General features: G+C 34.5%; 96 protein-coding genes and 1 other RNA gene (2 of these 97 cut by a window edge). 45 read left to right on the top strand and 52 right to left on the bottom strand.

From position 1 onward, the window contains the following. The 16 genes from ACFO3O_RS05545 to ACFO3O_RS05470 all read left to right on the top strand — a co-directional run. A protein-coding gene (locus ACFO3O_RS05545) for a helix-turn-helix domain-containing protein (RefSeq protein WP_379977559.1) crosses the window boundary here: on the top strand, positions 1-202 show its 3' portion. It extends 125 nt beyond the left edge of the window; only the last 202 of its 327 coding nucleotides appear in the window; its start codon lies off the left edge, out of view; the stop codon is at positions 200-202. Between the two features lie 29 nt (positions 203-231). Beyond that, entirely contained in the window at positions 232-633 is a 402-nt protein-coding gene (locus ACFO3O_RS05540; protein ID WP_379977557.1) for a hypothetical protein, read from the top strand. A 7-nt stretch (positions 634-640) separates the two neighbouring features. After that, a complete protein-coding gene (locus ACFO3O_RS05535; RefSeq protein ID WP_379977556.1) occupies positions 641-955 on the top strand; it encodes a hypothetical protein in 315 nt (104 codons plus the stop codon). A 2-nt stretch (positions 956-957) separates the two neighbouring features. Then, entirely contained in the window at positions 958-2,154 is a 1,197-nt protein-coding gene (locus ACFO3O_RS05530) for a primase-helicase family protein (protein ID WP_379977555.1), read from the top strand. A 556-nt stretch (positions 2,155-2,710) separates the two neighbouring features. After that, on the top strand, positions 2,711-6,034 hold the full coding sequence (locus ACFO3O_RS05525; RefSeq protein WP_379977554.1) for an AAA domain-containing protein: 3,324 nt from the start codon (positions 2,711-2,713) through the stop codon (positions 6,032-6,034). Beyond that, positions 6,027-6,854 carry a hypothetical protein gene (locus ACFO3O_RS05520; RefSeq protein ID WP_379977553.1) on the top strand — a complete coding sequence of 276 codons (828 nt, stop codon included), beginning with the start codon at positions 6,027-6,029 and terminating at the stop codon, positions 6,852-6,854. Before ACFO3O_RS05525 ends, ACFO3O_RS05520 begins: the two co-directional genes overlap by 8 nt. A gap of 103 nt (positions 6,855-6,957) precedes the next feature. After that, positions 6,958-7,185: a type I restriction-modification system subunit M N-terminal domain-containing protein gene (locus ACFO3O_RS22645; protein ID WP_465251762.1), complete on the top strand. Its 228-nt coding sequence runs from the start codon at positions 6,958-6,960 to the stop codon at positions 7,183-7,185. Positions 7,186-7,318: 133 nt separating this feature from the next. Beyond that, positions 7,319-8,827 carry a type I restriction-modification system subunit M gene (locus ACFO3O_RS05510; RefSeq protein WP_379977552.1) on the top strand — a complete coding sequence of 503 codons (1,509 nt, stop codon included), beginning with the start codon at positions 7,319-7,321 and terminating at the stop codon, positions 8,825-8,827. Beyond that, on the top strand, positions 8,800-10,584 hold the full coding sequence (locus ACFO3O_RS05505; RefSeq protein ID WP_379977551.1) for a DUF262 domain-containing protein: 1,785 nt from the start codon (positions 8,800-8,802) through the stop codon (positions 10,582-10,584). Before ACFO3O_RS05510 ends, ACFO3O_RS05505 begins: the two co-directional genes overlap by 28 nt. Further along, positions 10,585-12,051: a type I restriction-modification system subunit M gene (locus tag ACFO3O_RS05500; RefSeq protein ID WP_379977550.1), complete on the top strand. Its 1,467-nt coding sequence runs from the start codon at positions 10,585-10,587 to the stop codon at positions 12,049-12,051. Then, complete coding sequence (locus ACFO3O_RS05495) at positions 12,051-13,238, top strand: restriction endonuclease subunit S (protein ID WP_379977549.1); 1,188 nt, start codon at positions 12,051-12,053, stop codon at positions 13,236-13,238. Before ACFO3O_RS05500 ends, ACFO3O_RS05495 begins: the two co-directional genes overlap by 1 nt. Before the next feature lie 11 nt (positions 13,239-13,249). Beyond that, entirely contained in the window at positions 13,250-13,612 is a 363-nt protein-coding gene (locus ACFO3O_RS05490; RefSeq protein WP_379977548.1) for a hypothetical protein, read from the top strand. 6 nt (positions 13,613-13,618) lie between these two features. Then, entirely contained in the window at positions 13,619-14,593 is a 975-nt protein-coding gene (locus tag ACFO3O_RS05485; RefSeq protein WP_379977547.1) for a hypothetical protein, read from the top strand. Positions 14,594-14,598: 5 nt separating this feature from the next. Then, complete coding sequence (locus tag ACFO3O_RS05480) at positions 14,599-17,382, top strand: sacsin N-terminal ATP-binding-like domain-containing protein (protein WP_379977546.1); 2,784 nt, start codon at positions 14,599-14,601, stop codon at positions 17,380-17,382. A 10-nt stretch (positions 17,383-17,392) separates the two neighbouring features. Next, a complete protein-coding gene (locus ACFO3O_RS05475) occupies positions 17,393-20,359 on the top strand; it encodes a type I restriction endonuclease subunit R (RefSeq protein WP_379977545.1) in 2,967 nt (988 codons plus the stop codon). Positions 20,360-20,405: 46 nt separating this feature from the next. After that, positions 20,406-20,765, top strand: a complete 360-nt coding sequence (locus ACFO3O_RS05470; protein WP_379977544.1) for a hypothetical protein — start codon at positions 20,406-20,408, stop codon at positions 20,763-20,765. A gap of 270 nt (positions 20,766-21,035) precedes the next feature. On the opposite strand, the gene ACFO3O_RS05465 is transcribed toward ACFO3O_RS05470, so the two are convergent. The 3 genes from ACFO3O_RS05465 to ACFO3O_RS05455 form a co-directional block, all read right to left on the bottom strand. Further along, the gene (locus ACFO3O_RS05465; protein WP_299210638.1) at positions 21,036-21,470 is read right to left on the bottom strand and encodes a JAB domain-containing protein; all 435 of its coding nucleotides are present in this window, start codon (positions 21,468-21,470) and stop codon (positions 21,036-21,038) included. 471 nt (positions 21,471-21,941) lie between these two features. After that, a complete protein-coding gene (locus ACFO3O_RS05460) occupies positions 21,942-22,325 on the bottom strand; it encodes a nuclear transport factor 2 family protein (RefSeq protein ID WP_379977543.1) in 384 nt (127 codons plus the stop codon). 97 nt (positions 22,326-22,422) lie between these two features. Beyond that, complete coding sequence (locus tag ACFO3O_RS05455) at positions 22,423-24,264, bottom strand: FAD-dependent oxidoreductase (RefSeq protein WP_379977542.1); 1,842 nt, start codon at positions 24,262-24,264, stop codon at positions 22,423-22,425. Between the two features lie 600 nt (positions 24,265-24,864). Here ACFO3O_RS05455 and ACFO3O_RS05450 point away from each other — a divergent pair. From ACFO3O_RS05450 to ACFO3O_RS05415, 8 genes are all read left to right on the top strand, one after another. Further along, positions 24,865-28,974 carry a hybrid sensor histidine kinase/response regulator transcription factor gene (locus ACFO3O_RS05450; protein ID WP_379977541.1) on the top strand — a complete coding sequence of 1,370 codons (4,110 nt, stop codon included), beginning with the start codon at positions 24,865-24,867 and terminating at the stop codon, positions 28,972-28,974. A 309-nt stretch (positions 28,975-29,283) separates the two neighbouring features. Then, a complete protein-coding gene (locus tag ACFO3O_RS05445) occupies positions 29,284-30,339 on the top strand; it encodes a class I SAM-dependent methyltransferase (protein ID WP_379977540.1) in 1,056 nt (351 codons plus the stop codon). 18 nt (positions 30,340-30,357) lie between these two features. Continuing rightward, a complete protein-coding gene (locus ACFO3O_RS05440) occupies positions 30,358-31,341 on the top strand; it encodes a cadherin repeat domain-containing protein (RefSeq protein ID WP_379977539.1) in 984 nt (327 codons plus the stop codon). Positions 31,342-31,447: 106 nt separating this feature from the next. Further along, entirely contained in the window at positions 31,448-32,323 is an 876-nt protein-coding gene (locus ACFO3O_RS05435) for a proprotein convertase P-domain-containing protein (protein WP_379977538.1), read from the top strand. Positions 32,324-32,401: 78 nt separating this feature from the next. Then, positions 32,402-32,704, top strand: coding sequence for a DUF4242 domain-containing protein (locus ACFO3O_RS05430; RefSeq protein ID WP_379977537.1), 303 nt, complete (start codon positions 32,402-32,404; stop codon positions 32,702-32,704). Between the two features lie 450 nt (positions 32,705-33,154). Continuing rightward, complete coding sequence (locus tag ACFO3O_RS05425; protein ID WP_379977536.1) at positions 33,155-33,481, top strand: hypothetical protein; 327 nt, start codon at positions 33,155-33,157, stop codon at positions 33,479-33,481. Positions 33,482-34,160: 679 nt separating this feature from the next. Further along, positions 34,161-35,024 (top strand): sigma-70 family RNA polymerase sigma factor, encoded by an 864-nt coding sequence (locus ACFO3O_RS05420; protein WP_379977535.1) that lies wholly within the window; start codon positions 34,161-34,163, stop codon positions 35,022-35,024. Positions 35,025-35,311: 287 nt separating this feature from the next. Further along, positions 35,312-35,539 carry a hypothetical protein gene (locus tag ACFO3O_RS05415; protein WP_379977534.1) on the top strand — a complete coding sequence of 76 codons (228 nt, stop codon included), beginning with the start codon at positions 35,312-35,314 and terminating at the stop codon, positions 35,537-35,539. Positions 35,540-35,597: 58 nt separating this feature from the next. Here ACFO3O_RS05415 and ACFO3O_RS05410 read toward each other — a convergent pair whose 3' ends face one another. Continuing rightward, the gene (locus tag ACFO3O_RS05410) at positions 35,598-36,833 is read right to left on the bottom strand and encodes an NAD(P)/FAD-dependent oxidoreductase (protein ID WP_379977533.1); all 1,236 of its coding nucleotides are present in this window, start codon (positions 36,831-36,833) and stop codon (positions 35,598-35,600) included. 135 nt (positions 36,834-36,968) lie between these two features. On the opposite strand from ACFO3O_RS05410, the gene ACFO3O_RS05405 reads away from it, so the two are divergent. The 4 genes from ACFO3O_RS05405 (at position 36,969) to ACFO3O_RS05390 (ending at position 44,019) form a co-directional block, all read left to right on the top strand. Further along, the gene (locus tag ACFO3O_RS05405; RefSeq protein ID WP_379977532.1) at positions 36,969-37,379 is read left to right on the top strand and encodes a 6-pyruvoyl trahydropterin synthase family protein; all 411 of its coding nucleotides are present in this window, start codon (positions 36,969-36,971) and stop codon (positions 37,377-37,379) included. Next, on the top strand, positions 37,342-38,043 hold the full coding sequence (folE, locus tag ACFO3O_RS05400; RefSeq protein ID WP_379977531.1) for a GTP cyclohydrolase I FolE: 702 nt from the start codon (positions 37,342-37,344) through the stop codon (positions 38,041-38,043). The genes ACFO3O_RS05405 and folE overlap by 38 nt, the downstream gene beginning before the upstream one ends. 6 nt (positions 38,044-38,049) lie before the next feature. Continuing rightward, positions 38,050-38,574: a glutathione peroxidase gene (locus tag ACFO3O_RS05395; RefSeq protein ID WP_379977530.1), complete on the top strand. Its 525-nt coding sequence runs from the start codon at positions 38,050-38,052 to the stop codon at positions 38,572-38,574. A gap of 579 nt (positions 38,575-39,153) precedes the next feature. Next, the gene (locus tag ACFO3O_RS05390; RefSeq protein WP_379977529.1) at positions 39,154-44,019 is read left to right on the top strand and encodes a M14 family zinc carboxypeptidase; all 4,866 of its coding nucleotides are present in this window, start codon (positions 39,154-39,156) and stop codon (positions 44,017-44,019) included. Positions 44,020-44,287: 268 nt separating this feature from the next. Here ACFO3O_RS05390 and ACFO3O_RS05385 read toward each other — a convergent pair whose 3' ends face one another. After that, complete coding sequence (locus tag ACFO3O_RS05385) at positions 44,288-45,661, bottom strand: capsule assembly Wzi family protein (RefSeq protein WP_379977528.1); 1,374 nt, start codon at positions 45,659-45,661, stop codon at positions 44,288-44,290. 74 nt (positions 45,662-45,735) lie between these two features. Between ACFO3O_RS05385 and ACFO3O_RS05380 the strand changes: the two genes are divergently transcribed. Beyond that, positions 45,736-46,461: a tyrosine-protein phosphatase gene (locus ACFO3O_RS05380; protein WP_379977527.1), complete on the top strand. Its 726-nt coding sequence runs from the start codon at positions 45,736-45,738 to the stop codon at positions 46,459-46,461. Positions 46,462-46,529: 68 nt separating this feature from the next. On the opposite strand, the gene ACFO3O_RS05375 is transcribed toward ACFO3O_RS05380, so the two are convergent. The 30 genes from ACFO3O_RS05375 to ACFO3O_RS05230 form a co-directional block, all read right to left on the bottom strand. After that, on the bottom strand, positions 46,530-48,911 hold the full coding sequence (locus ACFO3O_RS05375; protein WP_379977526.1) for a GumC family protein: 2,382 nt from the start codon (positions 48,909-48,911) through the stop codon (positions 46,530-46,532). 12 nt (positions 48,912-48,923) lie between these two features. Beyond that, positions 48,924-49,709, bottom strand: coding sequence for a polysaccharide biosynthesis/export family protein (locus ACFO3O_RS05370; RefSeq protein ID WP_379977525.1), 786 nt, complete (start codon positions 49,707-49,709; stop codon positions 48,924-48,926). Between the two features lie 80 nt (positions 49,710-49,789). After that, positions 49,790-51,763, bottom strand: a complete 1,974-nt coding sequence (locus ACFO3O_RS05365; protein ID WP_379977524.1) for a polysaccharide biosynthesis protein — start codon at positions 51,761-51,763, stop codon at positions 49,790-49,792. Between the two features lie 25 nt (positions 51,764-51,788). After that, the gene (locus ACFO3O_RS05360) at positions 51,789-52,928 is read right to left on the bottom strand and encodes a DegT/DnrJ/EryC1/StrS family aminotransferase (protein ID WP_379977523.1); all 1,140 of its coding nucleotides are present in this window, start codon (positions 52,926-52,928) and stop codon (positions 51,789-51,791) included. Next, on the bottom strand, positions 52,921-53,526 hold the full coding sequence (locus tag ACFO3O_RS05355) for an acetyltransferase (RefSeq protein WP_379977521.1): 606 nt from the start codon (positions 53,524-53,526) through the stop codon (positions 52,921-52,923). Before ACFO3O_RS05355 ends, ACFO3O_RS05360 begins: the two co-directional genes overlap by 8 nt. A gap of 2 nt (positions 53,527-53,528) precedes the next feature. Further along, positions 53,529-54,134, bottom strand: a complete 606-nt coding sequence (locus tag ACFO3O_RS05350) for a sugar transferase (RefSeq protein WP_379977520.1) — start codon at positions 54,132-54,134, stop codon at positions 53,529-53,531. Between the two features lie 42 nt (positions 54,135-54,176). Continuing rightward, positions 54,177-55,418, bottom strand: coding sequence for a glycosyltransferase family 4 protein (locus ACFO3O_RS05345; protein WP_379977519.1), 1,242 nt, complete (start codon positions 55,416-55,418; stop codon positions 54,177-54,179). A gap of 2 nt (positions 55,419-55,420) precedes the next feature. Then, a complete protein-coding gene (locus ACFO3O_RS05340; RefSeq protein ID WP_379977518.1) occupies positions 55,421-57,262 on the bottom strand; it encodes an alginate lyase family protein in 1,842 nt (613 codons plus the stop codon). Between the two features lie 31 nt (positions 57,263-57,293). Further along, positions 57,294-59,414 (bottom strand): bi-domain-containing oxidoreductase, encoded by a 2,121-nt coding sequence (locus ACFO3O_RS05335; RefSeq protein ID WP_379977517.1) that lies wholly within the window; start codon positions 59,412-59,414, stop codon positions 57,294-57,296. Beyond that, positions 59,411-60,409 carry a glycosyltransferase family protein gene (locus ACFO3O_RS05330; RefSeq protein ID WP_379977516.1) on the bottom strand — a complete coding sequence of 333 codons (999 nt, stop codon included), beginning with the start codon at positions 60,407-60,409 and terminating at the stop codon, positions 59,411-59,413. The genes ACFO3O_RS05335 and ACFO3O_RS05330 overlap by 4 nt, the downstream gene beginning before the upstream one ends. Positions 60,410-60,477: 68 nt before the next feature. Continuing rightward, positions 60,478-61,254 carry a polysaccharide deacetylase family protein gene (locus tag ACFO3O_RS05325; RefSeq protein ID WP_379977515.1) on the bottom strand — a complete coding sequence of 259 codons (777 nt, stop codon included), beginning with the start codon at positions 61,252-61,254 and terminating at the stop codon, positions 60,478-60,480. A gap of 1 nt (position 61,255) precedes the next feature. Beyond that, the gene (locus ACFO3O_RS05320) at positions 61,256-62,209 is read right to left on the bottom strand and encodes a GNAT family N-acetyltransferase (protein WP_379977514.1); all 954 of its coding nucleotides are present in this window, start codon (positions 62,207-62,209) and stop codon (positions 61,256-61,258) included. 5 nt (positions 62,210-62,214) lie between these two features. Next, the gene (locus ACFO3O_RS05315) at positions 62,215-63,537 is read right to left on the bottom strand and encodes an O-antigen polymerase (RefSeq protein WP_379977513.1); all 1,323 of its coding nucleotides are present in this window, start codon (positions 63,535-63,537) and stop codon (positions 62,215-62,217) included. 3 nt (positions 63,538-63,540) lie between these two features. Beyond that, the gene (locus tag ACFO3O_RS05310; RefSeq protein ID WP_379977512.1) at positions 63,541-64,626 is read right to left on the bottom strand and encodes a glycosyltransferase family 4 protein; all 1,086 of its coding nucleotides are present in this window, start codon (positions 64,624-64,626) and stop codon (positions 63,541-63,543) included. A 70-nt stretch (positions 64,627-64,696) separates the two neighbouring features. Continuing rightward, positions 64,697-65,716 carry a glycosyltransferase gene (locus ACFO3O_RS05305; protein WP_379977511.1) on the bottom strand — a complete coding sequence of 340 codons (1,020 nt, stop codon included), beginning with the start codon at positions 65,714-65,716 and terminating at the stop codon, positions 64,697-64,699. After that, entirely contained in the window at positions 65,703-66,845 is a 1,143-nt protein-coding gene (locus ACFO3O_RS05300) for a polysaccharide pyruvyl transferase family protein (RefSeq protein ID WP_379977510.1), read from the bottom strand. Before ACFO3O_RS05300 ends, ACFO3O_RS05305 begins: the two co-directional genes overlap by 14 nt. A gap of 6 nt (positions 66,846-66,851) precedes the next feature. Next, positions 66,852-67,379, bottom strand: coding sequence for an acyltransferase (locus tag ACFO3O_RS05295; protein ID WP_379977509.1), 528 nt, complete (start codon positions 67,377-67,379; stop codon positions 66,852-66,854). Then, entirely contained in the window at positions 67,372-68,862 is a 1,491-nt protein-coding gene (locus ACFO3O_RS05290) for an oligosaccharide flippase family protein (protein ID WP_379977508.1), read from the bottom strand. The genes ACFO3O_RS05295 and ACFO3O_RS05290 overlap by 8 nt, the downstream gene beginning before the upstream one ends. An 18-nt stretch (positions 68,863-68,880) precedes the next feature. After that, positions 68,881-70,089 carry a UDP-N-acetyl-D-mannosamine dehydrogenase gene (gene wecC / locus ACFO3O_RS05285; RefSeq protein ID WP_379977507.1) on the bottom strand — a complete coding sequence of 403 codons (1,209 nt, stop codon included), beginning with the start codon at positions 70,087-70,089 and terminating at the stop codon, positions 68,881-68,883. Positions 70,090-70,093: 4 nt separating this feature from the next. Next, positions 70,094-71,212, bottom strand: a complete 1,119-nt coding sequence (wecB, locus tag ACFO3O_RS05280) for a non-hydrolyzing UDP-N-acetylglucosamine 2-epimerase (protein ID WP_379977505.1) — start codon at positions 71,210-71,212, stop codon at positions 70,094-70,096. A 160-nt stretch (positions 71,213-71,372) separates the two neighbouring features. Next, positions 71,373-72,392, bottom strand: a complete 1,020-nt coding sequence (locus ACFO3O_RS05275; protein ID WP_379977503.1) for a glycosyltransferase family protein — start codon at positions 72,390-72,392, stop codon at positions 71,373-71,375. A gap of 94 nt (positions 72,393-72,486) precedes the next feature. Continuing rightward, positions 72,487-73,692: a hypothetical protein gene (locus ACFO3O_RS05270; protein ID WP_379977502.1), complete on the bottom strand. Its 1,206-nt coding sequence runs from the start codon at positions 73,690-73,692 to the stop codon at positions 72,487-72,489. A 314-nt stretch (positions 73,693-74,006) separates the two neighbouring features. Next, the gene (locus ACFO3O_RS05265) at positions 74,007-74,927 is read right to left on the bottom strand and encodes a hypothetical protein (RefSeq protein ID WP_379977500.1); all 921 of its coding nucleotides are present in this window, start codon (positions 74,925-74,927) and stop codon (positions 74,007-74,009) included. 2 nt (positions 74,928-74,929) lie between these two features. Next, a complete protein-coding gene (locus tag ACFO3O_RS05260) occupies positions 74,930-76,372 on the bottom strand; it encodes an MBOAT family O-acyltransferase (RefSeq protein ID WP_379977499.1) in 1,443 nt (480 codons plus the stop codon). Positions 76,373-76,381: 9 nt separating this feature from the next. After that, positions 76,382-77,248 (bottom strand): dTDP-4-dehydrorhamnose reductase, encoded by an 867-nt coding sequence (rfbD, locus tag ACFO3O_RS05255; RefSeq protein WP_379977498.1) that lies wholly within the window; start codon positions 77,246-77,248, stop codon positions 76,382-76,384. 4 nt (positions 77,249-77,252) lie between these two features. Then, on the bottom strand, positions 77,253-77,804 hold the full coding sequence (rfbC, locus tag ACFO3O_RS05250) for a dTDP-4-dehydrorhamnose 3,5-epimerase (protein WP_379977497.1): 552 nt from the start codon (positions 77,802-77,804) through the stop codon (positions 77,253-77,255). Further along, a complete protein-coding gene (gene rfbA, locus ACFO3O_RS05245; protein ID WP_379977496.1) occupies positions 77,805-78,659 on the bottom strand; it encodes a glucose-1-phosphate thymidylyltransferase RfbA in 855 nt (284 codons plus the stop codon). Further along, positions 78,656-79,702: a dTDP-glucose 4,6-dehydratase gene (rfbB, locus tag ACFO3O_RS05240; RefSeq protein WP_379977735.1), complete on the bottom strand. Its 1,047-nt coding sequence runs from the start codon at positions 79,700-79,702 to the stop codon at positions 78,656-78,658. The genes rfbA and rfbB overlap by 4 nt, the downstream gene beginning before the upstream one ends. Continuing rightward, a complete protein-coding gene (locus ACFO3O_RS05235) occupies positions 79,702-80,982 on the bottom strand; it encodes a nucleotide sugar dehydrogenase (protein WP_379977495.1) in 1,281 nt (426 codons plus the stop codon). Before ACFO3O_RS05235 ends, rfbB begins: the two co-directional genes overlap by 1 nt. A gap of 9 nt (positions 80,983-80,991) precedes the next feature. Continuing rightward, the gene (locus ACFO3O_RS05230) at positions 80,992-81,990 is read right to left on the bottom strand and encodes an SDR family oxidoreductase (RefSeq protein ID WP_379977494.1); all 999 of its coding nucleotides are present in this window, start codon (positions 81,988-81,990) and stop codon (positions 80,992-80,994) included. Positions 81,991-82,175: 185 nt separating this feature from the next. Here ACFO3O_RS05230 and ACFO3O_RS05225 point away from each other — a divergent pair, with 185 nt between their 5' ends. Together ACFO3O_RS05225 and ACFO3O_RS05220 are read left to right on the top strand one after the other, a co-directional pair. Beyond that, positions 82,176-83,060, top strand: a complete 885-nt coding sequence (locus tag ACFO3O_RS05225; protein WP_379977493.1) for a hypothetical protein — start codon at positions 82,176-82,178, stop codon at positions 83,058-83,060. Between the two features lie 142 nt (positions 83,061-83,202). Further along, positions 83,203-83,706, top strand: coding sequence for a hypothetical protein (locus tag ACFO3O_RS05220; RefSeq protein WP_379977492.1), 504 nt, complete (start codon positions 83,203-83,205; stop codon positions 83,704-83,706). Here the strand turns inward: ACFO3O_RS05220 and ACFO3O_RS05215 are convergent, their stop codons facing one another. The 4 genes from ACFO3O_RS05215 to ACFO3O_RS05200 form a co-directional block, all read right to left on the bottom strand. Further along, a complete protein-coding gene (locus ACFO3O_RS05215) occupies positions 83,707-84,261 on the bottom strand; it encodes a 1-acyl-sn-glycerol-3-phosphate acyltransferase (RefSeq protein ID WP_379977491.1) in 555 nt (184 codons plus the stop codon). A 6-nt stretch (positions 84,262-84,267) separates the two neighbouring features. After that, positions 84,268-85,011 carry a 3-deoxy-manno-octulosonate cytidylyltransferase gene (kdsB, locus tag ACFO3O_RS05210; protein ID WP_379977490.1) on the bottom strand — a complete coding sequence of 248 codons (744 nt, stop codon included), beginning with the start codon at positions 85,009-85,011 and terminating at the stop codon, positions 84,268-84,270. A gap of 77 nt (positions 85,012-85,088) precedes the next feature. Then, entirely contained in the window at positions 85,089-85,649 is a 561-nt protein-coding gene (locus tag ACFO3O_RS05205) for a DUF4126 domain-containing protein (protein ID WP_379977489.1), read from the bottom strand. 26 nt (positions 85,650-85,675) lie between these two features. Beyond that, positions 85,676-87,121, bottom strand: coding sequence for an ATP-dependent DNA helicase (locus ACFO3O_RS05200; protein WP_379977488.1), 1,446 nt, complete (start codon positions 87,119-87,121; stop codon positions 85,676-85,678). A gap of 117 nt (positions 87,122-87,238) precedes the next feature. Here ACFO3O_RS05200 and ACFO3O_RS05195 point away from each other — a divergent pair, with 117 nt between their 5' ends. The 3 genes from ACFO3O_RS05195 to rsmD are packed head-to-tail and all read left to right on the top strand — an operon-like array spanning position 87,239 to position 89,236. Then, a complete protein-coding gene (locus ACFO3O_RS05195) occupies positions 87,239-87,892 on the top strand; it encodes a hypothetical protein (RefSeq protein WP_379977487.1) in 654 nt (217 codons plus the stop codon). Then, on the top strand, positions 87,834-88,676 hold the full coding sequence (locus ACFO3O_RS05190; RefSeq protein WP_379977486.1) for a DUF3822 family protein: 843 nt from the start codon (positions 87,834-87,836) through the stop codon (positions 88,674-88,676). The genes ACFO3O_RS05195 and ACFO3O_RS05190 overlap by 59 nt, the downstream gene beginning before the upstream one ends. Further along, positions 88,673-89,236 carry a 16S rRNA (guanine(966)-N(2))-methyltransferase RsmD gene (gene rsmD, locus ACFO3O_RS05185; RefSeq protein WP_379977484.1) on the top strand — a complete coding sequence of 188 codons (564 nt, stop codon included), beginning with the start codon at positions 88,673-88,675 and terminating at the stop codon, positions 89,234-89,236. The genes ACFO3O_RS05190 and rsmD overlap by 4 nt, the downstream gene beginning before the upstream one ends. A gap of 611 nt (positions 89,237-89,847) precedes the next feature. On the opposite strand, the gene rnpB is transcribed toward rsmD, so the two are convergent. From rnpB to ACFO3O_RS05160, 5 genes are all read right to left on the bottom strand, one after another. Continuing rightward, positions 89,848-90,176: RNase P RNA component class A (gene rnpB, locus ACFO3O_RS05180), an RNA gene on the bottom strand. Positions 90,177-90,260: 84 nt separating this feature from the next. Continuing rightward, a complete protein-coding gene (locus ACFO3O_RS05175; RefSeq protein ID WP_379977483.1) occupies positions 90,261-90,569 on the bottom strand; it encodes a 2TM domain-containing protein in 309 nt (102 codons plus the stop codon). A 5-nt stretch (positions 90,570-90,574) separates the two neighbouring features. Beyond that, on the bottom strand, positions 90,575-90,868 hold the full coding sequence (locus ACFO3O_RS05170) for a 2TM domain-containing protein (RefSeq protein ID WP_379977481.1): 294 nt from the start codon (positions 90,866-90,868) through the stop codon (positions 90,575-90,577). 19 nt (positions 90,869-90,887) lie between these two features. After that, positions 90,888-92,216 (bottom strand): histidine kinase, encoded by a 1,329-nt coding sequence (locus ACFO3O_RS05165; protein WP_379977480.1) that lies wholly within the window; start codon positions 92,214-92,216, stop codon positions 90,888-90,890. 15 nt (positions 92,217-92,231) lie between these two features. Next, on the bottom strand, positions 92,232-92,864 hold the full coding sequence (locus tag ACFO3O_RS05160) for a hypothetical protein (RefSeq protein WP_379977479.1): 633 nt from the start codon (positions 92,862-92,864) through the stop codon (positions 92,232-92,234). Positions 92,865-93,221: 357 nt separating this feature from the next. On the opposite strand from ACFO3O_RS05160, the gene ACFO3O_RS05155 reads away from it, so the two are divergent. The 4 genes from ACFO3O_RS05155 to ACFO3O_RS05140 all read left to right on the top strand — a co-directional run bounded on the left by ACFO3O_RS05155 (position 93,222) and on the right by ACFO3O_RS05140 (position 98,345). Then, on the top strand, positions 93,222-93,614 hold the full coding sequence (locus ACFO3O_RS05155) for a hypothetical protein (RefSeq protein ID WP_379977478.1): 393 nt from the start codon (positions 93,222-93,224) through the stop codon (positions 93,612-93,614). Positions 93,615-93,718: 104 nt separating this feature from the next. After that, entirely contained in the window at positions 93,719-93,868 is a 150-nt protein-coding gene (locus tag ACFO3O_RS05150; RefSeq protein ID WP_379977477.1) for a hypothetical protein, read from the top strand. Between the two features lie 708 nt (positions 93,869-94,576). After that, a complete protein-coding gene (locus tag ACFO3O_RS05145) occupies positions 94,577-96,226 on the top strand; it encodes a SulP family inorganic anion transporter (RefSeq protein ID WP_379977476.1) in 1,650 nt (549 codons plus the stop codon). 415 nt (positions 96,227-96,641) lie between these two features. Then, a complete protein-coding gene (locus ACFO3O_RS05140) occupies positions 96,642-98,345 on the top strand; it encodes a T9SS type A sorting domain-containing protein (protein ID WP_379977475.1) in 1,704 nt (567 codons plus the stop codon). A 496-nt stretch (positions 98,346-98,841) separates the two neighbouring features. Here the strand turns inward: ACFO3O_RS05140 and ACFO3O_RS05135 are convergent, their stop codons facing one another. Genes ACFO3O_RS05135 through ACFO3O_RS05120 form a run of 4 tightly spaced genes read right to left on the bottom strand, consistent with a single transcriptional unit; the run spans position 98,842 to position 100,878 of the window. Continuing rightward, the gene (locus tag ACFO3O_RS05135; protein WP_379977474.1) at positions 98,842-99,393 is read right to left on the bottom strand and encodes a DUF4252 domain-containing protein; all 552 of its coding nucleotides are present in this window, start codon (positions 99,391-99,393) and stop codon (positions 98,842-98,844) included. A gap of 3 nt (positions 99,394-99,396) precedes the next feature. Then, positions 99,397-99,933 carry a DUF4252 domain-containing protein gene (locus tag ACFO3O_RS05130; RefSeq protein ID WP_379977473.1) on the bottom strand — a complete coding sequence of 179 codons (537 nt, stop codon included), beginning with the start codon at positions 99,931-99,933 and terminating at the stop codon, positions 99,397-99,399. 11 nt (positions 99,934-99,944) lie between these two features. Then, the gene (locus tag ACFO3O_RS05125) at positions 99,945-100,382 is read right to left on the bottom strand and encodes a hypothetical protein (RefSeq protein WP_379977472.1); all 438 of its coding nucleotides are present in this window, start codon (positions 100,380-100,382) and stop codon (positions 99,945-99,947) included. Continuing rightward, entirely contained in the window at positions 100,369-100,878 is a 510-nt protein-coding gene (locus tag ACFO3O_RS05120) for an RNA polymerase sigma factor (RefSeq protein WP_379977471.1), read from the bottom strand. The genes ACFO3O_RS05125 and ACFO3O_RS05120 overlap by 14 nt, the downstream gene beginning before the upstream one ends. Before the next feature lie 295 nt (positions 100,879-101,173). Between ACFO3O_RS05120 and ACFO3O_RS05115 the strand changes: the two genes are divergently transcribed. From ACFO3O_RS05115 to ACFO3O_RS05100, 4 genes are all read left to right on the top strand, one after another. Continuing rightward, positions 101,174-101,491, top strand: coding sequence for a YbjQ family protein (locus tag ACFO3O_RS05115; RefSeq protein ID WP_379977470.1), 318 nt, complete (start codon positions 101,174-101,176; stop codon positions 101,489-101,491). A 177-nt stretch (positions 101,492-101,668) separates the two neighbouring features. Continuing rightward, positions 101,669-102,115, top strand: a complete 447-nt coding sequence (locus ACFO3O_RS05110) for a GNAT family N-acetyltransferase (protein ID WP_379977469.1) — start codon at positions 101,669-101,671, stop codon at positions 102,113-102,115. Positions 102,116-102,124: 9 nt separating this feature from the next. Then, positions 102,125-103,186 carry a flavin monoamine oxidase family protein gene (locus ACFO3O_RS05105; RefSeq protein ID WP_379977468.1) on the top strand — a complete coding sequence of 354 codons (1,062 nt, stop codon included), beginning with the start codon at positions 102,125-102,127 and terminating at the stop codon, positions 103,184-103,186. Between the two features lie 151 nt (positions 103,187-103,337). Continuing rightward, positions 103,338-103,880 (top strand): hypothetical protein, encoded by a 543-nt coding sequence (locus ACFO3O_RS05100; RefSeq protein ID WP_379977467.1) that lies wholly within the window; start codon positions 103,338-103,340, stop codon positions 103,878-103,880. A 356-nt stretch (positions 103,881-104,236) separates the two neighbouring features. On the opposite strand, the gene ACFO3O_RS05095 is transcribed toward ACFO3O_RS05100, so the two are convergent. Next, complete coding sequence (locus ACFO3O_RS05095) at positions 104,237-107,935, bottom strand: metallophosphoesterase (RefSeq protein ID WP_379977466.1); 3,699 nt, start codon at positions 107,933-107,935, stop codon at positions 104,237-104,239. Positions 107,936-107,983: 48 nt separating this feature from the next. On the opposite strand from ACFO3O_RS05095, the gene ACFO3O_RS05090 reads away from it, so the two are divergent. Then, positions 107,984-109,201 (top strand): Pycsar system effector family protein, encoded by a 1,218-nt coding sequence (locus tag ACFO3O_RS05090; RefSeq protein WP_379977465.1) that lies wholly within the window; start codon positions 107,984-107,986, stop codon positions 109,199-109,201. Positions 109,202-109,216: 15 nt separating this feature from the next. On the opposite strand, the gene ACFO3O_RS05085 is transcribed toward ACFO3O_RS05090, so the two are convergent. Continuing rightward, complete coding sequence (locus ACFO3O_RS05085) at positions 109,217-111,592, bottom strand: GAF domain-containing protein (protein WP_379977464.1); 2,376 nt, start codon at positions 111,590-111,592, stop codon at positions 109,217-109,219. Positions 111,593-111,700: 108 nt separating this feature from the next. Between ACFO3O_RS05085 and ACFO3O_RS05080 the strand changes: the two genes are divergently transcribed. After that, complete coding sequence (locus tag ACFO3O_RS05080) at positions 111,701-112,837, top strand: redoxin domain-containing protein (protein ID WP_379977463.1); 1,137 nt, start codon at positions 111,701-111,703, stop codon at positions 112,835-112,837. Positions 112,838-113,709: 872 nt separating this feature from the next. On the opposite strand, the gene ACFO3O_RS05075 is transcribed toward ACFO3O_RS05080, so the two are convergent. After that, the gene (locus ACFO3O_RS05075) at positions 113,710-114,201 is read right to left on the bottom strand and encodes a hydrolase (RefSeq protein ID WP_379977462.1); all 492 of its coding nucleotides are present in this window, start codon (positions 114,199-114,201) and stop codon (positions 113,710-113,712) included. Further along, positions 114,191-114,994 carry an MBL fold metallo-hydrolase gene (locus ACFO3O_RS05070; protein ID WP_379977461.1) on the bottom strand — a complete coding sequence of 268 codons (804 nt, stop codon included), beginning with the start codon at positions 114,992-114,994 and terminating at the stop codon, positions 114,191-114,193. The genes ACFO3O_RS05075 and ACFO3O_RS05070 overlap by 11 nt, the downstream gene beginning before the upstream one ends. Before the next feature lie 123 nt (positions 114,995-115,117). On the opposite strand from ACFO3O_RS05070, the gene ACFO3O_RS05065 reads away from it, so the two are divergent. Then, positions 115,118-115,343: the start of a TonB-dependent receptor gene (locus ACFO3O_RS05065; protein ID WP_379977460.1), read on the top strand. It continues 1,229 nt past the right edge of the window; only the first 226 of its 1,455 coding nucleotides appear in the window; its start codon is at positions 115,118-115,120; its stop codon lies off the right edge, out of view.

Here is a 115,343-nt window from a genome sequence, read left to right as displayed (position 1 = left end):
TGAACTCGTTAAGCTCATAAATATGACCAAAGGAAGTATCTACGGCCTCGTTCATAAAAATGCTATCCCCTATCACAAAAAAGGCAAACTTTATTTCCTTAAATCTGAGATTTTAGAGTGGATTAAAAGTGGTAAACGGGAAACTAAAACCTCTCTTCACGATAAAGCAAATGAGTATTTAGCTAAAAATCCATTTCAATAAGCGTTAGCCTAACGTTAAAATAACGAACAATGGATAGCTATACGTATACATGTAACTATTGTGGTGGTAAATACACCCCTAGAAGAAGGTTCATACAGAAATACTGTAGTAACAGTTGCAGGGTTAATGCTTTTAATCTTAGAAAGAAGGTTTCGCAAAAGGTAGCTAAAGTTAAAGAACCGAAAGATTTAACAGCGAAAGACAAAATGAGTTGGACAGGTGTTGGCAATGCAGCTGCAGGTGCTTTTGCAATAAATTTAGCCACTAGCTTACTTACAAAAGAAGAAAATAAACCCGCCACAAAAGGTGATATTCAAAAACTATTAAATAGTGGTTTAAATAAGGTGATTTTAATAAAAAATGTACCTCCAAGAACAGATGGTTCAAGAGCCTATTTTGATACAGTACACCAAATAATAATCTACAAATAATAATATCATGAAAAATCAAAGTATAGTTAATAAATCAGAGGTCATAAAAAGACTAGAGGTTTTTCATGATGATTTATTATCAATTAAAGTAAATGACATACTAAAGATTAGGGTTGTAGACTCTTTAATATTTAAAGTTAATACCATTATTGAGATATGTAAGTACAATCCAAGATTACCACTCTACGATATTGAAAATAGTATAATAGAGATGTATAAAAAAGACAGTTCAATACATGGGGTAAACGTTCAATTTTTATTTATCAAAAAAAATGCAGAGATCGACAAAAGTAGAATTGCCAATTTAATTGTAAAGGTTTAATTATGAACGATAAATATTTACGAATAGGCACTACATACTATAAAAACGTTACTAAGCCACTTCTTAGTGAAGATAGCGTTAACATTCTGGTACAATGGTCAAAGAGTGAATTAGCAACGGACTATGGGAAAGAGTTTATAAAAAAAATCCCAAGATATGACGGTTTCTGTTTAATACCATCACACACTAATCATAGGAAAGTCATAGACGGTTTTTATAACCGTTACGAAAAATTAGATCATACTTATGGACATGGAGAGTTTCCAGACACCAAAACGTTTTTAGAGCATATTTTTGGTGAACAATATGAGATAGCCCTAGATTACTTAAGTGTTTTATGGCATTATCCATCGCAAGTACTACCTATATTATGCTTAGTGAGTACAGAACGTAACACAGGTAAAACTACTTTTTTAAATTGGATGAAGCTCATATTTCAAAACAATATGACTATAAACAATAATGAAGATTTTAGAAGCCGATTTAATTCAGACTGGGCTTCAAAGTTAATTATTGCTGTTGATGAAGTACTATTAGACAAAAGAGAAGATAGTGAGCGATTAAAGAACCTGTCTACTGCCAAAACGTATAAAAGTGAAGCAAAAGGTAAAGATAAAATAGAAGGAAGTTTTTTTGGTAAATTTATATTATGCTCAAATAATGAAGAGAACTTTGTTTATGTCGATGATTCTGAAATAAGATATTGGGTTAGAAAAATTATACCTTTTGAGTTATCGTCAGATAATCCTAACCTCCTTGAAACACTAGGGAGGGAATTACCTCAATTTTTAAATTTTATAAATACTAGAAAAATTTTAAGTCCTAGAAAAACTAGAATGTGGTTTACGAAAGAACAGATTTATACTCGGGCTCTAGAGGTGCTAATGAACGGAAATAAAACATATATTAATAAAGAAATTGAACAGATATTATCAGATGACTTTTTGAAATATGATACTGAAGAATTGAAATACTCAGTAGGGGATCTAGTAGATAAACTAAGTAAAAATAATATTAGAACTAGTTCTTTCAAAATCTCAGAACTACTAAAGAACAAATACAACTTAGAATCTAAAAACAGTACCTACACCAAATATCATATCTCCTACTCTACTGTAAACAAACCAATCGTAGAGGAAACTAAACATAAAGGCCGTCATTATATTTTCACAAAAGAATTTTTTAGAAATATAGGTTGATTTGTTGAATAAGGTCTACTGCAATGCCATGCTAGCTGGCATTCATAGAAAAACATTAAAACAACTTTAAAGCAACAATCCCAAATTAATCAATGTTGACAGGGTGTTGCTTGTTTGTTTAATGCTGTAACAATTAACATCACTATGTTTAGAGTATTTTGAACAACAGGCAACACAGGTTTTTCATTTTTAAGCTAAGAATCTCATTGCAACCACAAGTACTTTAATATTGCAATACGAATTATTACTTCTAAAAGATCATATAGATAACTAATTATAGAATATTTGACCATTCTAACATTTGAACAACTAGTATTTTAAAATATAAATGGGTTTTTTGCGGGTTTCCGTAAAACAATATTTGAAAAAGATTTTATATTTAAAGCTTTCCCATTTATAGTATTAAAAGTTTTATTTTTAGCTTTATCTATTTTATTTTCAATAGTTTAGTGATTTTTTTTTAATCATTAGTAATACACAAAAGTTAAAAGTTATTTAGCGATCTTATTTAAACCAATACACTCAACTAAAAAAATACAATAGTCCAGATATAATAATGACGAGAATCAATGAATACGAGAATTTAGAGTTAATAATAAAATACAACAATCATATATCTCTATGGTTAGTTGAAGATAATTCGGGTAAGGAGTTTGAAATTCTAACTATCAAAGTTAAAAACGATACCAAAAGTGTCATTAAAAGAGTATTAAGAAATGAAGTTTCATCTTTAGTTAATCAATATAAAAACGGCATCCAAACTGTTGTTGGACATGATTTTGATGAAAGTAATGATCAATATTATATAGTCTATGAAAATAGTCAAATTGAATTTCAACCAATAACAAACTTTAACAAGCGAAATCTTTTAGGTTTTATAAATACCCTAAATAATCTCAAAAAAGAAAATAGATTTGGTTTTATAATACATCCAGATACCCTTTTAGTTGACAAAGAAAACAACACCCTCATTAAGTTTGTCGGATTATTTGAAATTTTCAAAGCCTACAATTTATTACATAAAGATTACCTATCTCAAGAAGTCTTAGACAATAAAATTCCTAAAATACAAGATGATATTTATGCCATTGGTAAAATGTATTTTAACTATTTGATTTCAAAAGTTGATATATCTAAATATGTATCTGAGAAAAATGAAGAACGCTACAGTAAATACAGAGACGTTTTAGAAAACATTAAAGGAATTTCTGAAGTTGATAATGATCAAAATACTAGAGAAACCATTCAAGTAATCGCTAAAGAACAAGAAAAATTTAAGACTATACTAGTAGAGATGAATGACCAATGTTATTGGTTATTAGATTCAGAAAAATCTGAAAAAAGAGAATTTAAAGGTGAATTTGCAACTACTAACTATTGCGGACGATTTTTTGTGAATACTTCCAACAATCTATTTGTAATACCTTACGAAAGAACCGGTAGAACTCATAAAAAAGTTATAGCAAATGGCGAACTAGCAAACTTTAGTTTTTCTGAATTATCAAGTAGCTTTAATATCGTTGATTATTTCGGAAAACAATTTGAGCTGGTTAATGAACTTGCTGAACTAAATAAACAACATCATAATGTCTTAAAGAAATGGTCAGTACTTCCAAAAAATGAAAAGAAATTTATTGAAGATAAAGCCTTTAAAGCTACCTATTCTAAAAGAGAGGTTACAAAATCTAATAATCAAAACATAAGGTTTACATTAACTGATTCGGCTATAGATTGGAAAAGAATAAAGGAGCTAAAAAGTGATAAAGTAATAGTAAGTATTAATGATGAAAGAATTGGAGAAATCCAAAATTACGACCCAAAAGAAAATACCTTAATTATTAAAGATGCATTATTATCTATTGACGAAATTCCAGAAAAAGGAGAGCTTATTCAGGATGTAAGTGAAGAAACGAGCCAATATAAAAAACAAGAAGATGCGTGCGAACAATTTAAAAGTAGAGACATCCAAAATCCTGAAATTGCTTCCATACTGGCAACCCCCGAGGTAATACCTGCCAAAAATAGAATTGTTTTAGATTATGAAGGCTTCAAAGAACATCTCTTTTCTGAAAATCTAAAAAATGATGAAAGTCAACGCGATGCAGTATTAGAAGCAATTAATAAAAAACCTATATACCTTATTCAAGGCCCTCCAGGAACAGGTAAAACATCTGTAATAGTAGAGATGGTTGAACAGTTAGTAAATAAAAACTCTAACGTCAAAATTTTAATCACTTCTCAATCAAATTTAGCAGTAGATAATGTTTTAGAACGTTTACCTGACCATATTTTATATATGCGATTGGCTAGTGAACGAGTAATTGATAATGACGCTATAAGTGAAGAACTAAAAACGCATTTGTTTAACACTAAATTACAAAATTGGGTTAATGATACACAAGAAAAGTCAAATACCTACATAGCTAACAAATTTGGTGATAAAACTAAAAACAAAGCACTCATCAATTTCTATGTAGCCTACCAAAGACTGCCTAAATCAAATAATACTAAGACATTTTTAAATTCATTTTATAGTTCATTACGATTATCACCCAACTACATAAAACGCCTGTTTGAAAAAGTTAATTCTAAAAAAGATATCGATGCTATTTTTGATGAAGAATTAGGAACCACATACACCGATTTAATAAAAATTCAAAAAAAATGGTTTGCCTTTATTGCCAACGCTACTTCAGATGATGGTAAAATCAAAAAATCTATGCTTAACAATGGTAGTGCAGAAATAAATCTACACACTGCTTACTGTAAGACTATAAACGTATTTGGTGGTACCTGTATACATATTGCAAGCTCAAAATATAGAGACATCGATTTTAAGTTTGACTATGTGATAATGGATGAAGCGAGTAAAGCCACTCCAGCCGAAACATTAGTACCTGTTACTATGGCTAAAAATTTAGTCTTGATTGGAGATCATAAACAATTACCACCCGTAATTACCAGAGAAACTGCAATTAAAGATAGCATCAAAGAAGAATTAGACGATAATGGTTTAGATTTCAATAAAGAGTTTGGAATTAGCTTATTTGAAAGCTTAATCACAGCATTTAATGATACTAATAGCTTACACAGCTACTCTAAAATGTTAGACATACAATATAGAATGCCGAGACAATTAGGGGATTTGATTTCAAGGCATTTTTACAGTGATGATTCTACAAACATTTTAAAAAACCCAGATACGCGATTAGAAGCTCTAAAAACCTATGATGCAAATAAGTTTCATCAACTAAAATTAAAAAATCCTGAAATCTCTATCCTTGATACCTTTACAAATACCAAAGTACAAGTCCCAAGCTCTATTCTTTTTATAACCACATCAAGTAATGAGTCGCCTTATGATAATGGTATTAAAAAAAATAGAAACAACCCCTGTAATATTTCTGCTATAAAAGAAGTGCTAAAAACGCTCAATTCCAATTACAGTGCTAACCTAAAGCAAAAGACACCTTTTAATATCGGGGTAATTGCTGGGTATAGAGGTCAAGTAACTTTGTTGAGAAATGAAATAGACACCAAAGCTTATTCTAACTTTTATAATAAAAATAATACCCTCATAGAAATTAATACTGTAGATCAATTTCAAGGAGCAGAACGCGATATTATTATTTATGATATCGTAAGAAGTAGTTCTGGCGAGGACACTATCGGGTTTTTAGAAGACTACCGCAGAATTAATGTAGCCTTTTCTAGAGCTAAACGCTTATTAATAATTGTAGGCGATGGAACGTTTATCCTAAAGCGAGCGAAACTAAGTCCCAAGTCAAACTTTAACGAGTTTAAGCTTAAAAATATAGTGGAAGAATTACAGCAACAAAACTTAGTGTTTAATTCATTAAAAGATGCTATCAATGAGTAATAATAGTATTATACATAAACATCTAGACATTTTTAATACATTTAAAAACGATAAAGAAACAGAAGGCTTTGAATTAAAAGAAATACACGAAATTTACTTACCCTTTTGGTTTTGTAAACAAACAATAGTAGCCGAAAAAACAGTAGCATTAGATCGTTTTACTGAGATCATTTTAAGCATAATAAAAGCAGGAATAACAACTCATGCAGAGATATGTACCTTTTTAGGCGTAAAAGTAGATGATTTTGTAACCATGCAATTTCATTATTTATTAAAAAATGAATTACTTACGGAAAAAAATAATGAGTACACCATTACACCTAATGGACTCAAATTTTTAAATAAGAAACACACATTTCAAAAGGTAGAAATTGTCGACTTTGATTACCATATAAATGACTTGACAAAAGATTATTTTAATCCTCTTATAACAATTGACTCAAAAGAAGCTAGCAAAAAAAATAATACATTCTCTGGTTATAAAATATCTCAAAGCCATAGATTAGCTAAAAATGCAAAAGTGATTGAACACAAAAACAGACCAACTTTTAGCAAAATTAATCAAGCAGATTTTGCAGCTCTTTTTAATAAGGAGCATCCAACAATGTCATTTTATGATTATGAAAGTCAAGATGTTGAAATTCATAAACGTGCCATTGTATTTGTATGTTTAAAATATGTGACTGAAGGCAATGAAATAGAATATGAAATACGACAATTTAAAAAAACAGTAAAGAAATTTAATGGCTATACCCTAGAAAAAAACTTAACGAAAGCAGTAAACACCTATTTAAAGCATAAACCAGAACTAATAACATAAGAGGTCTAAAAATAGCGTTATATTTATTTATTTTTATCAACCTCAAAACCAGTGTAATAATTAATACATTTACATAAATGGCTAAAAAACAAGTGCAAAAAAAATCAAACCTATAGAAGAAACCCTTTGGAACTCTGCCAATAAACTACGAGGTACCGTAGAAAGCTCCGAATACAAACATGTCGTATTAGGCTTAATCTTCCTAAAGTTTTCAAGCGATAAATTCCAGAAAAGTCTCAATCTCCCCTACCCCATAAACACCTGGCTATTCATCTATTACTCTTGTTTAATAAATAACAATATTATGAAACAGAATAATTCTTTTTTTTGAGGTTTTCCGTAAGATACTCTTCAAAAAAACTACTATATTTAAATTTTCCCCAATAAAATTATAGTACTAGCTTATTATTAAAACTAAATGATAATTATTTGTTTTAATATTAAAACAGATATGAAACACATATATGCCTAAAACCAACCTAACCTTATCACAATTAGAACAATACCTATCTAAAGCAGCTTGGATTCTTAAAGGACCCGTAGATGCTTCAGATTTTAAAGTATATATATTCCCATTACTATTCTTTAAACGATTATCTGATGTTTATGATGAAGAATACCAACAAGCATTAGAAGAGTCAGATGGGGATATTGAATATGCCTCTTTGCCAGAATTTCATCGTTTTGAAATTCCAGAAGGATGTCACTGGAAAGATGTAAGGGAAACAACTACTAATGTCGGACTCGTGATTGAAAAAGCATTGAGAGGTATTGAGCAAGCCAATCAAGAATTATTATATGGCATTTTTGGAGATGCCCAATGGAGCAATAAAAACAAACTATCAGATCGATTATTAATAGACTTAATAGAGCATTTTTCGCAGTATAGTTTATCCAATTCTTTGGTTGAACCTGATATGTTAGGAAACGCCTATGAATATTTAATCAAGCACTTTGCAGACTTAACAAACAAGAAAGCAGGAGAGTTTTACACTCCTAGATCGGTGGTGCATTTATTAGGATTGATACTAGATCCGCATGAAGCCGAAACCATTTATGATCCCGCCTGTGGGACAGGAGGAATGCTTTTAGAATGTGTAGATCATTTAAAAGAAAATCAAGAAGATTATAGAACACTTAGATTATTTGGTCAAGAAAAAAACTTGACGTCAAGCTCTATCGCACGAATGAATATGTTTTTGCATGGCATAGAAGATTTTCAAATTGCCCGAGGAGATACCTTAAAAAACCCTGCTTTTTTTGCAGCCGATGGTTTAAAAACATTTGATTGTGTGATTGCAAACCCTCCTTTTTCTTTAAAAGAATGGGGTGCAGAAAATTGGGTGAATGATCCTTATGGTAGAAATATCGCAGGTGTACCTCCAAAAGGAAATGGCGATATGGCTTGGGTACAGCATATGATAAAATCTATGAATAGTACAGGGCGTATGACAGTGGTATTACCTCATGGAGCTTTATTTAGAAAAGGCGCAGAAGGAAAGATCCGTAAGAAGCTCCTAGAAGATGATTTATTAGAAGCTGTTATTGGCTTGGGGTCTAATATTTTTTATGGGACACAATTAGCTGCTTGTGTGATGGTCTTCAAACAAAACAAAGAAGCTTCAAAAAAAGATAAAGTGCTGTTTATTGATGGATCAGATCAAGTGAGAGTAGGTCGTGCGCAAAACTATTTAGAAACGACTCATGTAAACCAATTATTTGATTGGTACCACACGTATGATGACGTAGAAAATTATGTAAAAGTGGCAAGCATCGATGAGATTATAGAGAATGATTTCAATTTGAATATCCCTTTATATGTAGAAAAGATTATTGAGGATAATTTACCCAGTGTAGAGGAAGCCTTAACTGATTTAAAGTTCGCTTGGCGCGAAAGTCAAAAAGCAGAGACCAAATTTAAAACGATTTTAAAAGAGTTTATTCAATGGCATACGAAGCACCGATTACAATAAAGAAGGCAATTGATAATATTAGAAAAAGAAAATATGTTTTACCATCTATACAGAGGGAATTTGTTTGGGAACCAGATCAGATTGAAAAACTATTTGATTCTTTAATGAGAAATTATCCAATTAGTACATTCTTATTTTGGAAAGTGGATAAATCTAGAATTAAAGATTTTCAATTCTATGAGTTTTTAAAAGATTATCACGAAAAAAAGGCAAAGCATAATACAAAAGCAGATATAGGAAACGAAGAAGATGTAATAGCTATACTTGATGGGCAACAAAGAATGACATCACTATACATTGCACTAACAGGTTCTCATGCGAAGAAATTGCCTTATTATTCTAGTAAAAATGAAAATGCTTATCCTAAGAAAAAATTATATCTTAATTTATTGTCGAAGGCTAAAAATATTGAGTTAGAATATGATTTTAGATTTTTATCAAAAGATGAAATTGAAAATACAGAAAATGAGTTTTGGTTTGAGTGTAGTGAGGTTCTTAATTTTGATGATTTAAGCAAGGTTATGCAGTATTTGATGCATAATGGTTTAACGGATACATCAAAATTCACAAATGAACAATCCACTTTTGCATTAAATACAATTAGTCATTTTTTTAATGTTATAAATCAAGAAAAACCTATTAGTTTCTTTCTAGAAGAGAGTGAAGAATTAGACAAAGTTTTACAAATATTTATTAGAATAAATAGTGGCGGCACCAAATTAAGCTATTCTGACCTTCTACTTTCAATTGCCACTGCTCAGTGGAAAGAAAAAGATGCTAGAGAAATAATTCACGAATTTGTAGATGAATTAAATAAAATTGGAGAAGGCTTTGATTTTAATAAAGATTTAGTTCTTAAAACATGTTTGGTTCTTGGTGATTTTAGCGATATTAAATTTAAGGTAGATAATTTTACCAAAGAGAATATGTCCAAAATTGAACAAAATTGGGATGAAGTTTCTCGTTCATTAAAAATTGCTATAGAATTGATTTCTAAGTATGGCTATAACAGAAATAGCTTAACCGCTTCAAATGCCTTAATACCTATTGCTTATTTTATATATAAAAATGATTTAAGTGATAAAATTATTCATTCACAAGCACAAGAACAAAATAGGAAAGCTATAATAGAATGGTTATCTAGAACAATACTTAGAGGTACTTTTGGAGGAACACCCGATGCTATATATCCTGTAATGAGGAATTTTGTTAATCAACACCCTAATCGTTTTCCATTATCAGAAATCATTGAACATTATAGAGGCAAAAGAAAATCTATTTCTTTCTCCGAAGATGATATTGAAAGCATTTTAGATTTAAAATATGGAAAGAAGAATACTTTCAGTGCATTATGCTTAATCTATTCGTCTTTAAACTACTCATTTAAATATCATCAAGATCATATTCATCCAAAATCGTTTTTTTATAAAAGGAAATTAGACGAGTTAGGGATTACTAATGTTAAAATCAAAGATGAATATATTTCAAAGTTTAACAACTTATCGAACTTACAGCTTTTAGAGGCAACAACTAATATTGAAAAAAGAGATAAGCCTTTTGAAGAATGGTTAAAGGAACGATATCCTAATGATAATGATAGGAATAACTATTTAAGCTTAAATCATATAAAAAACAGTCAATCTCTTAATTTTAATGATTTTAATGATTTTTATAATCAAAGAAGAATGACTTTGAAAAAACTCTATGCAGATATTTTAAATGTTAAACTTAAAGAAACAGATAATACGCAAAACTAAATGACCCAACAAAACCTAGAAAAATACCTTTGGGGTGCTGCAACTGCTTTACGTGGTACCATAGATGCAGGCGATTATAAACAATACATCTTTCCGTTATTGTTTTTTAAACGTATCTGTGATGTATATGACGAAGAGTTTGAAAAAGGATTAGAAGAAAGTGATGGCGATTTAGAATACGCTGCCTTTGCCGAAAATCATCATTTTATCGTACCCGAAAATGCGCATTGGAACACCGTACGCGAAACCACCGTAAATATTGGTGTTGCTATACAAGACGCCATGCGCGCTATAGAAAAAGCCAATCCAGAAACCTTATACGGTATTTTTGGAGATGCCTCTTGGACCAATAAAAATAGACTGAGTGATGCAACCTTAACTAATCTTATAGAACATTACTCACAACACAAACTCAATTTAGAAAACGTACCCGATGACCAGTTAGGAAATGCCTACGAGTATTTAATAAAAGAGTTTGCAGATGATTCTGGACATACGGCAGCCGAGTTTTATACCAACCGTACCGTTGTAAAACTCATGACTATGATTATGGACCCACAACCAGGAGAAAGCGTGTACGATCCTACCTGTGGCTCTGGAGGATTACTCTTAAATTGTGCCTTGCATTTACGTGATGAAGGCAAGGAATATAGAACACTTAAATTATACGGACAAGAAATTAACCTGATCACCTCTGCCATCGCACGTATGAATATGTTTATGCACGGTATCGAAGAATTTAGCATAGTTCGCGGTGATACGCTGGCACAACCTGCCTTTTTAGAAAACGACACCTTAAAAACCTTTAATGTGATTTTGGCAAACCCACCATACTCCATTAAAGCATGGGATCAAAAAGCATTTACAAATGACCCTTTTGGACGTAACCTTTGGGGAACACCTCCACAAGGTTGTGCAGATTATGCCTTCCAGCAACATATCCAAAAGAGTTTAGATGCTACAAACGGGCGCTCTATTTCTTTATGGCCACATGGTGTTTTGTTTAGAGATAAAGAAGCAGAGTTGCGAAAGAAAATGATTGAGGAGGATTTGGTGGAGTGCGTCATTGGCTTAGGACCTAACTTGTTTTACAATTCACCCATGGAGGCTTGTTTGTTAATTACGAAAACGAATAAAAGTAAAGAGAAGAAAGGAAAAATTCTTTTTATAAATGCTGTAGAAGAAGTAAAACAAGAAAAAACAATGGGCTTTTTAGAAGAAACCCATATTGATAAAATATTTAAGGCGTATCAGGATTTTACAAATAAAGAGAATTTTTCGGCTTTACTGACTAATGAAGAAGTACTTGCTAATGATGGTAATATGTCCATTAGTTTGTATGTGAGAACGCAAGAGTTAAGCATGGAAACTAAAATAAATTTTGAAGACGTTTATGATGGTTGGGAAGATTCTTCACAACAGTTGAAAAAATCAATGAATGAACTTTTTGAAATACTTGATAATTAATGGAAGAAGTATTGGATAAGAAAATTGAAATAGATAAATCGAATTGGCTTCCAGTCAAATTTGGAGATGTTGTTTTTGAACCTAAAGAATCTACAAAAGACCCAATTGGTGATAATATTGAACATATTGTTGGATTAGAACATATTACTAGTGAGGACATTCATCTTTGCAATTCTAATAGTATTGAAGAAAGTACCACATTCACAAAGAAATTTGAAGTTGATGATGTTCTATTTGGTAGACGTAGAGCTTATCTAAAAAAAGCGGCACAAGCTAAATTTAGTGGTATTTGTTCAGGTGATATAACCGTATTCAGATCAAAGGACAATTTGCTTCCAGAGTTATTACCATTTATAGTAAATAACGATAAGTTTTTCGATTATGCTATTAAACACTCTGCTGGTGGTTTATCCCCTCGTGTAAAATTTAAAGATTTAGCCAATTACGAGTTTCTACTACCACCAAAAGACCAGCAAACCAAACTTGCGGAATTACTTTGGGCTATGGATGAGGTTGTTGAGAAGGAGAATGAGGTTTTGGAAAATCTTAATATTTCAAAAAAAGCTTTTGAAAAAAAATATCTTATTAAATATAGAAATGGAATAGAAAAGAAACTTTCTACTGATTATAAAGTTTATCGTCTTTCTGAAATAGCTGAAATAACAGGAGGTTCAACACCATCTAGAAATGTTCAGGAATATTGGAATGGAGATATTCCCTGGTTAACACCAACAGATGTGACTAAGCATAATAAAATATCACTAAGTAGAACTAGAGAATACATTACTGAAAGTGGTTTGAGAGATATATCAAATAGACTTTATCCTATTGGATCAATACTATATTGTTCAAGAGCAACTATAGGTTATGCAATTATAAATGATGTTCCTATGGCTACAAACCAAGGTTTTTCAAACTTCATTTGTAATGAAAAGGTAAATAATTATTTTCTGTACTTTCTTTTAAAGCATCTAACTAATGAGTTAACTAGGCTTGCAGGAGGAAGTACATTTTTAGAAATTTCTAAATCTTCAATAAGGAGATTTAAAGTGGTAATTCCTTCACAAAATATAATGATGAAGATTACTGAAAAATTGCTAGATTATGAAAAAAATAGAGTAGAATTAGAATCCAAAACCTCAAGTTCCAAAGCTTTACAAAAGAGTTTAATTAATCAGGTGTTTTAAAACTATGGGGCATGATAACAAAAAAGGAAATAATTGCTTATATAAATGCCACAAAAGGCACTTATTTAAATAATAGTAACACCAGTTATTCTAAAATAAATACTTCTAAAACAGTGTGGTGGTTTAATATACGCACAGATAAATTTAATGATGATGTGCATTTATTGCTTAATGATAAGACCAAAGCTATTTGGATAACATTACCTAAAGGTTTTGTAGGTAATTTATATGGCACGTTTAAAATACGAAAAGACAAAGATGCCGTAGATTTAGAAATTTCTGCAGATAGGTGTTTTAAATATTTGCAAGATGTAAAATCTGGTGGCACTGGGTTTGATTTTAGTGGGTTTGTGAAAGAGAAAATACAATTTTAGCAATAGATGGATTGGTACGAGCCAGAAAATATTTGGGACATTTATGGTATAAAAAGCAGAGATGAATTCGTTGCTAGATATGTTGTAGAAGGTAAGTTTCATAAAAATGTACCAGAAGACATAGAAAAAAGTTTTGTTACTGTAAGTTATCTATTAGCCCATAGTTATTACCATTGGCCAATGTTTGATGAGGCACTGAGAAAATCTTTACTCATCATGGAAATGGCTGTTAAGCTGAAGACTAAAGAGTTAAATATAGATTTAAAGCTTCCGCCCAATAAAAAAGGAGTTGTTTTTGACAAAAAGTTATGGAAACTTATAGAAGAGATTTGTCAAAACAATGAACTATCATTTTTACAACCTGATTTTGATAGAGCAAGAGATATAAGGAATAATAGAATGCATCCTGACAGACATTCTTTTATGGGAGCCATGAGTTATGCAGATGTAAACGCACAACTTTTTGTGAATGTAATCAACATGCTTTTTATGCATAAAGAACAACTAGTTAAGTTACAAACAAAAAGCGAGCAATTAGAAGTGGGGTTACATCCTTTTAAGACTGGATTGTTTGTTTTACAGTTTCAAAACAAAAAGATTTTAATCGATGGGTTTTATACCTTTAAATATCGTGAATTTGAAAACAATAAATTGTTGCTATTGTATATAAATCCATTGACAACTGCAGTAAAAGAGCAATTTATAGAAAAGAAATATCCAGAACCATTAATAATCACATTTAATGATTTTAAAATAAGTGAGGATAGTATTAGAGGCGTTGATTTAGAAGGTAAACCAATGAAGATTTATATTGATGATAAGGAACAGAATTTGAAGACTTATTGTAACTATTATGAGGCTTTGAGTAAGATTCCAGAATCTGATATGCATACATTTTTTCAACTAAATAGTTCTTCTGCATTATGGCAAATGGAAAAGATTATCTATGAGAATTGTTGGAATCCTAAAATGATTAGTTAAGTATTATGGAAATCGAAGAAGAAAAGCTAGAACAGGAAAATATTATATCATTTGATGATCAAATTAGGGACACTGAAATTGAAAAAAAACTTAGTATTCCAGCCAAAAGGCTGATGGAAAAATTGGAGCCAATTCCTAGTAAAATTGAGTTACTTCAATTTCGCTGGTTTTGGGAGTTAATCCAAAATGCTAGCGATTTTAATGAAGAAGTTGATGTAGAATTAGAACTTAAAGACGATCTTTTAATTTTTAGGCATAATGGTAAACCGTTTAAAATAGTAGATGTAGAGAATTTAATTACTCCTGATTCAGATAAGGATGATGAAGATATTGATGAAGACTATATAGGACGATTTGGAAGTGGTTTTATATCAACACATGCACTTTCTGCTGTAATAACAGTTGAAGGTTTGGTAAAAGATAAGTATAGAGAGAAGGTTCATTATAAATTTAAATTTGATTTAGATAGAACTAATTACAATTCTAAAAAACTTTTAATTGATTCAATTCAAAAATCTGAAGATCAATTTAAAAAAGAGTATAAAATATCAGACTATGTATCCGGCTCATTCGATACAGTTTTTACTTATGATTTAACCAAAGGATTATCAAACATAGACTCAAAAGGAATTGCAACTTCAGGAATAGAATATGCAATTAAAGTATTACCGTTAGTTTTTACATTTTTACCTAAGCTTAAATCGGTTAAGTTTATTAAAAATGGTGTTGAGGAAAAACACTTTTATCAGAAAAGCAGAGATGATCAAACTGAACTATGCGAAATAGGTTTACATATTAATTTAATACCGCAGAATGATATAAAAGTTAAATACGCTAAACAAGACGGAGTAATTGTAGCTAGAGAGATAAAAGATAATGTCGTAGCTGAATACTCAGAAGAAATAGCAGTTCTCTTTTTATACCTTCCACTAATAGGTTCGGAAAAATTTCCTTTTCCAATTTCAATAAACTCTCAAAAGTTTAAACCAGAAACAGAACGAAATGGTATAAGCATTTCCAATAATGATATCAACAACAGAAGTAACTTATTGAATGGTGTCAAAGCTTATAAAAGATTACTTCAGAATTTAGCAGAAGAAGGGGTTGGCAATCTTTATCATCTAGTTCAGTTAAAAAGCGATAGAATAAAAGCACTTTCAACTGGTTCTGATTGGTTTCAGAAAAACATAGAAAAAGAAATTAAAATTGTTCTAGATGAAGTTGAGTTTGTTAATTGTAACGGTATACCTATTTCGTATGCTAAACTGAAACTTCCCTTTATACCAGAAAATAAAACAGAGTCAAGGGATTTAGAATTTTATGATACTGTTTCAGATTTGATAGTAAATGAGGTCCCTTCAAGAGAAGAATATTTAAATTGGCTAAAGAATATTGATTTTACAATATTTAAAAGTGTTCCATTTAGGTTAGAAGCTGCTGTTAAAATAGTAGCTGGATTAAAAAATTTAGTTCAACTAGCTGAGAACATAAATAAAGATGAAGAAGAAACTGTTAAATGGTTGGCTAAATTCATTAAGTATGTAAAAGAAAATGATAATGGATTACTTGCTAAATATAAAATAATTCCTTGTCAGTCAGAACAAGGAAGTTTTGTGAATAGAGATGCTGAAATTTATACAGATAATGGAGTTGATACAGACTTAATAGAGGTCTACAACAAAATGAAAAATCAGGATTATAGATTTAAACTTTTAAATAAAACTATAAACAAGGACGTTCCAAATTTATTACCTGAAGCTAAGTATAAGACATGGAAAACTATTGCTAAAGAAATTGATGATATTTTTAGATTACGTCTAGACGCAAATTCTAGATTATCTAAAAATGAATTAGAAGGATTAAGTAAACTATTAAAATGGCTTAAAAAGAAAGGTTTCCCAAATTGGAGTGAATTACCAACCTATTTCCCAACTTTTAATAGTTCTTATACTAATTTCTTTTTAGAGAGCTTTGATGAAGAAGAAAGAGTAAAAGCAATAACTATTCGTGACAGTGGAAAACAAGATTCTCTACTTAAACTTGCTGAATCTGAAGTTACAGTAGACGAATTAAATAAAGTTGTTGAGAGTATTTCCGACATAAAAGAAATAGTCAACATAATAGATTCTGGTGCCAACCTTGAGCAACTTACAGAGTTAGCGAAATTATTTCCAAATAAAATACCTTCTCAAATAATGGATTTTGCACGTGAAGAAGGTGAGAAGACGCGAGATTTCAATGCTAAATCAAAGATAGGTAGCGATGTGGAAAAATTGTTTAAATCTGCATTTGAGAAAAATCATTTAGGATTAATTGTAGATAAAGTAGATTTAGAAGCAGTTGATTTTGTATACGCAGGAGGAGGTTCTTATGATTTTAGGATAACAAACCCCAAAACAGGGCAATCTTTTTATATTGAAATGAAATCAGTTAAACAGGGTAATAAAGATTCCGTAAAACTTGCTATTTCGCAATTAGAAAGAGCCGTTAATCCTAAATATATAGAGAATTACTGTATCGCCTTGATTGAACGAACTAAGGATATTAAAGATATGGATGAAGAGTATGTTCTAAAAAACTTAAAGTTTATCCAAAATCCAGGAACTTTTTTAAATTCAGTCTATGAAGACCACAAAAAAGTAATTGAAAGCACGAGCAAATCAAAGGAAGTCAAATTATTAATGCTTAACGCAGATTTTAGATGTAGCATTGATTATGAATTCCTTAAAGGCAAATCGAAATCTATTGCAGAACTAGAAATAGCTGTTGTAAATAGTTTAAAAAACTAATATCACTACCATGGGATTCAACGAACTAAACAGTGTAGAAAACTACATCATTAAGCAACTCACAGGAGTCAACTTAAATACCAATGAAGTTTCAGAAGACGCTACACTGTACGGTCGTTTTTGGCAGTACAAATCACCACAAGAGTTACAGCGCTCCGTTAATGAGGTTTTAATAGAAAGTGATCTAAAAGCAGCTTTAATTCGTTTAAATCCTGAAATCACAGCTAACCCAGATCTGGCTGATGAAGTGATTTATAAATTACGCGCCATCTTAATTTCTGTGCATCAAGTAGGTTTAGTGCGTGCCAATGAAGAATTTTTCAAATGGTTACAAGGAGATAAAACGATGCCTTTCGGCGAAAATAATCGCCATGTACCTGTACGATTAATAGATTTTGAAGAATTAAAAAATAATCGTTTTATTGCTACCACACAGTTTCGGATTCATCATCGGGAAACTAAAATACCAGATGTCGTGTTATTTATAAATGGTGTGCCTGTAGTAATTGGAGAGGCCAAAACTCCCATTCGCCCTTCCATAAGTTGGTTAGATGGAGCACATGAGGTGCATGATATTTATGAAAATGCAGTTTCACAATTATTTGTACCTAACATATTATCTTTTGCTACAGAAGGCAAAGAACTTTATTATGGTGCTGTTAGAACACCATTAGAGTTTTGGGCACCTTGGCGATTAGAAAATGATGAAGATGCTATTGCAAAGCGTTTAGGACTTGGAGAAGTAGGCAAGGAATTATCAGATTTATTGCATCCAAAACGTTTACTAGATATACTTCAAAACTTCTCTTTGTTTACTACGAATAAAAAGAAACAGCGTATTAAGATCATTCCTCGTTTTCAACAATATGAAGGTGCTAATAGAATTGTAGCTCGTGTTAAGGAAGGAAAAATTAAAAAAGGGTTAATCTGGCATTTTCAAGGGTCAGGTAAATCCTTATTAATGGTTTTTGCTGCTCAAAAATTAAGACGTGAAAAAGACTTAAAAAGTCCTACGGTTATTGTCTTGGTAGACCGTACAGATTTAGATACGCAAATTACTGGGACCTTTAATGCTGCCGATATTTCTAATGTAGAAACGACTGATAGTATAACCGAATTACAAACGCTATTAGAACGTGATACTCGGAAGATTATCATTTCTACGATATTTAAGTTTCGAGACGCGAAACCAAACATGAATACCCGAGACAATATTATTGTGTTGGTAGATGAAGCCCATAGAACACAAGAAGGTGATTTAGGAAGGCAAATGCGTGCTGCTTTACCTAATGCATTTCTATTTGGTTTAACAGGAACACCAGTAAACAAAGCTGATAAAAATACGTTTTGGGCCTTTGGATCGGAAGAAGACGATGGTGGTTATATGTCGCGTTATACCTTTCATGATTCTATAAGAGACAATGCCACATTGCCATTACATTTTGAGCCACGACTTGTAGATGTTCATGTTGATAAAGAAACCATAGACAAGGCCTTTGCTGAATTTAAAGAAAATGCAGCCTTAACCGATGAAGAAGCAGATGCTTTAAATAAGAAATCAGTAAAAATGGCTGCCTTCTTAAAATCACCAGAACGTGTTGCCAAAATAGTAGAAGACATCGCTATTCATTTCAATGCCAAAGTAGCACCTCATGGTTTCAAAGCCATGATAGTGACACCAGACAGATATGCCTGTGTTCAGTACAAAGAAGAATTAGATAAATACTTTCCAGAAGAAGCAAGTCGTGTTGTTTTTTCTACTTCTGCAAATGATGACTTAGAATTTAAACAAAAATGGGGCGTTGATAAAAGTCAGCAAGAAAAAATTGTAGATGAATTTAATGATGCCTTATCTGATTTGCAATTTATTATCGTAACAGCAAAACTATTAACTGGTTTTGACGCGCCTATTTTGCAAACCATGTATTTAGATAAGTCTATAAAAGACCATACCTTACTACAAGCCATTTGTAGAACCAATAGATTGTATCCTGAAAAATCCTTCGGTCGAATTGTAGATTATTTTGGAGTATTTGATGATGCTGCAAAAGCATTGCAGTTTGATGAAGAAAGTATTAAAACCGTCATATCTAATCTTTCAGAGTTAAGAGATAAATTGCCTAAAGCAATGAGAGACGCAATATCACACTTTAAAGATGTTGATAGAACCATACAAGGTTTTGAAGGTTTGGAAGCCGCTCAAAATGCAATAGGGAATAATGAAAAAAAAGATGCCTTTGCAAAAGATTATAAATATTTATCTAAAATATGGGAATCATTATCTCCAGATAGCATTTTAAATGACTTTCAAGAAGATTATAAATGGTTATCACAAGTTTTTGAGTCTGTACGACCAGCAGCAGATAATATTGGGAAACTCCTATGGTTCTCATTAGGAGCAGAAACGACAAGATTAATGCATGAGAATACTCATGTTGGTGAAGTACACCACTTAGAAGAATTCATCTTAGATGCAGATGTAATTGAAAACATTTTTAACAATCCAGATCCGAAAAACGCTAAGAAACTTGAAAAGCTCTTAATTAAACGATTTAAAAAACATTCTGGAGACCCAAAATTCAAATCGTTAAGTGAGCGATTAGAAGCTTTAAGAGATAAAGCAGAACAAGGATTAATTACATCAATTGAATTCGTAAAAGAACTGTGTAAATTAGCAAAAGAAACTATTGTTGCCGAAAAGGAATTAGAAGAATTACTAATCGAAAAAACGCCTAAAGCTGCGCTTACAGAATTATTCATTGAATTAAAAAATGATGAAACACCCGCAGTTGTAGAAAGAATAGTTACAGACATAGATGCTATTGTAAGAGTAGTACGCTTCCCTGGATGGCAGAAAACAAGCTCAGGTGAACGCGAAGTACAAAAATCTTTACGTAAAGCATTATTGAAATATAAATTACATAAGGATCAAATGTTATTTGAGAGAGCCTATGGATATATAAAAGAGTATTATTAATTAATAACAAGTATTCTTATAATTAAATATTAGTACTTTAAAATTAATGGACATAAGAGACCTAGTCGGAACATTTACTATCACTGGAAGCAATCAAGATGCAGAAGGAGAGAATTATAAGGGAACATTAAGCTTAACCTTAGACGAAAACAAAAGGATTATTGCAGAATGGCTTATTAATGAGAATCAAACTCAATTAGGAACTGTTTTTTTTAAAGATAATATCCTGATAATTAATTTTAAGTACCAAAATGAAAAAGGTGCTATCTACAAAGGAGTTGCTGTTTATAAATGTATCACTAAAGATCTGCTAGATGGTTTTTGGTCAGAAAAACACGGAAACCCTCTTTATCTCGGAGAAGAACGTTGTTTTAGAGTAGGTGTTCAAAAGGAAATGTCTAATTGAAAATTAAACATAGTGCTAAGAATATAATATTGAGGCTATATTTATTACTGTAGCATAGATTAATTTACACCCTCTTATTAAAATCACCCCACTCCTACCCCTAATTAGTAACAATTTTGGCAACTATATAAAAGTTTTGGAAAAATAAGCAGTTCTAAATTGGGGAAGCGTACAAATGTTTCTAGCATATTTTCTGCCCCTTCTACTACTTTTATAATGCGTTCTAAGCTTTTATTTATTGTAATTTAATTTTAATAATACTAAAAGGACTTATTTATTTTTTATGCTTGTGTACTCTTTGTCTTCGCTTATAATTATGTGATCTAGTAACTTAATTCCTAATACAGTTGCACCTGCTGTTATTAACTGTGTCATTGCTATATCGTCTTTACTAGGCGTTATATTTCCCGATGGGTGATTATGGCAAATGATAATCTTTTCGCACTTCTTAGCGACTGCAAAATTAAATACGTCGATAGGTTTAACACTATTTTTATTAAGCGTTCCTATGGTTAAAAGTTCGATGTATTCTATGTTATTGGCAGTACTTAAACCTATAGCCCATAAATATTCTTTCTTACGATGTAACCGATTTTGTCTTAAAAGAATCTTACGCATTATACGCGCTATATCTTTTGTATTAGCTATATGTATATTTTCGTCTTTTGGAAGGCGTACGTTCATCTTAAACAGTTTGTTAATCATTTTTTAGTACTTGTTATTAGTAAGTACCTGAATCAAATTTATTAAAATCCTCTCTTACTAACCTCCAATAGCTTGGAAACTTTTTATCGTCCATAAATTTATAAGCTTTTTCAGTTTGGAAAAAACGCCTAATACGTCTTTTAAAAGTAAACTATCTATACCTTAGAAACGAAAGTTAATGTATTTTGTGATATATACAGAAAAGTCTTGTTTGAGAAGCCCTTTAAATCGGTTACTATGTTTTATCACAAAAAAGCACATGAAATGTTTTAAAAAAATAACCCTATAACAAAGAAGTGTAAGTGTTAAGTTGAATATTATCATTGCCTTAATTGAAATTAGTGACATAAAACACCTTAATTGTACCTTATACCATGTAAAGTACTATAAAACAAGGAAAAAAAGTTTCTGTATCGGGAAGTAGTTGTTTATTTACCTATAGATTAAATAATTACGTATTTTTTTTACACTTCATATCATTTTTACGGTATGAGCAACAGGTATGTCCCAAGCTTCTTTAATCTTACCATCAATAATACACCATAGCACAATGGCGTCAATCTCTATTGGTTTGCCTTCTAGTGATGAGGTGTCTTTCACATGGGTGATGATGAGTTCATCTCCCATAGGAATGATGGATATAGGGTTGACCTTAAAAGTACCACTCGTACGACCTGCTAATTTTTGGAAGAAATCCGTTAAACCAGAGAGACCAAAATAATCTCCCTCTAACTCAGATAGCTTCGGATTTATATAATGCCATACAAAATCTTCGGCTAAGACGTCAGCCAACGTACTTGGGTTTGCAGGGTTGAACCTCTTTAAAATACTGATATTTAGATGCTCTTTATTCATGATTTTCATTTTTGATTAGCAACCTTTTATGATGAATTACCTGCAAAGTCAATTATCTATAATATTATAAAATACAACTAGTTATGCTTGTTTTTAATTACGAATAAACCATAGGTCCAAATATCGTAGCCTCATCACCCGTCTCGATACGCTCACAGCTTTTGGAAAAGCTACTATTATCAAGTTTAATGTGAAACCGTATACTATCTTCCTTTGGAGAAGAGCTAACAGGAAGCCAACGATACGGTACATCCAGTTCCGTTACTTTCGGCTTTATTAAATTAAGGATCGCATACTGTCCTTTTTGATGTTGAAATTTGGCTGGTTTTTCAAAACTCAATTCCAATGTTTTGTCATCAATTTTTTTATGTCCCAAGAACGTGACTATTCTCTGGTCAACATACGTTGTGTGATCGCATGCCGACCATATTTTATCTCGATTCATTTGTAATGCAGCTAAAAATCCGCCCATGATAGCCCCTTCAAAGCCACCTCCTGGAAATGTCCATGCGGATGCGAAATACAAGTTGGGAATCAAAAAATTATTCCTAAAGCGTTTTGTAGCTGATTGTTCTTTAGATTGAGCAAAACCATAAACAGCCCCATCAGTGTTTGAGGTAAATCGTTTAATGGTCTTGGGTGTGGCCACTTCATAGTATTCTATGCTTTCCCGAATTCCAGGAAATTGTTTTTCTAATCGGCCTAATAAAATTTGGGCTACTTCTTCTTTTTTTTCCTTATAGGCTTCTTTACTCAATCCATCCCAGTCCTTCAGATAGTCTACACAGCAGATCGCGCCAACAGATTTCCCAGGAGGTGCCAAATGGGAATCTATTTTGCTATAATCCACTAAAATGAAACTGCGTTTTGACCAATCCCCTGTATAGTTAGCATGTACATCTTTTAAACTCTTTACATCATCTCCCTTGATATAATTGGAGTAGTGCGCTACACCATAGGCAGCTATGTCAGATTTAAAGCCTAGATAGAGACAGAAAAGGGCGCAAGAAATTTGCTGAGAATCTATCTTTTTTTTGAGTAAGCTTGCGTAGGGGTCATCCAACATATCAGGAACTATAGGAATGGCACAATTGACGACGATATTATCACAAGAAATGGTCTCTGGTTCTGTGTTGCTATGAAAGCTTTCGCGAAAGCGAACTCCGGTTACTTTACCATTCTTAGTCATGATCTTCTCGGCCTTCTTACCCAGTAACACAGTACCTCCATGTTTTTGGATATATGAAGCAAGATGATCAGACAGAACTTGTGAGCCTCCTTTTATGAAGAAACCACCACTTCCTATAAAGCTCGAGAATGGCAGACCGTAATAGAACATAGATAAAGTGTAAGGGTCATCACCCCAATATGCAATGTGTGCTACTAGATCGAGTTTTGCGTTTTCATTGGTAATATACGTATCTAACCAAGAGCCAACCGTATGTCGAGAGGCTTCTACAAGATTGGGATAAAGCAAGGGCATTAACGGATACATCAACTTACGTTTCAAGGGTGTACGCGGTAATTTGACTCCCTCTCTTCGTATACTGGCAAGCAATTTCATAAGTCGTTTGATTCCTTTTTTATCTTCAGGATATTTATCGATCAGTGCTTTGCTCGCTGCAGCATAAGTGTGTGGAAACACAAAAGTCTCCTGATCTGAATGTACCGCATATAGTTCTGGGACTTGTAGTAATTCTACTTTTTTATTGACATCCAGCATGTCGAATAATCGCAAGATCGAGCCCTCTTTTTCTAAACCACACATTTCATGAAGGCCAACTTCAATGATAAAATCGCCTCGTTTAAAAGTGGTGGCACAACCTCCAGGTTTGTAGTGTTGTTCCAACAAAAGAACCTTCTTTCCAAATTTTGTTAGAGTAGCTCCAGCGGTCAGCCCGGCTAAGCCTCCTCCGATGATGATAGTATTGTATTTCATGCTAGTTCATTTTAATTGCAAATTTGACGATCAGGAAGATTGCCTGTTTATATCTAAAAAATATCAAATGAGTGAGAGAATTCAAAAGAAGGGTGCAAACTTTCCTTTGAAATGTTAATTTCAAGTTGAAAATACCATAGAAAAGGCAATTACAAAATGACCCATATCAGCCTTGTTCACTTTTTATCGCACATTACTTTCCATCATTTAGTTATTAACTTTTAATTCTAGAAAGTGCTACAAAAAAATATTTAATGAAGCATATTCATTGGAAAATACTACCAAAGGAAATAAAGAATCTCCTTCTCAACATCTCCTAGATATCCAAGTACTATTTCAAAATCATATCGCTAACTAATACAGTAAAACTCCTCTAAACTACCCACTCTGTGCTGCAAAAACCCCTGAAATCCTTTGCTTTAAAACTATTTATGTACATTTAACCTGAGATATCCTCTTAGAACGCATCAAACGATGTGTATAGAAATTCCCTCATCCTCCAACAAGACGCATTGCATACAGGCTATACAAAGGCGATACTTTTTACATAGAACGTATCATCGTAAACGCATATCATAGGATTTATACCACCAATACTACATGGGAAAAGCGATCAAATTATACGAGATACTTCATAAAGACGCTTTGTGGCTCTTAATACGTTTGATAATTTGTATACTGCTACCAGGTCACTTCATTACTGCACAAAACATAGCCACATCAGACCAACACTTTACCCCTACTGAAATTTGGGAATCTGGACTACCTTATATCGAAAACTATACCTCTGGAGACTATAAAAGCAGTCCGCAAAACTGGGCATTTACAGAAGGGAGTAATGGTTTTTTATATGCAGCCAATACCAATGGCATATTACAATATGATGGCGCTACGTGGACGACCATTGCTTTACCAAACAAAAGTCTAGTACGATCCATTGCGGCTTCTGAAAATGGGAAAATATACGTAGGCGGTGTCAATGAACTAGGCTATCTAGCACCTGATGCCCTTGGCAAGATGCAGTTTTACTCGCTTAAATCATTTTTGCAAGAAGAATATCAAGAATTTCGTGATGTCTGGTCCATCATCTTCATAGACGATCTGGTATATTTCCAGTTTGCAAACGCACTGTTTAGGTGGGATGGAAAAGCGTTTTATGCGTGGAAACCTAAAGAATTCTTTGGAAGCGCTTTCAAAGTAAACAATGAAGTATATATTGATAGTAAAGGTGATGGCATCCTAAAAATAGAAGGGGATGCACTCAACGTTATTCCTGGTGGAGAACTAGTGACTAATGACCGTGCAAAAACCGAGGGGATACTCTCCCATAAAGACAACAACCTATTACTTATAAATGCACAGTTTGGGATGTCTATTCTCGATGGAGAAAAAATCGTACGGTTCAATCCAGAAAGTAATGCCGTGTTTGAAAAAAATCGTATTTATAAAAGCATTCGTTTATCTAATGGTGACTATGCCATGGCTACTTCTACTAGAGGTTTGTATATCGTCAATGGCGAAACGGGGGCTATCAAAAAACGAATTGGGAAAAAACAAGGATTGATTAGTGATGTGCTTTTTAGTGTATACGAAGATCGTTTTGGTGCTATTTGGGTTGGTAGTGATAATGGAATCTCTAGGATTGATTGGGCATCCCCGTTTCGAAGCTTTAACGAATTCAATGGTCTTCCTGAAAGAGTTCGATCTGCAATGTACCACAAAGGAAGACTTTTTGTAGATAGCAAAGGGTTGTATGAACTGGTGAAAAATAACCCAGCAAAAGAAATCAATACGCCTAGCTTTATAAAAATTGAAGGTATTGAGAATAAGATTACATCGATGCTACCTTATGAAGATGATATTCTTGCATTCAATTCTCAGTTTACTTTTATTATTGATACCAAGAATACCCTACAATTTAAGGAGCGTCATTCTGCCTTTACATTTACTTCGGTTCTCCGATCTGCTATCGATCCTTCCAAGATCTATGTAGGAGGGCTTGAAGGTTCATTATTTGAATGCTATTATAAAAACAAGCAATGGGTCGTACCAACCGAACCTAGTATAAAAATAAACGGAAGCATTGAAAGCATTACGGAAACTTCGGATGGAGACCTATGGCTAAGAACCAATTATCACGGGCTTTATTTCGCTGAAAAGCAACCCCAAAAAACCACTACAGAAAAGAGATTTACCCTCAAGCAGTTTGATACGCTATCTGGACTCCCTACCATGTCGTATAACTTTCTTTATAAATTTGATGATCAAATACACGTTACCGCAGCTGACGGCATGTATCGCTTTAATAAAACTGCTCAAATTTTTGAAAAAGATTCTCTCTTAAATGACCAGTATCCGTCAGAAGTAAATGCTTATGGATATATGGGTCGATCTGCAGATGGTACGATTTGGCAAACCGTGAGGAAAGGTTTTGAAAACAAACTATATACCTTAGGTGAAGACACGCTTACCGAAGTATCAGAGTTCAACCTATATACCGATTTCGATATTTATAGCATGGAGTTCTTAGATGATATTCCGTTATTATTAGGTCCAAATGGAATGCTCGCCTTTAATCCAAACCAAAAAAGACCCTCCAAAAAGCAATTCAATGCTCACATACGCAAGGTTCTGGTAAATGCAGATTCCTTGGTATATGCGGGTAGGTACGCTTTCGCGAAAGCAATAAAAGAAATACCATTCTCCCATGCTCAAAACAATCTAAATTTTGAATATGCCCTCCCCTATTTCAATAGCGCCCAAAACAATAGCTATCAATCCTATTTGGAAGGCTATGACACATCCTGGTCGCCATGGTCAACGGAAACGAAACGGAATTACACCAACATCCCCGCAGGTGACTATACTTTCAAGGTACGCTCCAAGAACGTCTATAATGAAGAAGGTGACGAAGATTCCTATCGCTTTTCCATACAACCGCCTTGGTATGGGAATTGGTTGGCATACCTCATCTATATACTGACTTTGGTCGCTTTGGTGTGGTTGATGAGTCGCTGGCGATCTAAGGAATTACAAAAGAAAAATGAACGTCTTGAAGCAACTATTTCAGAACGCACAAAGGAAATACAACAAAAGAATACTGTTTTAAACCATCAAACTGAGCAATTGGTGGAACTCAATGAAGCCAAGACACGTTTATACTCTAACATTAGTCACGAATTCAGAACGCCGCTCACCGTGATTCTTGGGATGACAGATACTTTGAGAACTAATTATCAGAATAAGGTAAATGAAAGTCCAGAAAAGTCCTTAGAGATGATTAAACGCAACGGAAAGAACCTATTGCATTTAGTTAATGAATTACTCGATCTCGCCAAAGTCGAAAGCGGATCAATGGAACTGGATTTAACACAAATCGATGTGGTTCCCTTTATAAAATATTTTAGCGAAAGCTTCCACTCACTCGCAGAATCCAAGAATATCAATCTCACTGTCTACTCCGAAATTGATTCGGTAGAAATGGACATTGATGTGAATAAGTTGGCGTCTATCATTTCCAACTTACTCTCCAATGCAATCAAGTTTACAGCGCCACACGGCAAGATCATTGTGCATCTCAACACTCTAAAGCAAGCATCAGGAAACGCGCTTATTATCAAAGTACAGGACAATGGAAGAGGCTTGGATGAAAGGGATATGTCTCATCTTTTTGATAGGTTTTATCAAGCCCCTAATGCTTCTTCTGAGCAGCAACTAGGGACTGGGATTGGTCTTTCACTCACCAAAGAGTTTGTCGATTTAATGCAAGGAGAAATCACGGTAGAGAGCACACTGGAAAAAGGAAGTACATTTACAGTTCAAATTCCGATAACTAATAATGTATCTAAGATCAAAGAGGTACAGCTTAGCAAGACCGTTTTAGAAAACTTATCTAACGAACAAGAGGTAGTGATAGCACCTACGTACGCAACAGAACTCTCTTTAGAAAAAAATACATCAGACCTACCGCTCGTTTTGATTATTGAAGATAATAGGGACGTCGCTCAATATTTAAAGGTATGCTTACGCGAAAAATACCAAACCATTCATGCCACAGATGGAAATAGCGGAATCCAAATGGCATATGATAACATTCCTGACATTATTATTTCGGATGTGATGATGCCCAATAAAAACGGCTACGAAGTATGTGCCACCCTAAAAGCCGATGAGAGCACCGATCATATCCCCATTATCCTCCTTACCGCCAAAGTCAGCGAAGAAGATCGATTAACAGGTTTGACACATGGTGCGGATGCGTATTTGGCAAAACCCTTCAATCAGGAAGAATTATTTACCCGTTTAAATCAGTTGATATTGGTTCGGAAAAAGCTGATCAATAAACTAGAGCAATATGGTTTCTCAAGCGTTCTAAGTGAAAAAGTAGAAAACCCACAAACCAAATTTGTACAACAGGTCATCAAGGTTGTTCTCACTCACTTAGAGGATGTCAATTTTGGTCCTACGCTCCTCGCGGAAAAAATGCATTTAAGCGAATCTCAAATTTACAGAAAGTTAAAATCGATTACAGATAAATCTACGGCTGTTTTTATACGCTCTGTGCGTTTACAAAAAGCCAAAGAATTGATTCAAACGTCCAACAAAACTATCTCCGAAATTGCCTACGAGGTCGGCTTTAACGATCCATCTTGGTTTAGTCGTGCATTTAAAGTAGAATTTGGCACTTCTCCTAGAGATTATTTCAAATAATTGATAATCAAACTATTAAAATCAATTCTGCAAGAATACTCCATGCATTTTCAAGCACATTCACAAATACTACATGTGAATGAATAAATAGTGAACGTCCAAAAATGAGAATCCCCATACTTTAGCACTATCAAAAAATAATAGCGTTATAAAAACGATTCTAACTCTTTAGAAAAAGCACTACCGCTTCCCTCTTCTCTTTAGATATCCCTCGTATTATAACTTTTATAAACAAGCATGTGAGTATGTTTTTTTTGCTTTCGCGAAAGCGTAAAAAGATAGATGAAATCACAAAACAACTAACATATTATGGAACTAAACGAAGAGAAGTTACACGCATTATTAGGACAAGTAGTTACCGAAATGGGAGCCGCTGCCAATGGACCTTTAATTACCATCGGAGATAAATTGGGGTTGTATACCACCCTCTCAGAATCAGGCAATATGTCTTCTAGCGAATTAGCCACAAAAACTCATACCGCCGAAAGATATGTGAGAGAATGGTTGTCAGCCCAAGCAGCTTCAGGATATGTAGAATATGATCCTACTAACCAAACATTTTTTATGACTCCAGAACAAACTATGGTTTTTGGAAATCGAAAAAGTCCTGTGTTTATGACGGGTGCTTTTTATGCCATCTCATCCCTATATCATGATGAACCTAAAATAGAGGATGCTTTTAAAACTGGAAAAGGAGTTTCTTGGGGAGATCATAATACGTGCCTGTTCTGCGGAACTGAAAAGTTTTTCAGTCCGTCGTATGAAGGAAATTTGATTTCTAGCTGGATACCTGCTATGAATGGTGTTGTTGAGAAATTAAAAAAAGGAGCCAAAGTTGCTGACATTGGTTGTGGACATGCCGCTTCTACGATTATCATGGCAAAAGAATTTCCTAATTCCTCATTTATAGGATTCGATTTTCACCCTGGATCTATTGAACAAGCGATAGAAAGAGCCAAAGATGCTGGCGTTACTAATGTTTCTTTTGCTGTTGCTACCGCAAAAGATTTTCCAGGTGAAGACTATGATTTTATCACGTATTTCGATTGTTTGCATGATATGGGAGATCCCGTGGGGGCTTGTGCGCATACTAAAAATGCTCTAAAGCCGGATGGTACGTGTATGATTATAGAGCCCTTTGCTAAAGATTCTTTAGAAGAAAACTTAAATCCTGTAGGTAGAGCCTTCTATGCCTTCTCTACGATGCTATGCACGCCTTGTTCTTTAAATCAAGAAGTAGGACTTGCTTTGGGAGCACAAGCTGGGGAAAAACAACTGAAAGAAGTGATTACAGAAGGAGGGTTTACGCATGTGAAACGTGCTATGGAAACTCCATTTAATTTAATACTAGAAGCGACATTATAATTTATAAAACAAAAAGATATGAAACTCAGTAAAACAACAAACCTAAAACAAGCAATGCTAGTATTCAGCATCATTGTCATGATTAGTTGTGGCAATGATGATGATACTTCTAATCCAAATAATAGTATCAATGTGCAGGATTTCATTAGTATGACTTTTGATGAAAACCCTGAAACTGGACAATCCATAGGAACGATCAATGCGACATCTAATCTTCCTCTAGCATTTTCTATTTTGGAACAAGCATTTACCAATGCTATTGTCGTCAATCCAAATACAGGAGAACTCACTGTTGGCGACGCTTCCTTTTTTGATTTTGAAACAAATCCTGCCATTCAAAGTGTCATCGAAATCAATAATGGTGTAGAAACTATATCGGTAGATCTTCGTATTGATCTTAATAACAGAGATGATATTGCCTTTGTATTAACCAATTCTCAACAGAATTATATGGACGCCCAAGCTGGGGATTGGATAGAAATCACAGCAGACGAATATGAAAGACTTAACCAAGTTTTGATAGATGTCCTAAAAGCAGGTTTTTTTGAAGATGTAACCACCATTAATCCATCGTCTAATGGGGTTTTTACCATGGCCAACTTGGATGAGTCGACTCGAAATATGAATATCATGCCCAACAATAGTCTTGTATTTGCTTTTAGATATTATGCAGTTGACAATCAACTCAACTCGGATAGACATCGCGTAAAGCAATCTAGTCTTGCCAATAGTATAGGTTTTGAAAACATAGGAAATCCTTTACCTCCACACCAAAGAGAGAATGGTGCTGCTTGTTTTGTTTTAAAAGGAAGCGAAGCTTTGATCACATCTGAGCAAGGATTTTTAGGCTTTCAGAAATCGTCAGGAAGTACTATGGGTATTGCCATCACCTCTGGAGTAATGCTATTTGCACAAGGAGAAGCCTCTGAGTTTAATATGGAATCTAATGGTAATCTTGCTCTATACGAAGGGTTAAGTACCACTATCAAACAATGGGATTAATAGCAACTGCCATTGTATCATTATACCAACTATGACTTAAAACACACCTACTAATTGGTAGTATAACAGAGGTAAAGATAATCTGAACCTCTCAAAAAATAAGATTATGAAAACTATTAATAACACACATCCGAACATCAAAACGATCGTGAAATTCATGTATGGTCTCGCATTACTATTCTTTATCAGTTGTAGCAATGATGACGATAGTGCCTCTGTGGTACCAGTAGAGACTCCAACAGCTAAGAGTTTACAAATAGTATCTGGAAATAACCAGACAGCCTTTATAAATGAAACGCTAACAGATGTTATAGAGGTTCAAGTAAATGACCAAAATGGTAATGCTTTTCCTGGTACTACCATTAGTCTATCTGTAGATGAAGGAACGATCTCATCAAATACACTAGTCACAAATGCATCAGGACGAGCTACTGTCAGTTGGGCACTTGGTGAAACTATTGGAGAGCAAGTATTGACTGCAACTGCATTTGGGAGTGATGGCACAGCTTTGGTCGGCTCTCCAGCATCTATCACAGCAGAAGCGCTAGATCTTTGTCAGACGTTTATAAGCACTGAGCAATTACCTATAGGTCCTGATGCTGGAACGGAAACAATATCTATTATCACGATTACTGATGAGTTTTTAATCTCAGACCAGACTATTGTGACCTTAAATCTAGAACATACCTTTGACGCTGATTTAGACATTTTCTTAATTGCTCCAAACGGTTTAATACTCGTGTTGAGTACCGATAATGGAGGCGCTGGAGATAATTATACCAATACAGTTTTTGATGATCAGGGATCTGCCTTAATTACTAATGGTATTGCTCCTTTTACGGGTACTTTTAGACCCCAAGATTCATTGGCCCTTTTAGAAGGTATTCAGGCGTTAGGAGATTGGACGCTTTTCATTGTTGATGATCAAAATATTGACGAGGGAATACTTCTAGATTGGTCTATACAACTATGTAGACCTTAACATAGTAATACAGATATAACCATAAAATAGTATAATACCTTTTTAAACTTCTAATTCATTATCTAAAAACAGACACTAATGAGCATTCTAGATATCTTACCAGAAAACACTAACTTATATATTATTGAACGGAATATCCCAGATGCAAGCAACCTTAACAAGGAACAGCTAAAGGGAATATCACAAACTTCGTGTAGCGTTTTAAAAGAATTGGGTTCAGAAATCCAATGGAAACATAGTTATGTCACGGGAGACAAGATTTATTGTGTGTATTCTGCACCCAATAAAGAAATGGTGTATGAACATGCAAAAAAAGGCGGTTTTCCAGCAAATTCAGTTAATCGGGTGACCACGATTATTGATCCATCAACCGCTGAGTAATTATTAAAAGAAATCGAATCCATTGATTTTTTTTACGAGGGGAATTGTTATTATACGGTAATGGACAGTTTGGCGAACTTAAGTTTTTACTTTCCTGTAATTATGAAACAAGTCCAACTTTTGATTTGGATATCGCCTTATTACATTCATTTTAAAATGCTGAAGCAGAAAAGGTCTTTATCAAAATAATTGACCAAGATCCTAATTGTCCGATGGCATATTGAGTAGTTGCCATGAGCAAGAATCATGCAGCTTGGTTTCCTCCCACCGAGACTGATCTTGTCAAAAAGACTAAAGTTCTTAAAAGGGTTATTTTTGGATGAAAAGCAACGTGATATATTAATGCCATTGACATCTTTTATACGGATTGGTAGCATTCGAATCCCAAAACCAGAGTAAAACAATTTGAAATAGAGTTGGAAGCTTTGCACCTTACATATACAGTAAGGTGTGGAAGCTACCTTTTTCTATACCTTGGCGTTGTATTCGACACGAGATAAAGTTGGAAAGAAATACAAAAATGAAGAAAAGGCGGGAAAAATTCTTCAACCTATTTTTGCCAACAACCCCAATCATCCTGAGATTTCGCATTACATTATTCATAAGTATGATAATCCTGTATTGACTCATAAGGTCCTGAAAACTGAAGGAAGGTATGCAAAGATTGCACCTACTTCTTCCCATGCACAGCATATGCCTCCCATATTTTTACGAGATTGGGCATTTGGGCAGAATCTATTGGCTATAATATACTATCAAACTTATCCTCTGTTTTAATTTCTAACCATTTTGTAAATCATCCAACATACATAGGAAAAATAGAACCATCCAATATTTGGAGTAGATACATTCTCGTGTTCTATCACTAAAAGCCTTTAATTACATTACCTTTTTGTATGATTTACATAGGTTTTTTATATTCTCGATAATAGTTGATTCTTTCTATAATAAGTAATTGTTGACTGTCTAAATGGACATACCTATCCAACTTACTACCTATCAAAAAAACGCTTACGTGATATTATGACAACAATTAATTGCATTCCTCAATTATAAATTGTACATTATAGGAGATGGTAAAAAATTTAAAAAACAGACGAATTTTCAGCTTTAACTTCTTAGTTTTCCGAGTCCAATCAGACAAATTTATTCCACCAGCCTTCTAATTTCATTTCACATTTCCTTCTTTATTTGAAAGAAGTGAGTTTTTGCGCATTATATTCTAAGCTATTAGAATAGATTAAGCGTGTTTGGATACATCTGTTTTTAGGAAATATTTTAATCCAACAACTCATTAAGATTATAGAATAAAGGATTAAGCAAACCAATGCAGTATACAACTAATTAGTGAAAGAAAGACACTGGGCTACACCTAGAAAAAGATAATCCAATAAAATTTATGTGAAAATTAAAGTTCACAAACTCCTATTTAAAACGCAATTAAAACAACAAAAGAATGAGACAACTTAAAATCACAAAGCAGGTTACCAATAGAGAAGATAAATCGTTAGATAAGTACTTACAAGACATCAGTAAAATCGAACTCATAACTGCTGATGAAGAGGTTGAATTAGCACAAAGAATAAAAGCTGGAGACCAAAAAGCTTTAAAAAAATTAGTCAATGCTAACTTACGTTTTGTGGTTTCGGTTTCCAAACAATATCAAAATCAGGGTTTAAAATTACCTGATCTTATTAATGAAGGAAATATAGGTTTAGTCAAAGCGGCAAAACGTTTTGACGAAACGCGAGGTTTTAAATTCATTTCTTATGCAGTTTGGTGGATTCGACAAGCTATATTACAAGCACTAGCAGAACAATCAAGAGTTGTAAGACTTCCTCTAAACAAAATAGGAAGCATAAGTAAAATTAATAAAGCAGTAGCACGGTTAGAGCAGCAAAATGAAAGACCTCCTACTGCAGAAGAAATAGCTAGGTCACTAGATATGAGTATAAATGAAGTAAAACAATCTTTAAAAAACTCTGGTAGACATTTATCTATGGATGCTCCCTTAAAAGAAGGTGAAAAGTCAACTTTGTACGATATCTATAAAACAAATGATTTACCTAATGCGGATAAAGAATTATCCAAACAATCTTTACGAATAGAAATAAGTAGAGCTTTACAAACACTTTCGCCACGTGAAGCAAATGTTGTTCGTCTATTCTATGGTATTGGAAGTCGAAACTCAATGAGCTTGAATGAAATTGGGCAAACCTTTGATTTGACAAGGGAAAGAGTAAGACAAATAAAAGAAAAAGCAATAAGAAGATTAAGACATAAGTCAAAATCAACAGTACTTAAAACATATTTGGGCTAATTACACCTAAAGCTTTCTTTTTGGGCAATCCGACATGTAAATACCCTCAGTAAATACAATTACTATTACTTATTGTATGGGGAAGTAACCTCAAAAAAAAAGCCTTCCATTGCTAGAAGACCTTCTCTCACTAAGCTCAAATATAAAAAATATTTGAATCACTTTTATCTCTTTGACAAAAAAAGCACGTAAAATTGTCAATTTGTTATAGAAATATTAAATTATGTAACTGAATTTGTACATATCTCAATGTTTAGCTATTTTTATGAAAAATTAAACAAAAAGATATGGAGATATTACAAGAAGCATTTGCTTTTGAAAAAGCTAAAATGAGCCATATGTCAACTAGTGATCGTGTAGTTGCGTCAAGAGAAGCTAAACGTTTGATCCTTGCAATCAATGAAATCTATAAAAAAACAAGAGACTCTGAACTCATGGACATCATGAAAAGACTCACGGCTAAGAAGAAAAAGATCGAAGTCCGCTTAAAAGGACGCCCTGATTCTGGTATATAAAAACATTTTAACAAACATCATAAACGCTTCTACTTTTACAGTAGAGGCGTTTTTTAGTTTATACGGATTCTAATACACCCAATGCAGCTCTCTCTCCTGCAATCATGGCCGCATTTAGAGACCCGTTAAGCTGTGTATCACCCGCTAGGAAAATACTAGAAGTCAATCGTGTTTCTGATGGCGCCATTTCATATCGAAGATCGTGTAATTGGGGTAGTGCTTTAGGAATGGTGTATTGTTTTATAAAACGAGAAGTTTCGATACCACAGTAGTTCTTTAACTCCTCTTCTACTCTTTTAATCAACGCTTCATTCGATAACGCATGGTCTTTTACAACCGTCACTGATAATAACTCATGAGTTACTTGTGTACTTGTTGCAATAGTCGTGTGATAGAAAATATTATTGATGAGTGCATCGGGGTTTGGAATAAGACCTATCAATGCCTTTAAAATTACACGTGATTTCGTTTCAAAATACAGGTTCTCACACGATTTCCATTCGACGGGAGTACTGGAAAAATTCTTAATCAGCTGACTTGCATCGGTGGCTATAATGGTAAAATCAGTTGTAATAGACGCTCCAGAAGTCAGCAGAATCTCTCCTTCTTGTACAGAAGCAACATGCGTATTAAATTGAATATCGGTACATGTTAGACGCTGCTCCAACTGCTTGGGGATTGCCTCAATCCCTGCTTTTGGTAATGCTGCAAATCCTTCTCCAAACATTTTATATACGAACTCAAACATCCTACTAGACGTTTCTAGAAAAGGCTCTAGAAAAATACCACTAAAGAAAGGTTTGAAAAAATCAGTGATCATCTCCTTAGAAAATCCAAAATCCTCAAGATAAGCCATCGTTGTTTTCTCAGAAGTTGAAAAGATCTCTGAGATGCTTTTCTTTTTTAATTTCGCGTTAAGCGAAAGAACTTTAAACTTATCCTTTATAGAGCCTACTCCTGAAAGTAACGTAGGAAATAATAAGGACACATCTCGCAAAGGATCTCCAATAATGGTTTGCTTTTCGCGAAAAATAGAAGCGCCTGGTAAAAAACATTGTAATTCTAATGCCTTAAAATCTAAGTATTTCTGGGCTGCTGGATACGAAGTGAGTAATACCTGGAACCCGTGATCTAATTGATAATTATCTACAATATCGGTTTTTACTCGTCCGCCTACCCTATCGGTTGCCTCTAGGATTATTGGACAGAACCCATTATTTTCTAGTACTTGGGCAGCTATTAAACCACTAACGCCAGCGCCTATAATATGTATTTTAACATCCGTTTTTTCCATAAGTTCTTACTCCGGTTACTAAGTTGATATTGTAAAAATACTAGTTTTAATTTTTGTTTAACAAAATAAATTAAAAATTAAACAAAAATTAAAATACCTTTAACATCTCAAAGGAACACTATTTAATTTGACAATATGCACAAAACGGCCATTATACGATGTGAGCATTTTAATGCCGCTCATAGATTACATAATAAGAACTGGAGTGACACGAAGAACAAAGAGATCTTTGGAAAATGCAATAACCCTAACTATCACGGTCATAATTATGACTTAGAAGTAAAAGTCATAGGTGTTTGCGACCCAGAAACGGGCTATGTAATAGATACCAAGATTTTATCTGATTTAATAAAAGACAAAGTCCTAGATCGGTTTGATCACAAAAACTTGAATTTAGACACCCAAGAATTTAAAGATTTGAATCCCACAGCAGAAAATATTGCGATGGTTATTTATAATCTTTTAGCCCCTGAATTAGCTTCAGGACTCGAGTTGAAAATAAAATTATATGAAACACCAAGAAATTATGTTGAATACCCTTATTAAAGAAAGTGGTTTAAATGGCTTCTCTGATGAAGAAATAGGAGATGATCATATATATACAGGCTTAGAAACCCCCATGAGAGCAGATGCTTTTGACATCACTGATGAAGAAAAGAAAGAAAAAATAGCAGATCTATTTGGTCAAATCATGGATGTGATGGGACTAGATAGAACCGATGACTCTCTGAATGGAACGCCAAAACGGGTCGCAAAAATGTACATAGAAGAGATCTTTTCGGGCCTTAATCCTGCTAACAAACCTAAAGTAGCATTGTTTGATAACAAGTATCAATACAATCAAATGCTAGTAGAAAAGAATATTACGTTCTACTCTAACTGCGAGCACCACTTTGTGCCTATCATCGGAAAAGCACATGTGGCCTACATCTCATCAGGTAAGGTGATTGGACTCTCTAAATTAAATAGAATTGTACAGTATTATGCAAAACGCCCACAAGTACAAGAACGTTTAACCAATCAAATAGCAGAAGATCTAAAAACTATTTTAGAAACAGACGATGTAGCGGTGATTATAGATGCTAAGCATTTATGCGTATCTTCTCGTGGAATTAAAGATGATACATCGGCAACAGTGACTTCGTATTACGGAGGAGCATTTAATACGCCTGCAAAGCTTGCAGAATTACAAAACTATATCAACCAATAAGAACCTATGAATCTGATTGATAAAATCAAAAAAGAACCATCCACATCTATGAATAGTTCAGCATCACTATACGATATTTCTATTCGAAGTATAGATGGTAAGCCCATTGATCTTGAGTCGTTTAAAGGAAAAAAACTATTGTTTGTAAACGTAGCTTCAGAATGTGGATTTACAAAACAATATAAAGATCTCCAAAAACTAAGTGACTCCTACCCAGACCAATTAGCCGTGATAGGATCGCCTTGTAATCAATTTGGAAAACAAGAGCCTGGAAATGCAGAAGAGATACAGACATTTTGCGAACGTAATTTTGGCGTGACCTTTTTACTCTCTGAAAAAATTGATGTGAAAGGAAGTAAACAACACCCTTTATACAAGTGGCTCACCTCCAAAGAACTGAACGGAAAAAAGAATTCAAGTGTCAAATGGAATTTTCAAAAGTACCTTGTCGATGAATCTGGAAAGTTGATTGATTATTACTATTCGATTACAAGTCCTACAAGTTCAAAAATCACAAAGCACTTGTCATAATTTCGCTTTAAGCGAAAAGAATACCATTTACCCATAACATATATTTAAGTCCTCTTCCTACCTGTCAAGGAAGAGGACTTATTATTTCAGATCTCATATAATCGGATATCCTTTTTGTTTTTAACTCTCTAACTCTTGCCATTATATTAAAAGTAGCTTCTGAGCTACGCAATACTTCTCATCTTATTATTACTACAGTACATACCTATAATTCTCCATCTTTTTTGAGATTTATAGAATAAGACACACTTTTAGTGCCTATTTTAATTCATAAAAGCTATTTGTAGAACAAGAAGAGTGTGTGTGATTAAGAAAAACTAGCCGTTTTTACTATGAAATTATGGTTATAATATCATCATCTCCTCTCTTTTTTATCAAAGAGTCAACTCCTACTTCTGTAAATCTAGCTTCTTTTTACAGGAAAGACCTTTACCTTATGATACTTTCCCATAATTTTGAATATAAATAGTACGAATCATAAAAAATACTCACAACTATTTGATTATCAGTAATTTTTAATTACATTTACCTCACTCCCCCTTATCATAATTATTCATTTTTATTTAAAAATCAATTTTTATGATTCGTACATTATTTTGCAGCATCGTATTGCTATGTGTATTTTCGACACAAGCTCAAACCAACAAAAGAGTTAAAATTCAAAACATTACATCACAACAAATGATCGTACTCAGCGATGCTGGTATTGATTTGCATTGTGGTGTACATCAAGATGGGAATGATATCATATTGGAAGTGACTCCGTATGAACAGCAAATCATTCAATCATTATCCTTAACTCCCATGACCCTTGTAGAAGACCTTTCTACATTCTATGCAGAGAGAGCGCAAGCAGACATAGCGAATGCAACAGCCCAGCTATCTGTGATGAAATCTAGAACTCCTGAAGTTATACAGCAGCGCTCGAGTGTTGCTTCAGAAAGTATCTCAAATATAGGCCAGTATGCAGGCGAAAATGAGATTGATTGGATGGTACCACAAAACTTTAATCTAGGAAGTTATGCGGGTTCCTTAACTCTAGACGAGGCATTGGCAGAACTCGATGCTATGCGTAGTTTATACCCTAACCTTATCACAGCAAGAGCTGCGGCCGCTGTAGAGACCACTTTAGAAGGGCGCACCGTGTATTATGTAAAGATTTCTGACAATCCAGACATCGATGAAGATGAACCAGAAACCTTGTATAATTCATTGATTCATGCGCGTGAAATCTCAAGTTTAATGAATCAGCTTTATTATATGTGGTATTTGCTGGAAAACTATGATACTGATCCTGGGATCAAAAATCTAGTAGATAATCACGAATTGTACTTTATCCCTATACTGAATCCTGATGGGTATCAGTTTAATATTGATAACAATCCCAATGGAGGTGGTTTACAACGTAAAAATCGAAGAGTTACTAGCGGATGTGGTGGTGATAATGATGGTGTTGATCTGAACAGAAACAGTGGTTACTTCTGGAATAATGGAGGCGCCTCTTCCAATCCTTGTGCACAAGATTTTAGAGGAACAGGACCTTTTTCCGAACCAGAATCACGCATTGTTCGCGATTTTGTGTTATCTAGAGATTTTAAAGTCGCTCTCGACCACCACGCATTTAGCAATATTTTATATCACTCCTATTCTGGTTTAGGAGGGCCTACAGGAAGGGAGGACGAGTTCTCCCAATACGGTCATGACATGAGTTTTTACAATAGGTATGCCTATGGTGCCGTTACACAAACTGGACCTCCTGTTGCGAGTGGTAGTCATTTAGATTGGTTGTTGGGAGGTACTACTCCCGATGCAACGGGATCTACTGGGTCTGGTAAGAGCATTATAGGTTTTAGTCCTGAAAATGGAAGTAGTGCCGAAGGTGGTTTTTACCCTTCTCCTTCTAACATTTTACCCATTGCTCAACGAGCCATGCGTGTGAATTTACTCGCAGGATATTATAGTGGTAAATATGCAAAGTACAAAGACTTAACACCTTCTAATCTTGATACCATTGCAGGACAATTACGCATAGGTGTTGAATATCTAGGACAGACTTTATCCCCTATTACGCTTACTGTAACGCCTGTATCCAGTAACATTCTTAGCATCGGAGCATCACAAACAGTCAATCTTGCAAAGCTAGAACAAACCACACTAGATTTTTCATACACCCTTGACCCAGGAATACAGGTAAATGATGTCATTCAGTATGAAGTTACGTTAGCCAATGAAGATTATACGCTGTATCAAGCCGTTATTGAAAAACGATTCAGCCCAGCCGTCATTTTTGTAGATGATCCAGATACCACAGGGCTTAGCAATTGGCAAAACAATGGATGGGAAGTCACTACCGATGCTTTTTCAGGAGCTACCGCTATTACCAATGCTGTTGGGAGTTATGGTAATAATGTCATCGAAACACTCACCCTTGCTACTCCCATAGACCTATCATTATCTCAGGAGAGTGTCATTCAGTATTATGCTAAATGGGATATTGAGCGTGATTTTGATTTTGCACAACTAGAGGGTTCTATAGATGGAGGGAGCTCTTGGATTCCGTTGACAGGCAGATATACCAAACCAGGAAGTACTCCAGATACCAATCCCTACAGTCAAAAATCGAGTGCTAATGAGGCTCATCAACCTAATGGAGAGCCTTTATATGATGGGGATACGCTGGGTAAATGGTCTTTAGAAGAAATTGTCATTAACGCCAATGAAAACAGTATATTTCAAAATGTGCCTAACCTATTACTTCGGTTTGTGTTTGACTCCGATAGCACCAATCTTACTAGTGGATATACGACCACTTTTGACGGATTTACATTTGATGATTTTACCGTCATTTCCACCACCCCAATACCACTCGCAAATCAAACGATTACATTTCCTATAATTGCAGATCAGTCAACGACAGCGGCACCTATTGCCTTAAATGCTTCGGCGAGTTCAGGACTTCCCGTAAGCTATGCCATCATTTCTGGACCTGCCACCATCACAGGTGATGTACTTACCGTAGATGGCACGCAAGGAATTGTCACAGTAGAGGCTACACAAAACGGGAATAATGTTTTTAATGCAGCAACGCCAGTATCCGTTTCATTTAATGTACTCTTACCTGTATGTACTTCTGAAATTCCGCAAAATGTTTCGGTCAGTGCTATTACAGAAAATACGGCGACCGTACAATGGGACGTGGCGAACGGGAATGGATATGAAGTACGCTTTCGCGAAAGCGGAAACAACACCTTTCAAACAGTAACTACGACAACTCCTACGGTCATTTTGACAAACCTTACACCCGACACAATATATGAAGTTGAAGTGGTCACAACCTGTACTGACGGATCCATATCACCTCCTAGCACAAGTATCTTGTTTTCAACACAAATACCAGCTATTATCTATTGTGATGCTTCAAGTGGAAATGCCACTGAAGAATTTATCAGTAGGTTTGAATTTAATAGTATTAATAACCCTTCGGGAAGTCAAAACTACAGTGATTTCACAGCAATTTCAACAGGTATTGAAACGAACCAATCGTATGGTTTTACTATTGTACCTACGTGGGCAGGAACCGTTTTTTCCGAAGCGTATGCGATATGGATAGATTATAATCAAGATGGTGTATTTGACATAACTACAGAGCAAGTATTTACACAATCTCCAACAACGGCGTCAGTTATCACAGGGACTATTGCGATTCCAAACACGGCACTAGAAGGTGCTACTCGTTTACGTGTCATCATGCGCTATAATGCGATTCCAAATAGTTGTGGTGCGTATGATTTTGGAGAGGTAGAAGATTATACGGTTGTGATCACCGAAGGTACTCCTGATACAGAAGCGCCAAGCGCTCCTTTGAATCTCATTGCTTTTGATATCACTCAGATTGCAGCCACGCTATCTTGGGATGCAGCTACAGATAATGTTGGGGTGACTGATTATACAGTACTACAAGATGGAGTACCTATAGCAACCACCTTAGGCACCTCTTATACTGCTTTAGGGTTAACGCCAGCTACGATATATGAATTTGAGGTTGTAGCCAATGATCAAGCTGGGAATATATCCAACTCAAGTAATACTGTCCAACTACAAACGCTAGAAGCGACCAACGGATGCATTGAAGGAATCAGCGCATTACCCTATTTCCTTGGTTTTGAATCGGGTCTCGACAACTGGACTCAAAATACAGATGATGATATCAATTGGACCATAGACGCCAATGGCACTCCTTCGAATGGAACGGGACCAAGTACAGCTGCAGAAGGACAAAACTATATCTATACAGAGTCTTCTGGGAATACTATTGGATTCCCTAATAAACGTGCTATTTTGACGTCTCCTTGTATTGATTTGAATGGAAGTCTAGATGCTTATCTAAGCTTTCAATATCATATGTATGGCACGAGTAATAATCTAGGAACTCTAGCCGTAGAAGTAAGCCTTACTAATGGTGGAAGTTGGCTCACGATTTGGAGTCAAACAGGAAATCAAGGGGATCAATGGTTTACTAAAAACTTAAGCTTACTCCCTTATGTAGGGCGTCCTATTCTTTTGAGATTCAACAGCATTACAGGAACTGATTTCAGAAGTGATATAGCACTTGATGACATTCAGATTATTCAAGGATCAATTCCGCCTGTTGCCTCTTGTACAGGGGAAATTATCAACTATCCATACAGCGCCAGTTTTGAAACTAGTTTTGATAATTGGACGCAAAGCACTACTGATGATCTTAACTGGACACCTAGAACTGGCTCTACGCCGTCTAATAATACAGGACCTACTTCAGCCAGTGATGGTGATACCTATATTTATGTAGAAGCATCAGGTACTGGGTTTCCAAGTAAACAAGCAATTATTAATTCTCCTTGTTTTGACCTGACAGGAGTTAGCAACGCTACTTTCATTTTTGATTACCACATGTTTGGAAGTACTGATTTTGGGAGCATTGCCTTAGAGTCGAGTATTGATAATGGAGTTTCTTGGCAATCCTTATGGTTTCTTACTGGAAATCAAGGCAATCAATGGAATACACAAGTGATTGATCTTTCTCAATTTATAGGAAGTACCGTGCAATTACGATTTAATCGAATTACGGGAAGTACTTGGCAAGCAGATTTTGCGTTGGATCGTTTGGAATTAACTGCTGCTATAGCTTTTACTCCAAGCACAACGAGTAAATCTCAATTTAATGGTGTACCTACTAATTTTGATATTAGACTATACCCAAATCCTGTAGAAAATGGCACAGTGATTCAGATTCAGACAACAACATATCTAGATTTTGAAGTATATACACTAGAAGGTAAATTAGTTCAGAAAAGTACCACTCAAGAACGTTTTATAGAAACGCATAAATTAAGAGCTGGTATTTATTTTGTTCATTTTAAACAGCATGGTCGCATGATTTCCACCCAACGTTTTATAGTGAAGTAATTTTAACCCGCATTATGCATTAGAACTTCGTAATGAGGTTTAAAGAAGCAATAAAATATGGCGTTTTCTGAGTTTTAGCATAGCATCGCTATGGTTAAACTTAAAAAGGTAGTGTAACGGTATATTTTGAAGCTTATTTAAGTTGTAATAGATTTTCTAATGCATAATTCGGGTTTAAAAGCAGTAGAAAAACAAATAGGCTATCCAAATCTGGATAGCCTATTTAATTTATAACACAGAATACGCTTTAGACGTTCTAGGTTACATACTAATGAAACGTATAACGATAGCCTAGACCACCTCCAAAAAAAGTATCTCTATCTTCGTTAAAATCAGCTCCAATTTCTAAGCTAAAGGTTCCGTATTTTTGGGTAGGAAGTTTTGCTTGAAAGTAACTATATACAAAAGTGTCTTTGGGAGTTATAGGATCTCTATAAGAGCCCAAATTTTCAACATAAGTGAGTTTGAGCGTATAATCCAGTTTCCAGAAGGAACCCAAAACCCCTAAATGGTGAGCTTTTGTCCTATTGTTTATTATAAAATCTCCATCTTCATCTAAAGAATTAATCGTTATAAAAGGGAGGCCTATAGTTCTACCCTCATACGTCCATCCAGATAAGTAAGTTCCATTAATAAAATAGTTGTCCCCTCCACTTTGTTGCCCATCGTTTTGAACGGCTCTAGGTCTACCGCTTTGAGAAACAGTTTGAATATACTCATAGAGTACTCCTTTCATAAGTTTAGAATCATTACGATTTATTTGTAATCCCCATACACCATCTGGAAAGTTATTAAGCTCTATTCCTGAACGATCTTCAAATAATGTCTGGTAGTATACATCTATATCTAATGCGTTAGAGAGTTTTCTCTTGTAATTTATGGAGTAAGAACCCATATGATTACCTAGTACATTTACTTGATCACTGAAACTAGCTTCTTCTCCCCCTCCTCTACCAAAAAATATTTTTACAAAATCAGAAAAACCATCCGGCTGTTCTCCTCTTAAAGGAGAAGACCCCGCCCATTGTGCAACATGTTGTAAACCTATGCGTAATGAGCTTTGGCTATTAATGTCCCAGTTAAAAAAAAGATTTTTATAATGTACTCTTGCATTCTCTACAAAACGATCATCATTTAAAGAATAATGAGCAATAGCAGCATCAAATGAAAGATTTTTAACTATTTTGATTGGTGCTGCATTTTGAATTAAAAGTCCAGGTAAAGCTCTCGTATTTGATGAGAACAAAATATTACGACGAATAGAAGAAAGTTCATTCGTGTCGTCTGTAAAATCTTTTGATCCTAGTGTGATATTTATCCATTTATTTTTAAACATTGCATAAAGCTCTGCTCTTTGAATATTAGGGTCTATTCCGTCACGTGCCACACCAGACGCAAAAAAAGACAGACTGCTGTTGGGTGTTATTTCATAGTCTGCTTTCGCGAAAGCGTATACAAGACCATTTGTTTCTTGACTTAGGCGCCCATAGCGGTTAGTGTATGTCCAAAAAGGCAATTCTTCACTAGAAACATATCCAAATCCTTCTACTCCCCCTTCATATGTGATAGGAGCGTTTTCTTGTGAAAAGATTTTTAACGAAAGAATACATAAGAAGATGACAAAAATTTGAGGTTTTTTCATATTAAAAAATATCTTGATAAATATAAAGTGTTTTTAGAATATCGACTCTTTTAAATTTGGTTTATTTTTGTGGTATGCTAAATTTTTTCAAAAAGAAAACCGCGTTTATCGATATTTGGAGTGGAACACCTGAAATGCATTGTCATGTACTACCGGGAATAGATGATGGAGCAAAAGATGCTACTACAAGTATTGAGCTTATCAATACCTATAAATCATTGGGATGCACTCGAATTATTGCTACGCCTCACACAATGAGTGGCATTTATGACAATACTCCAAATAGTATTAAAGATTCTTATAATAGTATTAAAAATCAAATTGAAGGATTAAAACTAAGCTTTTCATCTGAATATATGTTGGATGAAAAATTTGATAGTTTATTGAGTAGCAATACAATTATCCCGTTATACGAAAATTATGTGCTTGTTGAGATGTCGTATTTTCAACCTCCAGAAAATATTAATGAAATTATTTTTAAAATAGGAACCTTAGGATATATTCCTGTACTTGCGCATCCTGAGCGCTATGCTTATTACCATAAGCAACCTGATATTTTCAAAGATTTTAAATCAAGAGGGTGTTTATTACAATTAAATGCACTTTCCCTTTCTGAACATTATGGGACATCCTCTCAAAAAGTAGCGCTCAAATTATTAAAAGATGGTTTATATGATTTTATAGGTATAGATACACATAAAGTAGACCATCTTACCAAAATAGAACATATGAAGATTAGTAATGCACATGTTTCTGCACTTCAAGAAGTGTGTGAAAAAACAAAGGGTACTTTTATATAATTTAGCAAGAAATGATAAAAAATCCTTGTATTTATAAATACAAGGATTTTTTTATGATATAAGATATATTAAGATTTTCCTATTCTTAATGCCCTTTTTAGACGTTTAAGCACACTAGGTTTTTCTTGACCATAACCATAACCATAGCCATATTTACTACCATATCCAAAATTGGTAATTTTTATTCCGTTAATAGCAAATGCAATATTTTTGAGCTTTCCTTCATCAAATAGCTCTTTAGGATACTGTAAAAGCTTTTTATCAGTATATCCAGCACGACAAACATATACGGTTGTATCTGCTAATTGACTTATTAGTAATGTATCCGTTACTAACAAAGTAGGAGCTGTATCTACAATAACATAGTCGTACTTGCTGCGAGCCTCTTCTATAATTTTTTCAAAACGATCGCTCATCAATAATTCTGCTGGATTTGGAGGAATCCTTCCAGATAGTATAATATCGAAGTCCTGACTATCTGCTTCTGGTTTATTAGTAATAGATTCAATTTCTACCGAAGAATCAAATAAGTACTCAGAAAGACCTATCGTCCATTCACTTTTATCTATATACCTATGAATTTGCGGGTTACGTATATCAGCTCCAATAAGCAGTACTGACTTACCTGTACTTCTTAATGTAATGGCAAGATTATAAGCAACAAAAGTCTTTCCTTCTCCCTTTATCGTAGAAGTAACAAAAATGACATTTCCGTTTTGTTTACTTTTAATAAAATATCCAAGATTTGTTCGTAGAATCCTAAATGCTTCTGCTAGTACAGACCTATCATTATCTTTTATTACATCACTTTCCTTACTTTCTATACTTGGTATTTCTCCTAAAATTGGTAATGTAGGAATCTCCTTCTCTAAATCGACTCTATTATGGATTTTAGTATCAAATAATAATTTGATGAAAATAATCCCAAATGGTATCAATAATCCCAATACAATAGATGATAAATAGATTATTCTAGGTTTAGGAGATACTGGATTTTTAGAACTATAAGCGCTATCGACTATTTTAGCTTTTGGGGCGGTAACAGCTAGAGAAATTGCAGTTTCTTCTCTTTTCTGGAGTAAGTATAAATATAATGATTCTTTTATAGTCTGTTGCCTTTCTATATCTCTAGAAGATTTAGCTATACTTGGAATTTGAGATATTTTCCCATTAATATTATTTTGCTGTTTTCTTAAATCCTTTTCTTCTATGATTAATGAAAGTATTGCTGTATCAAGGTTGTCCTCAATATTTTCTTTAAGTTGATCTATTTGATAAGAGACCTCTAAAACAAGTGGATTCTCATCGGTTGAGCTCCGAAGTAAACGTTGCCTTCTAAGAATGAGCTCATTATAACCTTCTACAGCTTGGACTATAGTTAGGTTCTCAATTCCTAAATTGGCTGGTAATAAGGTGTAGGGCTCACTGGATCTAAGATACTCAACCATAGAGCGCAATAACTCTATTTGAGTAGCCATAAAAACCTGTCTCTTGTTTATCTCATTTGAGTTCTCCAAAAAAAGTTGACCTTCAGCAGTAATATCAGTTATTTTGTTTTTTTCTTTAAAATCTACTTTATCTGATTCTACTGAATCTAATTCTTCAGTGATTATATTAAGTCTATTAGCAATAAATTCTGCGGTATTTTTTGAAACTAGATTCCTATCTTCTATTGCATCTTTGTTGTAAGCTTCAACTAATGCGTTAATTGTAGCTTCTGCTCTAATAATTTGAGGGGATGTAAGACTTAATTTTAGGATACTACTATTTTTACTGACAGATTGAATTTTAATACTATTTCGTAATCTGTTAACTGCATTTTCAGCATCACTAATATTTACTATAAAATTTACTTTATTTCCTGGCTCTTTGATATTTTGTTTAGCTACCAGTGCTATAGTTCCAAAACTAACATCAAAAGGCTCACCAAAGGAATACGTGTTACTAATTTCACTGTTCATTTGCTGAATTTCGAACTCACTATCTGACAGAACTTTAACTAGAAAACTTCCTGTTTCTTTTCTATTTTTATCTCCATACTTTGATAATATCTCTAAAGTGAATGGTGATCTCTCATAGAGTTCTGAAGTCTTAATATTACCTTCTTTGTAATAATGTATATTTGATTTTAAATTATTTACAACACTAGAGAGCAATCTTCTTGATCTTAGAATTTCAATCTCGTTTTCAAATTGAGATTTACTTAAGGATGACCCTGTCAATCCTAAGTCTTCAAAAACAGCTATTTCAGAGAGAGAAGCATTTTTATCGTCTTTAATAAGAATTGTAGCCTCGGTTATGTAATTATATGTACTATAACGTAATTTAAGGTACGCTAGTGAAATGCAAATTATAATTGATAATAAAAACCATGGCCAATATTGAAAATATTGTTTTAATTGCTCTTTTAATCGAGTATTCTCTTGTGAAGTATTAAAATTTTCTTTCATACAAACTTAAGGTTAGTTACGAGTTAAAATCGTTAATACAGAAATTATGATACCAGCCAATGATATATAAACACCCGTATTTCTATTGAAACTCGAACTTTGAATTTGAGCCCTGTTCGGAGATACAATGACTACGTCATTTTGTTGTAAGTAATAAAAAGGAGAATTAATTATTGATGCAGAGGTAATATCTAATTCCCCATAAGTTTTTAAACCATCCACCTCTCTTATCACCTTTACCTCATTTCTATTTCCAAAAATGGTCATGTCCCCAGACAATCCTAAAGCTTCTAGTATGGTTACTCGCTGATCATTTATAGGAAATGTACCTGCCCTCTGTACTTCGCCCAAAACTGTTACTTTGAAATTAACAATTCTGATGTTTACAATTGGATTTTTCACATACTTACTTACTAACTCTTTCATTTTTTCCGTGGCCTCATCAATAGTTAGACCCGATAGCTTAATACTCCCCATTTCAGGAAATTCAATAGTACCTTCTTTGCTAACTATATATGTCTGGGGCTGCTGCCCATTATTTTGAGTAGCGACACCATTAATAGGAGGTTTAGTAATTAAAGACTGGTTATACACTAAAACAGATTCTGGATTTAAGGCAGATACCTGTATGGTTAACAAATCATTTGATTTAATGGTAATGTTGTAGTTCGTATTAGTGGGATTATCTATTATCTGCTCTATATCCTGTAGATACAGTAGCTTTTTATTGGAAACACAAGAAGTAAATACTAGTGATATTGATAAGATGCAGAGGCTAAGTTTTATAAAAGAGTTCAAAGTATAAGTTTCTAAAAATTAATGTGCAAAAGTAGTCTTAAAAAGGCATATCAAGCAACCTTTTTGTAATCATCTTTATACTATTTTTGTTTCTCGACTTGAATGTCTAATATCTCATATTCAGAATTATTACTTTTAAATTCTGGAATCAATAGTTTGAGTTTTGCTACTGTTTTATTATTCATGTTTTCTTTTGCTGCAAGTACGATTGATTTAATAGATTCATTCACGAGATGATACTCTTTAGTTTCATCCTCGCTAATCATAATTTTATCGTGATGTGTAGGTAGTGTTTTACTCTTATCACTTAACAATTCTTCGTAAAGTTTTTCCCCAGGACGCAATCCTGTGATTTTGATATCTATATCCTCATTGGGAATATACCCAGCTAATTTTATCATCTTTTCTGCGAGATCCATGATTTTGACAGGTTCTCCCATGTCAAAGATAAAAATCTCTCCTCCTTTCCCCATTGATCCTGCTTCAAGTACAAGTTGGCATGCTTCAGGAATGGTCATAAAATAGCGAATAATATCTGGATGGGTGATCGTTACGGGACCACCAGCTTCTATTTGCTTTTTAAATAAAGGTACTACAGATCCATTTGACCCTAAAACATTACCAAAACGAGTTGTAATGAATTTAGTTACTTTTCTATTATCTGATACCAATTCCTTTTGCTCAAAGTATAATGACTGCACGTACATTTCTGCAGCCCTTTTGGAAGCCCCCATCACGTTACTCGGATTTACAGCTTTGTCTGTACTTACCATTACGAAGTGACCAACACCATATTCTGTAGCTAAATCAGCTATCAGTTTAGTTCCAAGTATATTGGTTTGAATAGCTTCTGAAGGATTATCTTCCATAAGCGGCACATGCTTGTAAGCTGCTGCATGATAGATCACATTTATTTTGTAGGTATCAAAAAGAACACGTAAACGTTTTTTATTGACAACATCACAAATCACATAAGAAACTGTTAGGTCTGGAAATTTATCTTTAAGTTCTATATGTAGCGCATGTAGTGGAGATTCAGCTTGATCGAGAATAATCAGTCTTTTAGGATTAAAGGTAGCTACTTGTCTTACAATTTCGCTTCCAATAGATCCTGCACCACCAGTTACTAAAATATTCTTATTACTTATTTGCGCTGCTTTATTCCTAGCATTGAGCACAATAGGCTCTCTGTTTAGTAAATCTTCTATTTGTAATGATTTTAGTTGGTCTGTAACAGTTGTATTTTCAGACCAGTTAATGACAAGTGGAGAATTATATACCTTTATATCATTTTCTAAACAATCCTTTACTAGTGCATACCGCTCTTCTGCGTTTAGTGTGTTTCCAGAAAATATAATAGCTTGTGCATCTAGTTTATGCGCAAGACTACTTATAGATGTGTTCATTTCTAGGACTGGTTTTCCTAGTATTCTCAAGCTTTTATTTTGTCTAGCTGAAGCAAAACCCTGAATCTTAAATCGTTGAGGATGTTCTATATCTAATGCTGCTGCAATAGATATGGCCCCATCATCTACACCAACAATAACAGCTGTTATGAGTTCTTCTTCTCTTTGAGCAACTTTAAAATATTCATAGAGTTGTTTTACTGCAAGTCTAAAAATAAATAACGCAGAAAAAGAAATAAATAAGAATACTATTAACCCTGTTGTAATAAAGATTTTTTCACCTGTTGCTGTAAGACTAACAAGATTAATAATTAGTAATGATAAAAAAGTAGATACAGATGCAAAAAATAACTTTAGGGCATCCATGTAGGAAGAATGCCTTATAAGACCTGCATATGTTTTAAATAATAATAGGAAAACAAAACTAACACCTACAAGAAGCCCAATTTGTTGTGAAACTTGTAATGTTTTGAGCGGAACAATATTAAGATCTCTAAGTAAGAAATAGGTTAAAAATAAACTAAAAGTGACTAATATTGTATCTATAAATAGAACAGCCCATCTTGGTAAATACCTAATGTTTCTAATATCCAACTTATTATCATCAGAAAATAAATTTTCAATAGCAGTTTGTAATTTACTTTTCATAAAAATTGATTGGCGTACTATATATCTATAAAGATAATACTTCAAAGATAACCTTTTCTATTCTTTGCCTATCTTCAGAAGTTAAATTAGACCCTGAAGGCAGACATAATCCGTTTTCAAACAGACGAAATGCAGTTTTTCCTCCATAAAAGGCACAGTTTTCGAACACAGGTTGCATATGCATGGGTTTCCACAAAGGTCTAGATTCGATGTTAGCTTTCGCGAAAGCGAGACGAATATCCTCTCTTGTCACCCCATTTGTTTTTGCTGGGTCGACTATAATTGCTGAAAGCCAATGATTACAATGAAAGTCTTCATTAGGTTCTGTAAATACCGTAACTCCATCAAAATCTTTGAAAAGTTCTTGATAGAATACATTCATATCTCTACGCAAATTGATATGCGCGTCCAATACTTCCATCTGCCCTCTCCCTATACCTGCTGAAATATTACTCAATCGATAATTATAGCCTATATGACTATGTTGATAATATGGTGCATCATCACGGGCTTGTGTAGCAAGAAAAATGGTATGCTGTTTTGCTTCTTCCGAAGGACAAACTAGCGCACCTCCTCCACTGGTTGTAATAATTTTATTCCCATTGAACGATAATACTCCATAACGACCAAAGGTTCCACAGTTTTTACCTTTGTAGGTAGATCCTAGCGCTTCTGCACTATCTTCTACAATTGGGATATCATATTTATCTGCTACCGCATGAACTTCATCTACGAGGTAAGGCATTCCATATAAGTGGACAGCTACAATGGCTTTAGGCTTTTTACCTTTAGCGATTCTATCTACAATCGCTTCTTCAAGAAAGATAGGCGAGATATTCCAAGTAGTCTCCTCACTATCTACAAAAACAGGCGTAGCTCCTAAATACGTAATTGGATTGGCACTTGCTGAAAATGTAAACGATTGACAAATTACTTCATCCCCTGCACTTACGCCACATTGTAATAATGCAAGGTGTAACGCAGCAGTCCCAGAACTCAAAACAGCCACAGGGACATTCCCTAAATACACACTTAAATCATTTTCAAAACCAGTCACATTAGGGCCTAATGGAGCAACCCAATTTGTATCAAAGGCAAGGTTTACATACTCTTGCTCAGTCCCTCCCATGTGGGGAGATGAGAGCCATATTTTATCATTATTCATTATTTGTATTCTTTTTAAGAATTCTTGCAGGGTTTCCTGCAACTACATCATTATCGGCTACATTTTTTAACACAACTGCACCCGCACCTATCATTACATTTTTACCTATAGAAAGATTAGGGAGTATAATGGCCCCTGCACCTATCTGACTTCCTTCACCTACTGTAACACCTCCTGTTACTATGGAGCCAGGAGAAACATGTACAAAATCACGTAAAACAACATCATGTTCAACAATAGATCCGCTATTAATAATACAATGAGCACCAATTTTTGCACATGCATTTACAATGGCATTCGCCATAATAACGGTACCATTACCAACGGTAACATCAGACCCTATAACCGATGTGTTATGAATTAATGCTTTTACATAGGTAGCATCAAGCTGTTTTACAATGGCTTTACGTATCTTATTATCACCGATCGCAATAACTACATCACGATATGTTTTAGCAACTGGCTTTTCTACAAGAAATCCTAAAACCTTAGTAATGGCTTCATTATCATCTAGAATCTGAGCAATCTTTTTTTGATTACTCTTAATGATATCAATCACCACTTTTGCATGTCCACTAGCGCCGTATACTGTAATCATACTTAATTAGTTCCGTTAAATGGTGTTGTTGTAGCAACACCTTCTGTATTAATATCTTCACTTAAAAAAACTTTTTTGACTGTCAGTAAAACAATTTTAAAGTCTAATAAAAAAGATTGATGATCTACATACCAAACATCTAATTCAAATTTCTTTTCCCAACTGATCGAATTTCTTCCATTTACCTGTGCCCAGCCTGTAATACCTGGCTTCACCTCATGTCTTCTTGCTTGTTCTGGGGAATATAACTTTAGATATGAGGGTAAAAGTGGCCTAGGACCTACTAGGCTCATATTTCCTATGATCACATTAAATAGTTGAGGGATTTCATCTAGAGACGTTTTACGTATCACACGCCCAATAGTTGTAAGTCTATCTGCGTCGGGAAGTAAATTCCCTTGTTGATCATGTGCATCTGTCATGGTTTTGAGTTTGACAATTTTAAAGATGCGTCCATTTTTACCTGGGCGTCGTTGTACAAAAAATGGAGTTCCTAAGTTTACTATGGTCAATCCAATAATAGCAAGTAGCAAAATGGGACTTACTACTATTAATACAATAACGGCTGTTATGATATCAAATAAAGGTTTAAAGAAATTTCTATACATATCTCTATATACGCTCTTGGTGCAAAGTAACGCTTCTATTCCTTAACGTGCAATGGTTTTCAAATGATTAACATACTGCTGTGCAAGTACTTCTCTATCAAAGTGTTTTTTTGCATACTCGTAGCCATTTTGTCCTTGTTTTACAAGGCTATAGGGGTCCTTAATGGTTTCTCTGAGTTTAGCCTCTATATCATCAATATTCTCTGGTTCTACATAGAGTCCACAATTTGCTTTTTCAACCAATTCTCTTGAAACACCATCTATCGCTAGAAAGACTGGTCGTTTGCACGACATATAATCAAAGGTTTTATTAGAATAAATAGTCTTAAACGTATCTACATTTTTAAGAACAGAAGCACCCATATCTGATGCGAGTATATATTTAAATACTTCGGCTTTTGGGACGGCATCTCTAAAGATAACATTAGCTAAACCACGTTTCTTTACTTCATCCTGTAATTCTTGCTTTTTCATTCCAGAACCTATCAATTGAAAAACAACAGGTGTGTCTTGTAATCGTTCGGCTGCATCCACGAGTTGTATCAAATGATTTGCAACACCGTGAGCTCCTACATACGTAATGACAAACTTTCCTTCTAATCCTAATTCTTTTTTAAATACAGTCGCATTAAAATCACTGTGTTGTATTTGCTCGGCAAGTGTAAAATCTGCTGCATTAGGGATAAATATGATTTTTTCTGCTGGAACTCCTTTTTCAATTAATTTAGTTCTGAAAGCAGGCGTTAACACATTGATGAGTTTGGCTTTTTTATAGATATAATTTTCAAACCAATATGCCATTTTGATGATGAGCTTATTTTTCAAAACGCCAGTATCAATAGCTGATTCTGGCCATAAATCTCTCACTTCAAATACAATAGGCAACCCCTTAAACAGCGATAATATCACTGCAGTAATTCCTACAAATAAAGGAGGTGAAGTCACTACAATCACATCATATTTCCCTTTCGTTTTAAACAAACCTGCATAGGTAGATGAGAATACAAATGAAAAATATCCCCAGAGTCTCCCCAAGAAGTTTGTATTGTAACTTTCTGATACATGACTCCGGATGATATCTACATTGTCATAAAACTGCTCATCTTTATAAAAATATTTTTTTTTATAACGTGCTGGTTTTTTTCCTGTTGTGTAACTCACCATCCCAGAAAGTACGGTAATTTTATGACCCAGCGAGCTCCATACTTTAGTCATCTCATTAAAACGAGAACCCCCTCCTTCATCTTTTTCAAGAAAATATTGATGTAATAAGAGTATACGCATAGCTATTGAAATCTCTTTATGTTGATGGTTGTTTTTAAAGTACCTGTTTGATCCTTAAAAGATAGTTGCAAAGATGGTATTTTAACTCCATAATAACTGGAATACCAAGCAGTATCTTTGATAGCTGTTACTACTTTTCCATGAGCATCTACCGCTGTGATATCAATAAATTCTTCCATTTTGGAGTCCAAATGCCAAAATTGCTCCATAGAATCCCCATTTTTTAACCCTACATGATCAACAACTTCCCATGTTAATTGATTCTTTGTTTTTTTAACTTGGCGCTTATGAGTGTATCCACCTAGGTGCTTGAATGCGTTTATATGTCCTTCAAAAAGGTAGGCCTCGCTTTTTTCTGAAAGTGTTGCTAACGCCTCTTTTATCCAATGATACCAGATAAACCGACTGCCCTTTAACATTTGGTTTTCACCGTTAATCATAACAGTATTGTGCCCTTTTGTTCCCATAAAAAAGTTGAGCTCTTCTTTGGAAGTGTTGTACAAATAACTGCCCGCATCTCGTAAACAATTAATGCCATTTACCCAAATATCAAGGTGTAAGTTATCTGCCTGTGCAGGTCTATCTTTATAAGTACCACATTTAATGAAAGTCTTTACATCTTGTTCTTGAATGATGTAGTATCCGCTTTCGCGAAAGCTAAACATACCCTCTCCTCTAGTGTTATCAACTTTAAGATCTTGTAGTCCGTACCAACCTTGACTTTCTGAAACCTCTCGGACAGTACCAAAAAGAACAGCTCTCAAATCATCTAGCTGTGACTGATAATTACGATAATCGTCATTGGTGAGTTTAAAAAATAATGCGCCATCATTAGAGCCATAATTAGGTAGTTGCTTAGACACTGGATCCTGAGATGCTTCTAAGAAGGCAAGAGATTTCTTTGCTTTATCATAAACGGTATCCTTAAAAGGATCTTGATGTAATTCTGATAACCGAATCCCCCACGTAAGTAATTGGACAGCGACACGGTGGTAATTCATTGAAAATTGAAGAAACGTACCGTCTTTATAAATCTGATAGTCAACTTCCTGTTCAAACCATTTTTTACCCGCTTTGCTCCATTTTTTGGTCTCTGGCATAAACGGAAATAGTAAACCAGAAAGGTAAAGCATTAAAGTTTCTGTAATTGCGTGGTTGTTACGCACCGCTATTCTAGAAAAGTTGATATTATGATATACATGGTGTAACTGCCAGTAGATGTTATTCATCAAAGCATCAAAACGCTCAGGAGTTAATGCTTTAGAATTCCTATAATAATATAAAGCAAATGTCCAATTAAGTATACGTAGGCTGATCTCTTGACTACATTTATAATTAGGCCCTAAGTTGATAGGGTTATGTTGTATAAAATCCTCTATTTCTGAGAATACAAAGCCAGCCTGATCTTCTTGATTGTGGTAATCATGTCGTATGATATCGTACAGATAGGAGAATCGTGCTTTTTCCCAAACATACTTGATATCTCCTGCTTCAGTAGAAAGATCTTGTATCTCTGACCAATGCTTGGTACTATCATATCTATAGCCTGTATCTGGATTTGTAATCCAATCATACTGGGTTCCTAATTCATATTTTTTACTACTGAAGAAGGTAAAGGTTCCGTTTTTGCTTTCGCGAAAGCGTGCCGCCAAGACATCATTCTTTTTAACAGGGACTGGAATATCATCCTTGCCATTAAAGAAAAAAGCAGGTGTTTTTGCGCGCCAATCTTCTAGAGAGATAAAGGTTTTAACATTTGGATGGGTAGGAAACTTCTTTTTATGGAACCCAAATTTTGAAGATACCATATACTGCACTCTAAAGGCAACATATCGTATCCCCATATTTTTAAATAGGTCAACTATCTGTTTGATTTTATTCAACATCAACCCAAGCGGCTTTTTTGAGACTTTCTATGGCAGCAAAAGAGGCTTTTGTAGTATTAATTAATTCATCAAAAGGAATAAGGGCCTCTCCTCCGTTATTGATTTGTTTTACTAAAAGTTCAAATTGGCTCTTATGTCCTTTATCCATTTTAGATTTCATTTTGGAGAATCCTTTAAAGCCATACCCTTTTAGATTTCGCCAGTTATCTAATACCAACGTACGCTCCTGAGAATAGACCTCTACACGTTCTTTTGAATAGGTTTTACTACCATTTGCAAAATAGTTAATGACTCCGTTAGAACCATCTGCATACTTCAATAAAAGGGTGGCATTATCTGTATTCTCTTCTGGGGCTTTTCCCATAGCATTCATACACACAGAAATGACTTTACTCCCTGTGAAATAGCTAATAAGATCAATGAAGTGACAGGCTTCGCCTATAATACGCCCTCCTCCTACATTTAGGTCATGTACCCATACATTTGCTGGAATCATTCCTGCATTCATGGTTGCGATCACGTGTATAGGTGTGTTTGAATTTCCTAACAACGATTTCATTTTTACAGCATACGGAGAGAATCGTCTATTAAAACCTACGGTTAAGGTACTATTTGCTTTATGGTAGGCTTCTGTAATGGCATCTAACTCTTCGATATTAAGTGCCAATGGTTTTTCAACAAATACGTTTTTATTTGCTTCTAATGATTTAATCACCATCGGAGCATGTAAATTATGTCGTGTTGTAATCGCGACTGTATTTACTGTTTTTTCTTTTAGCACTGCTTCATAATTCGTAGCACTATTTGTAATATCAAATTTCTTTGCGAGTGCAGTTCCTGAAACACCTCCAGAGCTTATGATATGAGATATATTGGCCTGAGTTCCTTTTAAGGCAGGAAGCATGGTCATTTTTGTAAAATTACCCGCTCCTACAATGGCTAGACCATTAGAACTCGACTCACTTTTACGTGCATCATTGACAACAATATCATTGGAGTAAACAGCATCTTTATAATTTAAAATAGAAGCAATTGATTTTGAGCTTCCAATTTCCCCATATATTTTAAGATAGTCTTCTAGGTCTATTACTTCTGTAATCAGTGGCTTTACATCAATATCGGATGCTTGGATTGCATTTAGGATGGTTTGAAAATTACGTTGCTCTGTCCATCGTACAAAAGGCAATGGATAATCTTGGCCTTTAGTTTCGTAATTATCATCATAACGTCCTGGCCCATAAGAGCAAGAAACTTTAAAAGTCAATTCTTTTTCATAAAAATCGGCTCTACTTATATCAAGACCTATCACTCCTACCAAGATAATACGACCTCTTTTGCGAGACATCTGTGCCGCTTGAGCAATCACATCATTGCTCTTCGTAGAGGCGGTGATAATCACACCATCTGCACCGATATTACCTGTAAGCTCTAATACTGATTTTACGGGGTCATCTCCTTTTCCAGGGTTGATGGTTTCAATACCCCATTGTTTGGCCATATCAAGCTTAGATTGATCAAAATCAATCCCAATGACCTTACACCCGTTAGCACGTAATAACTGCGCTGTCATCAGTCCGATAAGTCCCATTCCTGTCACCACAATCGTTTCTCCGATAGTTGGTTCACATAAACGTATGCCTTGTAATCCGATGCTACCTATCACTGTAAAAGAAGCCTCTTCATCAGAAACACCTTCTGGCACTAATGCAACTAGGTTTTTAGGAACCGATACAAACTCGGCATGCGGTCCGTTAGAAGCGACCTTATCCCCTACTTTAAATTCAGAGACTCCATTGCCCACAGCTTCTACAGTGCCTACATTACAATAGCCTAATGGTAACGGTTCGCCCAATTTATTGAAAACAGCTTCTAGGGTAGGCATTAAACCTTCTGTCTTGATTTTATCTAAAACTTGCTTTACTTTATCGGGTTGTTGTCGTGCTTTTGCAATCAAATTTGACTTACCAAATTCTACAAGCATACGCTCTGTTCCTAGAGAAACTAAACTCTTTGTAGTACGTATTAATACTTGACCACTTTTGACCTGTGGTGCTGGAACTTCTTCTAGTATGGTTTCTCCTGTTTTAAAGGATTGTATGATTTGTTTCATAAAAGTTTAAATATTTTATCCCACTCGCCTTTTGAATAGTCTTTCTTAGTGGCTTCTGTATTTATTTTTTGCAAAAATAATCTTTTAAAATCTTCTTCGTCTTTAAATAAAATCAAGTTTTCAGGTTTGTTAAATTGCTTGTGAAAATAAATTGCATAATCAGCTGCATACACAAAGGCTGGTTTACCCGTTTGAAGAAACTCAAAGATTGGTAATCCTACTGTTTCTGATTTTGATGGGAATACTAAAAAATCTACAATTTCATATAATTCAAATAAAACACTTCTATCCACCGTACCATGATGTACGATAGTATGTTCATTTTCAGTAGTGTTTGAAAGTAATGAATGAATTACAATATTGTTCTCGTCAAAGAAATCTATAAGGTTTCTAATTAGATCAATATTTTTATGTTGAGTATCATACGCTATAGGTAATAATCCCTTGTAGGAACTTTTACACTTTATCACTTCATCATGTATACTTTTATTAATTGAGGGCTGTGGCTCCAAAAAACCAGGCCAGACAGATATTGTGTTTTTTTTACTTATTTTGAATCTAGATTCAAAAATAGACTTAATATATTCTGATTGTAAAATGAACGTATTTCTTTTCAGAAAAGTCATGATTAGAAATCTATATATTTTCACTTTGATATCTGTATGTCCATCTTCGAGAGCCTTAAATTGATGAAAGTAGGTTACGCCCTTTAGAGGAGATAATATGTAATTAATATTTGAAAAACTTAGGATTTTACTCGGTTTATATTTTTTTACATATTTATAAATTCCAATCGTAGAAAAAAACAAAGTATTTAAACCAGATGTGTTTACATCAATTATTTTTATATGCTTTGGTAATTTTTCAAATTCAACTGAGGTTAATAATATGAAATTAAAGTTTATGTATGTGCTGGCCTCCTGAACAAAAGTTCTTAAAATTGTTTCTGCCCCTCCTGTTTTTGCTGCGCTTGCATTTACGATAATTGTCTTCAAAAATATTATTGTTTTTTTACCAAACGGTATTGTTAAATCGTAATTTGATTTTCAAATTCTCAGGTATTTCATAAAGCTTTTTTTGCGCTTAAAAAATACTTAATATAACTTTTCTTCCAGTCTGCCTCTAAATGTCTTCTATTATAAACTCTGTTATTAAAAGAATGGTAAAATTTATAATTAGTACCACTATAAATATACTTATGATATTTTGATGTTATTTCTAGTGCTTCCTCTGAGAAATCTGATATTCTTCCATATGGCCAAGCAAAATGATCACAGTTGTAGTTGAGTTTACTAACTAAAATCTCTTTATTTTTCTTAATTTGAAGTTCTATGTCTTCTAATGAAAGTTTATTAAGATTATGGTGATCTAATGTGTGAGATCCAATTGTATGACCCTTGGAGTGTAAATATGTTATTTGCTCCCAACTCATAGGTCTTTTTGTTTCAATACGAATGCGTTTATTGAAATTATTTTGATAATCCTGATTAGATTCTATATAGTTTGCATTTATAAAAAAAGCGGCCTTGATATTATGTTTATCAAGTATAGGCCCCATGATATCGAAACATTCTTCAAATCCATCGTCATAAGTTAAGACAAAATAGGGCTTAGAATTCTTAGTATGTTTTTTGTTAATTTTATCTAATGCATCAGATATTGGTATAATATCACCTATAGATAGTAAGTATAAAATAAACTCCTCATATATTGCCTTGTGTAAACTTTTATCAACGACATGCTTTGTAACATAATGCCCATTAATTAAATGAACTTCATTGGATGGCTTACTAATTGTACCTGCTAGGGTTATATATACATTTCTAATAAAAGATCTCATTTTAATACGTATGATAATTAATACCCGTTATAGAAATTGTGTTAAATTCACCTTTAGAAATCGCATTTTCATCTAAAATTTTATAACATATATTTACGTTATTAGGTACTTTAAAAAGAGTATTTTTTTTTATGATAGTAAAAAATGTATTATTCGTAGAAGTGAGAAAGCTTATTAGATCATATTTTTGACTCTTAAAAACTTCTTTGTAAAAGTGTTTAAAGGTAAAACTATTGCTTTTTATATTGAAATACAATATCTGTGACTCTCTAAGTCTTCCTCTTTTACCATATCTAAATAAACAATCAAAATAATCATTACTTAGAAAGCAATAGCCAAGATTCTTTTTATAATCAAACCTCCATTTTAGATAAGGAAGTGTTAACTGACATTGAACTTTTTTTGGTAAACTCTCTTGAGTAAAATTTTGAGGGAGCGCTATAAAGTTTTCAGAGGGCTTAGCAATTTCAAAACTTTTTTTTATATCATAAAAAAACAAGAAATTAAAAATGGATAGTCTTGGCTTAACACGATATTCAGATATATCTAAATAGTTCCACTTTTTTTTTATGAACCCTCTAAGACTATTACTATTTGGGAAATTTAATAAAACACAAATACCCTGATGAATTGCTTCTTTTTCTGCTATGCCTATTAATTTACTAAAAATTCCTTTTCCCTGATAGTCAGGGTGGACAAACGTTTCAAAAGACAGAGCTCCTTTGATAATTTTACTGCCTAAAATAAAATCTTGTTTACCTAAAGCCACACATGCCACTATTTTGTTTTGATCTTCTACACAAGCCAAAATTGGTTTACCGAAAGAATTGTCTTTAAATTTCCACAGAAACCACTCTTTTGTTTTTTTGTCCTTATTATGTGACAGAGATGCAGACTCAAGAAAAGTATCTATTAAGTATTCATGTTTCTCTAATTCAAATATGAAAAAATTCATAAATTTTATTTTTTAACGCTAAATAATATTTTTTTAAAAATCGAGTAGAATAAGAGAATAGCTATAAAATTCATAGTAGATGTTATAGGAGAGCGCACAAAGAAGAAACAATAAGGTAACAGCATGGAAGCGACCACAATACTAAAACTATTTTCTTTAATAGCTCTTATTCTATAATCCTCAAACCAACGCAAAAAAGTTCCTATAAAAAAAATAGGGATATAAGAAAAATACCCGAAATCTGCATAAAAATCTCCTGTGAAACCGAACGAAGAACTATGCCCATCACTATAGCCTGAGCGAAATTCTCTGATGAGCCAATATCCAAGCATTGTGGGCTTGTCTTCCCAAACTGATCTAGGCACCCAAAAATAGAGAATAAAACTAGAAGAGGAACCGTATTTAAATTCATTAGTGTCAAAATACTTAAATAAAAGACTTGTCATATCTACAACCCCCTCTGGGCTCATAAAACTTGAAGCATAGGCGGGGAAACTAGAAAATGAGGAATATGATTCTACAAAAACAATATCTGTGTCTCTAGTTGTTGATGAGCGTATATGCTTCATGACTGTAGTTAATAGAAATAAAGCAATAACAACGCTTCCAATAAAAAACAAAGAATTAGATTTTTCCTTTTTGTTATTTTTTGATTGAGCTACCAACACAAAACCTAATACAGCGAACAAGAGCGGGAATCGAGTACCATTCATAAATAATATCAGAAAAATAGGAGCCGATAAAATAAAGGCTTTTCTAAAGGACTCTTCTTTAAGAATAATATAATAATAAGCAATGATTGCAGGTAGAACATATCCTAAAGCGTTGATAATAGATCCCAATATAAAACTGTCATTCGTTCCAGTTCCAATTACATTTCTCCCAAGAGAAAAAGTAAGTATTGCATTTTTAATTTTAAAACCTACGTAAAAAGAGATAAGAATAATAAATAGAAAAGGGATTAATTTAGACGTTGAAAATTTAGAATTACTACTGGTGATTTTTAATTCAGGGTATAAAATATTGCTTAACCCCGAAATATAACCGATTAACACTAAATTATTAGAGGTGATTAGATAACGGAGTGCGTCTGGATAATTAGTGTCTATTGTAGAAGGCGTGTATGTAAAAACTTCAGAAAGTATAATAAACATAAAAGCTGCCATCCAAACATGAATTACTTCAAACTTTTTAAATATTAAAATTTCAATTCCTAAAAAAAGACTACAGAAATAAAAGTAAATACTACCTATTAACATAAAATCGTCAATAGAAAAAAGCAATAGATTTGCAAAGATTAAAATTAGTGAAATTAAAATTTTCTTCATTTACTAATTTTTAAGTAGATTTTTGAGTGACACTGCGTATTCTTGAATTCTTTTTTTTGTATCAAATTTAAGATTGTAAATTTCTAAGGATTTTTTTCCTTTAGTTTTTAAATCGCTTAGAGTGAGTCTGGCTATTTCAGAAATAATTTCTTTTCCTTTTATTTCTTCATCTATTGGATCATATTTCCAACCATTTAAATTTTCTGTTAATACATCTTCAACATTTCCAATCCTAGAGGACACTAAAATAGGAAGTGATGCTGCACAAGCTTCAATTGGTGTTAATGGGGATGAGTCTTTAAGACTAGGAAGCACGAACAAATCTGCGATTGCGTAAAAATCAATCATTCTGTCTTGTTGAAGATACCCTTCTAATACAACTGGCAAATTATAGGTATCGATCTCTTCTTGGATAGTTTTCTTTAAAATACCATCACCTAATATAAAAACTTTAATATTTTGAATGCCTCTCAATAACTTCAAGAAAGGCATAATACCTTTAAGTTCTATAAGTTGAGCGGGAAGAATCCAAGCCTGTGTCTTTTCATCTAGCTTGAGATCATTTCTTAAAGAATGTCGATTAGCACTGACTTTTTTGACTTGGTCTCTAAAAATTTTTTCATCTATCAAATTAGGTAATTTAATAAATTTTTTATTTTTAGATTTTGGATCAAAATAGTTTATATATTCAATTTGTGGCTTGCCTGTTACCTGAAATGCGTTTGCCCTCTTCAAAAGTAATCTTTTAAACCATGCCCCTATCCCATCTTTACGGTTTGTAGAATGTAAGTTAGACTCAATAGACATTATTTGAAATTTACTCTTAGGTGTTAATAAAGATGATAGCCAGTGAGAGGGACTTCCCATTCCTCCAATAATCACAAAATCATAATCTTTTTTTAAGAGGAGTGTAATTATACTTGGGTTAAAATGCGCATAAAATCTCCCAAAAGCCGGATGAAGTCCTTTGTGGATTTTATATTTGTATTTATAGGAATCTTCTGGAATGATCCATTTACGGTTAGGCTCTATATGTGCCATATAATGAACTGTGAAATCAATTCCATTTTCAGGAAATATTTCTTGCATTAAATTATATCGTTTCTGCCTATAGGGTGCAGGTATATTTGTAATATATAACATTTTCTTCATAATGAAACTACCCTTTAAGGATTTCCTTATAATGTTCTTTGTAAAGCTTATTTATATTAGTATTAGAAAATCTATCAAACTCCCCAAACTTAATTTTCATATCTTTTATCTTTATAGCTTCTGCTATTACGCGAGCTATTTCTTTGGCGTTGTATGGATCAAAATAAAAAACATTATCCCCAAAGTATTCTCTTGGCGCTCCTCCAAAATCTGTACTACAGACCTTAGCTCCATTAATTAAGGCTCTAAATGCAGATAGACTAGGAGTTTCAATAAGACCAGGAGATATTAGTAAATTACAATTACGGTATGCATCTTCGAGTATGGAGACATTAGACTCAAAACCTAAATAGTGTATATTCGATTTACTATCAATAATACGCTTGCATTTTTGTCCATAACTTGTATTATCAAAACCTCCTAATATATATAGATCATCATAATCTGCTTGCCAGCATTCTAACACAGGTTTTTGATTCTTACGTTCTGAACCTACTTGACCCACCATAAGTGCATAAGGCTTACTTATAGTATACTTTTTTCTAAAATCACCAAATGCTATTTCTTCTTTTTCTAATCCGTAAGAATTATGAATTACCTTGATACGATCACCTTCAATATTTAAATTATCAGAAAACATTTTTTTTTCAGATTCACTATTTACTATAAATGAATCTGCATGATCAATTAAAAATTTTTTTGTTACTCTATTTGTATAAATGACATTCTTATAATTTATTTTCATTAGAAGTTTTTCTACCTTAGAGTCAACAGGCCAGTGATTTGGAGAACAAATAATTTTTGCACCATTTGATTTTTGCTTTTTTAATACTTGAAGCATTCCTTCTCCCATCCCAAAATAATGTACAATATCTGGGGAGCTTTTTTCCCAAATATTATATTTATGTATATGTAACAAATCGTCATTCTCAAAATGGGTATAGAGATTGTCTAATTGTGACTTCATACCTGATTGATTCATTCCAATAGTTGGCTGAGCCAAAAAATCAATTTTAATTTTCTTCATAAATAAATTGCTTCAATTTTGAAATAACCTCCTCAAGTTGATTATTATACAGATTATTCTTTTCTATATTATCTTCTAATATACCTTCTTTATTTAATAGTGTTTGTTCTATTGCTAGATGAAGGTCGCTTGGTACAAATGGGTATTCCCATAAATGAATTTTGCTAGAAATAGCAGCTGCAAAAATAGAAAGTTTTGGATCAACGACTATAGGAATAAAAGGTATATTAAATAAAGATGAAAGCACAATTCCATGATATCTAGAGGAAATAATAATATCAGTACTCTTCATTATGTTAATAAAATCCTGTATTGAATACTTTTTAGGACTCCATTGTATATACATTATATTGTTTTTTTCAAGCAAAGATTTACAGTCAGCATCTTTTGCAAAAAGCAATACATTATAAGAATCCGCTTTATTTGCAGATAGCATCCCTTTAATGTAAGCTATCGTTCTCTCAATATGTACTTTATTTTTTGAATGCCCCCAATCTCTGAGAATAAAAGTGATTTTTGTTTTCTCATTAGTAGAGCTTTCCATTACATTAAATGGTAAATAAGCTTTCGGAGCAAAACACAAATCGTTTGCCAAAATTAAATTATTATTAATTTTATTTTGTTTTGCTAATCTATAACTTACTGTATCTCTCACCATTAAAAAAGCCATTTTACTAAGTGTTTTTATTGTATTTTTCTTAGCAATCTCTGCTTCTTTCCCTTCAAAGGGGCCAATTCCAAGCCCTACGCCTATTATTTTTTTAGCTTCGATTTTTATTCCACTAGCTTGTTTTCTTTTTTTAAGATACAATTTAAGAGATAAAGGATTTTTTAATATCGATCTCAAAATGGCAATCCTTGCATTTTTTTTAGTGTCAGGGAAACTATAAAATTGAGTCCCCCCTCCTAAAATTAAATAATCCACTTCAATGTTATCACCTTGATTATATAAAATATGTTCAGGCTCTAAAAAATCCTCTATATAATTACACAAAGGAGGTATTAAAAATTTATACTTTGAGTCAAAAAAAGATTTTTCTAAAATATTTTTTAAAACTAACATTAATAAATCGTCACCAAAGTTAGGCTGACCATAAGCTCCTTTAACAATAATAGTCGGTTTATCCATAATGTCTTAATCTAACTTTTGTTTAATGTAATAATTTTCAGATTCAAAGTGTTTATTAAAGACTTCGATATTATCTCTCATTTTAATTAATTTTGCTGGATTCCCTCCAATGATTGAATAATCAAGTACATCTTTTGTTATGACACTTCCAGTAGCAACAACACTTCCTTTACCAATTTTTACACCAGGAAGAATAATTACATTGCTACCAATCCATACAGCCTCATCTATATAAACATCTTTTATATTTAACCCTACATCATAAGGTATTGTTTTTATATCATTTTGATAATTATGATTAGCAGTATGAATAACTAAGTCTGGACCTATAATTACTCCTTTCCCAAAAACAACTTTACCAAAGGAAGAAACTCTTGCTCTAGGTCCTATATAAACATAGTCATTGATAATTACATTTTCAGGATGTGAAAAAGTACAATCTTTAGATATAATAACTTTTTTCCCTATGTTTTTAGGATATCTTTTTTTTGATCGAAATAAAAAATTTAATACACGTTTTAGAAAATTAAGCATATTGAGTATATTTATTAAACCATTTATAAAAACATAAAATTATAAAACTTGTTAATCCCATAAATAAAAAAATCCTCAAAAATATAGAATCTAAATAGTAAAAAGTGCAAACTCCTATAAAGAGTGATGAAATAATCCCTAAATGAAACTTACTAAAAACCAAGGATCTAGTGATTAATTTCTTTCGTATATAAAAAGGGATAAAAACTAGAGTATTGATCAAATATGCTATGAAAAAAGCAGCAGCTCTACCAACAGCACCATCTTCTAGAAAAAAGTAGCACCAAAAAATAACATTAACTGCCCAAAAAGAATTGGACAGTAAGCTCCACCACATAAAATCACCTGCCGCAAAATTTCTAGCAATACCCTGTCGATGAGCAATTACTATGGTAGACAATACCACAAGGATCAAGGTAGTTGTACTACCTTCATAGTCTTCCCCAAAAATTTTCATGAATAAATCAGGAAAACAGAGTAAAGGAAAACACAAAATAATTCCTAAAATATAGGATGTAAAAATATTTACAAAATCGAACTTAGCATTCTTTTTATTAAAAAATTTCATAGAAAAAGGATAGAATACCTGTCCTACAATACCAATCAGAATAGAAACTATACTGCTATACAAAAATGCAGCATTATAAAAACCTAATTCTTCAAAACCATCAGAAGAATAATTGACTAAGAGTGAATTACAGTAAAGAATCACAGGGCTCATCATAACACCACCCAAAAATGAAGGTAATGTAAATGATTTTACAATCTTTATACTATCGCCAAAATTATCTAGGCGAAATGTAATGCCAAATTCTTTTAGACCTCTATGCAAAAAGAAAGCCGAACATAACCAAATAGCAATATTTACTAATAAAAGTGCTACAATTACACCAAGAACCCCTTTATAATAAGCGCCTAGACACAATAATGGTAACGACAATAGTCCGTTAACTATGTGAACTTTAGAAATTTTATTGAACTTTTCTAACCCAGACAATGCTCCCATCTGTAATCCATTTAAAGAAGCAAAAAATATAGCAAAAGAACTCAATAACACCTCCGTTTTTAAGGTGGCATCACCCACTACATAAATAGTAATATCCTCTAAAAAAATGACAGAAACTAAAAGAATAAACAATGAAAGAATAAAAACTAATAATCTTGTAGATGAGTAAATTCTAGAAGCAAGAATTTTATTATTTTCTTTGTTTATCGCTAAATATTTATTTGCTGTGACACCAAAACTCGCAAGACTAAAAAACGTAAATGTATTTATGAATGAGCGTAATAGACCTATCTTACCATAATCTTCAACACTTATGATTCTTGCAATTACAACAAAAGCTAATAAAAAGAAACCTTTAGAAATTGCCGTACCCAAAAAAGTCCATATGAGTCCTTTTGTGATTTTACGACTAGTGGCGTTACTTTCTTTCCCTAAAAAAGAATTAATTTTTTTTTTTATAAAAAGAATGTAATCCATATAGAGTATTCAATAAATTTAACGTGCTACACCACAAAAATCCAATATAATTTTATCCGATTTTTTAGGTAATTTCTTAAACTCATCATGTGCTACAAGGTATACTACAATATCCGCTTTCGCGAAAGCGTCCTCATAAGGAGTCAATTTAAATACTTTATGTTCCTCAATGTTTGGCTCTACGATATAAAACTCCTCATCATTTGCATCCTGTAATACTTTCTGAGCTATATATTTTGCTGGAGACTCTCGTAAATCATCAATATTGGGTTTGAACGCCAATCCCATGATTGCAATTTTAGGTTTTCTTCCATGATCTAACTGAAACTGAAGCTTAGCATTTTTAACTTGCTCTGCACACCAGAAAGATTTATAGTTATTGATCTCTCTTGCTTTTCCTATGATCTGTGATTCCATAGGGAAATCTGCTACAATAAAGTAAGGGTCTACAGCAATACAATGACCTCCTACCCCACAACCAGGTTGTAAAATAGTAACGCGTGGGTGTTTGTTGGCTAGACTAATAAGATCCCACACATTAATATCTGCCTTTGCACAAATAAGTGAAAGTTCATTTGCAAACGCAATTTGAACATCTCTTGAAGAGTTTTCTACAAGTTTACACATCTCTGCAGTCCTAGCGTTTGTAGCGTGTAATTCGCCTTTTACATAATTACTATAAAACGTGATGGCTTTTTCTGTGCTCGCATTATTTACACCGCCAATTACACGGTCGTTATGTACTAACTCATACATTACATTACCAGGTAATACACGTTCTGGACAGTAAGCAATGTATAATGTATCTTTTAATTCTGGGCGTTCTGTATAAATGAGATCCATCATCTTTTCTGTAGTACCCACAGGAGATGTAGATTCTATAATGTACAGATCACCCTCTTTAAGTAAGGGTAAAATCCCTCTAGTAGCAGCTTCGACAAAAGAAATATCTGGTTCGTTTTTATCTTTAAAAGGAGTTGGAACCACAATTAAATAATGATTTGCTTCAACAGCCTTTACATCGGCTTTTAAAAATCCTCCTTTAACTGCTTTCGCGACAGCTTCATCAAGTGCTGGCTCAACAATATGTATTTCACCTCTATTAATCGTTTCTACAACGCTAGGATTAATATCTACTCCGTGCACTCGTACTCCGCTTGAAGCAATTAAAGCTGCTGTTGGAAGGCCTATATAACCTAGGCCTATCATGACTACTTCTGGTTGCATGTAATTAATTTTGATTTTTTATAAATTCAACGATACGTTCACAAGCTTTTCCATCTCCATAAGGATTATGTAATTTACTCATTTTAGTGAAACGATTTGGGTTGTTTAATAAGTCTAATGTCTCTGAAACTATTAAGTCTTTGTCTGTGCCTACAAGTATAACCGTTCCTGCCTCTACTGCTTCTGGACGTTCTGTTGTATCCCTCATCACAAGTACAGGTTTTCCTAAACTAGGCGCTTCTTCTTGTACTCCTCCACTATCTGTTATGATCAATTTAGATCTATTCATTAACCAAATAAAGTCTTGGTAAGCCAAAGGATCTATAAGCTTAATATTATCTACAGCCGACAAAATACGTTTTACAGGCTCTTGTACCTTAGGATTGAGGTGTACAGGATATATAATGAGATGCGCTGGCTTTTGAAGGGCAATTTCTTTTAGAGCTTCACATATCCTTACAAATCCGTCACCATGATTTTCTCGACGATGACCTGTAACAAGAAGTACTTCTTTTTGTCCTATTATTTTGTCTAAATCCTTAATAAGATCACTTGGATCATTATTAACTTTATGAACACTCTCCAACAAAGCATCAATCACCGTATTACCTGTGACTATAATTTGATGAGAAGAAATATTCTCTTTTAATAAATTACTTTCTGAAGTAACCGTTGGGGCAAAATGAAAGTCGGCAATTCTACCTGTTACTTGTCTATTAATTTCTTCAGGAAAAGGAGACCATTTATCATTTGTGCGAAGACCAGCCTCTATATGACAGACTTTTGACTGATTGTAAAAACCAGCAATACTGGTAGCCATTGTCGTGGAGGTATCTCCATGTACAAAAACAAAATCAGGATTGAAAGACTCCAATACGGGTTTCATCCCAGTAATGATATCTGCCGTGAGAGAATAAAGATTTTGACCTGGCTTCATTAAATTAAGATCAAAATCAGGTATAATATCAAAAAAGTCAAGAACTTGATCTAACATTTCTCTATGCTGGGCAGTTACACAAACTTTAGTGTCAAAAACATCTGGATGACGCTGAAACGATTTTACAAGTGGTGCCATTTTTATGGCCTCAGGTCTTGTACCAAAAACTATTAGAACTTTTTTCAAATCAGTCAAAATTGATTACTTTATCAGGTGTAATTTAGGAGGGGTGCAAATATATAACGTTTCATTTTGATAAACTAATTTTTATACCTGCATTGATTTACTTGCAACTAATTTAAAATCAATAAATTAAAAAAACGACTGCTCTATGTATTGTTAAAAATTAACCTAATGAAAATATTTTTTTAATGTTGTCATCAAAGTAGGGTAGATTTTTCCCTAACTCAAAAGCTCTATTTTTAATTGTAGAAATATGTGATCTATTTGAGGATAAGCTAATAATCTCCGATACAAGTCCTTCAATATCATTATAATTAAATCCAATAGCTACTTTTTTTTCTAATAACTTTTTAGAACTTACAACTTCTTTATTTACGATAATAGCCACTCCCGTTTTTAATGCATCCCCCCATTTATTGGATGCTGCATATCTATTAATCTCCGAAGAAGGATCGTAGTAGGTAAAAACAAAATCTGATGTAAAATAGGTTGCTAAAGCCTCTTCATTAGAAATCTGACCTAGGTATTGAACATTTTCTTTTTTAGATAACAATATAGCCTCTTCACAATCTAGTTTGCCAGCCATTACAAAACCAATGTCCTCTTCTCTTAATCGATCACAAATTTCTAAAATGATTCCAATACCTCTACTTTTAGATAACCAACCATTAATATTGATAGTCATTTTAAATTCTTTCCAGATTTTGTGATCATAGATATTTTTTGCTTTTTTCAGAGCATCTTTACTCGGTATATTGTTCACTAAGCAAAACGTATTTGATTTAAAATTATAACGCTCTACAGATGGAATGATATGTTTGAAAACATTATGTGACGTAAAAACTTCTAGTTTTTGAATCAGAAACCTCAACGTTTTGTTTTTAACTAACATAGAAAAACGATCGGCATCATCAAAACAAAGTTTAAATCCCTTAATCTTACTTGCCAAAAGAAGCGGAAATGCACTTTCAAAACCTAATGCCCAAACAATCTCACTTTTTTTAATCGTAAAACTGAAAAAGAAAACTCGTATCATCCATAACAGATATAAATAGCGTCTTCCACTTCCATAGCCACCCCCTTCTAAAATTATCTTTTTTTCAATTTCAAAATCTATTAGATGCTCTTTACCTTCTCTAGGCAAACGTTCCCAAGCGACATGAGTTATTTTGGGACATTGCATTTTATGTAAAAACAGTGCCAGTTTATAAAGTCTCGTTCTTAAACATAAAGAAGACAAAGGGGCTACAATAATAACATTTGATGTTAACCTATGATCAGACAACGGTTTCCCTATTTAATATTCGTTTTGCATACACATCAGAAACAACATACCTAGATAGCCAATTCATCAATGATAGAATCGCAATAATTTGTGCCGTAAATATACCTGAAAATAAAAATAAAGCAATCACTACTGCTATCAAAAATAAAATAGTAAATACTCCAATGTATTTGGCAACCGCAAATAATTCTGATTTTTTTCCATATATCCCCACATACACAGAGTTTGTAACATATATGCCTCTAATAAAAACAATACATGATAATGTACCTATTAAGAAAAAGTCCAAATCTTTAAAGTTAATATCTAAATAATAGAGAAGAAATAATAGTCCTACTCCAGATGAAACCAATGTATTAGCAAAAGAAAACAACCACACTTTTTTACATAACGAGTTATAGTTGGTAAAAGATTTTGAATTCGTATTACGAATAATTTTAGGGCCTAAATAAAATCCTAAAAAACCGTTTAAGCTTAAAGCAATTGGAGTTACTACGGCAAAATACTTAAATAGATGTACAGAAGCTACTTCATCACCATAAAGATTGATGACAAATTGCTCACCGTGCACAGCAAATATTAAGGTTATTGACATAATCAAAAATGCCCTAGAGAGTCCTTCTGCTTGAGAAATAGAAATATCTTCATGCTCTTTACTTAGGCTTTCTATTTCATATCCTTTAAAAAAATAAGAAAGTAATAGTGTAACTGTAAAAGCCATCACAAAGAGTAAAAAGATGTCTTCCGTAAAATTTACTAATAAGAAAAGTAATATAAAACATCGCCAAAAATTCTTTGAAAACTGAGATTTCCACAATTTGTTATTAGCTCTTGACGCAGCAGAATCATAGTTCAAAAAACCATATAAGAAAATACCAAGAAAAATGAAGAGTGCCTGTTTGAACGAGTAGTCTTTTACAAAAAAAATCAATAGCGTACTAAAAAATGAGACCATCAAAGCCCTAATAACAAACCTTTTAAAATGAGTTTTGATTAGTCTTGGATCTCTTAATAACACCTGGCCATATCCAAGAAGTGTAAAAGAACCTATAAGTATAACGGTAGATTTATAAAATGCCCAGTTAGCAATATTAGTGCTACTATACTGCTTTATGATTAAAATTTCAATGATAAGAAATGATAACAATCCTATCCCGTAAATGCCAAATGAAGCTAGTAGATCAATCTTCTTTTTCATTATCGATTTGTACGTGGAGTTAGTATGTTTTGTGCTAGATTCCAAGTATAAATATCACTTACTGTATACAATTCTGAAGAATTGTAACAGATTCTTAAAATAAACTGTGTAAAGCCTCTAATATATTTTATGTCAGACAAGTGGGGCTTTTGTATAATAAGATTCGCTAATGTGATGACTGTTTTCAATATGTGAGTCGATTTCTAGGTGTCCAATATACTCATATTATGTTTTAAATAAATTTTATTTTTATAAGAATAATTAGTCTCATGTTTCATGAGTTGATTTGTATGATTCATCTGTCAACGAAGCGCTTATTTTGACAACAAAACCTGCTTTATGAGGGTTTCATTAAAAATAGCCACACCCTTTTTATTGAGGTGGTGTCTATCATAAAAATAAGTGCTATCTAGAGACAGGATTTTATTAAAATCATGATACCCACCATACCTATTCATCATCGATTCAAAATCTGATTGCCTTGAAATTGCAGTATACAAAGGTCTTGTAACAGGAACGTATACCAAATGATACGCAATCCCTCTATCTTTTACTAAGGCTATCATATCTTCAAATGCCTCTAAGGATAGTGTATTGAATTCAAAATCTGTAATGATCGCTTGGTTACCCTGATAGTCCAAACTACTAGTCTCAACATACCCTCCAGACACATACATTTTTTTATTTTGTATGGGCTTTTCTTTTAAGGTATTTTTTTTTCTAGTAATATCTTCAAATGCAGAAAAAATCAAAGAATTATATACATTAATATCATTTATTTTGAATGCTAATGCTACCGATGAAGCATCTACCTTATCATTTGATAGAATATCTACCGTAGACTCCACTCCTTTAATTGCATAAATGAATGGAGATACCTGAAAAACAATTTGTTTAGGACGCACACTATCCAAATAGCGCTCTAATAAAAATTTTGTCTGTAAAGGTGTCTGCGCACTAGTTCCCAAATTAAAAGCAGAATAGCCTGCTTCTTCAAAAATACGAGTATCAAAACCATGATAGGCATGAGAACTCCCAACAAACAAAACATCTATCTCAGAAACTGTTTTAACTTCCTGAAGCCTAGTGAGTGTATAGTTGCCTTTATTTCTGGTTGATTTTAAATTTGGTTTTAAATAATAAGGCATAAATTGTCCAAATACAACGATCCCAATGCAATAGAAAACCAAAGCAAAAGGAATAAAAAGAAGTATGTATTTAATAAACCGTTTCATGATTAAAATTGAAAATAAATAAATGGAACCTCATCCATGTTTGCAAACAGACCAATAAAAAGAATCAAAAGCGAATAAAAAGACCATCGTAACACCCTACTTCTTTTTTGAAATAACTGTTTGATAGCATATTTTTCATCCCTTCCCTTCCACTCAATAGTTAGTAAAAAGAATAACAATAATACCAATGTGAGTAAACTACCCATACTTGTAAAATTAGGAAAACTCATTATAGATGTAGAAAAAATATTTCCTATGTAAACAAAGGCACCACTTACACTTTCGGCCCTAAAAAATATCCAAGCAAAGGAGACTAGAGAAAAAGTAAAAAACATCTTAAAAATGTGAGATAATCGATACAGGTATCGATTGCTGATAGGCTTTTTGTTCTTACCAGTAATAAAAAACGTCACCAAATATAAAAATGCATGAAGAAGCCCCCAAATAATAAAAGTCCAAGAGGCTCCATGCCAAAGCCCACTTACACTAAAAACAATAAGAATTGTACACACAAAACGACTCTTAGATGTTTTATTCCCTCCTAAAGGAATATATACATAATCTCTAAACCACGTAGAAAGAGAGATATGCCAACGCCTCCAAAACTCAGTAATAGAAGTCGAAAAATAAGGTGTAGCAAAGTTTTGCTTTAGATGAAAACCAAATAATCGAGCCACCCCAATGGCTATATCAGAGTACCCAGAAAAATCAGCATAGATTTGAAATGAGAAGAGCACTGCCCCTATGACTAAAGAACTACTCGTAAAATCAGAAGGATTTGCAAATAAAATAGCTACATACCGTCCACACGTATCTGCAATTACCATTTTCTTAAACAACCCCCAAAGAATTTGCTTTAATCCATCTACACCACTTGAAAACTCAAAATGCCGCTTTTGCTGAAATTGTGGAAGCAAATGCTTTGCCCTTTCTATTGGACCCGCCACAAGCTGAGAAAAAAAACATACAAAAGCCGTAAATGCAAAAAAGTCTCGCGTAGGCGCTATCTTTCTATTATAAACATCTATACTATACGATAACGTCTGAAACGTATAAAAACTAATCCCTACCGGTAGTATAATTTGTAGGCTCGTCACAGAAATCTCTTTTCCAAAAAGAGAAAACACATCTACAAACGTATCTACAAAAAAATTAAAGTATTTAAAGAAAACGAGAATCCCAATATTTGTGATGATACTTAGATATAACAAAGCTTTTCGCTTTTTTTTTGCTTCATATCGCTGCAGCCCAAGCCCGACAAAATAATCAACCAACGTACTAGTTACAATAAGAAATAAAAAACGCCAATCCCACCAGCCATAAAACGTATAACTCGCCAAAATGATAAATATATTTTGTGCCTTTATAGATTTGTGAACCACTCCCCAATAGATCAGAAATACAATGGGTAAAAAAAGGGCGAAATCTATAGAGTTAAAAAGCATATAAATAAATTATATGATTCGTTCAAGTCCTTCGGTCCACAAAGGAGTTTCTACTCCAAAAGTATTCACGATTTTTGTGCAATCCAGCATGCTATTTTTAGGACGCATAGCAGCTGTAGGAAACGCTTCAGAAGAAACAGCAAGCACATTTATAGTTAAATTTGAGTATTCAAATATCGCTTTCGCGAAAGCGTACCAAGTCGCCTTCCCACTATTACTGTAATGATACACTCCCTTAGTAGCCATATCTAACTTGGGTATGATCTGAAATATGGCTTTTGCCAAATCATTTGCCAAGGTAGGAATCCCATGTTGGTCATTAACCACAGACAACGTATCTCGCTCTTTCCCTAAACGTAACATGCTTTTATAAAAATTATGCCCGTACGCACTGTATACCCAAGAAGTCCGTATGATGGCATATGTGAGTGTTTTAAACGACTGAATCGCACGCTCACCAGCGAGTTTTGATTTTCCATATACTGTCTGTGGATTGGGTTCAACTTCTTCTGAATATGGAATATCTGAGGTACCATCAAAAACATAATCAGTTGAAATATGAATAAGCACGATACTAGATTCTTTACATACCTCAGCGAGCAAATGTACTGCTGTTTCGTTAAGTGCGTAAGCAGCATCTACATCCTTCTCAGCAGCATCTACAGCCGTATACGCAGCAGTATTCACAATAATATCAGGTTGGTGAACGTCTATCGCATTTTGAATCGAGGGTTTTGAAGTAATGTCTAACATCGATTTGGATGCGAAAATGTACTCATTTTTTGGAAAACCCTTACTTTCTTCTCTCAAAGCACAGCCTAACTGACCATTTGCACCAGTTATCAGTATTTTTTTGTGTGACTTTGTGTGATTCATTTTATTAGAGTAATTGCTTTAATGTCTCAAAATCTGGATGCAACAAATCTTTTTCTGACAATATCAATGCTTTGGGATCTAACTTCCAATCAATCCCCAAGTAGGGATCGTCAAATTTTAATCCACGCTCACTCTCTTTATGATAGTAATTATCACATTTATAAGAGAACGTAGCCTTTTTACTCAGGACTACAAATCCATGAGCAAATCCTCTCGGGATAAATAGTTGTGTTTTATTCTCTCCAGAAAGTATCATGGAGAATGATTTTCCAAACGTAGGTTCCTCTTTACGCAAATCGACCACAACGTCTAAGACCTCTCCATCAATCACACGTACTAATTTTGCCTGCGCCATTTCTCCCACTTGAAAATGCAACCCTCTCAATACCCCATAGGTAGATTCTGATTGATTATCTTGGACAAACTGAGGAGAGAGTCCCGTTTTTTCTTCAAATGTCTTTTGCTTGTAGGATTCATAAAAATAGCCTCGTTCATCTGTGAATACAGACGGTTGACATATGATTAAATCTTTAAAAGAGGTTGTTTTTACATGCATCTACAGAGTATTGATATATTGAGCATAATTACCTTTTCCATAGCGCTTTGCGCTTTCTTTAAGCGCATCATAGCTAATCCATGACATCTTATAGGCAATTTCTTCCAAACAGCCAATCATTGTACTTTGATTGCGTTGCAACACACGAATAAACTCGGTAGCATCATCAAGCGCATCTACCGTTCCTGTATCAAACCAAGACATTCCTCTACTCATCACAACAACATCCAACCTTCCTTTTGCAAGGTACGCCTGATTGATCGCTGTGATTTCTTTTTCTCCTCGTGCAGAAGGCTTGATAGATTTTGCAATTGAGACTACTTCATTATCATAAAAATACAAGCCTGGAACCGCATAATTAGACTTTGGGCTTTCAGGTTTTTCTTCGATGCTAGTGGCTTTATTATTTTCGTCAAATGTAACAACTCCAAAACGCTCTGGATCTCTTACCGGATAAGCAAAAATAGCACCTCCTTCTATGTCTACTTTACTTTGCAATAATTTACTAAGTCCGTTGCCATAAAATATATTATCGCCCAATACAAGTGCTACTTTATCACTCCCTATAAAGGTTTCTCCTATAATAAACGCTTCTGCTAAACCATTAGGTTTATACTGCACTTCGTACTGAAATTCACATCCAAAGGTGTGTCCATCTCCTAGAAGCTTTTTAAACGACTCTTGATCTTCAGGGGTTGTGATGATCAAAATCTCTCGGATTCCCGCCAACATAAGCACCGAAATAGGGTAATAAATCATGGGTTTATCGTAGACAGGCAACAACTGTTTACTCACCGCTATAGTAAGAGGATATAAACGAGTACCTGCACCACCTGCTAGAACGATTCCTTTCATGATTGATACATTTTTTTATAATATTTCTGATAGTCACCCGACGTAACATGAGCTAACCATGTCTTATTCTCTAGATACCAATCTAATGTTGCGCGCAATCCTTCTTCAAAGGTAACCGAAGGCTTCCACCCTAATTCTTTATTAATTTTTGAAGCATCAATAGCATAGCGTTTGTCATGCCCAAGACGATCTTTTATAAATGTAATAAGGGATGCAGAAGTTCCCCGCTTTCGCGAAAGCGTATCATCCATCATTTCACATAGCAAATGAATAAGATCAATATTGGTCCACTCATTAAAGCCCCCTATATTATACGTCTCTCCGACACGTCCCTTGTGCAAGATCGTATCTATTGCTATTGCATGATCAATGACGTATAGCCAGTCTCTGGTATACTGCCCATCACCATATACTGGTAATGGTTTCATTTCTAATATATTATTAATAAAAAGCGGAATCAATTTTTCAGGAAAATGATTCGGCCCGTAATTATTGGAGCAATTTGAAATCACAAAAGGAAGTCCGTAGGTTTCACCATAGGCTCTCACAAAATGATCTGAGCTAGCTTTAGAAGCAGCATATGGAGAATTGGGACTGTATGGGGTCTCTTCTGTAAAAAGACCTTCTCTTCCTAAGGAGCCGTATACCTCATCAGTGCTAATGTGATAAAATAGATTGGTGTCTGTAGGTACTTTCCATAGCGACTTACAGGTATTCAATAGATTCATAGTACCTATCACATTGGTCTTTACAAAAACTAGTGGATCTTCTATAGAGCGATCTACATGCGACTCTGCTGCAAGATGAACTACTTTATCAAACCGATACGATTCAAAAAGCTCTTGAATGTGAGCAGCATCGGTAATATCTGCTTTTAAAAAGGTATAATTAGGTGCGGTATCTATATCTGTTAGATTTTCTAGATTCCCTGCATAGGTAAGTGCATCTAAGTTATAAATATGGTACTCAGGATACCTAGTCACAAGGCGCCGCACCACATGCGAACCTATAAAACCTGCACCTCCTGTAACCAAAATATTCATCACAACTTCCCGTTTACTGCTGTTTTTAATACTCCTTTTACATCATAAATAATAGCATTCTCTTTTTTGAAGGAGGTAAGATCTAGGTCTAAAAATTTTGAGTGTGCTACCGCATGCACAATCGCATCAAAATTACTGTCTGGAGCTGTTGTAATAGCCTCAAGACCATACTCATGTTTTACATCTTCTGGACTCACCCAAGGATCAAATACCGTTACTTCTACACCGTATTCTTTTAGATCTCGGATAACGTCAACTACTTTGGTGTTGCGTACATCTGGACAATTTTCTTTAAAAGTAATCCCTAATACCAATACCTGAGCTCCATTAACTTTAATATCATTTTGAAGCATTAACTTAACGACTTCGGACGCTACATACGATCCCATGCTATCATTAAGGCGTCTTCCTGCAAGGATAATTTCTGGGTGATAGCCTAACTCTTGCGCTTTTTGTGCAAGATAATACGGATCTACTCCGATACAGTGCCCGCCAACAAGTCCTGGTTTGAAGGGTAGAAAATTCCATTTGGTGCCTGCTGCTTCCAATACATCTTGGGTATCTACCCCCATGAGATTAAATATTTTTGCCAATTCGTTGACAAACGCAATGTTGATATCACGCTGCGAGTTTTCAATAACCTTAGCGGCTTCGGCAACCTTAATCGTAGGCGCTAAATGTGTTCCTGCTGTAATAACAGAAGCATACAATGCATCTACTTTTTTACCAATCTCTGGCGTACTCCCAGAAGTTACTTTTAATATTTTATCTACCGTATGCAGCTTATCACCTGGATTGATACGTTCTGGAGAATACCCCACAAAGAAATCTTCATTAAATGTCAGTCCACTTACCCTTTCTAAAACAGGAACACACTCTTCTTCAGTGACCCCTGGATATACGGTACTTTCATAAATAACAATATCTCCTTTTTTAAGAACGCTAGCAACAGTCTCACTGCTCTTATAAAGAGGGATAAGTACAGGTCTATTATTCTTGTCAATTGGCGTAGGCACTGTGACAATATAATAATTACAATCTATAAGATCATCTATGCTACTAGTGCAACACAAACCGTTTCCGCTAGATTGTTTATCCTTTAAAACGGCTGTCAAGTCTTTTTCAGAAACCTCTAAGGTTGCATCAATTCCCTGATTCAATTCATGTATACGGTCTTCTTTGATATCAAAACCAACAACATTATAAGAAGTGGCAAATAGGCGTGCTAGTGGTAATCCTACATATCCTAGTCCAATAATTCCTATTTTAATGTCTTTCATAAACCTATTTTATTTTAAATGCTTCCAATACCACTCCATAGATGCCTGAATTCCTTTTTCAAGATCAAACTCTGGTGTATACCCTACTAGGGAAGTAGCTTTTTCTATCGAAGCTAAAGAGTGAGGTACATCTCCAACACGCTCTGGTCCGTGCATTATGGCTACATCTTGTATAGAACTGTCGTATGTAGTTAACGCTTTTTTTAATATTTCTGTTAGTTGGATAAGCGTTGTACGTTCACCATAAGCAACATTATAAACAGTATTCAATGCCTCAGGGTTAGAAGTAAGCATTGATTTTATATTCATCTCAATCACATTATCTATATAGGTAAAGTCTCTAGAGAAAGAACCATCACCATTTATGATAGGTGATTCATGATTGATGAATTTTTTAACAAAGGCAGGAATAACTGCTGCATAAGCCCCATTAGGATCTTGTCTTCTACCAAACACATTAAAATACCGTAATCCTATGGTATCTAGGTCATATACTTTATGAAATACATCTGCGTACAATTCATTTACATATTTTGTGATCGCATACGGTGATAATGGTTTTCCTATAATGTCTTCTTTTTTAGGTAATAAGGTAGAGTCACCATATGTAGATGAACTCGCAGCATACACAAAGCGTTTAACCTTTTCATCCCTAGCTGCAGTGAGCATATTTAAAAACCCACCTACATTCACATCATTTGTGGTGATCGGATCATTAATAGACCTAGGAACAGACCCTAATGCTGCTTGATGTAACACATAGTCCATAGATGCAATAGCACGCTTACAATCTTCAAGATTGCGTATATCTCCTATAAATAATGTAAAATTAGGATGATCTTCAAACGAGCTAATATTAGCCTTATGACCAGTTGCAAAATTATCTAAACAATGAACAACAGCCTCTTGATCTAACAAATATTCACACAGATTAGAGCCTATGAAGCCCGCTCCCCCAGTTACAAGTACTCTCGCTCCTTTTAATGTATCTATAGCAATGTCGGTCATATATCCGTTATTCAAGCAGTGCAAATATAAGACTTCTTAAGATGTTGATAGCACTATAAATTACAGGCTTTTTTAAAGATGTATAAGCACTTTTCATAGCAATAAAATACGATTTTATGATAACCTTTATATAAAACAATACCCATTATAGTACATTTACCACTGTTTATACCTGATATCTATTTATGAAGTTTTATTCAATATTTATTTTTATCGCACTTACGACAACACAATGCCAAGCACAAGATTATGGCAAACTTGCCTATGAGATGACATTCCCAGAACTCTTAGAAGAAAACTCTGGTATTACCTTATCTAAAAATGGTGAGCTGCTTTATACAATTAATGATTCTGGTGGAGACCCTAGTATATATACCATAGACCTTTATGCTAAAGAAATTGTTCAAGAAATCAGACTCTCTAATGGTAAAAATGTAGACTGGGAAGATGTAACTCGGTATGAAAACACGTTATATGTTGGTGATTTTGGTAATAACGACAATAACAGAAAAAATCAAACCATATACTGGGTAGAAAATATCGAGCAGATTCCTTTGGGTTCTCATACCGCTTTCGCGAAAGCGACCACCTTCACTTTTGAGGATCAGGAAAAATATCCTCCCAAAAAAAAGCATCGCAACTTTGATGTCGAATCCATTATCGTACACCAATCTTATTTTTATTTATTTACCCGCAATCGAATTCCTGATAAGAAGTTTGACGGTACTACAAAATTATATAGAGTTCCTATGAAAGAAGGTCCGCAAACAGCTGTCCTTATCGATGAATTCAAAACCTGCTCAGATCGGGATGATTGTCAGGTTACCAGTGCGGCCATACACGAGCAAACGGGTAAAATTGCCTTATTAAGCTATAATAAAGTTTGGATTTTAGAAAATTACACTGAAGATCATTTCTTTTCAGGTGATGTAACTAAGATCAAGTTAGAACACTCTTCTCAAAAAGAAAGCATCACTTTTAAAGATGCAAATACCGTCTACATCTCTGAAGAAGCATCTAAAAATGATCTAGGAAATCTTTATACCTTAGATCTAAAAAACAGTAAATAGCCTGTTAGTATTGTTTGTATTTGCCGACTTAGGCGAGTAAATTACTTCGAGGCAAGCCTATAAGGGATTTAAGAAAAACCATTTATTTCTAGGCAAGTCTCGGTGAATTTAAATCTCGATGATCAAGTAAATTCTATTTTTCATGAAAACATACCTTCTTACAGTAGCGATTCTACTGACTAGTTTTTTCGCGCAAGCGCAAATGACCAATCAAAAATTAAAAGATATTCTCTCGCAAGAAGTAGACAATATAGAGGGTATAAGCGGAAGATGGCAACTCAAATTAAATGAACTCCCCATGATAGTACTTACAGATTCTGTAAACGATCGCATGCGAATTATCGCACCCATCATAGAGGTTTCAAAGCTTGACAAAGATTTACTGTTAGATTGTCTTACTGCAAATTTTCACTCAGCACTTGATGTGAAATATGCCATTTCTGATACTATTTTATGGTCGGTGTATGTTCACCCCTTAAGTCCGTTAACCGAAAGAGAAGTGAGAAGTGCCGTACAACAGGTATTTTTAGCCGCTGAAACGTTTGGCACAAGCTTTTCTAGTACACCACTCCTCTTTGGAGGTGGAGCCTCTTCCCAACAAACGCCAACTTCCAAGAAGGATACGTTGATTTTTAAGAAAACATAATTATGTGTTTGGCGTAAAGCTATATTCAGGGACTTTTCCGATAGCACCTTCAAAAAACTCGTGAATCAAGGCAAGATCTTGTTTTAAATCCCCTGATGGATATAGGGGTTTTGAAATACGATGCTCTTTTTTGGCGAAGTCAAAAGCCACCATAATGATAGGTACCTTTGCTTCTAGGGCGATAAAGTAAAAACCTGTTTTAAGTTTGTTAACTTTTTTACGAGTCCCCTCAGGCGCTAGTGTTAGTCTAAACTCTTCTTTAGTTTTGAATACCTGCGCAATAGATTTTACCTTGTCTTGTCCAGAAGTTCTATCTATAGGAGCACCTCCCATGAGCCTAAAGAAAAAACCAAATGGCCATTTGAAAAGTTCTTTCTTCCCGACAAACCCTACTTTAACACCCAATGTAGCTCGTAACAAAATGCCCATATAAAAGTCATGCCAACTCGTGTGAGGTACCGCTATCACAATACATTTTTTTACGGTGTCTTGAGAAAAATCTCCAATAACTTTCCATCCTAATACTTTTTTATATATAAATTTTGCTAATCCCATACGTAGTTACTTTGTGAGGAGTTGACGTGCTTTTTCTAAGTCTTCTTCAGTATCAATCCCTATCGCCACATTATGGGAGCGTACCATTTTAATTTTTTTACCATACTCCAAAAAACGAATGCATTCGATCTTTTCGGCAGCTTCTAGCGCTCGCATTTTTAAAAGTGAAAAATCGATAATCGCTTGTTTTCTAAAGGCATAAATACCTTTATGTTTATATATGGTCAAAGCTACTTCTCGATCTCTCACATACGGTAAAGGGGATCTTGAAAAGTACAACGCATAATCCATCGCATCGACAATTACTTTTACATTGTTTGGATTTTTTATATCAGCCTCATCCTCAAGTGGTGTCATGACACTAGCAAGATCAATTTGTGAAGCATCTTCACCATAAAAAACATCCAGCACTGGCGCAAGATCTTCTCTCGTTGTAAAAGGCTCATCACCTTGTACATTTACCACAATATCACAATCTATAGACACTACTGCTTCAGCTATCCGATCACTCCCACATTCATGATCTTCCCGACTCATGAGAGCCTTTCCTCCTGCTGCAGTGACCGCATCGTAAATCACAGGACTATCTGTAACGACATATACGTCATTAAAGAGTTGGGTAGCCACCGTGCTTTCATACGTTTGGACAATCACTGGTTTTCCTCCTAAATCTTTCATCATTTTCCCTGGAAAACGAGAGGCCGCATATCGCGCGGGAATCATTGCTATAATTTTTAAAGACGTCTTCATGAAGTTGGGTACGCTTTCGCGAAAGCGTATAATCAAATATTAAATGCAATTACAAAAATAGCGAAATTCAGTTCCAATTAAGAACGCCTAAGCCTTTTAATCCATCGCCACGCAACCCCTACGATTAACAGTACAAGAACCAGGGCAATAAATGGAGAAAATACGCTCGCTACCGAAATAGTCGTCGCCGCACCTGTCTCTACTGAAGCGATTACAGGGTTTGCAACACCCCCCGTAGTGGCTGTAGAAGTCAGTCGTGTTACGCCTGTAGTCCCCGATATCGCAGCAGCGGCACCACCTCCTGCAATAATTGCCAAAGCCCACGTAAATATAGGGTCTACATCACCCATAGTAATGACCATAAGCAACGTACCTGCTATACCCGCTAGAGGAACTGATATGGTGTCTAGCAGATTGTCTAACCAAGGAATAAAATAAGCAAAGGTTTCTACTACCGCAGCAATACCTAAAAGCCATAAGGCAGTACTGCTTCCTATCCATTGCCAACTTTGATCGACAGGAAACCAACCAAAATGAGCTGCTAAACTGACGAGTAACAACGGTATAAAAATCCGAAATCCTGCAGCTGCAGCTAAAGAAAAGCCTAAAACAATACTGACAATAAGTTCAAAAACCATGAGAAAAATATAGTGATGGTAAGATACTATTTTTGTTCGTATGTTTCAACAAACATATCTTCTTTAAAACCGATGAGGTAGACTTTTGATTTAGCTCTCGTAACGGCCGTGTAAAGCCATCGTAAGTAATCTCGATTCATCCCGTCAGGAAGATAGGGTTGTTCTATAAAAATACGATCCCATTGTCCTCCTTGTGATTTATGACAGGTAATTGCATAAGAGAATTTGATTTGAAGGGCATTGAAAAACTTATTATTTTTAATTTTAAGGAATCGCTTATATTTTGATTTTTCGTCTGCATAATCTTTTTGCACTTCTTGATACAACCTATTTGATTCTTCATAGGGCAAAGAAGGCGTCTCCATAGCAAGTACATCCAGCATCACTACGGTATCAAAAGGGGCCATATTAGGGTAATCGATCATTTGTACTTTGACTTCGGCAAATCGGAAACCGTAGAGCTCTTTAATGGCATAAATTTCTAACACTTTGATAATATCACCATTAGCAATAAAACCTGCATCACTTTTAGCATCTACCCAGAAGTAGTTGTTTTTTACGACCATAAGATGATCACCAGACGACACTTCTTCTTCTTGAAAAAGAATACGGGATCGTATTTGTTGATTATATAAGTTGGCTCTTTTATTAGAGCGTACAATAATAGCGGTCTCTTCGTTCCCTACCTGCTCATAGGAGTCTTGTATCGCGTCCATGATATCATGACCATCTACAAGCCTCACAATATCTTCAAACCCGTTTAAATCAAACTTAAAATCTTCAAAAAAACCATCGGCGAGATGTTCTCTGATGGTAGTGGCATTAAAGAGAATACCACTGCTCTCTTCTTGACGCATGACTTCATCCAGCTGTATACTATCTACCTCTTTATTATACTGTAAGGATAAGACATTACTATCTAATGCAGGAGATAAATCTAATTTTACGGGTGGTAACTGCGCATCATCACCTATGAGTATCAATTTGCACTTATGACCACTATATACATATTGCATCATATCATCTAGGAGAGATCCATTTTCAAACAATTTAGATTCACTTACTCGATCAGAAATCATAGAAGCTTCATCTACGATAAAAACACAATTGCGATGTTTGTTAGGTTGTAATGTAAACGAAACACCTCCCCCTTTATCCTTTTTGGGGAAATAAATTTTACGATGTATCGTAAATGCTTGCCGATTGCTGTAGTTACTAATGACTTTGGCAGCTCTCCCTGTAGGTGCCATGAGCACTGATGATAGCTGGGCTTTCCATAAATTTTTAACCAAAGTTCCTATAATGGTTGTTTTACCCGTTCCTGCATATCCTTTTAATAAAAAAACGGTATCATAATTGCTGTCTAGGAGAAAGTTTGAAAGCTTTTGTAAAAGGATATCTTGCTTTATAGTAGGTGTATACGGAAAGTCTGAACACATGAGTTTATAAAACGAAGAAGGGTCTGTAGACATAGTAGGAAATTAGGTGGGTTAAATATAACGAAGGAAAATATCTTAATATGTTTTTACGATTAAAAAAAAATTGTAGATTTGCGAGTATACGTAAACTAATATTAAAAACCTCTACGAATGAAAATTGTTTTGCAACTTGTACTTTGGGTAATCATAGGTGTGTTATCATATTTACTTTTTAATGCTATCTATGGAGAAGTGAAATTTAATGAGATAAAAGAGAAAAGGTACAAAATGGCCATAGAGAATTTACGAGATCTTCGTATTTCACAAATGGCTCATAAAACTGTGACCAAAACATATCAAGCCGATTTTGACAAATTAGTTAAATTTATAGACACCGCTCAATTTACATTGACACAACGTAGAGATAGTACAGTATTAGATGAAGAACAAACAAAATTATATGGAGTTGATACTTATAAAGAAATAACCATCATAGATACCTTAGGGTTTAAATCTGTAAAAGATTCTTTATTCGGAACATCAGATCGTTACAAAACAATGATTAATGTGCCTATTGAAGGAGCTAATGCTAAGTTTGAAATGAAGACAGGTACGATCAACAAAAGTAATATTGACTTCCCTGTTTTTGAAATAAGAGTATCTAAAGATGTACTTTTATTTGATCAACCAAAAGACTTTGTTACTAAAGAAAAACAAGTAATTTCTGTAGATGGTGTAAATGGAGATGCTCTTATTGTAGGGTCTCTTGATAAAATTACAACCAACGGAAACTGGCCGAAGAGTTACGGTGCAAATGACGAATAATAGTCAACCACATACCATATCAAAGAAATTGTCCATCCAAGTATGCTTAGATGGACTTTCTTTTTGTACCCAAAATATAGCTTCAAAAGAGCTCATTAGCTATCAAACGATTCCTTTTAAGCAAAAAGTAGACCCCGCGTCTCTATTAGGAGAGGTTACTACTATTTTTAAAATACATCCTGAGCTACAAGAACCCTACAAAAAAGTAGAAGTGATTTATAGTAATCACTTATTTACCCTAGTTCCTAAAGCAGTATTTGATCCAGAAAAACTCACTGATTACCTAAAGTTTAATACAAAGATTCTAGCCACAGATTTTGTTGCCTATGACGCAATAGATACACAAGACATAGTCACAGTCTATATCCCATATACCAATATCAATAATTTCTTTTTTGACACCTTTGGAGCCTTTGATTACTACCATGGAATGTCGCTTTTTATCAAACACGTACTGGAAACAGCGTCGAACGATGAGTATCCTAAAGTCTACATTCATCTTCATAAAAACAGCTTTGATTTGGTTGCTACACAAAAAAAGAAATTACTCTTAGCAAATGCCTTTGATTTCCATTCAAAAGAAGATTTTTTGTATTACACATTGTTTACACTAGAGCAATTAGAATTAAACCCAGAGACTGTAACTGTAGAACTCAGCGGACAGGTACAAAAAGAAGATCCGCTATATGAAATAGCCTATAAATACATACGCCATCTCAACATCAAAGAAAACCCAACAAGTATAATTCCTGCTAGCGATTATATTTTAAGCACGCTTATATGACACGAATTATTTCAGGAAAATATAAAGGACGCCGTATTCAGGCTCCTAAAAAACTACCCACACGCCCTACCACAGATATGGCTAAAGAAGCCTTATTTAATATCATACGGAGTCAATTTCATATCAGCTCGCTAAGTGTTTTAGATCTCTTTGCAGGCACAGGAAATATAAGCTATGAATTTGCTTCAAGAGGATCACAACAAATTGTTTCGGTAGATTCAAATTATCACTGCGTACAATTTATCAATAAAACAGCAGAAGCGTTTAATTTTGAAGCCATTCAGACCATTAAAAGTGATGTGTTTAAATATTTAGAACGCGCTTCAGGCACTTACGATATCATTTTTGCCGATCCACCGTATGACATGCCTTTGGAGCAATTTGAAAAAATAGCGATTCTCACTTTTGAAAACAACTTACTAGATCCTGACGGAACGCTTATCATAGAACATAGCAAACATACCAAAATGGATCATCTAGCCCATTATGTAGAAACCCGCCATTATGGAGGCAATGCCTTTAGCTTTTTTGTGTGGCCAGAAAGTGATGAAGAAGAGTAGTATTTCAAGAGCGATTCTTTCTAATTTTTTTTTCGCTTAAAGCGAAAATTTATAAAGGAAGCCACAGAGTAAGGATATATGTTATGTATAGTAATAGAAGGTATTAAATCATAGATCCCGTTTTCAGCGGGATTAGTTCAACTACCTATTTTGTATGCGTCTTTCAGACTTTACAAAACAGTGTTTCACTAAAAAAAGGATGACATTTTAAAACGTCATCCTTTTGCGTATGCTGTATACACTGTAGACTGTCACGCTTCTTGTGTATAATATGGCATCATTCAAGTGTTTTAGTGAGATAAAATTGTGTTTCCAACAATTCTGATACAAAACTACGGTGAAGATGTCATGTAATAATGGGGCAAATGCCCCTTTTTGTGGGGGTTTTAAGAACTAAAATTGAAGATGCGAAATATCAAAGCTTAGATTCTATTAAATACTAAAAAAGTTTAGCAAATAGTCCGATGAGTTCAAGGTGAAATTTTGAGTGCGTCCTTCGGACTTCTCAAAATTGAGTTATGTTAAAAACTAAAAGATCCCGCGGAAAAAGCGGGATGAATTCAACTTACAATTTTGAATGCGCCTTTCAGGCTTTTCAAAATTGAGTTTCATTAAAAAGCAGGTCTATAAGCCGGATTCTGTATCACACCAAAGTGTGACCCTTATCATTTATCTAGGATGTTTATTACTAAACACCTCCATCTGCCTACCCTCCCACAACGCGCGAGTAACACTTAACTGTGGGTATACTTGACATTGCACCGCATAGAGTTTACCTGGTTTCACTACAGCATGACCTGTACATACTTTCTGTTGCACTTGTCCTATCACGCCTAAACATGATGACGGCTGTTAGCCGCTATGCTACTCTATGGTGTCCGGACTTTCCTCTTTTGTACTGAAACATGTCCAATACAACAGCGATAAGGCGACCTGCTTGGGCAAAGGTACAATATAAATGAAGGGAAGTGAAGTGTTTTTAAGAGGTTTTTAGAAAGGATTTAGCAATATTGAGAAGATATGATTACGAAGCGTCTTCATCCATATTCATAAATTCTTTAAGCTTCCGTTCTTCCCATCTATGAAAAGGCTTAAATACTCTAAAAGCTACAAGACCATGAAGTAAGAGACCTATGCCCCAAGGGATAAATCCTAAAAGATTCATCCAATGATTATCAGAAAAGCAAAAAAAGCAAAATGTGAAATTAAAAAAAGGACCTACTATAGACAAAAGAATCACTAAAAGATACGTGGCTAAATGCCAATAAAAACCTTGTATACGTTTTACAGCATCTTTGGCTCGTAAGTATTTCAAATCATTTTCATCTTCCATAGAATCTACATATTTTCATCTTTATCTATAAGTTCTTTAATCTTGCGTTCCTCCCAATCTCTACCAAATAAGGCTGTTTTGGAGAATAATTTATAGGCTTTAAAGATAAGTCCAATTCCCCATCCTAAAGCGGGCCATAAAAACCACATATATGACCAATTATTGAAATAAAAATTGATCCCTGCGAGAATGGCTATAAATAAAAAATAACTCATCAGCTCGCCGTAAAACTTCTTAAGATCAGCTACACGTTGCTTTGCGCGCTCATATTTATCACGTTTTTCTTCGGGTGTCATCATTGCTATCTAGCTTTATTATTTAAAAATCATCATCATTCATTAATTCTTCAATCTTTCTATTTTCCCATGATTTATTGAAGATTGGATTCCACCCAAAGGTATCTGCTGCGTGTCCTATTACACCCCAACCCCATCCTCCAATAGGAAATATGGCCCAAGGGAATGATCCTGAACGTACATTTAAAAAGATAAACACTGGCACCATGATTAAATAAATAGTAAAATGAATATAAAATCCTTTGAGTTTTTCTACTTTCTCTTTAGCTCGTTTATAGCGTTTGTCTTCTAAATACTCTTTTTGCTTAGGTACAAATGCTTTCTGTTCAATTAACATAGGAACACCGATTTCAAAGGTATTTCCATCGTTTTTAATACGTACCCCAGCATCAGTCAATAATTGATAACGCTGCTTGATATTTAGTAATCCTACCCCACTACTCTTCTTGACCACTTGTTTTGCTTGAATATTATTTTTTACAACGAGTCTGTTCCCCTCCTCATAGATTTCAATATGGAGCTTTTTTCGTGGTGTTACCATGTTGTGTTTTACAGCATTCTCTAATAATAATTGAAGAGATAACGGAACGACTTTTAATTCAGAATTTGAGATCTGATCAGGAATATCAACAATAATACTATCTTCAAAACGCATTTTGATTAAGTTCATATACGTTCGCGCAAAAGCTAATTCCTCCTCTACAGGAACCAATTCTTTGTTTTTTTGTTCCAATACATATCGGTATACTTTTGACAGTGAAGTGGTAAACTTTTGTGCTTGTTTTGGATTTTCTTCAATAAGGCTTGCCAGTACATTCAGGCTATTGAATAAAAAGTGAGGATCTAATTGATTTTTGAGTGCATCAAATTTCGCGGAAGCGGTCCTAGCAATAATCTTAGATTGCTTAACTTTTGTATCTTGAGTGTTTTTCCAGTAATAAAAAGCATAAAAAAGTCCAGTAGAAACAAATGCAATGATGGAGGATAGATAATAATCTTTTAATTTTTCGTTTTCCAAAAACGTTTCTAACGGTGTTTCTGTGCGGACAACCTGTAAAAAAACACGTATCAGAAACACGGTAATAAAAGTCGCCATGACACCGCTTAAGAGTCCTATGATGACATTACGTGTTTTCCAAAACTCAGCCCCATAACGATCTAGAAATGCCCTAAACACATACATATTGACCATGAACAACGCTACAGAAAACAGCTGATTCTGAAAGAAAAACTCAGAAACATCACCCCCATACCAAGGATCCCCCAGCAAATACATGATAAGGCCATGTACAAGGAAAATAATCAATCCCAGAGCAAATGCTTTACCAAACTCTCTTAGTATATTTTTCATATAAAATTGTTACGCTTACTTATTACATTGAGCATAGGCTTCTTGCGCACGCTCTAATCCATAACTAGGATGAAATTCTGTTGCAGGTTTAAAGGTAGCAAAAAGATCTATGGCGCGTTTTATTTCTTTACAATAGGGTTCTGTAGAACTTCCAAAATAACGAGCAGCTCCCATATCCCATTCTGCTTTATTAAAAATAAAAATAGGGTTTTCTGGGTCGGCAGCATTTGCTTTTGCATATAATTCGGATACTTTGCCAGAATATTTCATGCCATATTTGGCACCGTCATATGCCACCCAAACCGTATATAACTGAGCTTGCATCTGTTTTGCGTATGGATTTTCCTTATCTATAGTGAGTATATTATTAATGTGTTCTTGCGCTTTATCTAGGTTAGCTTTTAACGTTGCTTCCTTTTGATCATCCCATGTATTCCAACATTTTAAAATATAGATTTGTGCTATGTAATAATCAGGAAGCCATTGTTCTTCTTCGGCAGCGGCAATCCGTTCAAAAAGGTTGGCAGCCTGGTCTAGTTGATTTTGGTTCCAAAGCTCAAAAGCCTTGGACATTCCTTTTTCATAAGGAGTTTGCGAGTTTCCTAAAGTAGCTAAGAGTAAAAGGATAAATGTGATAATGGTTTTCATAAGTGATTGTTTTTTGATGGTGTAAAAATGATGCTTTACACGCTTTCGCGAAAGCAAAACCAACCCAACTGTCATTTTTCACGACTGAATTGTTAGTTGAAACTGAAGTTGGACGCTTGAAGTTAGAAGCAGGAAGTTTTTATAATTTAATTGATGCTGGATGCTGGGAGTAATTTAAAAGTAGGAAGTTTTAGGAATTTCCTTTTTTGTGATTTGAGGTTTAACGAGTACGATGTAAAGAGATTGAGTGATTTTATCTCACCGAAGGGCAGAAATGAAATAGCGCTACATTGCGTCTGCCAAAGTGTATCAAAAAGTACCTCTTATTTCTTTTCTGCCTAAATCCTATGTATCTTTATGGGAATGTATAGACTTCATCACATAAAACAGCGTCTTCTTACCATGTTGCTATTGGCGAGTTTGTGTTTTACATTTTCCTATGAAGTACAAGCACATACAACAAGGACAGAAATTGCGCTTGTAGATACACAAATACATACTAAAAATTCTGGTGTAGCTTATATGCCATTGGTGCAACAAGCAAAAAAAGCAGATTATTTTCCTTTCTTTGTAGCGTTCTCATTTCAGCATTTAGTATATGCTCAGGATCATATGATCGCTCATAGGATTTCATCACAAAAAAAGAATCCAAATACCAAACAACGCACCGTTGTGATAGATTATCTACAACAACACACGATCCTATCTGATGATACAGATACTTCTCACCTTCGTGTAATCCGATCTTAAGGATTCCACGTTTCAATTCACACCTTTTTTTTAACTAGACATTCTCTAAGAGAGGGTCTCACTGTATCATTATTATGAATAAATGTAAACGATATATACGTCTTATGATGCTTATCCTAGTGATCGCTATGGCGGCGGTCCTACCCGTTCCTATGAAATTTACCACAAAAGACAATCTTCCAAAAAATGTCATCGAACAAATAGATTCTAAGGAAGAAGATGAGGAAGATAACGAGAGGGATCTTATTGTGTAAGTTTTTGCTTTCAAGGAACAACGTGACGAAGGAGTTTATATTGAGCTTGTCTAAATACGAAAATGGACTCAGGACAAAAGGGAGTCAAGAGTCAGGACTATAAAAATTACTTTCGCAAAAATGACGTAAGACCGCTACGCTATAAGACGTAGGACTTAAGACTGAAAAAGAATCAAGAGTCAGAATCTTTGTCAGTCTTAGCCTGTCGAAAACCCTTTCGATTGTATAAGCACTTCGACAGGCTCAGGGTGACAGTATTGTATATTGAGCGTAGTCTAAGTGCGAAAGCGGACTCAAGACTCATATTGAAAATGACTTTTGATTCCTACAAAAGATGTAAAATAGAGTACTACTCTAAATTAGAGTAATACTCTATTTTAGAATCCCATGTATGAAGTATTGTGACTTAAGGGTTATATAAGAGTATAACACCTCCCTCTGTCTCTTACTTCGACAAGCTATGCACACCTATTTTCTAGGAGAGAACAGTTTGTTAATCTTTTTGATCTATTCTTAGTAGCTTCTATATTTTTTAAACTTTTAAACTCCTCGACCTCTCAACTCATCGACTACAGACTAAAGACTACCGACTATTTTTTTCGCGAAAGCGGACTTAAAAAACCTCTCGAAAACGCTATCGTAAAAACAAAGACCTAGACTAGGGCTTCAGGATAGAATAACATACCTTTGCAGGCTTAAAATTTAGACATGATACAACGCATATTTAAAAACTTTACTTTTAACCCTAAAGATGATATCCTCTCTGGATTGACGGTAGCACTAGCTTTAGTACCAGAAGCAGTTGCTTTTGCATTTGTTGCTGGGATTCCTCCACTAGTTGGACTTTACGGTGCGTTTATGATGGGAATTGTTACAGCATTATTTGGAGGTCGTCCAGGAATGATCTCTGGAGCTACAGGTGCGATGGCAGTTGTGATGGTCTATATGATCCAAAAAGGAAATGAAGTCGGTGATGCATTAGCAACCCCTATTGATAACCTAGGACTGCAATGGTTATTCATCACATTACTATTTGTGGGAGCCATACAAATCACAGCAGGGGTTTTTAAACTAGGAAAATTTGTGCGTTTGATTCCACATCCTGTAATGATGGGATTTGTAAATGGACTTGCGATTGTAATTTTCTTATCACAATTAAAGTTATTTCCAAGTCTAGGGACAGAAGGGATTTCTTTTTTCAGTAATACAGGCGATTGGTTTGCTGCTGTTTTTTCAAATGGAGCCTTGTGGGTGATGATTGGTTTTATAGCCCTTACGATGGCGATTATGTATTTTTTGCCTAAAATCACTAAAAAAGTACCTGCAGCACTCGTAGCTATTGTGGTAGTAGCAGCGATTGTAATTTTTGGAAAATTAAATATGAGTACTGTAGGGTCATTCATTATTGATAGTGGTGGTACAGGACTAGAGGGTGGTTTACCGACCTTTCAATTTCAAATATTTGGATTGTTAGAAACATTAGACGGGCACTGGGGATTGATCATATCGACAGCTTTCATTCTTGCTGCCGTAGGATTGATAGAATCTCTTATGACCTTAAATCTTATTGATGATATGACTGAAACACGTGGAAGTGGGAATCGTGAATGTGTTGCGCAAGGAAGTGCTAATATCTTAAATGGTCTTTTTGGAGGTATGGGGGGTTGTGCAATGATAGGACAATCGATCATTAACGTAAACTCAGGGGGGCGTGGACGTTTATCTGGAGCCGTTGCTGCCATTGCATTATTATGTTTTGTCTTATTTGGCGCACCACTTATCGAACAAATTCCGATAGCCGCCCTTGTGGGTGTGATGTTTATGGTAGTAATAGGGACTTTTGCTTGGTCAAGTTTTAGAATCCTTCATAAAATTCCAATAGCTGATGCTATTGTTCTTATTGCCGTATCTGGGATTACCGTATGGAAAGATCTCGCTATTGCTGTTATCGCTGGAGTTATTATGAGTGCATTGGTGTTTGCGTGGAGAAATGCTACTATGATTCGAGCGCGTAAAAGCATAAAGGAAGATGGCACCAAAGTATATGAAATATGGGGGCCTTTATTTTTTGGATCTGTTCAAAATTTTAATTCAAAATTTGATGTAAAGAATGATCCTGACACCATAGAAATTGATTTTATAGAATCTCGTGTCAATGATCACTCTGGAATAGAAGCCTTACGCAGTATTGCCAATAAATATATAGATGCTGGAAAAAAAGTCAAACTAACACATTTGAGTCCGGAATGTAAAGCACTATTATTAAAAGCGAATCCAGATTTTGATGAGGTGATAGAAAGTGCTGTCGATGATCCAAGGTATCACGTGGTAACAGATCTTTTGGACACCGAAGTATAACACTCTTAAATAATATATAAGAAGACCTCTAATAAAAAATTATTCGAGGTCTTCTTATGTATAAAATTGATTCATTTCTAAAGAAAGGATTACGTTATACCCCTATTTAAAAAAAGTTTTTTCTTACAATAATAATTTAAATTATTATAAATTATTAACAGTTAATGAATTGACTTATTTAGTGTATAAAACACAGCTAGAACTTACTTATAAGTCATTTCACCTATATATAGGAAAATAGACAAGTGAATTATCCTACAATACGTTAGAAAACATCTAAAATCACACTTTAACTACGTGTATATTTAGATCTTATAAATAGGGGCATTTACCCCTATTTATTGTCAAAACTACAAGTGAAAGATTTTTTTATGTAGATTTGCATATAATTATCTCACTAAAACAATTTTAAATTATGAAAAAAATTACTCTCAAGAGTGTAGTCTTCTTTGCACTTTTAACAGGTTTTGTAGGTTTCGGACAAGGAACAGGAACTACAGACACTTCAACTGATGTACCAACAGGAATCCAAAATAACTTTGGAGTTGAAGACACACGAGGAGCATCTGTTCCATCTGTACTTGTGGCAGCTTCCCCTGGTGGAGGTGCTGACTGGATTAACGATGTAGAAGCAAAATTAGACGCAACAGGTCTTGTTGCTGCCGACACATTCTTAACAGGTGCTGGAACTCCTACATTAGCAGAACTTCAGTCATACGATGCTGTATTAGTCTTTACAGATGCTGGTGCTGCCGATCCTGTGGCTTTTGGAAACAACTTAGCAGCATACATAGACGGAGGTGGAGCTGTTGTAGATGCAACGTTTACACCTAATGTTTCAATTACTGGTGGATTTACAGCGTATGAGTTATACTCTATGTCTGGTCAATCTAATGGAGCTAACTTAGGAATTGGTACTATTTTAGAGCCTGGTCACCCTACATTGGCAGGAGTATCAAGTTTTGATGGTGGTACTTCTTCTTTCCATAACACTGGAGGAACTGTTGCTGCTGGTGCAACTTTAGTTGCAGAATACACAACAGGTGCACCGTTTATTATCGTTGATGAAAATGTAGGTCCTGCAAATACAAGACGTACGTTCCTTAACTTCTACCCACCATCTATCGATGCACGTGATGATTTTTGGAATACAACCTCAGATGGGGCGCTTATCATGGCAAACGCTCTACGTTGGACAGCCAACTTTAGCGATGGCCCTTCTGTACTTATTGTAGGTTCACCTGGAAACCCTGATTGGATTCTTGATGTAGAAGCAAAAATAGAAGCTACAGGTACACTAAGTGCCGATACATTCTTAAGTTCTGGAGGAACTCCTACGTTATCACAACTTCAAAATTATGATGCAGTGTTTTTATTTACAGATGCTGGAGCTGCAGATCCTGTTGCATTAGGAAACGTGTTAGAAGACTACATTGATGCTGGTTTTCCAGTGGTAGATGCGACTTTTACACCTAATGTTGCTATTACTGGAGGGTTTACTCAATATGAGTTATACTCTATGTCAGGTCAATCTAACGGAGCAAACTTAGGTATTGGTACTATTTTAGAGCCAGGAGATCCTATCCTTACTGATGTCAACTCTTTTGATGGAGGTACTTCTTCTTTCCATAATACAGGAGGAACGGTTGCTTCTGGTGCAACTATAATTGCTGAGTACACTACAGGAGCTCCTTTATTAATAAGAGCTGAAAATGTAGGTCCTGCAAACACAAGACGTGTATTCCTTAACTTTTACCCACCATCTATCGATGCGCGTGATGACTTCTGGGATACTACTTCTGACGGTGACCAAATTATGAGAAATGCTTTATTATGGGCGATTGATGGCGTTGTACTTGGAACAGATGATAATGAATTAGGTATAGACATCTCTGTATTCCCTAACCCTGCTCAAAATGAGTTAAACATTTCTAACACATCAGGTGTTTCCATTGAGAAAACATACATTATTGATATGGTTGGTAGAATTGTTAGCACAATTGATGCAAGTGATGCTACTACAAGAACTATTGATATTTCAAACCTTACTACTGGTATTTACTTCTTACGTTTAGAAAGCGCAGATGCTAGCAGTGTTATCAAATTCATCAAGAAATAAGCTTGATCTGATTTGTAAAATAGTTATGATTATACACAGTAAGCCCCGCCATTTTGGTGGGGCTTACTATTTTATACAGTGTAAACTATATCCTAATTACTAAAGCACTCTTTAAACCCATGCCTTTTTGGTAACATAAAGACTGTCTGATCTCATAATATCTATTAGTTCTCTATAATCCTAAAGGATGGTGTCAAGATTTTATTTGTGCAATCTTCAGGAAGGCTAAATACAGTATAAGTCCTTTTGACAATACCTTTTTATATGCTTTCGCGAAAGCGTAGTCTAGACTCTTTAAAACAATATCCAGTACCTATTAATTATATGGATACTATTCATTTCAAATACCATACAAAATAGAAAATTTGATATACTAATCACGTAGTTCAGAAAATAGTTTATTCCTTATAAAGCATAAAAAAACCTCGTCGCCAAACGAGGTTTTCATGTTTACATTTTAAAATATAGTGATATCAAAGATATCGTTTTGTGATGTTTATTGCTGTTTAAAGACATCCATAACGCCATCAAATTTTGATACATCTATATCTCCCGCTTGAATGGTCTTCGCTAAATTTGCCATATCTGCAATATTCATATCATCACCCAGTAAACGTGCGATGACAAATCCTTGTGCATCTTGTGAAGCAAATACAATCACTTCATCTATCGCATCTTCTTCTCCGCGAAAATAGAGTTTCATATTTCCCATATCAGAACTAACTTTCATTAATTCTTCATAGTCATCACTGGCTAAGATGGTCATGACTTTTGTTTTTTCACTTTCAAATGTAGCTGTTGATTCTCCGTCTTTTAACGGGTACGCCATGATATTAATCTTACGTACTGTATTAAGAACTTCTTTTTGTTTTTCGTCCAAAGCCTCTGAATCTTTACTAATCAGACTCGTAGGCACATCTACTAAAATAAAATCTGAGTTTTCTTGATTTGCTACATAATACTCCTGTAGTGTTTCGTCTTTATTACAGCTTGTTAAACTCAAACTAGCTATGAGGACGATCGCTATACTTTTTACTATTCCTTTCATGATTTATCCTTTTTTTGCTTTATCTACATCCTTAAGAGCTTCACTTCCTTTGAAGTCTAACTCTTTTGCTAATTTTGATATTTGTTTCAAATCAATATTTCCTGTTACCTGAAAGAATACCGTACGCATTTCGCCATCTATATCGCCATTGAGAAACATCACAAACTCTTTTACAAAATCGTCGTTACTGCCTGGCTTATAGTAAAACTTAACGTTTTTACCATCATCTGTAGCTCTCATAAGTTCTTGAAGATTGGATGAAGATATATATCCTTTCATTGTACTGCCCATTTGTGAGGCGATATCTTCTTTTGTGGTTGTAAACATTTTTACGTTCTCTAGGTTATTGACTAGATTTATGTAAGCCTGCATTTCTGGATCTGATGAGTTAAGGTCTACTTTACTCAATAGTTTAAACATTTTTTGATTCATCACCATAGATGAAACACCTTTCATAGATTCAAATTTATCAAACTGATTTTGTGCTACCATCGTCATAGAGGATACTAACATAAGCGCTACAATTACTATTTTTTTCATTTTTCTTGTTTTTATTGTTTAAAAAAGTTGCTGGTTGTGGTGTTGAATTCATTGACTGCTCCCAGCTGTGCAGTGCTTTCATTAAACATTTTACCCATTAATCCTAGGGCTTGTTTGGTTTTAAGTATACCTTCTTCTTGAGATACATTTCCTGTATAAACATCACCTTGGGTATCTATTTGCGTAGCGAGTCCTATAAGGATAATTGCTACAGCTGCTACTCCAGAAATCCAACGATATTTTGGTTTCTTTTGTGCTGGTAACTGTATAGGAATATCGTAGGTTTCTTGTGATGCTTTTTGAAAAGCTGTAAACATATCGATATAGCTTTCTAAATGAGGTGCTACATAATCACTTGTAAAATACGTGCGTAATTGCTTTTCTTGTGCAAGTGTGGTTGCTCCCTCAAAATAGGCTTCCAGTAACTGCTCAACTTTATTGGATTCCATAGTTTTGTTTTTTAATTAATGCTTCTCTTATGGTTTTTCTAGCACGTGATAATGCTACACGTACTGCTGTTTCATTCATTTCTAACATAGCTGCAATTTCTGGATTGTCAAATTGCTCTACATCTCTTAATTGCAGTATTAACTGCTGTTGTTCGGGTAAGTCTTTCATTAACTTATATACCCATTCTACTTCGTCTGAAGCTTCGATTTGTCTGCCAGTGTTTCGAGAATGATCTTCATAATTATTATGAACGATTCTAAGATTATTATTCTTTTTTGCTTTTAATGCGTCATAACAGTAATTCTTTGTCATTGTCATTGCAAACGCTTCGATACTTCGGTATTGTTGCATTTGAGATCGTTTCATCCATAAACGTAAAAGGATCTCCTGAGTGGCATCTTGCGCTTCGTCTTCAGAGATCAATAATCGTTTGGCCACACGATATATTTTATCCTTAAAGGGGTTAACAAGACTTATGAACGCTTTCTGATCCATGTATTCATTTCGGTTAGTTATTAGGGAGACGAGTAGTTATATATTTTGTTACAATGAAATAGTATTTTTTCTTAAAACATAAAAATTCAATGGATTATGAAAGTGGAACCTTCACTAAACAAGATTTTATATTTATAGATTATGGTTACTAATTAGACACCACCATACTGCTTCTATAGATAATTTACGTATAAAAATTTTTAAGAAGGTTTTATACGCTTTCGCGAAAGCGTATATTAGATGAATCCATGTAACAACATCACAGTAAAAGATACTAATTGTACAAACAATAAATATGATTTTAACCACTACCAATAGTATAGACGGAAAACAAGTAACAAATTACTTAGGTATTATTGTAGGTACTACGTATACTACAAACTACGGAACAAAGGGAATGTCTTTTAAAGATATGTTTAACAGCCAGAAATATTATAAAAATTATGAAAGCGGATTAAATGAAGCCAAAGAAAATGCTTTTGAAAAATTAAAAGCACAAGCTCTAGAAAAACAAGCTAATGCTATCATTGGGGTTTCTATAGATATTGAGATGATGAGCACTACAGGAGTGACCATGATTTCTGTAGTCGGTACCGCGGTGAGAGTACAATAAATAATCTTTGGGGCAAGCCCACAAGGTATTCAATGAAATATTTTCTTCAGTTTCCAAAGCTAGTTTCGAGGTATTAAACCTCAGATCCCGCCGAAAAAAGCGGGATCAGTTCAACTAGCCATTTTAAATGTGTTGCTTCGTAAATTTTAAAACAGCGTTTCACTAATAAATTTATAAATGACGTGTACAAGAACAACCTCCGAACATCCTGACTTCAAGATGCTCGTCCGCTTATTAGATCAAGATCTCGCGTTACGAGATGGTGACGAACATGGCTTTTACCATCAATTTAATAGTATTGAAGGTCTCAAGCACTGTATAGTCTTACATGAAGATTCAAATGCCATAGGTTGTGGTGCCTTCAAAGCACACAACTCCACAACGGCAGAGGTAAAAAGAATGTATGTTTTAGAAACTCAAAGAGGAAAAGGACTAGCAACAAAGATTTTAACAAACCTTGAGTCGTGGTCAAAAGAGATAGGCTATGAAAGATGTGTCCTAGAAACAGGCATCCGACAACCAGAAGCTATTGCATTGTATGAAAAAAATGGATATAAGCGTATTCCAAACTATGGACAATATATAGGTGTAGAAAACAGTGTTTGTTTTGAAAAGCTTTTATAGCTTTGACACATGCATAAAAATATTCTTATCATAGGCGCTGGATTAACAGGGCTATTACTGGCCTATAAACTCAAACAACAAGGAGTTTCTGTAATTATCCTAGAAGCTAGAGAACGTTTGGGTGGACGTATCTACACCCATCTTTCCGATCAAAATACGCCTATAGAAATGGGAGCTACTTGGTTAGGGCAACAACACAGTGCTTTGCTTGAATTGCTTAAAGAACTGAATATTCCAGTATATCCACAATACATGGAAGGAACGGCTTGGTATGAACCCTCACCTAATGAAAAACCGCAACAAGTAACCTTGCCTAAAAATGAAAGCCCTAGTTATCGAATTAAAGGAGGAAGTTCTTTCATAATTGAAAAACTCGCAAAAGGTTTAGATTCAGAAGACATACAATTAAACACCGTTGTTACTCATATAAAAGCAATTGAAAACACTGTAGAAGTAATTACTAAAGATCAAACATACACGGCTTCAAAAGTCATCGCTACCCTACCTCCTAACCTACTAGTTTCTAACATAACATTTTCTCCTGCACTACCCGATTTACTCGTGTCTATTGCGCAAAAAACGCATACATGGATGGGTGAATCTATTAAGTTTGGCATTTCGTACGCTACGCCGTTTTGGAAAGACCACAATTGGTCAGGAACGCTATACAGCAACGTTGGTCCTATTACAGAAATGTATGATCACACAACAACAGAAAAAGGCAAGTACGCCTTAAAAGGCTTCTTAAGCAATGAATTAGCCACGGTAACAAAAGACATCCGTAAAGAAAACGTACTCGCACAACTCCAACGTACGTTTGGAAAGGAAGCTTTAGATTATCTGAGCTACGAAGAAACCGTATGGCAAGAACAACCGTATACATTTACGCCTTATAAAAGCTTTGTGTTTCCACATCAAAATAATGGACAGGCTGTGTATCAAGAAACATTATACAATGACCGGTTTTATATAGCTGGTTCAGAAACAGCATCGTATTATGGAGGATACATGGAAGGCGCTGTACGAAGTGCTAATTACTGTTTTGAGCATATCCTAAAAGATCTGGTATAACATATTTATCAATAACTTGCTCCATATAAAACAAAATTTCCTTGCTTGAAAGTAGAAGTGACATTGACAAGTTATTTACAGCATGATACCAAAAAAATACAATTTAAATGAATTATTAGTTATTTTAGCCCGCAAACAAACTCATTTACACATGAAACTTTTGACCCTTATTGGTTTTCTTCTCCTAAGTACTTTTATGTTTTCTCAAAAAGAAGGACAAAAATTTTGTGATGTTTTTGCAGGAGATAGTTACTTCCCTATCACTATAAAAGCAAAGAAAATTTTATGGAAGAACACGTATTACATGGAAGAAATTATTGGAAAAAAAACAAGAGGGGGAAAAGAATATGTTGAATATGTACAACAATGGGAAGATGGGACGGCAAGTTTTTTATATCTGAGAGAAGAAAATGGTGTGGTTTATCAATTTGAAGAATGTTGTGACGCCGAAACTATACGATTTGATCCCTCCTTTAAAAAAGGACACACTTGGAAAACCGCAGATCAAAAAGCAACTTATACGCTAGAGGCGCTAGAAGGAACCCTTAAAACTCCTTTTTGTAATTATGAAGATCTCATCGTTATTAAACTAGAAGCAAATACCTTAACATATAAATTTTATTACAAAAAAGGATATGGATATGTTGGAACCAAACAAGAAGGGATTGTTATATCTGGTGTAGCTCCCTATTAAATAACACAATACCAGAGTTCAAAATTCCAAACTGTCCAGAGATCGTGTCGATGCTTATAGTTGTAAAACGGAAATTCCATTTCTATTTGCAGGAAAAAATACAAGTAGAAATGGAAAACCACCACCGTTTAGGAGGCTAAAATAGTCTTTTGTTTACCTATTTATAAACGTACGCCAAAACCAAAGTTAATACGAAGTCCGTCGTCAGAAGTAAAGGCACCAAACTGTCCTGAGATCGTGTCGACAGCTTATTTATATAAAACGGAAATTCCATTTCTATTTGTAGAAAAAAATACAAATAGAAATGGAAAACCACCGCCGTTTAGGAGGCTAAAAATAGTCTTTTGTTTACCTATTTATAAACGTACGCCAAAACCAAAGTTAATACGAAGTCCGTCGTCAGAAGTAAAGGCACCAAACTGTCCTGAGATCGTGTCGACAGCATTGATCCAAAAACCGCCTCCTAGGGAGTTGTGCCAGATATCGCTGTCTTCTCCATCAAACCATACACGCCCCACATCGGCTCCTCCGTAAATTCCTATTTGAATAGGTAGTAATCCTGTCTTAAATTGTCTAAAACTATATCGAATATCAGCGCTTCCTGCTAAGGCTGATTCGCCTGTAAAGCGTTCATTTCTGAAACCTCGAAGTCCGTTGCGGGCACCGAGGGTGGCGCCTTGATAAAATTCAAAATTGTCTCCTATGTTAAACTGACCTTGTACCTTTGTTTTGAGTACCAATCTTTTATTTCGCGAAAGCGAATTATAAAAACCAAGGGTGGGCGCTATATATCCATAAATACGATCACTATCTTTTAGATTAAGTTTTGACCCCACCTTTAGTAAAAATTCCATGCCTTTGGATGGATTTGCAGGATTGTTAGCGCTTAAAAATTGATACGATCCTTCGACACCTGCAAAATATTGCGAGTCAAAAATAGGGTTGTCTGCATCAAATACTTGTGTGATGAAGCGATTTTCGTTGTTTTCTATTTCAATACGTTCTGCTTTAGCGATAAATCCTATTCTACTTCCATAATTATTGTCTTTGACAACACCAATATGTACTTCGTTTATTCCTGTTTTCACCCGGTTAAAATCTAAGTCAAATTCGTCATCTAGATTCACACTATCGTTCCCAAAACCAAAGAAGTTGAGAGCGAAATTCTCACTCGTAAAACGTGCGCCTATTTTTAGGTTCCACTCCCCAATAGAGTTGGCAAATTCACCATCATAGCTTAAGTCAAAACCGCTTGTGGCAAAGAAATACCCTGCTTTAAAGACATGTTTTCTATGATACGGATCATTTTTAAAGCCTTTTACGGTGTAAGTGTCTTGTAATCCTATAATAATCCCGTCATCAGGATTAAACCCTATAGAAGGGAGAATACTGTTGACTTTGGTAATTATTTTATTAAAATCATAGGTGTTATTTGTATAAATATTAGATCTTTTAAAATTAGCTCCTCCCCTTTTTATGATGGTATTCGGTTTGGTCTTGTGATCATAAACTTTAAGACGACGTCCATCATCTATGGTATACACATCATTATTTTGACCTCCAATAATTCTCATAAATATAGGGTTCTTCCCATTTCCACTAACGTGAAAGGTGTCATCGTCATCAAGACCGTATAGCCATATTTCTTTAGTTTCTTTAGGATCTAACAATCGATCGATAAAAGGTTTTTTTACTTTTCCATCTTTAATACGAGATACTTGAATACGGGTACCTTGTTCTTCTCTAGTGATTTCAAAATGATCATCCTTATCGGTTCCTTTAATGACTACCAATTTTGAAAGCTGCTCAAAATATTCCTCTGCAATACTGAGAAGATATCCTCTTCGTAGTTTTAATGATTGTTTAACATCTTGAAGCCGCTCATCTTGAATTTCTTTAGGGAATTTTAAAAAGGCATTATCAATTGTGGCATCGGTAAGATTTTCTTGGATAAACGCTGCCTGATCAAGCCAATCTTTTTTAGTAGCATTGGGAAGTAATGCAATATCAAGTTTACTGCCTGCAATATTCATCCATTCGATATCCTTTAGCTCAGGTCCATACGTTTGAAATTGCCTAGCAGGCGGTATTAAAGCCTTTGCTAGAGAAAGTAAGGTACCGTCATAATTTGAAAATACCTGGTCTCTATCTCTTGGAATAGGTTTGTACACCTTTCCTTTTTTGCTATCAAAACGTGCCCATCGCCATTGATCTGCATGACGATCCCAGTCGCCAATGAGCATATCAAACAGACGTGCCCGTATGTATGAAGCCTGATCTACGCTATATTCCTCATCATCTCGTAAATTTTCTAAGAGGTCTGAAGTACTTTCTATGTTATCTGGCATTCCAAAGGAAGCGACATCTAGAAATCCTTCATCAGGGCGTTCTTCAATGATATACAACTCATCTCCATACGTTTCATTATACTTTCCTAACGCAGGGTGTTTAGGCATCCAGACCAATTCAGGATTGGTATGGTATACATCAATAGCGTCTGCTAAAGTTCCAACTGCTAGCGTTGCATACGGATGACTTGACGTATAAAAGTCCAATATTACTTCTTCGGTAAACGTATCTCTAAATTCTTCTTGCACAAAATTATCCTTAAATACGACCGATTGTAGGAACTGTACCGCACTCTTTTTAACGGCACGTAAGGCAAAATTTCTGCCATTAGGATCTACAAGACGTAAGGATCTTGTTTGATGTCCACCCCCTTTTCGGTCTATAGTCATACCGCCTTTTAAGGTATCTAATGTTAGTACAGGAACTTTAACATTGGTACCATACACATTTCTGTAATGATTTCCCCAAAGCTTTTTAAATCCCTCACTCTTATCCACTTCTTCCTTAGAGTAAATAGAAGCCTCTTTAAAAGGGTCAAATTGTGAAGGAAGATTACTTGTATCGTATTCGATGTCTTTATCAAAAAGTTTCTTTTCAAAAAGTAGTGAAGGCTCCCCGTTTACTGAAGAATAATAACGCACCTCTGAAGCACCATCTTCATAGACATCAAGTACTGCAAACCCTTGTCCGCCGTAGGCGAATAATCCGTCATTACGTAAACGCACTGCTGATTTTTTAGCACCTGATCCGCTCACAATTTGTTTGATTCCGTTGTTTTCTATGTACTGTAGGTTATGCTCATGTCCTGAAATAAAAACGACTTTATTAGTATCGTAAGAAAGCGTTGCCAACCGATTCATCAGCTCTGTATACCGCTTATTTACTTTATCTTGAATAGAAACACCGCCCTGACCACGTACTTGTGTCACTAAAGACGCTATTCCAGGCAATGGAATATTTGCTTGAAAAGGAAACAAATGCTTCTCAATAGCAAACGTACCCCCATGAATACCATTGGTAAACATAGGATGATGCATTGCAACTAAAATAGTTTTGCCATTGTTCTTTTTAAATTCACTTTCTATTTCTAGAAAAAAACTTTCGCGTGTTTTGATTTCACACTCATCATTCATGGTAGGGTTTTTATCCCAATTCTCAAGATACCATTGGGTATCAATAATGATAAGTTCGATATCGTCAGAAACAGAGATAGACTCTACGGGACACCCATTTTCAGGTTGAAAAGCTTCGTTATCATCAAGTGCTTCTTCTATAAATTCTTCTTGACGCTTAAGACCTTCTAAACCCTGACTATACCAGTCGTGATTTCCCGGTATGAAGATCACATCTCCCTTAAATGAAGATACGGCAGCTACTTGTGCTTGTAATTTACGCTCTGCGTCCTTTCTTGTTTTTGTTCCTTTTTTGGGTAAACCAGCTTCATAAATATTATCTCCTAAAAATACAGTGTAGTCCTTTTTATTACTTGCAGTATCGAGCATTTTTTGAAGTGCAAGCAAGGCATCGGTACTTCCATTGGGTTTTGCACCGCCAGCATCACCTATAAAATAAAAGGTAGTTGCTTTTTTTTGCTTTCGCGAAAGCGGACTTTTCCCTGTATCCTCTGCATATTGAGGGGCATATGTTGCACAACCAAAAGTGAAAATGAGAAGGAGTGTGTAAACAAATACGTATTTTTTCTTCATCTGTAATTTTTAATGTAATTTTAGGTCTAAGAAAATAAAATTCTGCGTATGACTTCTTTGGTTGAAAAAACTGATGTATTTGTAGCTGATCTATTAGAAAAACAGCTCCCAAAAACATGTATTTATCACAATTATGTGCATGCAAAACGTGTATATAAAAGTACTAAAGAAATTATAGAAAACAGTGATCTTAGCAAAGAAGATAAGGAAGATATTCTTATTGCCGCTTTTCTACATGACACTGGGTATATTGAAGGTCAAGAAAATCACGAAGAAAAATCATCTGAAATTGCACAAGATTTTCTTTCTAAAGAAGGGCATGCTCAAGCGCGTATTGATGTGATTAAACAAGCAATCATGGCGACCAAAATGGAAAATGAGCCAAATACTGAGCTTGATAAGATATTACGGGATGCAGATGCATCACATTTTGCAAAAAGCTATTTTCAAGAAGCTAGTGAATATTTACGGCAAGAACTCCGCATTCAAGGGATCGCAGAGTATTCTCTAGATGATTGGCGAAAATGCAACATGGAAATGTTTACAACAGCACATCGATACTATACAGACTATGCTATTAAAAATTGGAAACCTAAAAAAGATTCCAATCTTTTAAAGATGGTAAAGGAAGAGAAAAAGCTCAAAAAGGCAAGGAAAAAAGAAAAGCTAAAAGTCAAATTAAAAGATGAAAGTCCTGAAAAAGGGGTGCAATCTATGTTCCGTATTACCCTGCGTAACCATATAAAACTAAGTGATATTGCCGATACAAAAGCAAATATTTTACTATCGGTCAATGCGATTATTATTTCTTTGGCGCTAGCTAATTTAATTCCGAAACTAGACAAAAACTCTTTTCTTATCTATCCTACTGTCATATTTGTATTTTTTAGTATCATCTCGATGATTTTATCTGTACTAGCTACGAGACCAAATGTGACCAGTGGTAAATTCACAAAAGAAGATGTAGAACAAAAGAAAGTAAATCTATTGTTTTTTGGAAATTTTCATAAAATGAATCTTGCAGATTTTGAGTGGGCTATTAACGAAATGATGCAGGACAAAGACTATATTTACTCTGCCTTGACCAAAGATTTATATTTCCTTGGATTAGTACTAAGTCGTAAATACCGTATTTTAAGACTTACCTATACCGTATTTATCATCGGAATTGTTATATCAGCGATTGCATTTGCCTACTTCTTCAATAAATATGGTACCGTTGAAGCTGTAGAGCAAGTAACAAATTCGTTATCGGTTATCCTTTAGGATTTTAGTAATTTACTAAGATCTAATCTCTTCCATGAGATCATCATAGGTGTAGTATTTTTTGTCTTCGTTACTCGTAGGAATTTTATACAACACTTTGACTCTAATCGCCTTAAGACCAGTTACTGCTTGTAAATCTTCAAGTTCTACAATTTCTACGGTGTCGTCTAGATACTGTTTTGCCTGTAAGAATTTGATATAACGCATATACTCGCGTTCATCTTCTTTTTGGCTATATACAATGGCTATTTTACCTGGTTGCGTCACGCGCTCATCTGTTCCTTTAATATGTGCTTTATCAACACGTTTTTTGACCACTTCATAACGAGCATTGTAAGTGCCATCTACATCAAAACGTTTTTCATCCATTCTAAAACGCACTGAAAGTGAAGTATTGAAAATTAAGATCATAGAAGCAACATCTAGTGGATGTGGTAATTTTTTTGAGAGTTTGTAATGTGCATTTTCCATTTCGCACATCACTTGCAATTGCCACAATCTAAGATTGTAAAGGTAAATTTTATTAAAGCTATCTTCTCTAGTGATAGACTCCCCAATATACATATTATGCTCTACGCCATCTGTTTTAAAACGCTCGAAAAAGTGAGGATACATACGTTGTGCTTCTTCTTGTTTTTTGTCAAGTACAGATGCCATACGCTTATTAATAAGCATAACGGACTCGTCGTAAGACTTCCTAAATTTATAAACAAGCCCCATCCCATCTTCTAATAGATCATCATACACTTCTATAAGCGGCGCTATTGATTCGTCATGAGCTTTTAAATGTTTAAACAATGGGTGAATATCTCGGCTTAAAAAATCTAAAATTCCTCGTTCACTATCTACTTGTAAGCCATCTTTTATCCCCTGAATAAACGTATCTATTCTGAATAAGAACTCTTCATAAACAGGCAGCTGAGAGGTGTTAGCTTGATTTAAAATCTTCTTAACCTCTTTTAATTGTAGGAGTAAATCTTTTTGTACTGCCGTGTTTCTAGCCTCTGAAGAACCTTTAATGTCAATCTGCCCAAATAAAGGATACACATCTTTAAATACAATATCTCTATATGCAACCGAGGTTCCTGTATCAATCTGTGTAGTCATCACGCGTTTGGCCTCTTTTCTAAACTTCCAATACACACTAGGATGAATAGAAGTACATTCATTTTGGATGATGATTTCTAATTCATTTTCCATCTGCTCGCGAGAACGCTTAACAGAATCGAGCAGATATGGCATCACATCAAGCAACTTATTCGCATTGATACTATTAAGCTCCTGTCTATTAGGAGATACGATTTCCAAAAGACCTAAGAAAGTATCCCCATCTGCGATAGGTGCAAAAATGGCACTCTTTATATTTTGATCAAGTAAATTTTTATAGAAATGTTCACTTGGATTAGAACTCAAATAACGCTCTACATCAGATACGGCAAAGAATTGTTTTTTTGTGAATATCGTATAAAAAGAACCACTACACAACGCACTACTACAAGCTCTTTTTTGTTCTGTATTCAGTACAAAGCTATCTACATTATTATAAGGAACACGTTCTAATGTTTTCTCTTCATGGTTATAATTTGAGAAACCAACCTTAATTTGAGGAAGATTAAATATCGATTGGAAAATATTGTGAAAACCCTCAGTGAAAGCAACATCACTCTTATCATAACGTAAGAGATTGGTTTTAAAATCCGACAGCGATACATCAGAAGTTGCGTCATATAAGTTTGCCAGTATAAACCCTTTAAAATGCCAACTACGAGGGGGAAATTTCTCTTTCCAAATATCAATATTGTCAAAGTTATCCAACAGTATTTCTACATCCTTATCAGTAATCTCTGGGGTATCTGGTCCTTTCTCAATAGTTAGGTAATCCCCATTATACAACATACGGTAATGTCTTGTGATCCCGTTTTTATCTGGAATGTCATAAAAGAAAGGTCTTCTAAAATCAATATTATACCCATAATGTTGAATAAGAATAATACTACACCCCATGATGTACATGGTCTTCTCGTCAAAATTACGAAGCTCAAGATGATAGTCCTCTCCTGCCTCTGCAACAATTTTCTTGTAGCGTCTTGATGACTTAATAATAAGTTCGTTAAAAGGAAGACAAGCAAATTTAATTTCGTTTTGCTGTAAAATATCAGAAAACAAATCAGCTAAAATAGCATCTATTTGTGGTGTAAGCGCTTCAACCTGCTGAATATTAGTTAGGCCTTCAATAAGCTCAGGATACTGATCCGCAATTTTAAGAACACGCATCGCACGCTCTTTAAGAAGTGGATCTCCATCTTCTATGAGATATGATTTATAAGATTCTACTAACTTCTCAAAGCTAACATGAATCTGCATTGGGAAATCTTCTTCTAAAAAAGCCATGAGTGTTGCAAATAATATTTTCTAATGCGTATTGAGTGCTTAAAACGCGAACTCAGATAGTATATTAGACGGATAATAAGTATTTTTGTTACTCAAATTTACGCATTTATGAGAAGAATTTTTATAGTAGCCTTAGGCTTTTTGGTTTTTGCTTGCGCGAAAGAAGAAAACTACAGTATCAAAGGGACGGCAGCAGGTGTTTCAGACGGTACAGAAATCTATCTTCAGGAGTTGGGAGAAAATAATCAACGTATTGCATTAGACACAGCTGTTGTAACCGCCGAAGCTTTTGTTTTCAACAAACCACGAGAAAAAGGAAAAGGTATCCAAATCCTTACGACTTCTTTAAACAGACAGCAACTATTACTTGTAAAAGATCAGGCGCCCTTAACGATTACCTTATACAAAGACAGTATTGCCTCGTCCCTTGTCACGGGAAGTAAAGCCAACGAGCTTTTCAATACCTATACCACAAATAGCCGCCAACTCAATAAGAAAAAAGCGGAACTCAAACAGAAGCTCAATCAAGCACAAAGAGAGACAGATGGCATCATGGTCACCGAGTACAACGCTCAAATTAATGCTCTTGATAAGCAGTATATCGAAAACAAAAAACAAGTAGTTACTGAAAATACAGATAATATGGTCGCTATTATGGCATTATCTGACTTGATCAATGCAAGGGTACTTGATATAGAAGAAACTGAAGCCTATTATAATGATTTCGCGTCAGACATACAGAAATCTCCGCTTGGAGCAAGTATCAAAAATTATATTGCACAGCAAAAATCACAACGTGCTGCCTCAAAAGTGGCCAGTGTCGGTAACAAAGCCCCTGAGTTTAGTGCTCCTACTCCAGATGGAAAAGAATTAGCCTTATCAGAAACCTTAGGGAAATATACCATTGTCGATTTTTGGGCCTCTTGGTGTAAACCCTGTCGTATGGAAAATCCAAATGTAGTACGTGTGTATAATAAATACCACGATAAAGGCTTAAACATCATCAGTGTATCCTTAGACCAACCTGGACAAAAACAACGTTGGATCAAAGCTATAGAAAAGGACCAAATGGATTGGTACCATGTGTCTAATCTCCAATTTTGGAATGACCCTATCCCAAGATCCTATGGCGTACGCGCGATTCCTGCGACCTTCTTACTGGATGAAACAGGCACTATCATTGCCAAAGATTTAAGAGGGCAAGCTTTAGAAAATAAAATTGCAGAGTTGTTAGGGGATAGTTAGGCATTGCGTTCATTTATACAATCGTCATTCCGAATGAGCTACGAGGAGGAATCGCATAACAGTGAGCTGTCCAGAACGTGTTAGCAAAACCTGTGTGATTTTTTATATAAGTTTATCCTGAGCTTGACCAAGGATCGAAATGACTGTAAAATACTGCTAGCCTCTTGCAAACAATTGTCATTCCGAATGAGCTATGAAGCCAAATCGCATCACCCATTGTAAAACGAAAGAAATATCCCCTACTTCCCAAATCAGGTAATTAACCTCTCTACGAACCATCTACAAATACCTTATGTCTAAGCAAGATTACCTAAAACAAAAACAAAATCAAATTCAAAGTCAAAGTCAAAGTCAAAAATAAACCGTATCTTATAATTCATTAGAGATTATAAATCTAATAACACAAAAAGATGAAGACTAAAACTAAATGGTATAACGATCCACAGATGTTGGGTACATTGTTACTTTTTTGGTTGCCTGTAGGGGTTTATGGGGTTTACAAAAGTAAAACGATAGAACCCAAATGGAAAAAAATAACTTACGGAACGCTTATACTGTCTAGCCTTTTGTTTGTACTATTACGCCAAATCTAATTTCTTTTTTTGACTAGTGTAATTGACGCACATTTGCTTATAGTTACATCTACGAGTAGTACTCTATCTATATATTTTCTGCAAAGCTTGTTTTAGTTCTCTTTTAAGAATAAAACAACAGCAGCACAAAATCTCATTTTACAAAAGATACAATACGATACTCAATACGATCATCTTCATTCACGAAGTAATCTAAAAGAAACGCAAAACGGAAAGTTTCGTTTTTTTTGTACATCCAAAAATTACAAAAAAAGTGAAACAACCACCCCTTACATGAGGTTACAGAGGGTACAACAAACTATCAATTACACGATAGTCAATGCTATTGTCCTCATTGATAAAATACTCAATTAATAACTCACCCCATGTATTGCCATCAGAGAAATCAGCAATGAGCCATCGGTGATTTAATAAATGAACTTGATTGATTTGATATTCGCGTTCGTCACCTTTATACGGAATAAAGACATTGCCTTCTAATGTGTTTTTTGAGATAATCCCATCCGTTACTTGCTGAATAATCTCAGCAATTTCCTGCGGACTATCTTCATAATATTCATACGCATTGGCATTACTGCGCAATCCAAAATATTCGGTTTCACCGAGGCGTTGCTGTAGTGTAACAATACTATCTTTGGCTGTTTGATATTTGGTTTCTAACTTGGTAAAACTTTTTTGCTGATTCTCATAGAATTTCTTGTTGTGTACAAATTGATATACAATCCACAAAGCAGCAAACAAAAAGAGGTATAAAAAAATATTACGTTTCATCGGTAGTTGTTAAAGTTAATCCGTCATACGCAAGATGCACTGTGTCGGGAAGCTGTGCTTCTACTTCCGCGTGAAATCCCATATGATGACTGATATGTGTAAAATACGTTCGTTTTGGTTTAATTGTATCAATAAGCGTGAGTGCTTCACTCACATTAAGATGCGTATCATGTTCTTCATAACGCAATGCATTAATGACAAGTATGTCGAGATCTTGTAATTTTTCAATCTCTTCGGGAGCGATGGTCTTGATATCGGTGAGATAGGCAATACGGTCAAAACGGTAGCCAAAGACCTGTAAATTGCCGTGATATCCTTCAATAGGAATCACATCAATACCACCTAACGGAATCGATTGTCCATTTGCTACTTCATACGCACTTACTTTAGGCGCTCCTGGATATCTATTTTCGGTGGCAAAAATATAGTCAAAACGCTCCTTCAGAATATTCAAAACACGACTATGTGCATAAATGGGTACATCCCCTTGTCGGAACACAAACGGACGGATATCATCTAGTCCAGCCACATGATCTGCGTGTTCATGCGTAAATAAAATACCATGCAAGGGTACAAGGTCTCCAGAAGGTGTACGCTTTCGCGAAAGCGTACTCAGCATTTGCATCCTAAAATCAGGTCCGCAATCTATAACGTAATGGTAGTCTTCCCACTCTATTAGGACAGAGACTCGCAAGCGGGTGTCTCTAGGATCTTCACTTAAACACACAGGATGGTCACTTCCTATAACTGGAATTCCTTGAGAGGTACCGGTGCCTAAAAATGTTATCTTCAAATGTGTAAATTTTTACAAGTAATGTAGGTATAAAATTAAGATGCAAAAATACAGTTAATTTTTTTGGGTACCCTAGCTATTTAGTATATTTGAATACCCTACTAAAAGGACAAAATAAAAGCTATGGCGATTACAATTCTTGGAGATAAGGAATTTGAAAAAGTCCCTTCCATAAAGAACAAAGTATTAAGAATAAATCTTAATGACAACATCTACGGTACATTTGCCGAAATAGGTGCAGGACAAGAAACCGTACGTCACTTCTTTAGAGCTGGTGGCGCAAGTGGTACGATTGCAAAAGCAATGAGTGCCTATGATAAAGATTTTAGTGACGCCATCTACGGAGTAG

It is taken from the genome of Dokdonia ponticola, from assembly GCF_042653865.1.
Taxonomy (GTDB): Bacteria; Bacteroidota; Bacteroidia; order Flavobacteriales; family Flavobacteriaceae; genus Dokdonia; species Dokdonia ponticola.
This window is presented reverse-complemented; position numbering and strand designations above follow the sequence as displayed.

Coding starts and splice junctions, on each gene's coding strand:
- ACFO3O_RS05540 (WP_379977557.1), top strand. CDS start 232: ATGGATAGCTATACGTATACATGTAACTATTGTGGTGGTAAATACACC.
- ACFO3O_RS05535 (WP_379977556.1), top strand. CDS start 641: ATGAAAAATCAAAGTATAGTTAATAAATCAGAGGTCATAAAAAGACTA.
- ACFO3O_RS05530 (WP_379977555.1), top strand. CDS start 958: ATGAACGATAAATATTTACGAATAGGCACTACATACTATAAAAACGTT.
- ACFO3O_RS05525 (WP_379977554.1), top strand. CDS start 2,711: ATGACGAGAATCAATGAATACGAGAATTTAGAGTTAATAATAAAATAC.
- ACFO3O_RS05520 (WP_379977553.1), top strand. CDS start 6,027: ATGAGTAATAATAGTATTATACATAAACATCTAGACATTTTTAATACA.
- ACFO3O_RS05510 (WP_379977552.1), top strand. CDS start 7,319: ATGCCTAAAACCAACCTAACCTTATCACAATTAGAACAATACCTATCT.
- ACFO3O_RS05505 (WP_379977551.1), top strand. CDS start 8,800: ATGGCATACGAAGCACCGATTACAATAAAGAAGGCAATTGATAATATT.
- ACFO3O_RS05500 (WP_379977550.1), top strand. CDS start 10,585: ATGACCCAACAAAACCTAGAAAAATACCTTTGGGGTGCTGCAACTGCT.
- ACFO3O_RS05495 (WP_379977549.1), top strand. CDS start 12,051: ATGGAAGAAGTATTGGATAAGAAAATTGAAATAGATAAATCGAATTGG.
- ACFO3O_RS05490 (WP_379977548.1), top strand. CDS start 13,250: ATGATAACAAAAAAGGAAATAATTGCTTATATAAATGCCACAAAAGGC.
- ACFO3O_RS05485 (WP_379977547.1), top strand. CDS start 13,619: ATGGATTGGTACGAGCCAGAAAATATTTGGGACATTTATGGTATAAAA.
- ACFO3O_RS05480 (WP_379977546.1), top strand. CDS start 14,599: ATGGAAATCGAAGAAGAAAAGCTAGAACAGGAAAATATTATATCATTT.
- ACFO3O_RS05475 (WP_379977545.1), top strand. CDS start 17,393: ATGGGATTCAACGAACTAAACAGTGTAGAAAACTACATCATTAAGCAA.
- ACFO3O_RS05470 (WP_379977544.1), top strand. CDS start 20,406: ATGGACATAAGAGACCTAGTCGGAACATTTACTATCACTGGAAGCAAT.
- ACFO3O_RS05465 (WP_299210638.1), bottom strand. CDS start 21,470: ATGATTAACAAACTGTTTAAGATGAACGTACGCCTTCCAAAAGACGAA.
- ACFO3O_RS05460 (WP_379977543.1), bottom strand. CDS start 22,325: ATGAATAAAGAGCATCTAAATATCAGTATTTTAAAGAGGTTCAACCCT.
- ACFO3O_RS05455 (WP_379977542.1), bottom strand. CDS start 24,264: ATGAAATACAATACTATCATCATCGGAGGAGGCTTAGCCGGGCTGACC.
- ACFO3O_RS05450 (WP_379977541.1), top strand. CDS start 24,865: ATGGGAAAAGCGATCAAATTATACGAGATACTTCATAAAGACGCTTTG.
- ACFO3O_RS05445 (WP_379977540.1), top strand. CDS start 29,284: ATGGAACTAAACGAAGAGAAGTTACACGCATTATTAGGACAAGTAGTT.
- ACFO3O_RS05440 (WP_379977539.1), top strand. CDS start 30,358: ATGAAACTCAGTAAAACAACAAACCTAAAACAAGCAATGCTAGTATTC.
- ACFO3O_RS05435 (WP_379977538.1), top strand. CDS start 31,448: ATGAAAACTATTAATAACACACATCCGAACATCAAAACGATCGTGAAA.
- ACFO3O_RS05430 (WP_379977537.1), top strand. CDS start 32,402: ATGAGCATTCTAGATATCTTACCAGAAAACACTAACTTATATATTATT.
- ACFO3O_RS05420 (WP_379977535.1), top strand. CDS start 34,161: ATGAGACAACTTAAAATCACAAAGCAGGTTACCAATAGAGAAGATAAA.
- ACFO3O_RS05415 (WP_379977534.1), top strand. CDS start 35,312: ATGGAGATATTACAAGAAGCATTTGCTTTTGAAAAAGCTAAAATGAGC.
- ACFO3O_RS05410 (WP_379977533.1), bottom strand. CDS start 36,833: ATGGAAAAAACGGATGTTAAAATACATATTATAGGCGCTGGCGTTAGT.
- ACFO3O_RS05405 (WP_379977532.1), top strand. CDS start 36,969: ATGCACAAAACGGCCATTATACGATGTGAGCATTTTAATGCCGCTCAT.
- folE (WP_379977531.1), top strand. CDS start 37,342: ATGAAACACCAAGAAATTATGTTGAATACCCTTATTAAAGAAAGTGGT.
- ACFO3O_RS05395 (WP_379977530.1), top strand. CDS start 38,050: ATGAATCTGATTGATAAAATCAAAAAAGAACCATCCACATCTATGAAT.
- ACFO3O_RS05390 (WP_379977529.1), top strand. CDS start 39,154: ATGATTCGTACATTATTTTGCAGCATCGTATTGCTATGTGTATTTTCG.
- ACFO3O_RS05385 (WP_379977528.1), bottom strand. CDS start 45,661: ATGAAAAAACCTCAAATTTTTGTCATCTTCTTATGTATTCTTTCGTTA.
- ACFO3O_RS05380 (WP_379977527.1), top strand. CDS start 45,736: ATGCTAAATTTTTTCAAAAAGAAAACCGCGTTTATCGATATTTGGAGT.
- ACFO3O_RS05375 (WP_379977526.1), bottom strand. CDS start 48,911: ATGAAAGAAAATTTTAATACTTCACAAGAGAATACTCGATTAAAAGAG.
- ACFO3O_RS05365 (WP_379977524.1), bottom strand. CDS start 51,763: ATGAAAAGTAAATTACAAACTGCTATTGAAAATTTATTTTCTGATGAT.
- ACFO3O_RS05360 (WP_379977523.1), bottom strand. CDS start 52,928: ATGAATAATGATAAAATATGGCTCTCATCTCCCCACATGGGAGGGACT.
- ACFO3O_RS05355 (WP_379977521.1), bottom strand. CDS start 53,526: ATGATTACAGTATACGGCGCTAGTGGACATGCAAAAGTGGTGATTGAT.
- ACFO3O_RS05350 (WP_379977520.1), bottom strand. CDS start 54,134: ATGTATAGAAATTTCTTTAAACCTTTATTTGATATCATAACAGCCGTT.
- ACFO3O_RS05345 (WP_379977519.1), bottom strand. CDS start 55,418: ATGCGTATACTCTTATTACATCAATATTTTCTTGAAAAAGATGAAGGA.
- ACFO3O_RS05340 (WP_379977518.1), bottom strand. CDS start 57,262: ATGGGGATACGATATGTTGCCTTTAGAGTGCAGTATATGGTATCTTCA.
- ACFO3O_RS05335 (WP_379977517.1), bottom strand. CDS start 59,414: ATGAAACAAATCATACAATCCTTTAAAACAGGAGAAACCATACTAGAA.
- ACFO3O_RS05325 (WP_379977515.1), bottom strand. CDS start 61,254: ATGAGATCTTTTATTAGAAATGTATATATAACCCTAGCAGGTACAATT.
- ACFO3O_RS05320 (WP_379977514.1), bottom strand. CDS start 62,209: ATGAATTTTTTCATATTTGAATTAGAGAAACATGAATACTTAATAGAT.
- ACFO3O_RS05315 (WP_379977513.1), bottom strand. CDS start 63,537: ATGAAGAAAATTTTAATTTCACTAATTTTAATCTTTGCAAATCTATTG.
- ACFO3O_RS05310 (WP_379977512.1), bottom strand. CDS start 64,626: ATGCAAGAAATATTTCCTGAAAATGGAATTGATTTCACAGTTCATTAT.
- ACFO3O_RS05305 (WP_379977511.1), bottom strand. CDS start 65,716: ATGAAGAAAATTAAAATTGATTTTTTGGCTCAGCCAACTATTGGAATG.
- ACFO3O_RS05300 (WP_379977510.1), bottom strand. CDS start 66,845: ATGGATAAACCGACTATTATTGTTAAAGGAGCTTATGGTCAGCCTAAC.
- ACFO3O_RS05295 (WP_379977509.1), bottom strand. CDS start 67,379: ATGCTTAATTTTCTAAAACGTGTATTAAATTTTTTATTTCGATCAAAA.
- ACFO3O_RS05290 (WP_379977508.1), bottom strand. CDS start 68,862: ATGGATTACATTCTTTTTATAAAAAAAAAAATTAATTCTTTTTTAGGG.
- wecC (WP_379977507.1), bottom strand. CDS start 70,089: ATGCAACCAGAAGTAGTCATGATAGGCCTAGGTTATATAGGCCTTCCA.
- ACFO3O_RS05275 (WP_379977503.1), bottom strand. CDS start 72,392: ATGCAATGTCCCAAAATAACTCATGTCGCTTGGGAACGTTTGCCTAGA.
- ACFO3O_RS05270 (WP_379977502.1), bottom strand. CDS start 73,692: ATGAAAAAGAAGATTGATCTACTAGCTTCATTTGGCATTTACGGGATA.
- ACFO3O_RS05265 (WP_379977500.1), bottom strand. CDS start 74,927: ATGAAACGGTTTATTAAATACATACTTCTTTTTATTCCTTTTGCTTTG.
- ACFO3O_RS05260 (WP_379977499.1), bottom strand. CDS start 76,372: ATGCTTTTTAACTCTATAGATTTCGCCCTTTTTTTACCCATTGTATTT.
- rfbD (WP_379977498.1), bottom strand. CDS start 77,248: ATGAATCACACAAAGTCACACAAAAAAATACTGATAACTGGTGCAAAT.
- rfbC (WP_379977497.1), bottom strand. CDS start 77,804: ATGCATGTAAAAACAACCTCTTTTAAAGATTTAATCATATGTCAACCG.
- rfbA (WP_379977496.1), bottom strand. CDS start 78,659: ATGAAAGGAATCGTTCTAGCAGGTGGTGCAGGTACTCGTTTATATCCT.
- rfbB (WP_379977735.1), bottom strand. CDS start 79,702: ATGAATATTTTGGTTACAGGAGGTGCAGGTTTTATAGGTTCGCATGTG.
- ACFO3O_RS05235 (WP_379977495.1), bottom strand. CDS start 80,982: ATGAAAGACATTAAAATAGGAATTATTGGACTAGGATATGTAGGATTA.
- ACFO3O_RS05230 (WP_379977494.1), bottom strand. CDS start 81,990: ATGACCGACATTGCTATAGATACATTAAAAGGAGCGAGAGTACTTGTA.
- ACFO3O_RS05225 (WP_379977493.1), top strand. CDS start 82,176: ATGAAGTTTTATTCAATATTTATTTTTATCGCACTTACGACAACACAA.
- ACFO3O_RS05220 (WP_379977492.1), top strand. CDS start 83,203: ATGAAAACATACCTTCTTACAGTAGCGATTCTACTGACTAGTTTTTTC.
- ACFO3O_RS05215 (WP_379977491.1), bottom strand. CDS start 84,261: ATGGGATTAGCAAAATTTATATATAAAAAAGTATTAGGATGGAAAGTT.
- kdsB (WP_379977490.1), bottom strand. CDS start 85,011: ATGAAGACGTCTTTAAAAATTATAGCAATGATTCCCGCGCGATATGCG.
- ACFO3O_RS05205 (WP_379977489.1), bottom strand. CDS start 85,649: ATGGTTTTTGAACTTATTGTCAGTATTGTTTTAGGCTTTTCTTTAGCT.
- ACFO3O_RS05200 (WP_379977488.1), bottom strand. CDS start 87,121: ATGTCTACAGACCCTTCTTCGTTTTATAAACTCATGTGTTCAGACTTT.
- ACFO3O_RS05195 (WP_379977487.1), top strand. CDS start 87,239: ATGAAAATTGTTTTGCAACTTGTACTTTGGGTAATCATAGGTGTGTTA.
- rsmD (WP_379977484.1), top strand. CDS start 88,673: ATGACACGAATTATTTCAGGAAAATATAAAGGACGCCGTATTCAGGCT.
- ACFO3O_RS05175 (WP_379977483.1), bottom strand. CDS start 90,569: ATGGAAGATGAAAATGATTTGAAATACTTACGAGCCAAAGATGCTGTA.
- ACFO3O_RS05170 (WP_379977481.1), bottom strand. CDS start 90,868: ATGATGACACCCGAAGAAAAACGTGATAAATATGAGCGCGCAAAGCAA.
- ACFO3O_RS05165 (WP_379977480.1), bottom strand. CDS start 92,216: ATGAAAAATATACTAAGAGAGTTTGGTAAAGCATTTGCTCTGGGATTG.
- ACFO3O_RS05160 (WP_379977479.1), bottom strand. CDS start 92,864: ATGAAAACCATTATCACATTTATCCTTTTACTCTTAGCTACTTTAGGA.
- ACFO3O_RS05155 (WP_379977478.1), top strand. CDS start 93,222: ATGGGAATGTATAGACTTCATCACATAAAACAGCGTCTTCTTACCATG.
- ACFO3O_RS05150 (WP_379977477.1), top strand. CDS start 93,719: ATGATGCTTATCCTAGTGATCGCTATGGCGGCGGTCCTACCCGTTCCT.
- ACFO3O_RS05145 (WP_379977476.1), top strand. CDS start 94,577: ATGATACAACGCATATTTAAAAACTTTACTTTTAACCCTAAAGATGAT.
- ACFO3O_RS05140 (WP_379977475.1), top strand. CDS start 96,642: ATGAAAAAAATTACTCTCAAGAGTGTAGTCTTCTTTGCACTTTTAACA.
- ACFO3O_RS05135 (WP_379977474.1), bottom strand. CDS start 99,393: ATGAAAGGAATAGTAAAAAGTATAGCGATCGTCCTCATAGCTAGTTTG.
- ACFO3O_RS05130 (WP_379977473.1), bottom strand. CDS start 99,933: ATGAAAAAAATAGTAATTGTAGCGCTTATGTTAGTATCCTCTATGACG.
- ACFO3O_RS05125 (WP_379977472.1), bottom strand. CDS start 100,382: ATGGAATCCAATAAAGTTGAGCAGTTACTGGAAGCCTATTTTGAGGGA.
- ACFO3O_RS05120 (WP_379977471.1), bottom strand. CDS start 100,878: ATGGATCAGAAAGCGTTCATAAGTCTTGTTAACCCCTTTAAGGATAAA.
- ACFO3O_RS05115 (WP_379977470.1), top strand. CDS start 101,174: ATGATTTTAACCACTACCAATAGTATAGACGGAAAACAAGTAACAAAT.
- ACFO3O_RS05110 (WP_379977469.1), top strand. CDS start 101,669: ATGACGTGTACAAGAACAACCTCCGAACATCCTGACTTCAAGATGCTC.
- ACFO3O_RS05105 (WP_379977468.1), top strand. CDS start 102,125: ATGCATAAAAATATTCTTATCATAGGCGCTGGATTAACAGGGCTATTA.
- ACFO3O_RS05100 (WP_379977467.1), top strand. CDS start 103,338: ATGAAACTTTTGACCCTTATTGGTTTTCTTCTCCTAAGTACTTTTATG.
- ACFO3O_RS05095 (WP_379977466.1), bottom strand. CDS start 107,935: ATGAAGAAAAAATACGTATTTGTTTACACACTCCTTCTCATTTTCACT.
- ACFO3O_RS05090 (WP_379977465.1), top strand. CDS start 107,984: ATGACTTCTTTGGTTGAAAAAACTGATGTATTTGTAGCTGATCTATTA.
- ACFO3O_RS05085 (WP_379977464.1), bottom strand. CDS start 111,592: ATGGCTTTTTTAGAAGAAGATTTCCCAATGCAGATTCATGTTAGCTTT.
- ACFO3O_RS05080 (WP_379977463.1), top strand. CDS start 111,701: ATGAGAAGAATTTTTATAGTAGCCTTAGGCTTTTTGGTTTTTGCTTGC.
- ACFO3O_RS05075 (WP_379977462.1), bottom strand. CDS start 114,201: ATGAAACGTAATATTTTTTTATACCTCTTTTTGTTTGCTGCTTTGTGG.